The sequence below is a fragment of the Lysobacter sp. Root76 genome, from assembly GCF_001428685.1.
GTDB lineage: Bacteria > Pseudomonadota > Gammaproteobacteria > Xanthomonadales > Xanthomonadaceae > Lysobacter.
Window position 1 is genome coordinate 128,233 of sequence record NZ_LMIK01000004.1, and the last position, 112,617, is coordinate 240,849.

Here is a 112,617-nt window from a genome sequence, read left to right on the forward strand (position 1 = left end):
CGGGTCGGGTCGGGTCGGGTCGGGTCGGGTCGGGTCGGGTCGGGTCGGGTCGGGTCGGGTCGGGTCGGGTCGGGTCGGATCGGGTCGGATCGGGTCGGATCGGGTTCCGGTCCGAGGGAGGGGGCAAGCCAGGCCGGCCCGGGACCGAACCGCGAGTCGCATGTGGCGATCGCGCGCGGTCGGACCGGACACTCCGCGCCGGCTCCGATCTGGCCCCTGTGGGAGCGGCGTAAGCCGCGATCGCGCCGCCCCATGAAGCAGCGCGCTCGCGGCTCAGCTCGCTCTACCCCAAAGCCGGCGCCGAATGCAGCGGCCAGGGCGGGTTGCTTCATATCTGGAACTCGATCGCGGCTTACGCCGCTCCCACACGGAGCCGGTCCCCTTGCGGGCGCGCTCTATGCGCTTACTCCGTCGGCCGATGGCCCACCCATTGCGGGCGCGGCACGATCCGCGAGGGCTTCATATATAAAAGAAGCGACGCCATCGCGGCTCACGCCGCCACATAAGGCATGCGCAAATCGGCGCTACGGCCCGCGCGACATGCGACGGTTGCGTCGCGAGCGATGCAGGCGTTGCGTTTGCATCGCCCAAAAAGAAAGAGCGCGTCCCGTGGAACGCGCTCTTTGGTGCGGAGACGGCCGTCCTCAGCATGGCGCGATCCTGCGCCCCTTCCCCCGAACCGACCTCGTGTCGTGTGCCCACATCCGTGTTGGCGTGGATGGATCTTGTGCACTCCCCGCGTCATTTTCTAGGTGTCCGGTCGCAAAATCTGCCGACTCCTGGTGGCACCGTAAAAGGGCGAATGCCGTCACCATTGACTTCCAACCACCTATCAGGCTCAACTTGCTACCGAAAGCGTACAAGGTCTCCTCTCTATTGGTCGCCTAGTGACTTTTGGTAGCAAATGGCTATTTTGTAGGCAAAAACCCTCGAAAAGGAGCTTCACACATGACGCCACAGCAAAGGATACGACTGGCGCGACGCCATGCCGGCATGTCGCAGGCGGCACTGGGTTCGGCGGTCGGCGTGCAACGCAGCGCGGTCGGCCACTGGGAAAGTGCGCAGGGCAAGTTTCCCAGCGTCGCGCATTTGCGCGAGGTCGCGCTGATCACCGGCGTGCAGTTCGAATGGCTGGCGACCGGGCGCGGCAAAATGAATTTGTCGGCCGATACCGAGATGGATTCGGTGGCCGCGGCCGAGGCCCTGCTGATCGAAGACCCGTTGGAACTGCGCCTGATCGTGGCCTTCCGCGACACTCCGACCAAGTCCAAGGCGCCGCTGGTGGAAATCGCCGAACAGCTGGCGGAACTGCGCACGGGGCGGCCACGCGCCAGCCTGACCAAGGGCACCCGCGTGGTGCTATGAATCCGGTCGCCTGCTGCGCTGCGGCAGGCGATGTCATAAAGGCCGACTAGACTGCGGCGACCACCTGGGGAAAGGGAGTCGCCCGATGCCGTTGTCCTTACGTCGTTCCCGTACGAGCTTGTCCTGCCTGCTGCTCGCCGCCGCGCTGCCCACCGCCGCACCGGCCGCCGTCTTCATCAACGAATTCCATTACGACGACGCCACCTCCAGCGGCGACGTCGGCGAGAAGATCGAGGTCGTCGCCACCGCCGGCGAAACCCTCAGCAACTACCGCATCTACCTCTACAACGGCGCCACGCCGTCGGCCGCCACCAGCTACGACAACGACCTGCTGCCCGCCGGCAGCACGGTCGCCTGCGGCGGCAGCGTGAGCATCGCGGTGCTCAGCTACCCGACCAACGGCATCCAGAACGGCAGCAACGACGGCTTCGCCCTGGTCGACGGCAGCGGCAATGTGGTCCAGTTCCTCAGCTACGAGGGCGCGATCACCGCCTCCAACGGCCCGGCCGCGGGCCTGACCAGCAGCAACCTGCCGGTATCGGAAAGCGGTTCGACCGCCGCCGGCACCTCGCTGCGCCTGTCCGGCAGCGGCAGCACCTACGCGAACTTCGCCTGGCAGGCGTCGGCCGCGCAGAGCTTCGGCGCCTGCAACGCCGGCCAGACCTTCTCGACGCCGAACCCGGCGCCGACCGTGACCTCGACCACGCCGGCCAACGGCAGCAACAGCTTCCCGGCCGCCGGCGACCTCGCGGTGAGCTTCAGCGAAGCGGTCACCCTGGGCAGCGGCGCCCTGACCCTGCAGTGCGCGCAGTCCGGCACGGTCGCGCTGACCTACCCGTCCAGCGGTACCAGCTTCACCGCTTCCACCGGCACCGCGCTGTTCGCTGGCGAGAGCTGCACCTACACCGTGGTCGCATCGCAGGTCACCGACAGCGGCGGCGCGCATCCGGCCCAGAACACCGTGGTCGGCTTCAGCGTGGCCAGCGGCGGTGGCGGCGGCGGTTACTACGCCCACGTCAACACCAGCAGCGCCGGCCAGTTGCGTTGCTCGCTGCACGAAACCATCAAGGGCCACACGGTCTACCCGTACAGCGGCGGCACCACCAACACCTGGAGCATCCTCGAGATCGCCGACGAGGATCCCAACAATTCCGGCCGCATCCTCGACGCCTACCGCAACCGCAGCTACCTCAAGGTCACCGATCGCGCCGGCAGCGGCAGCGGCCTGAAGTACAACCGCGAGCACACCTGGCCGAACTCGCTGGGCTTCGGCAGCGCCACCGGCAACCTCGGCCTGCCGCATGCGCCCTACACCGACACCCACATGCTGTACCTGACCGACGCGACCTGGAACGCCGACCGCGGCAACAAGCCGTACGCGGACTGCACCCTGGCCAGCGGCTGCGGCGAGCGCGTCACCGAAGCCAATGCCGGCTACGGCGGCGGCAGCGGCGTGTACCCGGGCAACTCCAACTGGGTCAAGACGCCGGACGGCAACGCGGGCTCGTTCCAGGTCTGGGGCCACATGAAGGGCAACATGGCCCGCGCGGTGATGTACATGGCGATCCGCTACGAAGGCGACAACCATCCGGTCACCGGCCAGAGCGAGCCGGACCTGGAGCTGACCGACGACCGCAGCAAGATCGTGATCACCTCGTCCTCGCCGGCCTACATGGGCCTGCTGAGCACGCTGCTGGCCTGGCACACGCAGGACCCGCCGGACGCCGCCGAGCAGGCCCGCAACGAAGTGATCTTCAGCTTCCAGGGCAACCGCAATCCCTTCATCGATCATCCGGAGTGGGCCAGCGCCTCGCTGTTCACCTCGACCAAGCCGGCGAGCTGCACGCTGATTCCGTAATCGGCGACACCGCCGCGGCTACGACGAACGCCCGCGCAATGCGGGCGTTCGTTTGTCGGGACCTCGCAGAGAGCCGCGCCGATCCGATAGGGCCGCCGATCCGATTCCGGCGACGACGCGCCATGGCGGCGCGCTTCCTAGGGCGATGCGCTTCCTGCGGCGGCGCGCTTCCTGTAGCGACGCGCTTCCTGTGGGAGCGGCGTAAGCCGCGATCGCGCCATTCCGGCTGCGACGCAGATCGGGGCCTGCACCGCTCACACGCGTGGCCCGGCTGGATAGCACGGCCCCGACCCCGTCCCAGCCTCGTCTCGTCCTTGCGCACACTCAACGCAGCGCCGGCTTTGGGGTAGGAGCGACGTGAGTCGCGACCACAACACTTCGGATACGGCGCGATCGCGGCTTACGCCGCTCCCACAGGGAAGGAACCATCGCGTCGTCGCATCGTGCGTAGTCCCTCGTCTTACACAGAAATCCAGGAAACAGCGCCACCGCACTGCCTACGGCAGCGTCGCATCCGCCGCCGGATCGGTCCGCACCCAGCGCGCCGGCAAACCCTTGGCCGCGCAGTTTCCGCAATCCCAAGCCTGGTCCGGGCCCGCGCTCGCGCTCGCACTCGCGCGAAACTCGAGCTTCGGCGCGCCCGGATCCGCACAGGCCTCTTCCGACAACGCCGACTGCGGCAGCAGCAGATCGAAGCCGTCGTCGCGCGGGCAGTAGTATTCGAGGAAATCGAAGTCCGGCCGCTTCTTGTCCACAATCATGTCGAGGTCGATGATCGCCGTATCCTCGTCGAGCAACAGCATCGGCGCGAACCCGCGCGACAAGCGGCCCGACGCCAGCGCCGCTCGCACCTGCCCGGCACTGCGGTAATCGACGGGCAGGTAGCGGCCGGCATACGGCATCGCCGGACTGGCATGCGGCGCCGGCTCCTCGCGCAGGCGGCGCGACAAGGTTTCGTGCAGACGCGCGCTGCGCTGCGGCCCGAGCCCGGACACCAGGGGCAGATCGCGCTCCTTACGGGTCGGACGCAGGCGTCCCCAGGTGTCCATGCCCTGCAGGTTGTCGTATTCGAACGGCACGACCACGCGCCCCTGCAGATCGAGCGCCCCGTACTTGTCGCCGCGCTTGGCGACGACCACCGCGAACTCTTCCCAGGGCAGGCCGAGTTTTCCCCAGCGGAAGTCGTACTCGACGCCCAGGTATTCGTAGTCGCCGGCGAACATCGGCTTGCCGGTGCGCAGGTCGATGATCGCGTAGCGATCGCGTTGCGGGCCGTCGCCGTCGTCGTCGCGCTCGCTCAGCATCAGGTACGGCATCGGCAGGCTGGCGTTCGGCGCAGTCTCGCTGTACGTCGGCTCCAGGCGCCAAACGCCCTGTCGATCGACCAGGCCGATCTTCTCGCCCTGCCGCACCAGGTACAGGCCGAATTCGGGATAGCGGTAGTAAATCTGCGCGTAGCGCGGCGGCAGGATTTCGCTGCCGTCCGCGGCGAGCACGCCGAAACGGCGCTCGCGGTCTTCGCCGTCGATGCCGACCGCATACTCGTCCGCCTTCGCCGCCGGAATGTCCGCGTTCACGCCCCAGGCGTTGCCGATCGCCTCGATCGAGTCGTAGCGCGCCGGCACGCGCCATTTGCCGTCGCGATCGACCAGGCCCCAGACGCAGTCGCCGCCCTCGTCTTTCGCGCGCGCGGCGCGGAACAGGCCACCGATGCGATACAGATAGTCGCAGTCGAAACTCGCGAGCGTGCGGCCGCGCTCGTCGGCCAGGATCCAGCGCTGCGACGCCGGAATGCCGATCGCCACCGTACCGTCGTCCTGGACCGCCGGCGCCGCCTCGGGGGCTTCGGCGATCACCCAGCGCGCCAGATCGGCGTGGAACATCGCGGAGGAGAAGCTGCGTCCGCCGAGTATCGGCCGGCCCGCGCCGTCGACGCCATGGCACACCGATCCCTCGCTGTCGCACACGGCGAAATAACCCGTGGCCTTGCTGGCGCCGTCGTTGATGGAGGAAACGGGACGTTCGCTCAGCGGCACCACATAGCGGCCCGCACGATCCATCAGGCCCTGCTGACCGGCATCGCCGACCAACACCGCGCCCGGCGCGTCGGCCACGCCGTCCAGAGTCGGCTTGACCAGCACCTGGCCGCGCGCGTCGGCCAGGCCCCAGCGCCGCGCCTGCTCGAACGAGAACAGGCCGGTGCCCGGCAGGTAACCGAAACCCTTGTAGATCGGCGCCATCAGTTCGCGGCCGCGGCCGTCGATCAGGCCGCCGTCGCCGCCCAGCACCGGGCTGCCGCCGACGCCGACGATCAAGGCATCCAGGGCCGGATCGACCGCTTCGAGATCGTCGTAGGGGCCGGCGATGCGCGCGCCGCGCGCGTCGTACAGCCAGTAGGCGCCATCGCGCCGGGCCAGGAAGCCGCCGTTGCCGAGCGCGGTGAGCAGGCCCGCCGGCGCCAGCACCGTCCCGCCCTCGGCATCGCGCAAACCGTCGCCGCGCCAGTTCACCAATTCGTTCTTGACCGTGTAGATCTGCAGCGGCGGCTCCTGCGCCGAAGCGGCGAAGGCCGCCGACGCCAGCGCGACGGCCAGCAGCATGGGACGGATAGGCATCACAGGACTCCGATGGGGCAGGCAGGCACGAAACCGTCGCGATGCGCCAGCCAACGCGCACGCGCGGCCAGCAACAAAGGCGCTCCGCCGACGGGCGGCAAGGCTTCCGGGTCGATCTCGAACAAGGCCGCGGGCGCCTGCGGCTTTCCGCCGTTGCAGCGCGCGGCCGCGGCGGTGCACAGCATCGCCGCAGGGCCCGGCCGCTGCGGCCCGAGCCAGGACGTCCAGGCGTCGCCCCACTGCGACTGCCGCGACAGCGAGTCCAGGGTGTCGAACACCGGCGTGGAGATGCGCTGCAGCAGGCGCTCGCTGCCGGGCGCGTAGTAGGCCTTGGTCACCGGCACGATCAGGCCGTTGCGGCAATCGATCTTGTAGTCGATGCGCACGTCGGCGTCCTCGGGCACGTCCGGCGGACGCCGCGGGTCGTAAGCCACCCGCTGCGAGGCCTCGACGATGCCGGCGCCGCGGTGGCGCAGGCCGGCCAGGTCCCAGGCTTCGGTTTCGTCGCTGGCCGTGGCCCAGCGTTCGCCCTTGAACGCCGCCGCGGGCTCGCCGGCGGGCGCCTGCGACGGCACCGAGTAGCGCGCCAGCTCGGCGTCGTACTGCGCGCGCAGGCGCGCGAACAGGCCGTCGCCATCGGGCGGCGGCGCATCGCCGATCGCGCGGTAATCGTAGCCGTAGCGGCCTTCGTCCTCGATCATCATCGGCCGCGCGTCGTTGCCGATCGCGGGATTCCGGGCGGCCGCGCAGGCGATCCAGATTTCGCTGTTGCCGGGCCAGCGGTGCGAGCGCACGTCCTGCTGGGTCAGCGCGATCTGCTGCAACTGGTCGTCGCGGCTGGTGTCGCGGCGCGCGACCGGGTGGTGGTCGCGATCGAGCAGGGACAGCGCCGTGTCGACGTACAGCCCGGTCTCGCAATCGATCAGACGTTCGAGGTATTCGTACCAGCCGCGCTCGCTCTGCTCGACGCTCCAGCCGGCCCCGGAGGTGCGTGGGTAACGGCTGGCCGATTCCAGCAATCCGTCAGGGCGCTGCTTCAGCACGGCCAGATGGATCGCATGCGCCTGGCTTTCCTCGTCGCCCATGAAGGGCAACCACTGCGGCCGCTCCGCCGCGGATGCGGCACCGGCGAACAGACAAAGCGAAAGCCACCATCGTCCCTGAAGCAATGCCATGCGGAATCCTGTGCTGCGGCGAACATCCGGGCGCAAGGATAACGCGGCGACCGGTCGCTCTCGTGTGCAGCTTTGGGGTAGGAGCGACGTGAGTCGCGACCGCGCCGCTTCGGAGACGACGCAATCGCGGCTTACGCCGCTCCTACAGGGGAGGGTTCGTTGGCTGAGCTGAACATCGACTCCATTGCATTACCGGTTCTTTGTAGGGGCGATGCGAGTCGCGGCCGCGATACTTCGGCTGCGGCGCGATCGCGGCTCACGCCGCTCCTACAGGGGAGGGTCCGCCGCGCGGTTGCGGGGCGCGCGGGCCTTTGGCGTTTAACCGTCTTCTGGCGTTTAACCGTCTTCGGCCCAATCGTCGCTCAATCGAACACGATCACCGGTTTGCCCAACGCGCGCTGCTGGGCGACCGAGGCGATCGCCGCCGCCGCGTCGTCGAAGCCGAACAGCTCGCCGACCACCGGTTCGATGCGGTGGCGTTCCAGCGCGGCCAGGAATTCGGCGAAGTCGCGTGCGCTGCCGACGCTGACGCCGTGGATGTTGAGCTGGCGCGACATGATCGGGCCGATCAGGTTGCCGGCGACCTCGAAGCCGCCGAGGAAACCGACGATCGCGATATGCGCGTTGTCCGCCGCCGCACCGAGCAGTTCGATCAGCGCCGGTCCGCCGACCACGTCGACGATGCCGTCGACGCCGCGGCCATCGCTGAGCTCGCGCACCGCCGCGGCCAGATCGGGACGCTGGCGATAGTCGATCACCGCGCTCGCACCCAGCGTGCGCAGGCGCCCGGCCTTGGCCGGGTCGCCGCTGGTCGCGATCACCTGCACGCCCTCGGCCACCGCCAGCTGCAAGGCCATCAGCGAAACGCTGCCGCTGCCCTGCACCAGCAGGCGCGCGCCGGGCGCCAGCCCGAGCTTGCGCAGCGCCGCCCATGCGGTCAGGCCCGACACCGGCAGGGTCGCGGCCTGGGCCGCGCTCAGGTAGGCCGGCGCCGGCAGCACCGCCGTGGCCGGCAGCAGGATCGAACGCGCCAGCCAGCCGTCGCGCGGGCCGCCGAGCTTGCTGGCGTGGTTGGCGGAACGGAAGCCGCCGTCCAGCCAGGCGGTGGTGTAGTGACCGAGCACGCGCTGACCGATGCTGAGGCCGCTCACGCCCTCGCCCAGGGCCTCGATCCGGCCGACCCCGTCGGACAGCGGCACGAACGGGCGCGGCAGGTCGGCCTGGTAGCGCCCGGTGGCCAGGGCGTAGTCGCGGTAGTTGATCGAGGCGGCTTCGGTGCGGATCCGCACCTCGCCGGGGCCGGGCATCGGCTCGGGCAGGCGCACGCGGCGCAGGCTGTCGAGGCTGTGGCCTTGCAGTTGGTAGGCGTCCATGGGGTGTCTCCTAGGCGGGAGACACAGGCTATTGTTGAATCGGCATTGGATATAGGATCAGCCGATCAAGTCTTTATTGAGAAAGGCGCAACAATGCTCGGCGGCCTGCACTCCGAACTGGAAGCCTTCGAAGCCATCCTCCAACAGGGCAGCTTCACCGCCGCCGCGCGCCAGCTGGGCGTGACCACCGGCGCGATCACCCGCCGCCTGCATGCGCTGGAGACCCGGCTCGGCGCCAAGCTGCTGAACCGTTCGACCCGCCGCCTCAGCCTGACCGAGTCCGGCCGCCACTACTACGCTGCGATCGCGCCGGCGCTGGAACAGATCGCCGCCGCGGCCGAGCGCGTGCACGACCTCGCCGGCGAGCCGCGCGGCGAGCTGCGGGTGTCGCTGCCGATGAACTTCGGCCGGCTCTACGTGATGCCGCAGTTGCCCGCGTTCCTGCAGCGCTGGCCCGGGATCGCCCTGGACGCGCAGTTCGACGACCGCTACGTCGACCTGATCGGCGAGGGCTACGACCTGGCGATCCGGATCGGCGCGCTCGACGATTCGCGCCTGGTCGCGCGCCGGCTCGCCGACACCCGCCGGATCCTGGTCGCGTCGCCGGATTACCTGCAGCGCCGCGGCGCACCGCGCGCACCCGCCGACCTGGTCGGCCACGACTGTCTGCACTACACCCTGTTTCGCGACGTCGCGACCTGGGAGTTCCACCGCGGCCGCGAAACCCTGCGGGTGCCGGTGCGCGGCCGCCTGCGTTCTAACTACGGCGTGCCCCTGGTCGACGCCGCGCTGGCCGGCGGCGGCATCCTGCAGACGGCGACCTTCGCCGTCGCCGAGGAACTCGCCGACGGCCGCCTGTGCGAGGTGCTGCCGGACTGGAGCCTGGTCCCGATCGGCATCTACGCGGTCTACCCGGGCCGCGAGTACCGGCCGCGCAAGGTCGAGGTCTTCATCGACTTCCTGGAGGAGGCGATCGGCCGGCCCGCGCATTGGCAACGCCTGCTCGCCCGCGCCCCAGGCGGTTGAGTACGGAACACTGCGTGGCCAGGTCCACGGTCGCCGCGCCCAGGGACGGGCATTACACTGCGCCCCTCATGGCCGAACCCTCACCCGTGCGCCTGGTCTTCAGCAGCTGCCCCGATGCGGTCAGCGCCGACGCGATCGCGCAGGCGCTGGTCGGCGAGCGCCTGGCCGCCTGCGTGAGCCGGCTGCCCGGGATGCGCTCGACCTACCGCTGGCAAGGCGCGGTCGAAAGTGCGGACGAGGTCCAGCTGCTGATCAAGACCAGCGCCGACCGCCTCGACGCCCTGATCGCGCGGCTGCGGGCCCTGCATCCCTATGAACTGCCGGAGGCTGTCGCGGTCGAAGCCTGCGGCGGCCTGCCCCAGTACCTGCACTGGGTGGCCGAACAGACCCGTGACGATGACTGAACTCCGAGTTTTCCGCCGGCGCGCGCGCGCCGGTTACGCCGCCGCCTTGCTTGCGCTCGGGCTGTCGCTGTCCGGCCCCGCGCCGGCGATCGACGAGTCCGATCTGCTGCCGGTCGACCAGGCCTTCGTGCTCAGCGCCGACGCGGCCGCGCCCGACCGCATCGGCCTGCGCTGGAAGATCGCCGACGGCTACTACCTTTATAAGCACCGCATTTCGGTCAAGGCCGACCCGGCGTTCGCGGCGCAGGCCTTGCAGTTGCCCAAGGGCGACAAGCACAAGGACGAGTTCTTCGGCGAGGTCGAGACCTACCGCAGCGCCCTGAGCGCGACCCTGCCCGGCCGGGCCGGCGCCGGCCGCGTGAGTCTGCAGGTGAAATACCAGGGCTGCGCCGATGCCGGCATCTGCTACCCGCCGCAGACCCGCAACCTGGTCGTGAACCTGCCCGCGGCCGCCGCCGCGAGTTCGGACGAACCACTGGTCGCTTTCGGCAATGCCGCCAATCGCAGCGCTCCGCCGCTGAGCGGGGGCCTGCTCGGTGGCGCGCCCGCCGCCGCGGCCGGCGCCGACGCGCTGCCGCTGCCGCCGGAACAGGCCTTCGGCTTCGAAGCCATCCCCGGCGACGGCAACACCCTGCTGCTGCGCTTCACTCCGGCGCGCGGTTATTACCTGTACCGCGACAAGACCTCGTTCAAGCTCGACGCGGCCGCGACCAAGGCCGGCATCGCCCTGGGCGCGCCGCAATGGCCGCGCGGCAGCGCGCACCGCGACGAGCACTTCGGCCAGGTCACGGTGTTCTTCGACCAGATCGACGTGCCGCTGCCGCTGCGGCGCACGCGCGAAGACGCGGCCAAGCTGGTGCTGACCGCGAACTTCATGGGCTGCCAGACCGACGGCATCTGCTATCCGCCGATGACCCGCAAGATCGCGATCGATCTGCCGCGCGGCAAGCTGACGCCGGCGACCGACGCCGCCGCGTCCGCCGACGCGAACGCGGGCACCGATGCCGGCACGGCCCGACCGCAAACCGGCGATGCAGCCGCGCCGGACGTGGAGGCTGCGACCACGGCCAGCGCGAACCCCGTACCCGATGCGGACGCCCCGGCGACCGCCGCAACGGCCGCCGCCAATGCGAACGCCAACCAGAGCGCCAGTCAGAGCGCCGCCGCCTCCGGCGAAGCCGACGACAGCCGCCTCGCCGCCGCCCTGTCCGGCCCGAACCGCTATGTCGCGCTGCTGAGCTTCCTCGGCTTCGGCCTGCTGCTGTCGTTCACGCCCTGCGTGCTGCCGATGATCCCGATCCTGTCGGGCCTGATCGCCGGACACGGCCCCGGCATCGGCGCGCGCCGCGCGTTCGCCTTGTCGCTGGTGTACGTGCTGGCCAACGCGCTGGTGTTCACCGTGGCCGGCGTGATCGTGGCCAGCGTCGGCGCCAATCTGCAGATCCTGTTCCAGACCCCGTGGGTGATCGTCGCCTTCGCCCTGCTGTTCGTGCTGCTGTCGCTGTCCAGCTTCGGCCTGTACGAACTGCAGCTGCCGAACTCCCTGCGCAGCCTGCTGGGCACGATCAGCGACCGCCAGCGCGGCGGCTCCTGGGTCGGCGTGGCGGTGATGGGCGCCTTGTCGGCGCTGATCGTCGGCCCCTGCGTGGCGCCGCCGCTGGCCGCGGCGGTGCTCTACATCGGCCAGACCGGCGACAAGCTGTTCGGCGGCGCCGCCTTGTTCCTGCTGGCGATGGGCATGGGCGTGCCGCTGCTCGCCTTCGGCGTCGCCGCCGGCAAGGGCCTGCCGACCAGCGGACCGTGGATGGTCGCGGTGCAGCGCGCGTTCGGCTTCGTGTTCCTGGGCTTGGCGGTGTGGATGCTGTCGCGGATCCTGCCCGGCCCGGCGGTGTTGGCGTTGTGGGGCGTGCTGCTGTTCGGCGCCGCGGCCGCGATCGGCCTGGCCGCGAGCAAACCCGGCGCGCGCGACGGCGTGCGCACGCTGGCCTGGACCGCAGCCCTGCTGCTGGGCGTGACCGGCGTGGTCCAGGCGGTCGGCGCCTTGGCCGGCAGCCAGGACCCGCTGCAGCCGCTGGCCGGCCTGCGCGGCGGCCAGGCCGCGGCGCACGCCGAACTGCCGTTCCGCACCATCAAGTCGGTCGCCGACCTGGAGCGCGAAGTCGCCGCAGCCAAGGCCGCCGGCCAGCCGCTGATGCTGGACTTCTACGCCGACTGGTGCGTGTCCTGCAAAGAGATGGAGAAGTACACCTTCACCCAGCCCGAAGTGCAGGCCGCGCTCAAGGGCTTCGTCCTGCTCAAGGCCGACGTGACCGCCAACGACGACGTCGACGCGGCGCTGATGAAGCAGCTCGGCATCGTCGGCCCGCCGGCCACGCTGTACTACCGCGGCGGCGTCGAGCGTCGCGAGCTGCGTTTGTTCGGCTTCGAGGAAGCGCCCAAGTTCGTCGCGCGTGTGCAGCGGGCGCGCTGATGGGCGCGAACGCGAAGATCCTGCTGGTCGCAGGCATCGCCGGCGTGCTCGGCGCCGGGCTCGGCATCTGGCTCAACGGCCCCGGCCCGCTGCTGCGCACCGAAGCCGGCCAGCGCGTGCTGCAGGGCGTGATCGCCTCGACCGCGCCCAAGCCGCCGGCCGACCTGCCCGTGGCCTCGCGCGGCGCGCCGGTGCCGGTGATCGAACTGGCGGCCCTGAACGGTCCGCCGGTGCGCCTGCCCTCGGCCTATCCGGGCCGGCCGCTGCTGATCAACCTCTGGGCCAGCTGGTGCGGGCCCTGCATCAAGGAAATGCCGGAACTGGACCGCTACGCCGCCAGCCAGGGCGCCCACGGCACCCAGGTGGTCGGCATCGCCCTGGACGACGCCGACGCGGTGCGCGACTTCCTGCAGCAGGTGCCGGTGCGCTACCCGATCCTGCTCGACCAGGCCGGTCCGCGCGATGCCGGCGTGCAGTTGGGCAATCCCAAGGGCGTGCTGCCCTACACCGCCCTGGTCTCGGCCGAGGGTCGGCTGCTCAAGCAGAAGATCGGGCCGTTCGAGCCCGGCGAACTCGAAGCCTGGGTCGGCCAGCCGCACTGAGCGCCGCCAGGCCCGATGTCCGCTAACACGAACGTCCGCCAACATGATCATCCGCCAACACGCCGGCAAGCAGCGGCGTTTGACATCGGCGGCGCCCAGCCGCAACTTGCCGGAAGCGGATCGGCCGCCAGTCCGCGGCAACATCGGCCATCGCGCCGGCAACGTTCCGCCAGCGCCTCAAAATTTAGAGCCGCCACTCAAACAACTGCTTAAATTGTAACAACTTCGCCGATTTGGCTGCGAACTTCTGGACATGGCACCGGCCTTCACGCACACTGCCGCCCTTTGAAGGCCACCGTCCCGGTTCCGATGGCGAAGCTCCTGGTCCTGCACGGCCCCAACCTCAACCTGCTCGGCACACGCGAGCCGGAGGTCTACGGCCGCGCCACGCTGGCGCAGATCGACGCCGACCTGCGCGGCCGCGCCGAGGCCGCCGGGCACACGTTCGACAGCCTGCAGTCCAACGCCGAGCACGTCCTGGTCGAGCGCATCCAGGCCGCGCGCGAGGACGGCACCGCCCTGATCCTGATCAACCCGGCCGCGTTCACCCACACCAGCGTGGCGATCCGCGACGCCCTGGCCGCGGTGGCGATCCCCTTCATCGAGATCCACCTGTCCAACCCGCACCGCCGCGAAGACTTCCGCCGCACCAGCTACTTCAGCGACCTGGCGCTGGGCGTGATCTGCGGCTTCGGCGCCGACAGCTACCGCTACGCGCTGGATGCCGCGCTGCAGCGGCTCGATCCCCAATCCTGAAACCACCGCCCCGCGACCCGGGGCACTACCTGAGGCCCGTCCATGGACCTGCGCAAAATCAAGAAACTCATCGACCTGCTCGAGGAATCCAACCTCGCCGAGATCGAGATCAAGGAGGGCGAGGAGTCGGTGCGCCTGGCGCGCACGCCCAAGGGCGGCTACGCCGTGGCCGCACCGATGATGCAGGCCGCGCCGATGGCCGAGCGCCCGCAGCAGGCGATGCCGATGCACTCGCCGACCGAAGCCGCCACCGGCGGCAGCGCCAAGCCCAACGACCTGCCCGACGGCCACGTCGTGCGCGCGCCGATGGTCGGCACCTTCTACACCTCGCCCTCGCCGGACAAACCCGCCTTCGTCAGCGTCGGCCAGTCGGTCAAGGCCGGCGACACCCTGGGCATCATCGAGGCGATGAAGATGTTCAACCCGATCGAAGCCGACGTGTCCGGCACCGTGCTCAAGGTGATGGCCGAGAGCGGCCAGCCGATCGAGTTCGATCAGCCGCTGTTCGTGATCGGCTGAGGCGCCCCATGCTGGATAAGGTCGTCATCGCCAATCGCGGCGAAATCGCATTGCGGATCCTGCGCGCCTGCCACGCGCTGGGCATCCGCACGGTCGCGGTGCATTCCACCGTCGACCGCAACCTCAAGCACGTCGCCATGGCCGACGAGTCGGTCTGCATCGGCCCGGCGCCGTCGACCGAGAGCTACCTCAACATGGCCTCGATCATCGCCGCGGCCGAAGTCACCGACGCCCAGGCGATCCATCCCGGCTACGGCTTCCTCAGCGAGAACGCCGACTTCGCCGAGCGCGTCGAGCAGTCCGGCTTCATCTTCATCGGGCCCAAGGCCGACACCATCCGCCTGATGGGCGACAAGGTCGAGGCGATCCGCGCGATGAAGGAGGCCGGCGTGCCCTGCGTGCCCGGCAGCGGCGGCCCGCTCGGCGACGACAACGCCGCCAACATCAAGATCGCCCGCGAGATCGGCTACCCGATCATCGTCAAGGCCGCCGGCGGCGGCGGCGGTCGCGGCATGCGCGTGGTCCACACCGAGGCGCACCTCAACGCCGCGATCCAGACCACCAAGTCCGAGGCCAAGGCCGCGTTCGGCAACGACATGGTCTACATGGAGAAGTTCCTCGAGAACCCGCGCCATGTCGAGATCCAGGTCCTCGCCGACGGCCAGGGCAATGCGATCCACCTGGGCGAGCGCGACTGCTCGATGCAGCGCCGCCACCAGAAGGTAGTCGAGGAAGCGCCGGCGCCGGGCATCAGCCTCGAACAGCGCGCCGAGATCGGCAAGGTCTGCGTCGAGGCCTGCATCCGCATCGGCTACCGCGGCGCGGGCACGTTCGAATTCCTGTACGAGAACGGCCGCTTCTACTTCATCGAGATGAACACCCGCATCCAGGTTGAGCATCCGGTCACCGAACTGGTCACCGGCATCGACCTGGTGCGCGAGCAGCTGATGATCGCCGCCGGCCACAAGCTGTCGATCCAGCAGAGCGACGTGGTCCTGTCCGGCCACGCGATCGAATGCCGCATCAACGCCGAGGACCCGGACAGCTTCCTGCCCAGCCCCGGCCTGATCCAGCACTTCCATGCCCCGGGCGGCCCGGGCGTGCGCGTGGACAGCCACATCTACGAGGGTTACCGCGTCCCGGCCAACTACGACTCGATGATCGGCAAGCTGATCGTGCACGGCCCCGACCGCGAGACCGCGATCGCGCGCATGCGCGTGGCCCTGAGCGAGATGGTCGTGGACGGCATCAAGACCAATATTCCGCTGCAGCAGCGGATCCTGTCCGACGCCGGCTTCCAGCAAGGTGGGATGAACATCCACTACCTGGAAAAGCGGCTCAAGGAACAGAAGGAAAAGTCGATCTCGATCGTCTGATCGCGGCGGCGGAAAACCATGAGGGCGGCGTCGGGCGACCGGCGCCGCCTTTTTCGTGGGCGCGCGAGGCGCGCGGCGCCGGCGGGGCGCCGCCTGATCGGTCCGGCGTCGCGCCCGTCGCAGGGTGTGCCCCCGGCATCAAGTTTTTGCGTACTCTTTGCGCGCCCAGCCGCACGGCCCCCGCCCGTATCCGGCGGCGATCCCCAACCCAATCAGGTAATCCCCCGTATGAAACACGGAATTTTCGTACTGACCGCCGCTGCGATCCTGTCGCTGAGCGCCTGCAAGAAAGCCGAACAGGCCGCCCCCGCGGCCGAGCCCGAGGCAGCAGCGGCCACCAGCGCCGCCGCCACGCCCGCCCCCGAAGCGGCGCCCGCTCCTGCCGCCGCCCCGGCCGAGCCCAGCGCCGAAGATGAGGAGCGCGCCAAGGCCCAGGCCAAGCTCGACTTCGCGACCATGGAAGACGGCTACCTCAACGACCCCAAGGGCCAATGGGCGACCGCGGCCAAGGCCAGCTCGTCCTACGGCTCGGCCGACGGCAAGGACTCGACCGTGAAGGAGTCCTACACCCCCTACCAGGCCATCGGCCCGGCCAACGACGAATCCTGGAGCAACAAGAACCAGAGCGTCGGCTTCGACTGGATCGAGCTGAGCTACGACAAGCCGGTCAGCGCCAGCGAAGTGCGTGTCGCGCTGGAAGGCGGCAACGGCGCCAAGGGCATCACCAAGATCGAACTGATCGACACCGCCGGCCAGGCGCATACGGTCTGGAGCGGCCTGAGCGACAGCAAGCGCGACGAGCGCGGCGGCCGCACCTGGATCGTGCGCAAGTTCGAGCCGACGGCCTACCAGGCCAAGAGCGTCAAAGTGACCTTCGCCAACAACGTCGAGAACGGCTACAGCTACGTCGACGCGGTACAGCTGGTCGGCGGCTGACAGGTGCGGCGCGCGCCCGTTCCCGAGTGCGGGAGCGGGCGAGATCGCGGCACAGGCTGCGTTGCGCCGGAGGCGAAGCGCACCATCGCGTCACATCGGATGCCCGCGCCGGTGCGGGTGTCGCCGCAGGCTACGGCTGCCGGCGAAACCGGGCGACACCCAGGGCAGAGGGGTGCGTCGCGGCGCTCGTAGCGAATCCTTCGATCCCTACGCGCTCAATCCAGGTTGCGCTGTACCGACACGTCGACCTCGACGCCGTCCAGATCCGGCGTGGGCAGCCTCGTGCCGATCGGCAGGCGCGACTGCTGCGTGCCCGGGATCGGTTGCGCGCCGGTGCTGGACGCCGGGCTCACGATCATCACGTACTCGCTGGAGCCGTCGGGCCAGACCACCTTGAAGGTGCTGCCGGGCGGCAACGACGAGAACGGTGCGCCGCTCTGCGCCCGGTACATCGCCGCGACCTGGGCCGAGCTGGCGCGCCGGCTCTGTTCGGGCGAGTGCACCGTGGTCACCGCGACCTGCGACAGCTCGCTGTAGTCGTCGGCGAGCACGTCGATCACGACCCCGGCCGCGCCCACCGAATAAGCGGCGAACAGCAGGATCCAGAAACCGAGTTTGGCCTTGTTTACAAAGCGCTTGTCTTTCATTTGGTTGTCCTCGCTCCGCCGACAAGACCGTCGACCAGGTCGTTCATCACTTCCGTTCCCTGACGCGGCACCGCCGCATCGAAAACGAAACCGCTGAAGTCCTGGCTCGGGTCCTGCGAGCAGATGCCTCCGTTGGCGCAATACGTCGTCATCAGCACGCTGTCGGGGCTGCAATCCAGCCCCAATCTGCAAGCGGCCAGCTGCCAGGCCAGTTCCGAGAACTGGGTACCGGCGACCGGTCCGTAAAAGTTGCGGCGACCGCTGGAAGCGATGCCCATCTTCGGCGAGATCGCGAAGAAGGCTTCCGGGTCCAGCGAATTGCGTACCCGATCGACCAGATCGCGCACGTAGTCCTCGTCGTCGTTCAGCGGCTCGTCCATTCCCAGCAGCGCCGCTTCCGCGGGCAGGCTGCCGGCCTTGGCCGCGCGCACGCGGTTGGCCAGGATGGTCGCGTACGACAGATCGTCGTCGGGGGTGAAACGCGCGCAGCGCTGGCCGACGCGGTTGCGCGCCGCGACCATCGCGGCCGAGGTGCGCAGGTTCATGCCGGCGATCGCCTGGGTGTCGCGGCCGTAGTCGGCGGGCGATGCGGCGTAGCCCGAGCAGTAGTCGAGCACGCGACTGTACATCCAGGTTTCCGCGGGCTGGCCGGCACGCACCGCCGGGCCCAGCTCCTGGGCGTAGCCGTACAGGTCGTCGCTGTGTTCGAAACGCTCGCGCAGCCGCGCCGCGGGCGACAAGGCGCGGCTGAGCGCGGGTGCGCCGCCGCGGGCGTCGGCCACGCCGACGGTCGCGCTCGCGACCGCGCCGGTGCCGGCCGCAGCCGGAACCGCGATCGGCTTGGACGCGTCCTGGGTCTCGACCGGGCTGCGGCGCGCGTACAGCACGCCACCGGCGAGCAGGGCCAAGGCGGCGACCAGCAACACCGGACGGCCCGACGCGAACACGCCGGCCCGAGCCGCGGGCGGCGCCTGCTTGTCGAGTTCGGATGTCAGCAAGTCGGACATTCGGTCCTGGTCTGGGCCGGGTGCAGAAGAGTGGGCCGGACCCGCCCGCCGCGTAAGCGCACGCGGAGCCGGGGCCACACTGATGGCACAAATAGTAAAGCAAGCCGCCAGCCGCCGCCGAAACGCCCGGCCAATGGCCGCGCGGGCCGTACCGGCGGGGGTCCAGGCCAGAATCCCCGCCGAGGGTGGGATAATGCCGGCCCGTAATCCGCCGCGACCGCGATGCCCTTCCTCGAACTGACCCTGCGTTGCCGCGAATCCGAGCAGCCCCGCTACGAGACCGCGCTGGACGACGTCGGCGCGCTGGCCGTGACCATGCTCGACGCCGACGCCGATACCGACGACGAGCACGCCATCCTCGAGCCCGGCGTCGGCGAAACCCCGTTGTGGGAGGAGATCGTGCTCAGCGCCCTGTTCCCGCACGACACCGACGCGTTGGTGCTGCTGGCCGCGCTGGAGTCCTTCGACGCCGGCCTGGACTGGAGCCAGGCGCGTTTCCGCGCGGTCGAGGACCAGGACTGGGAACGCGCCTGGATGGACCAGTACGTGCCGCTGCATTTCGGCGCGCGGACCTGGATCGTGCCCTGGAACCACGACCTGCCCGAAGGCGCCGACGCGGCCGACGCCGCGGTGATCCGGCTGGACCCGGGCCTGGCCTTCGGCTCGGGCACCCACCCGACCACCGCGCTGTGCCTGCAGTGGCTGGACGGCCTGGCCGCCGACGGCGCCCTGGACGGCGCGCGCGTGCTCGATTTCGGCTGCGGCTCGGGCATCCTCGCCCTGGCGGCGCTCAAGCTCGGCGCCGCCCACGCGGTCGGCGTCGACAACGACCCGCAGGCCCTGCTCGCCAGCGCCGACAATGCCGAACGCAACGGCGTCGCCGCGCGCCTGTACGTGCATCTGCCGCAGGACGAACCGCCCGCAACCTACCCGGTCGTGGTCGCCAACATTCTGGCTTCTGCCCTGATCGCGCTGGCCGATACCCTGGCCGCACGCGTCGCGCCGGGCGGCCGCATCGCGCTGTCGGGCATCCTCCACGGCCAGGAAGAAGACGTGCTGGCGCGCTACGCCGACGCCTTCGAAGACCTGCGTGCCGATCGCCTCGAAGACTGGATGCGCGTCACGGGCACGCGTCGCCGTTGAGCCCGGGGGGCGGACAGCGGCGAAGCCGGCGTGCTTGAATACGCCGATGTTCGTCGCCTGCCCTCATTGCGGATTCCTGGTCGCGCTGATCCTGCCGCCGGCCGGCACCGGCGCGCGCGTAGCGCCGCAACGCTGCCCGCGTTGCGAGCGGCCGTTGCAAGCCGATGCCGCGGCCGATACGGCCGATGCCACCACCGAGCCCGACGTCGTCCAGTCCGAGCGGGACGAAGCCGAGCGACTCAACGCGGACGCCGACAGCCCTGCCGAACTCGCCGCTGACGATGCCGGCGAGGTAGCGGCCGTGGTCGAAGCCACCGCCGAAGCCGACACCGGCGCCGAGCCGATGGCCGACGCGACCGCCGCCGTGCCGTCGCTGGAGGAATCGATCGCCGCGTCCTCCCTGCCCAATGCACGCACGCGGCCGGCCCGCCCCGCGCGCGCCGGCCGCGCCAAGCGCGACGCGCCCAGTTTCGTACGCGGCACCGCCGCCGCGCCCGCACCCCGTCGCGACTGGCGCGCATTCGCCGCCATCGGCGCACTGCTGCTCGCCTTGGCGCTGCAGTTGGTTCTGGCCCAACGCCAGGAACTCGCCGCCGACGCGCGCTGGCGACCGCTGGTCGGCGCGCTGTGCGGCGTGCTGCGCTGCAGCCTGCCGCCCTGGCACGAGCCCGCCGCCTACACCATGCTCGGCCGCAACGTACGGCCCAGCCCCGGCGCGACCGGTGTACTGCGCGTCAACGCCAGCTTCCGCAACGACGCACGCTGGCCGCAACGCTGGCCGACGCTGCTGCTGACCTTGTCCGACGTCGACGGTCGGGAAGTCGGGCAGCGCGCGTTCGCCCCGTCCGACTACCGGCGCGACCACAAGCCCACCGACGAACTCGCTCCCGGGCAGAGCGCTTCGGTGCAACTGGACGTGGTCGAACCGGCGCCCCACATCGTCGCATTCACCTTCGATTTCCAATAAAACTGCGACGGTCGCGTTGTCCGCCGCGACCGCTGCGCGCTAGACTCCCCCTCCCGCCCGTCCGCCGCGCCCTGCGCCAGGCACCCGCCCGGCGGAACGACACTGCACCAGGGGATACGCTTGAACGCCGCAACCGATCGCAACGAAGCTACCCGCAGCGGACCGCGCGTCCCGCTGCGCGACCACGTGGCCACCTCGATCCGGCGCTACCTGGGCGACCTCAACGGCAGCGGTACCGAGAACCTCTACGAGATCGCCCTGCGCGAACTCGAAATCCCGCTGTTCGCCGAAGTCCTGCAGCACTGCGACGGCAACCAGAGCCGCGCCGCCTCCATGCTCGGCATCCACCGCGCCACCCTGCGCAAGAAGCTGCGCGAGTACGGGCTGGAGTAATTGCGCCGTCGCGCAGCGCGTTTTGCGCGCTGGGACGCTTGTTTTTCGCTGTTTTCTGCCAATTCGGCCGCATCGTGCCGTGCGCCAGCACCTGTTGTCGCCTGCCGAACACTCGCATCGGCACCGATCGGTATCCGGATAGCGTCTCCGACGAGCGGAACAGAAACCGTCGAAAATCGTCGGCAATCGCTCACCACCACCAACGGCCCTGACGCGACCATTCGCCGGCGCAGCGCGCTGCTGCCGTTGCCGTTGCCGTTGCCGTTGCCGTTGCCGTTGCCGTTGCCGTTGCCGTTGCCGTTGCCGTTGCCGCGGCATTGAAATCCATAGCACCGCACTCAAGCGAACAACCGTAGATCCGAAGGACGGCGCGCAGGACGCGCGCCGTTTTTCGAGGAACAGGATGTTCCTTCGAAAAATCCCCGCGCCAGCTCCGACCTCGCACGGGAGGGTTGTCAAGGCAAGCCCTTCTCTTTGGTTACTTTCTCTTGGGCTAGCAAGAGAAAGTGACCCGCATGCGCAGCAGGCGGAAGCTTTTGCTTAAGAACGAAACCAACGCAACAACTGGAATTCGAAATCGCGGCTTACGCCGCTCCCACAGAAAGCAGACTCGGAGCGAAACCCCGCCAGCAGACGGAGTTCGTGGTCGCGGCTCACGCCGCTCCTACCCCAAGGCGAGTGACAAGAGAAAGTGACCCGCGCGCGCAGCGGGCGGAAGCTGTTGCTTAAGAACGAAACCAACGAAGTAACTGGGATTCGCGATCGCGGCTCACGCCGCTCCCACAGAAGGCAGAGGCGGGCCTAAAAAACGGAACCCACCCAGACGCGCCGCGCGCAAGTCGCCTACACCCACCAGTACCGGATCAAGTGAAAGAACACCGGCGCCGCAAAACACACCGAATCCAGACGATCCAGCATGCCCCCATGCCCCTCGATCATCTGCCCCCAGTCCTTGATCCCGCGATCGCGCTTGATCGCCGACATCACCAGGCCGCCGTAGAACCCCATCAGATTGATGACCAGGGCCAGCGCCGCCGCCTGCAACGGCGAGAACGGCGTGATCCACCACAGCGCCGCACCCAGCGCGGTCGCCGACGCGACTCCGCCGACGAAGCCTTCCAGGGTCTTGGACGGCGATAGCTTGGGCGCGATCAGGCGCCGCCCGCACAGCTTGCCCCACACGTACTGCAGCACGTCCGAGGACTGCACCACGATCACCAGGAACGCGATCAGCAGCAGGTTGCGCCCCTCGTAGCCGGGGATATCCAGATTCAGCAAGGCCGGCACGTGCGAGATGCAGAACACGCAGATCATCAAGCCCCACTGCACCTTGGCTGCGCGCTCCAGATAGCGCGTGGTGTCGCCGCCCATCGTCGACACGATCGGTAGCAGCAGGAAGGCGTAGACCGGGATCAGCAGCGTGTACAGCCCGTACCAGTCGGTGTAGACCAGCCAGTACTGCAGCGGCAGCACCACGTAGAACGCCAGCGCCAGCGCGTAGTAATCGCTGCGCCGGGTCGGAGTCAGGGTGATGAACTCGCGCAGCGCGAACAGCGACACCAGCGCGAACAGCACGATCACGCCGACGCGCCCGAGCAGGAAGGCCGCTCCCACCACCGCCGCCATCACCCACCAGGCGCGGATGCGCGCGGTCAGGTTGGCGATCACCGGGCTGGGTCGGCCGCGCGTGCGCCAGCGCAGGAATTCGGATATCGCCGTGGCCAGCAACAGCACCGCGGCCACGCCCAGGAACAACAGCACAGGATGCGGCAACGCCTTGATCCGCTCGATCCACACCGTCATGCCGCGCCTCCCGTTGCCGCCGCGGCCTGTTCCTCGGACAGGGCCAGCAGCGCATCGCGCGCGCGGTCCAGGAAGGCCTGCTTGCCTTCGTCGCTATGCAACCGCAACGGCTCGCCGAAGGTCGCCGTGCACAGTAGCGGCAAGGGCAGTAGCTTGCCCTTGGGCATCACCCGCGCCAGGTTGTCGATCCACACCGGTACGAACTCCAGCTCCGGCCGCAGCCGGGCGAGGTGGTAGAGGCCGCTCTTGAACGGCAACAGCCCCTCACCCTGATTGCGCGTGCCCTCGGGGAACAGGATCAGCGAGGCGCCGCCGTCGACGGCATCGCACAGCGTCTGCAGCGCCTCGTGCTTGCGCCGGTCGGGATCGCAGTGCGGGGCCGGGTTCGGATCGGTCGGGTTCGGATCGTTCGGACCGGCATCGTTCTGGCCCGCGGCGGGCTGCGCGGCATCGCGCTCGATCAACACGCCGTTGAATACCTCGCGGATCAGATAACGGCGCAAGGCATCGCGCTGCCAGTAGTCCGCGCCCGCGACCGGCCGGGTTTCCCCGCGCAGCGCCGGCGGCAATGCCGACCAGATCATCACGAAGTCGCCGTGGCTGACATGGTTGCCGTAATAGACGCGGCGGTCGCCCATGGGTGGGCAGCGCCACAAGGCGCGCGCGCCGGTCAGGGCGCGGATGGCGAAACTGAAACCGTCGGCGATCAAACCGCTGAGCATGGGCAACGACTCCGGACCGGATCGGCAGCGACGCGGTCGTAACAGGGGTAATGCGAGTTCATCGCGACTCGGCCGTCGAACGCCGCCGGCTCGTCGTCGGCATCCAGCGGCAGCGGCGCCAGCCACCATGCCGTCGCCAGCAACAGCGCCTGCGCGACCAGGCAGATCGCCTGTCGCCGCAGCAGCTTGCGCGCGCCGCGCCAGCGCGCGGACCAGTCGCGGCCGGCGCGCTCGGCCGCCAGCAGGCCCAAGCGCTGCAGACTCGCATCCAGGCTGGCGGCAGCCTGCGCCGGATCGCGCTCGCACGCCGCGGCCAGCAGCAGGCCGGCGTCGAAATCCACCCGCGCCGCGTAATAGATCTGCAGCAAGCCGGCGATCACGCTCATGGCCAGGCCGTAGGCGGTCCAGCCTTCCAGCACGCCGAAGCCGAAGCCGGCGAATAGCAGCCACACGCCGGTCAGGGCCAGCAGCCCCAGCGACAGCGCATTCAAGCGCCGGCCCTGGCGCAGCAGCAGACCCATCGTGTGCAGGTCGAAGGACGAGGTCATGTCGCGGGCGCTCCTGCCGGCAATGGTGTCGCGGCCGGCCCGGCGACGGCGCGCTCCAGCGCGCGCCGATGCGCATCGCCGAGTACGACCGCCGGCCGCGCGGCGCGCACCCGTTCGACTGCGGCCTCGACGGTATCGGCCCGGCCGCTGAGCAGCAACCAGGCCGCGACCGCCGCCGCGCTGCGCGAATAGCCCAAGGCGCAGCACACCAGCACGCGGCCCCGAGCACGCGCGGCCTCGATCGCCTGCGCCGCTTCGCGCAATGCCTGCGGTTCCGGCGCGACCAGGTCCAACATCGGCCGTACCGCCGCCAACGGCAGCGTCGACGGCGCCGACAGTTCGGCGCAGACATCGACCGCGGCGTCGAACCCAGCGGTTTCGCTACGGCCGGGCATGCGCCCCAACCAGACCCCGTCGGCGACTTCGACCGGCTGCGGCGCGCGCCGCGTCCACAGCCGCGAATTGATCCACGCGCCCCACAAGTAAGGCGCGTACAGCCAACGCGCGGCCGGACTGAGGCGACCGTCGGCGCGCTTCTGGAAACCGTCCGCACCCAGCACGGCATAGTTCAGCGCCACCAGCAGCAGCGACAGCGCCGGCCATAGCAGCCACCAGCCAGCGCCGCGCACCATGTAGGCGAGCGCGGCGCAGGCGGCCGCGCCAAGCAGATACAGCGACGTCAGCCGCCAACGCTTCGGATCGCGCGTCCAGGCCGCCGCGCGCAAGGGCGAACGCGCATGCTCCGGCCATAGCCACACGCACAGCCAGCCCGCGAGCAGGCCGGTCGGCAGATCGATGAAGTGGTGCTGATACGTGGTCAGCACCGACACCCCGATCAGGCCGAACCACAGGTGCAACAACCAGCGCCAGGCACCGCCCAGGTGCTGCGCAAACCGCACCCACAGCACGATCAGCAGCACGATGTGCAACGACGGCGCCTGGTTGAACGGCTTGTCGAAGCCCAGCAGCACGTCGAACATCCAGCCGAACGCGCCGTCGGTCTGCGGCCGCACGAAGGTGAACGTGAGCGGGAACGCCAGGAAGCAGGCGATCGCGATCAACTGCGCGGTCAGCAGGCGCAGAGCCTGATTGTCCAGCTCACGGCGGTCGCAGCAGACGAACAGCGAGATCCCGTAGAACAGGTCGATCGACCAGTACGGCACGATGGTCCAGGCCCAGAACGGAATCGCCCGCTCCCAACCGAACACGATGCTGGGCACGCCGACGCGCTGTGCCGCGACCGCGTTCGCATAGCCGTAGCTGAGGAAGAAGAACGGCCCCAGCAGCGCCAGCCACAACAGCGCGCGCGCCCACGGCCGCCGGCCGCCGACCTCGCTCATTCGGCGACCCGCTGGGCCAGCGACACGCTGAAGATGCCCCAGCGGTCGATGCGTTGATCGAGCTTGCGGAAGCCGGCCGCGCGCACCAGCTCGTCCATCTCCGCCTGCGAGCGCCGCCGCATCACCCAGGCCTCGCCGCCGCGGTGGCTGGTCAGGGCACGGGCGATGAATTCCAGCTGCGGATGCCAGGGCTGGCCGGTGTAGACCAGATAGCCGCCCGGCGCGACCGCATCGCCGAGGCCGGCCAACGAACGCCGCACCAGGGCGTTGTCCGGGAACAACTCGTACAGGCCGGACACGATCGCCAGGGTCGGACGCGGCCTCAGCCCCGCCAGCGCGGCGCGGTCGAAGGCGTCGCCCTGCTCGAACTCGGCGACGCCGCCGGCGCCGAGTTCGGCGATCAGCGCGCGCCCCTGGCGCACGTTGAGATCGCTGTAATCGCGCAGGCGGATCGAATCGGCGCCGCCGGCCAGCGCTTCCAGTACGTAGCGGCCGTGACCGGCCGCGATGTCGACCACGTCCACCGGCGCACCGGCCGCGCGCAGCCGCCGCATCGCCTCGCCCAGCAGTTCGTGCAGATGGGTGCGGCGCACGCGGATGCCGCGCCAACCGATCGCGTCGAGGTAGTTGCGGTCGACCATGCGCCCCAGCGGCCCGGCGCCGAGCGCCTTGTCGCGGTACACGTAGTCCAGGCTGCTGCCGGAATCGAAACCGGTTTCGAGCCCGGTGCGGATGCCCTCCGACAGCGAACCGCCGAAGCGCAGTCCCGCGCGCACGAAACGCCAGCGCAGGTCCTGCAGCGAATTCCGTTCCGGCGGCCAGGCCAGGCGCTCGGCTTCCTCGAAGCTGTGGCCGTGGCGATGCGCGTCCAGCAGCGAAGCCTGCTGCAACGGCTCTTCGAAACGCGCGCGCAGGAAACCGCGGATCTTGCTCAGCGCCTGGGCGCGGTCCTTTTCGCCCAGGGTGTCGTGGTAGAAGCCGGGCAGGAAGTGGCGCTCCTTGATCGTCGAACCCAGCCCCTCATAGAAGCGGTCCTGCGGTGCGCGATGGACGACGAAATCCGAACCCGATACCAGCAACTGGGTCGGCACCCGGATCGCCTGGGCGTCGGCGACGATGCGGTCGGCGGTCTCGTACAGGCCCAGCAGCACGCGCACCGAGATCGGCCGCGCGATCAGCGGGTCGCTGCGGTAGCTGGCGATGCGTTCGGGATCGTGCGTCAGCCACTGCGGCTGCACATAGCTGTTGACGAAGAAGTTGCCGCGCAGCTTCTGCATCAGGCCCAAGCCCGCGCGTGCGAACGGCACGTACAGCTTGACCTTGAACGCCGGCGAGGCCAGCACCAGCGCGCGCAGCTGCGGCGCGTAGTCGTGCGCCCAAGTCGCGGCCACCACCGCGCCCACGCTCTGCGCGATCAGCGCGGTGTCCTCCACCGCGATGCCGTGGGCCTCGCCGATATGGGCGACGAAGCGGTCCAGGTCGCGCACCAGCGCCTCGAAGCCCGGCGCATCGCCGCGCGCGCCCGGCGAGCGGCCGTTGCCGCGCGCGTCCCAGGCGAAGAAATCGCAATCGTCCAGGCCCAGCTCGTCGACCAGGTGCGTGACCCGGCCGGAATGCTCGTGACCGCGATGCAGCAGCACCACCGCGCGCCGTGGGCCCTCGCCGCGCGCCGGCCAATGACGGTAGAACAGCTGGGTACCGTCGAAACTGGCGTAGTGGCGTTCCTGGTGTTCCCTCATTCGCGACTCCCTGGATTTGCGGCGTTCGCGGTCGCCGAACCGTGGGCCACGCCGGCGGACACCCGCCGCAGCACCGTCCATATGCACAACAGTCCGGCCAGGATCGCGACCAGTTCGGTCGCGCGGGCCCCGGCCCAGCCCAAGGCCAGCGCCAGGCCGAGCGCGCCGACCACGAAGGCGCGGTCGCTCTTGCCCATCGGCCCGTCGTAGCGGCGCGGTGCGCCGACGCTGGGGCCGAGCACGCCGGCGAATTCGGTCAGCGCCGCCAGCCCCGCGAACAGCAGCAGGGTCCAGGGCGCGACCCCGGGCACCGCCAGCAGCGCCAGGTACAGGGCGCTGTCGGAAACCACGTCGCACAATTCGTTGAGGTAGGCGCCCAGCCGCGATTGCTGGCCGTGTTCGCGCGCCAGCATGCCGTCGATCGCGTTCAAGGCCATGCGCAGGAACATCCACAGCGGCAGCGCCGCGAATACCCAGGGCTGTGCGCCGCCGCGCAGCGCGACCCAGGCCGCGACCGCCAGCGAACCCAGCCCCGCGACCAGGGTGATCTGGTTGGCGGTGACCCCCGCCGCGAACAGCCCGCGCACCAGCGGCCGCAGCAGCGCCTGGAAACGTCCCTTCAACGCATAGATCGATGCCATTCCCTGAGCGTTCCCCTCGCCCACTCGGGCGGTCGCGGACCAGCTTAGCGGTTGCGGACGCAGATGGCGGCGGATCGATGCATCGACAGATCGGGTAGCGCAATGCTGACCGGCGGGACTAACGGCGCGCTCCTTTGGCCGCGACCGGGAGGCGTCAGTCGCCGGGCCAGCCGGGTTTCCGAGGCCGGAAAGCCGGGCCGTACGGGTCTGAACGGCCGGGCCGTCGGCGTCGCGCGGCTATAATTCCCGCGCCCTTCCGCTGCCCTCCTCCCCGAATGACCTCCGATCGCTCGACCGGCACGCCGGTTCACATCCGCCGCGCCCTGCTGTCCGTGTCCGACAAGACCGGCCTTATCGAACTCGCCCAGGCCCTGTCCGCGCACGGCGTCGAACTGCTGTCCACCGGCGGCACCGCCAAGGCGATCCGCGACGCCGGCCTGCCGGTGCGCGACGTCTCCGAGGTCACCGGCTTCCCGGAAATGATGGACGGCCGGGTCAAGACCCTGCACCCGATCGTGCACGGCGGCCTGCTCGGCCGCGCCGGCATCGACGACGCGGTGATGGCGCAGCACGGCATCGGCGCGATCGACCTGCTGGTGCTGAACCTGTATCCGTTCGAGCAGGTCTCGGCCCGCGCCGACAGCTCGTTCGAGGACATCGTCGAGAACATCGACATCGGCGGCCCGGCGATGCTGCGCTCGGCGGCCAAGAACTTCGCCCGCGTCGCGGTCGCCACCGATCCGGCCCAGTACGCCGGCCTGGTCGAGGAACTCGCCGGCAACGGCGGCGCGCTGTCGGCGCAGACCCGCTTCGCCCTGTCGGTGGCCGCGTTCAACCGCGTCGCCCAGTACGACGCCTGCATCGCCAACTACCTGTCCTCGCTGGACGCCGACGGCGCCCGCAGCCAGCAGTTCCCAGCCCAGCAGCACAGCAACTTCGTCAAGGTCATGGATCTGCGCTACGGCGAGAACCCGCATCAGCAGGGCGCGTTCTACCGCGACCTGTACCCGGTGCCGGGCACCCTGGCCACCTTCAGCCAGCTGCAGGGCAAGGAACTGAGCTACAACAACCTCGCCGACGCCGACGCGGCCTGGGAATGCGTGCGCCAGTTCGAGCGCCCGGCCTGCGTGATCGTCAAGCACGCCAACCCCTGCGGCGTGGCCGAGGGCGTGGCCTGCGGCGACGCCTACGAACTGGCCTACGCCACCGACCCGACCTCGGCCTTCGGCGGCATCATCGCCTTCAACACCCGCCTCGACGCGGCCACCGCCAAGGCCATCCTCGACCGCCAGTTCGTCGAGGTGCTGATCGCGCCGGACTACGACGAGGCCGCGCTGGCCTACTGCGCCAAGAAGGCCAACGTGCGCGTGCTGCGCATCCCGCACGGCGACGGCAGGAACAACTTCGACGTCAAGCGCGTCGGCTCGGGCCTGCTGATGCAGACCAGCGACATCCGCGAAGTCGGCCGCGACGAGCTCAAGGTGGTGACCCGGCGCGCCCCCGACCAGGCCGAACTCGCCGACCTGCTGTTCGCCTGGCGCGTGGCCAAGTACGTCAAGTCCAACGCCATCGTCTACGCCAGGGATCACCGCAGCATCGGCATCGGCGCCGGCCAGATGAGCCGCGTGGTCTCGGCCAAGATCGCCGCGCTCAAGGCCGAGGAAGCCGGCCTGGTGGTGCCCGGTTCGGTGATGGCCTCCGACGCCTTCTTCCCGTTCCGCGACGGCATCGACGCCGCCGCCGCGGCCGGTGTGCGCGCGGTGATCCAGCCGGGCGGCTCGATGCGCGACGGCGAGGTGATCGCCGCCGCCGACGAACACGGCCTGGCGATGGTGTTCACCGGCGTGCGCCACTTCCGCCATTGAGCATGGACGTCGGCGCAGTGCATATCCGCGACGAGTGCGCCGACGACATCGGCGCGATCCGCTGCGTCGTCGTCGATGCGTTTGCCGATCATCCGCACAGCCGGCAGACCGAACACCGCATCGTCGACGCGCTGCGCGCAGCCGGCGTGCTGAGCCTGTCGCTGGTGGCCGAAAGCGACGGCGCCGTGCTCGGCCACGTCGCATTCTCGCCGGTCAGCATCGGCGACGGCAGCCCGGGCTGGTACGGCCTGGGTCCGGTCGCGGTGACGCCGGCGCAGCAGCGCCGCGGCATCGGCCGGGCCCTGATCGAAGCCGGGCTGGCGCGCCTGCGCGGCCTCGGCGCCGCCGGCTGCGTGGTCGTGGGCGATCCGGGCTACTACGGCCGTTTCGGTTTCGTCGCCAGCGCGGACCTGCGCTATCCGGGGCTGCCGCCGGAATACTTCATGGCCCTGTCCCTGACCGCAGCGCCGGCGCGGGGCGATGTGGCCTATCACGCCGCGTTCGACGTAGCCTGAGCACGGCCGCAACCGCCACCGTCATCGCCGGCCCCGGCCGGCTCGCGTAAAATTCGCGCTCGCAGCGCTCGGCCGCACCTCTCAGCACCCGTCAGGAGTTCGCATGAAAGTCCTCGTTATCGGTTCCGGCGGACGCGAGCATGCGCTGGCCTGGAAGCTGGCCCAGTCCCCGCGGGTGAGCGAAGTGCTGGTCGCCCCGGGCAATGCCGGCACCGCGACCGAGGAAGGCTGCCGCAACGTCGCGGTTTCCGCCACCGACATCGACGGCCTGCTGGCCCTGGTCGCGGCCGAGGGCGTGGCGGTAACCGTGGTCGGTCCCGAAGCGCCGCTGGTCGCGGGCGTGGTCGACCGCTTCCGCGCCGCCGGCCTGCGCATCTTCGGACCGACCGCCGCCGCGGCCCAGCTCGAAGGCAGCAAGGCCTACGCCAAGGATTTCCTGGCCCGCCACCAGATTCCGACCGCGCACTACGCCGTGCACACCCACGTCGAGGAAGCGCTCGAATACGTGCGCGACAAGGGCGCCCCCATCGTCATCAAGGCCGACGGCCTGGCCGCCGGCAAGGGCGTGATCGTCGCCATGAGCCTGGCCGAGGCCGAGGCCGCGATCACCGACATGCTCGCCGACTACGCCTTCGGCGCAGCCGGCGCGCGCGTGGTGATCGAGGAATTCCTCGACGGCGAGGAAGCCAGCTTCATTTCCATGGTCGACGGCCGCACCGCGTTGCCGATGGCGACCTCGCAGGACCACAAGCGCGTCTTTGATGGCGACACCGGCCCCAACACCGGCGGCATGGGCGCCTACTCGCCGGCACCGGTGGTCACGCCTGAAGTCCACGCGCGGGTGATGCGCGAGGTGGTCGAACCGACCGTGCGCGGCATGATCGCCGACGGCATCCCCTTCACCGGTTTCCTCTACGCCGGGCTGATGATCGACAAGGCCGGCGCGCCCAAGGTGATCGAGTTCAACGTACGCTTCGGCGACCCCGAAACCCAGCCGGTGATGCTGCGCCTGCAGTCCGACCTGCTCGACCTGGTCGAAGCCGCGATCGATGCGCGCCTGCACGAAACCCAGGCCCAATGGGACCCGCGCCCCTCGCTGGGCGTGGTGATGGCCGCCGAGCGCTACCCCGAGACGCCGCGCACCGGCGACCCGATCAGCACCTGGGACGTGCCGATGCCCGAGGACAGCAAGGTCTTCCACGCCGGCACCAAGCTGGTCGACGGCCAGGTCGTCACCGCCGGCGGCCGCGTGCTGTGCGTATGCGCCCTGGGCGACAGCGTCGCCGACGCCCAGCACCGCGCCTATGAAGCCGTCGCCGGCATCTCCTGGCACGGCGAGTTCCACCGCCACGATATCGGCTGGCGCGCGATCGAACGCGAGCGCGCCGCCGTGCAGCCGTAACCCGGCGCGTCTAACGAAAACGGCCGGAAGCCACCCGCTCCCGGCCGTTTTTCTTCGTCAGTTTCGCAGCGGCGCACCCGCTCTCTGTAGGAGCGGCGTAAGCCGCGACCGCGCCACCACAACCGTCGGCGCAAGCCACGTGCAGACACCGCGACCCGCGCGCCCTCAGCCGGACTCTTCCTCAGGCGCCGGCTGCAAGGACACCGCCACCTCCTCCAGCTCCGCGATTTCCTTCTCCAAGGCCTCGTACAACTCGCCCTGGCGCACCATCAGATCCTCGATGTGCGCTGCCAGCTTCAACTTCGACAACTCGCCGTCGAACAACAGCCATTGCGCCGTCAGCTGCTCCACATAGTTCTTGGAGTAATGGCGCATTTCCTTGAGCTGGTTCAGCGCCGAATTCACGTGATCCAGCGGGGTTTTGCTATCCGCGGACATGGCGACCTCCTCGTTGCAAGGTAAGGCCAGGGTAGCGGCCCCAGGCTGGCTGCCATGTGAAACGAGGGGCGGACCTCGGGGTGGGGCGCCGGGTCTAGGCCGACAGGGCCCAGGGGCTACTTTTCCGCTACCCCACCGGTATCGCTACACCCCGCCATGGGGGTTTTGCTAGGCTCGCCCGGCGAATCCTTCGCGCGAGCCGCACATCGACGTGCGGACCCAACGGAACAGCAGGGCCGCATGGCGCACAACCAGTTCGAGCTGCTCAAGCAACGGCGGTTCCTGCCGTTCTTCCTGACCCAGGCGCTGGGTGCGTTCAACGACAATGTGTATCGGCAGGCGATCATCGGCCTGCTGTTCTACCTGGGCGTCAGCGACGAGCAGCGCACGCTGTACACCAATCTGGCGCCGGCGCTGTTCATCCTGCCCTACTTCCTGTTCTCGGCCACCGCCGGGCAGATCGCCGAGAAGCTGGAGAAGCACAAGCTGATCCGGATCACGACCGCGATGGAGATCGCGATCATGTCGCTGGCGGCGGTCGGCTTTCTGACCCAGAGCATGACCGTGCTGCTGGTGGCGCTGTTCGGCACCGGCCTGCAGTCCACGCTGTTCGGGCCGGTCAAGTATTCGATCCTGCCCTCGGTGCTCAAGCCCGAGGAGCTCACCGGCGGCAACGGCCTGGTCGAAATGGGCACGTCGATCTCGATCCTGGCCGGCATGATCTTCGGCGGCCTGATCTTCACCCTGGCCGGCACCCACGGCCCGGTGGTGGCGGCCACCGCGATCGTGCTGCTGGCGATCACCGGCAACGTGGTCAGCCGGATGATCCCGCGCGCCGATGCCGGCGAACCGGACCTCAAGATCAATTGGAACCCGATTCCCGAGTCGGTGAAGATCATGCGCATGACCCGGCGCCAGCCGGCGGTGCGCAACTCGGTGCTGGGCGTGTCGTGGTTCTGGTTCGTCGGCACGGTGCTGACGTCGCAGCTGCCGGGCTACGCGGACGACAACCTCGGCGGCGGACCGACGCTGTACATCTTCGCCCTGGCCCTGTTCTCGATCGGCACCGGCGTGGGCTCGATGATGTGCGAACGCCTGTCGGCGCGCACGGTCGAGATCGGCCTGGTGCCGCTGGGCGCGTTCGGTATGACCGCCTTCCTGCTGGATATCTACTTCGCCCGTCCCGGCGCGGCCACGGCCGCGGGCCTGGACGTGGCCGGCTTCGTCGCCCAGCCCGGCGCGTGGCGGATCATGCTGGACCTGGTCGGCATCGGCGTGTTCGCCGGCTTCTTCGTGGTGCCGCTGTTCGCGCTGATCCAGAGCCGCTCGCCGAAGAACGAGCTGTCGCGCGTGATCGCCGGCATGAACATCCAGAACGCCGGCTTCATCGTGCTGGCCGCGGTGCTGGGCGTGGTGGTGCAGCGCTTCCTGGGCTGGACGATCCCGCAGGTATTCCTGGCGCTGGCGGTGGCCAACGCCCTGGTCGCGATCTGGATCTTCACCCTGGTGCCCGAGTTCCTGATGCGCTTCATGAGCTGGGTGCTGGTGCGCACGCTCTACCGCTTGCGCGTGGCGGGCATCGAGCACATCCCGGACGAGGGCCCGGCGCTGGTGGTGTGCAACCACGTCAGTTACATGGACGCCCTGATCCTGAGCGCCAGCATTCCGCGCCCGGTGCGCTTCGTCATGTACTACAAGATCTTCAACATCCCGGTGATGAGCTGGATCTTCCGCACCGCCAAGGCGATCCCGATCGCCGGCGCGCGCGAGAATCCCGAGCTCATGCAGCGCGCGTTCGACGAGATCGAGGCCGCGCTCGCCGACGGCCAGATCGTCGGCATCTTCCCCGAGGGCGCGCTGACCAAGGACGGCGAGATCGCCGCGTTCAAGTCCGGCGTCGAACGCATCCTGGCCAAGCAACCGGTGCCGGTGATCCCGATGGCGCTGCGCGGCATGTGGACCAGCATGTGGAGCCATCGCGACTCGCGCATGCGCGTGCCGCGACGTTTCCGCGCCCAGGTCGACGTGATCGCCGGCGCGCCGGTGGACGGCGCCACGGCCACTGCCGAGAGCCTGGAGGCGCTGGTGCGCGGCCTGCGGGGCGACGCCGCCTAGGCCGCAGCCGCCCCGCCAGGACTGACAGCCGTCGCACGCCGCTGCTAGGATGGGCGAGGGGCGTCGGCTCGTGCCGGCGATCGCACAACAAAACAACGAAAACTACGGAAGGGGATACCCATGTACGAGCCGCCTCAGGCCGCGCCCGCGCAGCCGATTCAAAACTACCTGGCCTGGTCGATCAGCATGACCGTGCTCGGCTTCTGCCTGTGCTGCATCATCGGCTCGGCGCCCGGCATCGTCGCCATCGTGTTCGGCTCGCAGGTCAACAGCAAGTCCAACATGGGCGATCTGGAAGGCGCGCGCAAGGCTTCCGAGAACGCAAAGATCTGGTGCTGGGTCGCGACCGCCGTGGTCGGACTGGGCGTGCTGCTGAACATCGGCAGCTTCATGATGGGCGGCACCGCCGAGTACCTGGAAATGATGCAGAAGATGCAAGGCGCGCGTTGATATGACCGCGTTGCGCCAGCCCCGACTGTGGCACGCGACGGCTGCGGCCGCCGCGCTCGCAGCGGCCGGGGCCGGCGTCTGGCTGTTGCGGCGCTTCGATCCGAACGCGCCCGACAGCCCGCTGCCCGGCTGTCTGTTCTATCACCTCACCGGGCTGTACTGCCCGGGCTGCGGCAGCACCCGCGCCTTGCACGGCCTGGTCCACGGCGACCTCGGCCAGATGCTGGCTATGAATCCGCTGCTGGTGGTGGTGATTCCGGCGCTGCCGCTGCTGGTCGCGCATGGCATGGGCTACCGCCTGCCGCTGCCCAAGCGCGCGATCGACGTCCTGCTCAGCGCCAAGTTCTGGCTGAGCCTGATCATGGGCTACTGGGTCGCGCGCAATCTGCCCTGGCCGCCGTTCAACTGGCTCGCGCCGGGCTGAGCAGGTCCGCCGAACCGGTGGGCTGAACGCATCCGGCCGAGCCGGCCCAGCCGGCACTCTCCACTCTCACCACGAAGATCCGCATGAACGCACCGCACGGCGAATACGTCCCCAATCACCTGGTCTGGGCGATCCTGTCCACGCTGTTCTGCTGCTTGCCGCTAGGCGTGGTATCGATCGTCTACGCCGCGCAGGTCGACGGCAAACGCGCCGCGGGCGATATCGCCGGCGCTCGCGCCGCCTCGCGCAGCGCGATCAATTGGGCGATCGCTTCGGTGGTCGCGTTGCCGGTCGCGCTGGTGCTGTGGTTTTTGTTCTTCGGCGGACTGGCGATCCTGAGCGCGGCGGTGGGCGGGCACTGATTCCCGCCGGGCGGCCGGTCAGCTGACGAAGCCGGCGATCACGAACAAGGCCAGCACCGCCAGCCACACCAGCAGGCTGCGCCAGACCAGGCTCATCGCATCGCGCAGTTCGGGCTGTTCCGAACTGGCGGCCAGGGCGGCAGCGCTCGCACCGGTGCCGTTGTCTTCGGCGTAATCGGCGGCTTCTTCGGCCAGCTCGGTCTTCACGCTGGCGCGTGCGACCGCGCCCAGGAAGCGATTGTCCAGGCTGAGCGCGGCGCCGCCGGATTCGCGCCAGGCGCCGAGCACGGTGTCGAAATTGCCGACCAGGGCCAGCGCCAGGGTCAACAGCTGGGCCACCGGCCATTCCAGGATCGCCAGCAGCGTGCGCGCGCCCTCGATGGTCTCGCCGGGCAGTTCGCGCGCGGCCTCGCCTTCGGCCGACAGCGCCGTCAGGCGGTACAGCACCGCGCCGAACGGGCCCAGCAGCAGGAACCAGAACAGCACCCCGAACCAGCGCCGCAGGGCGTTGCGGAATACGGCTTCGACCAGCGAACCGCCGTCCAGCGACGGGGTCTCGCCGTCCGGCCACAGGCTGGCCGCGGCGGCGCGGCGCGAAATGGGATCGTTCGCGGCTGCGATCGCCTCCACGTCCAGGTCGAGATCGCGGGGGCCCCAGACGTAGAACAACACGGCGATGCCGAACACCAGCCCGGCCAGGCCGTACAGCGGCTCGTCCAGGGCGAGCTGGAACAGCCCGACGGCGAGCAGCGGCGGCACCAGGGCCAGGGCGATGCCCCAGCGGCCGCGCCAGATGCTGTCTTCGGGGAAACGCGCGCCCAGCCAGCGCAGCCAGTCCGCGTACCAGCCGTAATGCCGCACCGAGGCCGCCAGCGACTGCGCGAGGTGGCCGAGCACGAGCGCGACGACGGCGGCGATCAGCGTTTCTGACATTGCGGCCCGGCTCCCGGCGTGACGTATCCGATGAATGCGTCGGCGGGCGCGCCTGGCGCGTTCCGCCGCTGCTGGAACCGATGCTAGCCCGGCTCCGCTGAAGACGAACCGAGCGCGGTTGCGCCGTTCCGTCGCCATGGCCGTCGCCGGCCACCCGGCCGGACGTTCTGCAACGCCCAGCCTGCGCCGATTCTACCGTGGCTCAACGCGGCGTACGTGCCTCGACGGCCGCCAGCCACTGATCGATCAGCCAGCGCGAGATCGAAATGCTAGGCGAGAGCAGCGGACCCTCGTCGTCCTCGCGCGGCGGACGCTCGCCGCGGGCCTGGGCCTCGCGGACTTCCTGCGCGCTGAACCAGCGCGCCTCTTCCAGCTCGTCGCCGACCTGCGGCTCGTCCGGGCCGGCATCGGCGAAGAAGCCCAGCATCAGCGCGCCCGGGAACGGCCACGGCTGCGAGCCCAGGTAGCGGCAGCTCCGCACGCGCACGCCGGCCTCTTCCAGGACCTCGCGGGCGACGGTCTGCTCCAGCGTTTCGCCCGGTTCGACGAAACCGGCGAGCACCGAGTAACGCCGCGCCGGCCAACCGGTCTGGCGCCCCAGCAGCAGGCGTTCGCCGTCGCTGACCGCGACGATCACCGCCGGGTCGGTGCGCGGGTAGTGTTCGGCCTCGCATTGGCTGCAACGTCCCTGCCAGCCGCCGCGCGAAAACGCGACTTCGCCGCCGCAGACACCGCAGTGGCGATTGCGCGAGCGCCAATGCTGCAGCGCGCGCGCCTGCGCGAACACGCTGGCGTGCAAGGCCGGCCAATACGCGGCAGCGGCGCGCAGATCGACCCGGCGCGGCGCGTCGAACGCGGTCAGCGCGGCGTCCAGCGCGAACCAGCCGCCGCCGTCGGGCGCCAGGCCCAGGAATACGGCCGCGCCGACCCCGCCGGGACCGGCGCTGAGTTCGGCGCCGGTGGGCGCGCGCAGTTGTCCCTGGTCGTCGGCCAGAGCCTGGCCGGAATCGTCGAGCAGGATCACGCGCGCGCTCGGCCACAACGCGGTCAGCGCTTCGGGCTGGTCGCGCAGATGGTCGGCGCGGTCGAGCGCGGCGCGGACGGCGGCGTCGCTGCCGGCTTCGACGAAGGCGTAGGGCGCGCGCGCCGCCGGGTTGTCGCTGGCCTCGCTCACACCGCGAACGAGGAACCGCAGCCGCAGGTGGTCTTGGCGTTCGGATTGCGGATCACGAACTGCGCGCCGTGCAGGCTTTCGGTGTAATCGACCACGGCGCCCATCAGGTACTGCAGGCTCAGCGGATCGACCAGCAGGGTCACGCCGTCGGTCTGCACGGCCAGGTCGTCCTCGCCCTGCTGCTCGTCGAACTCGAACCCGTACTGGAAGCCCGAGCAACCGCCGCCCTGGATGTAGACACGCAGCTTGAGCGCGGCGTTGCCCTCTTCGGCGATCAGTTCGCGGACCTTGGTCGCGGCCGAGGCGGTGAAATCCAGCGGACGCTCCAGCGAGTGGTAGTCGGGCGCCGAGGGCAGGGCAGTGATCGTTTCCATCCCTTCAGGATGGGGCGCGCAGGCGCCGCATTCAAGCTCGCCGATCGAACGCTGCGGTCGGCGGATGGGGATGCCGCAGCGGCGCCCTACGCGCCGCCGCTCCCGCGCAGGCGGGAATGACGGGCAAAAACGCCGTTTCTGCAGGACTGGCGCCGAAACTCACTCCGCCGCCGTCGCCCCATTGCCCTCGCGGGTGGCCTCGGCCCAGGTGAAGGACTGTTCCACGGCCGCGCCGGACTGCGGGGTCAGGCGTACGGTCACCCGCACCGGGGTCACGCCCGCGGGCAGGAACAGATCGCCTTCGATCTGCTGGAAGTACTTGAACGAGTACGCCAGGCCCGGCGCATTGGGCTGCTGGCGCAGGTCGTCCCAGCTCAGCTTCTGCAGCTTGCCGCCGCGGCTGCCTTCCAGCGCCACGGTCAGGCGGCCGGCGCTGACCGCGCCGCGGTTGAGGTTCTGGGTCAGGGTGCTGGTGAAGTGCCAGGCGTTCTCGTTCTGCGGCTGCACCCGCAGCGCATGCACGGCCAGGCCGCGGCGCTGCGCGGTGGAGCCCACCAGACGTTCGTAGAAGGCGACATCGGCGCGCAAGCCGGCGATTTCCTCGTCGCGTTCGGACAAGGTGCCCTGCAGGTCGCGGTTGGCTTCGCGGCTGATCTGGTCGGAACGGCTGAGCGTGGTCACGCGCTGGCGCAGTTGCTCCAGCTCGGCGCGCTCGGCCTGGGCATCGCGGGCGGCATCGGGGTTGGCGGCCGCTGGCGGGGCCGGCGAGATCGAGCGCCACAGGCCCCAGCCGCCGAACGCGAGCACCGCCGCCAGCGCGACGCCGGCGGCGTAGCGCCAGTGGCGGGGCGCGTTCTGGGGGCTGCGCGGGTCGGATTCGGCCATGCCCCATTAATAGGGCGCGGCGCGGGCTGGCGCAACGTCCTCTCAGTCGACCAGGGCGTGCGCGGTCACCGGGGCTTCAGCGCCCGCGCGCGGGGCGCCGGCGGTGTCGGAATGGATCAGACGGCCGGTCAGCATCGAGCCGGCGATCATCTCGACCACCTTGTAATGCACGTTGCCCAGCACGCGCGCCTTGGCCGCCAGCTCGACCCGCTCGGCGGCGTAGACGTCGCCGGTGAGCTCGCCGTTGATGACCACCACCGGCGCATGCACTTCGCCTTCGATGCTGCCGTTCTCGGCCAGGGTCAGCACCGCCAGCTGGCCCGGTTCGGCCACGATCTTGCCGACGATCCGGCCTTCGATGTACAGCCCGCCGCTGAACTGCAGGTCGCCGCGGATCACTACCTGCGGGCCGATCATGGTGTCGACCTGGCCGGCCGCGAGTTGGGTGGGTTTGCTCTTGAACATGCTTAGGTTTCCCCGGTGACGGTTGCGCCGCTGCGCCAGTTGAACGCCTGCTCCACCGATGCGTTCTCACCACGCAACGAGATGCGGACACGCTGCGGGGTGAAGCCGGCCGGCAGCATCACGCTGCCGTCGAGCTGCTGGAAGTAGCGGAAAGAATAATCCTGCGCCGGCGCCGCCGACCGCTGGTGCAGCTCGTCCCAGCCGACCGTGGTCAGCTTGCCGTTGCGCACGCCCTCGACCGCGAACTGCAGCCGCCCGGCGCTGACCGCGCCGCGGTTGAGGTTCTGGGTCAGGACGATCATGTAGCGCCAGGTGCCGCCGGTTTCCGGCGCGAACTGGGTCGAATGCACGTTCAGGCCCTGCGGCTTGCCGGTCGAGCCGACCAGGCGCTCGTAGAAGGCGACGTCGGCGCGCAGGTCGGCGATCTCTTCCTCGCGGTCGGCCAGAGCGCCCTGGATCTGCTTGTTGGCGACCCGGCTGATCTGGTCGGAGCGCTGCAGGGTGGCCTCGCGCTGCTCCAGCTGGTCCAGGCGGGCCTGGCGCTCGCGCAGGGTCGCGCGCACGGCGTCGAGTTCGGCGCTGACCTTGGGCAGCTGCGGCGCGGCGCGCCAGGTCGCCCAGGCCCAGGCGCCGGCCAGCGAACTCAGCCAGACCGCTGCCACCACGGCCGCGATCAGCGGCCGTCGGTCGGCTTGCTGCTGGACGATGACGAAACGGGGCGGTGGTGCCTTGGCCATTCGACTGGGGCGGCGGGGGCCGCAGGTGGTTCTATACTCGGCCGACAAGTCTAGCGGGGTTGCCGCCGTGTCCGATGCGCACCTGTTCGCAATTGGGGTAGTTCTCGCCTGGTTGGCGGGCATCCGGGTCTACCTGACCGTGTTCGGGGTCGGCATCGCCGGCGCCCTGGGCTGGCTGGACCTGCCCCAGGCCCTGCAGGCGACCCAGTCGCCGTGGGTGATCGGCGTGTCCGGCGCGCTCGCCGCGACCGAGTTCTTCGCCGACAAGATCCCCGGCGTGGATTCGGGCTGGGACCTGCTGCACACCCTGCTGCGGGTGCCGGTCGGCGCCTTCCTGGCCGCCGCGACCTTGTCTCCGGACGGCCAGCTCGGCGCCGGCGCGCTCGCCACCGGCGCCGGCGTGGCCCTGGGCAGCCATCTGCTCAAGGCCGGCTCGCGCGTGCTGCTCAACACCTCGCCCGAACCGGTCAGCAACTGGACCGCGTCGGTCGGCGAAGACGTGGCCGTGATCGGCACCCTGGCCCTGGTGTTCGCGCACCCCTGGATCGCGCTGTCGCTGGTCGCGCTGATCAGTCTGATCGTCGCGCTGCTGCTGTGGTGGGTGTGGCGGCTGATCTTCCGGCGCGCGCCCAAGACCGATCCGGCACCGGGCTGAGCCACGCCCGGGCTGCGTTCGAGCGCAGCATCGCGACGCTCCGGCTATCGGATACGGCCGACACACGACGGTGCGCTTGGCCTGTAGCGGCTCGCCTCAAGCGGCGCTCCGACGCGCCCGAGGCTCGTGCCGCCGTCGGATGCGGCGCCGCACGCAACCACTCGATAAGTTCGGGCTAGCCGGCCCCTGTGCGAAAGCGCGCGCGGCGCAGTAGCCTGTCGCGATGGACTCCCTGATCGCCGCGGCCGGGCGCGCGCTGGCCGCCGGCGACGCGCTCGGCGCGCTCAAGCGCATCGCCCTGCGCGACGATCCGCCGGCGCTGGCCTTGCGCGGTATCGCGATGGCCCAGCTGGGCGAGTATCCACGCGCCCGCGAACTGCTGCGCCGCGCCGCGCGCGGCTTCGGTGCGCGCGAGGAATTGGCGCGGGCGCGTTGCGTCGTCGCGGAAGCCGAAGTCGCGCTGGCCATGCGCGACCTCGGCGGTTCGCCGCGCGCGCTCGCCGACGCCGCGCTCGTGCTCGAATCGCGCGCCGATCGCGCCAACGCGCTGCAGGCGCGCCTGATCGCGGTACGCCGGAGGCTCCTGATCGGCCGCCTCGATGAGGCCGCGTCTTCGCTCGCAGCGCTAGACGCATCCGGCCTGCCGCCGTCGCTCGCGGCGGTGGCCGAGCTGGCCGGCGCGGAAATCGCCTTGCGTTCCCTGCGCACGGCGCAGGCGCGGGCCGCGCTCGCTCGCGCCTTCGAGGCAGCCGAACGCGCAGGGGTACCCGCGCTCCTGGCCGAAGTGGCCGAAGCGCGCGCCGCGCTCGACCGTTGCGCCGCGCGCAGCATCCATGCCGGCCATGAGCAGCCCTTGCGGCTGGACCAGGTCGAGGCCTTGCTGCTCTCCGGCGCCCTGATGGTCGATGCCTGCCGTCGCGGGCTGCGCAGCGGCGAGCGTTGGACGCCGTTGGCGCGACGGCCGGTGTTGTTCGCCCTGCTGCGCGCGCTGGCCGAAGGCTGGCCCGGCGACGTCGAACGCAATGCGCTGATCGCGAACGTGTTCCGCACCCGCCGCCCCGACGAAACGCACCGCGCGCGTCTGCGCGTCGAGATCGGCCGCCTGCGCGCCCTGGTCGCGCCGCTGGCGGATATCGAAGCCACCACGAACGGTTTCGCCCTGGTGCCGCGCGACGGGCGCGGTGTGGTCGTGCTGATGCCGCCGATCGACGGCGATCAGGCCTCGCTGCTGGCCTTGCTCGCCGATGGCGCGGCCTGGTCCACCTCGGCGCTCGCGCTGGCCCTGGGCGACAGCCAGCGCACGGTCCAGCGCGCGCTGGTCGAACTGGAATCCGACGGCCAGGTGCGCGCGATCGGGCGCGCCCGCGCGCAGCGCTGGCTGGCGCCGCCGCTGATCGGATTCACGACGATCTTGTTACTCCCCGCTGCGCTGTCGTCTGAGTAGATTGTTTCCACGGCGCCGCAACGAGCGCCACCAGGAGCCAAGATCATGAACCGCACTACGACACAGCCCGTGCCGACGCGCGCCGCCGAAATCGTGCGCGAATACGCTTTCGACGGCGTCGAGCGCGTCGGCGGCGTCACCCACGACGGCCGCCGCGTGTGGGCCGCGACCGGACCGGCCTTGCTCGCCTTCGATCCCGCCAACGGCGACGTCGTCGGCACGCTCGACCGCCCGGCGGACGCCGGCACCGCCTTCGACGGCAAGTACCTGTATCAGATCGCCGAGTCGCGCATCGACAAGATCGACCCCGCCACCGGCAAGGTCCTGGCGTCGATTCCCGCGCCCGGCGCGGGCGGCGACTCCGGCCTCGCCTGGGCCGAGGGCAGCCTGTGGGTCGGGCAGTACCGCGACCGCAAGATCCATCAGATCGATCCCGACACCGGCACCGTGCTGCGCTCGATCGAATCCAACCGTTTCGTTACCGGCGTGACCTGGGTCGAGGGCGAACTCTGGCACGCCACCTGGGAAGGCGACGACAGCGAACTGCGCCACATCGACCCGGACAGCGGCGAAGTGCTCGAACGCCTGGAAATGCCGCAGGGCGTCGGCATCAGCGGGCTCGAGTCCGACGGCGCCGACCTGTTCTATTGCGGCGGCGGCGGCAGCGGCAAGGTCCGCGCGGTGCGGCGGCCGAAGAAGGCCGCGGCGTAAACGTCGCCCCGACTCGGGCCGCACTTCTCCGCAACGCCTGATGCGCTGACGCGGCCAGCCCCGCGCACGGGCTCGAATCAAACCCTCGCCACTTCCCCCTTCCGGTCCCGCGACCGGAGACGGGCAAGCCTTGCCCGAACCACACCCAACACGGCCCACCGGGCCGAGGAGCACTCCATGAATACCGCGATTGCCGAAACCAACGCCGTCGATCATCCCGTCGTCTCCAGGGAGCGCTGGCTCGCCGCGCGCAAGACGCTGCTGGCGCGCGAGAAGGAACTCACGCGCCTGCAGGATCAGATCGCGCGCGAGCGCCGCGCACTGCCGTGGGTGCGGGTCGAGAAGGATTACCTCTTCGATACGCAGGACGGCCCGCGCCGCCTCGCCGACCTGTTCGAAGGCCGCAGCCAGTTGATGGTGCAGCACTTCATGTTCGCGCCCGGCTGGGAGCAGGGCTGCAAGAGCTGCTCCTACATGGCCGACCATAACGACGGCGCCAACCTCCACCTCGCCCAGCGGGATCTGACCCTGATCGCCGTCTCGCGCGCACCGCTGGCCGATATCCAGCGCTTCCGCGAGCGCATGGGCTGGCAGTTCAACTGGGTGTCCTCGTACGGCAGCGACTTCAACCACGACTTCGGCGTCAACTTCGATCAGGACGAGATGTCCAGCGGCAAGGTCGACTACAACTACGTCCGCCAGCCGTTCCCGCACGAGGAAGCCCCCGGGATCAGCGTTTTCTATCGCGACGGCGACGGCGAAGTCTTCCACACCTACTCGCGCTACGGCCGCGGCGTGGAAGTGATGATGCACACCTACAACCTGCTCGAACTCACGCCCAAGGGCCGCGACGAGGACGGCATGGACTATCCGATGGCCTGGGTGCGCCACCACGATCGCTACGAGACAGCCGCGAAGGCGCCGGCCGCCGCCGCGTGCTGCGGCTCGAAGGCCTGAACCCGCCACGGCCGCCGGGGACGCATCATGGACATCGCGTGGCCGTTGCTGACCATCGCCGGGCTCGGCGCCCTGCACGGGGCGAGCCCGGCGAGCGGCTGGATGTTCGCCGCCGCCTGCGGCGTGCGTGCGCGCGACGGCGCCCAGGCACGTCGCGCGCTGCTGCCGATCGCGGTGGGACACACCGCCTCGGTCGCGCTCGTGGTGTTCGCGGTTACCCAGGGCGTTCTGATGAACCGTTCGCGCGTCCAATGCCTGGCCGGCGCCCTGCTCGTCCTGGTGGCGGCGTACCGCTGGCTGCGCGGCACCAGGCGGCACGCCGCAGATCATCGCGTCGTCGGCGCTCGCATCCACGCGCGTAGCGACCATGCCGGCATCGCCCTGTGGTCCTGCCTGATGGCCACCGCTCACGGCGCGGGACTGATGCTGATCCCCGCCCTGGTGCCGCTGTGCATGAGCGACACGCCGGCACGCGAGATCACCGCTTCCGGCTCCGTGGGATTGGCTTTGGCGGCCATCGCCGTCCATCTGGCCGCGATGCTGGTCACGACCGGCGCCATCGCCACCGGCGTATGTCGCGGTCTCGCGCTGCATCCCGGCCTGCTGAGTGGTGCCGCGCTGCGCCATGCCTGGACGGCGATGCAGGCCGTCACCGGCGTGTTGCTGATCGTGATTCGTTAGCCGTGCAGTTTCCCGCCGCTCCCGCTTGCAACGACCCGGCCTGCGCACTCGCGCCTTCGCGCAAGAAAAAGGCCACCGGCGAAACCGGTGGCCTTCATGTCTGGCTGGCGACGAATCGCGCGCTGCGCGCCCGATGGCTGGCTGGATCCGGTGGCCCGCCGTAGCGGGCCGGCGCCTTACTCTTCGATCTTGGTCAGCAGGTAGTTCTGCTCGCCCAGGCGATCGATCAGCGCGAGCTGGGTTTCGATCCAGTCGATATGCTCTTCCTCGGAATCGAGGATGTCGGCGAACAGCTGGCGGCTGACGTAGTCGCCGACGGCTTCGGCGTGCTTGATGCCGTCGCGCAGCACCGGCAGCGCTTCCAGTTCCAGCGCCAGGTCGCAGTTCAGCAGTTCGCGCGGGTTCTCGCCGATGCGCAGCTTGCCCAGGGCCTGAAAGTTCGGCAGGCCGTCGAGGAACAAGATGCGCTCCGACAGCTTGTCGGCATGCTTCATCTCGTCGATCGACTCGTGGTACTCGTGCTCGGCGAGTTCCTTCAGGCCCCAGTTCTTCAGCATCTTGGCGTGCAGGAAGTACTGGTTGATCGCGGTCAGCTCGTTATAGAGCGCCTTGTTGAGGAATTCGATGACCTTGGCGTCGCCTTTCATGGCCGTGCTCCGGCAGTTGCAATGGCGGCACTCTAGACCTTTCGCGCACACGGTGACGGAACGCGAATCGAGTGCATTTCGCGCGGGCGAAGCCGAATCGGGAAGGACCGGGAAGGCGGGGCGGCGGGCGCTGGGACGCGCTCGCGCAGGCTCAGGCAGCCTGCTGCAATATCTGCAGTGGCAAGTCGCGATAGGAGCGCGCGCGATCGAGCAGTTCGGCGGCCATATCCAGGCAGCTGCCGCAATTGGCGCCGGCGCCGGTCCGCATGGTCAGTTCGGGCACGCTGCGGCAACCGGCCTCGGCGGCCTGGAGGATGTCGCGTTCGGTGACTCCGTTGCAGATGCAGACGTACACGGTGGCTTTGGGCGGGCAAGCAGCCGGAGCGGCTGCGGGCCCATTTCGCCACCAATGCGAATGATTGTCAATTCGTGGACGGGTCCTGGCCGCCGCGGGCGTTCATCCCGGGTTGCCGGGCGCGCGGCCGCTGGCGGTTGCGGGTCAGGGCCGAGCGGTCCTGGACGCGGGGGTCCGGGCCGGGCGCCGGCACCGCCTGGACGCCGGCGATGCTGCGCGCGAACGGGGCCAGATGGCGCAGGGCGCTGGCATAGACGCCGCGTTTGAACACCACCACGTGCTCGACCGGGTACCAGAAATCGACCCAGCGCCAGTGGTCGAACTCGGGCTTCTCGGTCAGGTCCAGGCGCAGGTCGGACTCCGCGCCGGTCAGGCGCAGCAGGAACCAGACCTGCTTCTGGCCGATGCAGACCAGGCGGTCGTTGCGGCGGATCGCCCGCTGCGGCAGGCGATAGCGCAGCCAGCCCGGGGTCGCGCCCAGCACTTCGACGTGCTGCGGCAGCAGACCGGTCTCTTCGCGCAGCTCGCGGTACATCGCCTCGATCGGCGTCTCGTCGGTGTTCATCCCGCCCTGCGGGAACTGCCAACCGTCGCGATGCACGCGTCGGGCCCAGAACAGGCGGCCGTCCGGGTGCATCAGCACGATGCCGACATTGGGCCTGTAACCGTCCGGATCGATCACGATGCGGACTCCAAATTCACTGCGACCGACTCTGCCACGGGCCTTGCCCGACGACAAGCCGGCCCGGGACGATTGACGGCACCCGTCCCGGCATGAATAATTCGCGGTTCCCCGTGGCTATGTAGCTCAGCCGGTTAGAGCACAGCACTCATAATGCTGGGGTCGGTGGTTCGAGTCCACCCATAGCCACCATCGTTCCGGACGCCTCGGGCGCCGCAGTCGAAGCCCGCAGCCAGCGGGCTTTTTCGTATCCGCCGCCCCCGCCTCCGGCCGGATCGCCGCCCGCGGCGCCTTGCCCCACAATGACGCCATGAACATCTTCAAGGTCTTTACCCTGGAAGCCGCGCACCGGCTGCCGAACGTGCCGGAAGGCCACAAATGCGCGCGCCTGCACGGCCATTCGTTCCGGGTCGAGGTGCACCTGGACGGCGAGCCCGGCGAGCACAGCGGCTGGGTGATGGACTTCGCGGACGTCAAAAAGGCGTTCCAGCCGCTGTACGACCAGCTCGACCACCACTACCTCAACGACATCCCCGGCCTGGACAACCCGACCAGCGAGCGGCTGGCGATCTGGATCTGGGAACGGCTGAAGCCGGCGCTGCCGCTGCTCAGCGAGATCGTGGTCCACGAGACCTGCACCTCGGGCTGCCGCTACCGCGGCTGAGCCCCAGCGGACGGCGCCAGCCTCCGTTTCGTCATCGCGCGGTCACTACGGCGGTCGATCCTGGGCCGCAGCGGATCTGCGGTTCTGATGCAAGCCATTGATTGCAAAGGCTGAATGAACGGCCGGCAACCGCTCGTCGGCTCGATGTTGCAACGCAACAAAAGCCAGATTATGCTGCACCGCACAATCCGGACATTCCCCCGTCCGGATCCCTACGAATCCAGGAGCACGCCATGTACCAGCAGTTCAACGAGCAGTTCGCCGCCGCGACGCGTCAGTTCGCTGACACGGCCGCTCAGGTCAACCGTCTGACCCTCGACAACGCCGAGGCCGTGTTCGGCCTGCAGCTGGCCGCGATCGAAGACCGCGTCAACGCCACCTTCGCTTTCTTCGGCGAAGCCGCCGAGGCCCGCGATCTGGAAGGCCTCAAGACCCTGTGGCCGAAGGGCGTGCAGATCGCCCGCGAGAACGTCGAGCGCGCCGTCAGCACCGGCCAGGAAGTCTTCGGCCGCACCCTGAAGGCCAACGAAGCCATCAGCGAGCTGGCCAAGTCGCAGATCGAATCGGCCGCCAAGACCACCCAGGCCAACGTCGAAAAGGCCGCCAAGGCCGCGACCAAGGTCGCCGCCAAGTAATTCGCAACGCCTCTCTCCTCGTCGTTTCCGCGACGGACACGAAACCCGGTAGCTCGCGCTACCGGGTTTTTTGTTGGGCGCGTTTCGATGGCGGGGTGAGGCGAGCCTCGGTCGGTGCGCTGCGCACCATTGAGAGACTTCCACACGCCGCTGCCGTTCGCAGTTAGGCAACTCGAGCCGGCGCGCGCACTCGGTGCCGCGCAACGGCGCGCTTAGGTGCCCCTACCTCACGGCTCACAGTTGCTGTTGCTGTTGCTGTTGCTGTTGCTGTTGCTGTTGCTGTTGCTGCTGCTGCGGCATTGGAATCCATTGAGCCGCACCACGACGAGCAACCGTAGACCCGAAGGGCGGCGCGCAGGACGCGCGCCGTTTTTCGAGGAACAGGATGTTCCTTCGAAAAATCCCCGCGCAACTACCGAACTCGCAAGAGAGGGTTGTCAAGGTAAGCCCTTCTCTTTGGTTACTTTCTCTTGGGCTAGCAAGAGAAAGTGACCCGCACGCGCAGCGGGCGGAAGCTGTTGACTTGAAGATCGAAACCTTCGCCGAACCTAGAAGTTCGCGGTCGCGGCTTACGCTGCTCCTACCCCAAGGCGAGTGGCAAGAGAAAGTGCCCCGCATGCGCGGCATGCGGAAGCTGTTGCTTAAGAACGAAACCAGCAAAGCAGCCCGAATTCGCGATCGCGGCTCACGCCGCTCCTACCCCAAGGCTAGAGCGAAACAGGCGCGGCCGCCGGACTGGCGATCGCGGCTCACGCCGCTCCCACAGAAGGCAGAGGCAAGGGCGGATCGGAAGCGATACCGCCATCGGCAGGCGAGGTTCGCGGTCGCGGCTTACGCCGCTCCTACCCCAAAGCACAGCGGAAGGCGGAGCAAGAACAAAGCCTCCCCAGCCCCAAAGAAAAAGCCCGCCATTCGGCGGGCCTTTCCCAAACATCAAGACTAGCGTCAACCCACCGGCTTGGCCGCAACCACCGGCGGCTCATCGTCATGGCGCACGACCTTCGGCACCTCGTCGAGCTTGTCGCCCAGGATGCGCCGCACCACCACGTAGAACACCGGGATCAGCAGCACGCCCAGGAAGGTCGCGAACATCATGCCGCCGATCACGCCGGTGCCGATCGCGTGACGCGAGTTGGCGCCGGCGCCGGACGAGATCGCCATCGGGACCACGCCCATGATGAAGGCGAACGAGGTCATCAGGATCGGGCGGAAACGCAGCTTGCAGGCTTCGATCGTCGCCTCGCGCAAAGTCTTGCCGGCTTGGCGCTGCTCGATCGCGAACTCCACGATCAGGATCGCGTTCTTCGCCGCCAGGCCGATCACCGTGATCAGGCCGATCTTGAAGTAGATGTCGTTGGGCAGGCCGCGCAGCAGCGAGAACACCACCGCGCCGAGCACGCCCAGCGGCACCACCAGCAGCACCGCCACCGGCACCGACCAGCTTTCGTACAAGGCGGCCAGGCACAGGAACACCACCAGGATCGACAGCACCATCAGCATCGGCGCCTGGTTGCCCGACAGGATTTCCTGATAGGACTGACCGGTCCAGTCGTAGCCGAAGCCTTCCGGCAGATCGTTGTCGACGATCGCCTGCATCGCGTTCATCGCTTCGCCCGAGCTGTGTCCGGGCGCCTGCGAACCGACGATCTCGACCGCCGAGTAGCCGTTGTAGCGGGTCAGCGACGGCGAAGCCATGATCCACTTGCTGTGGACCACGTTGGTCAGCGGGATCATCGCGTTGGTGGTCGCGTCGGCCGAATCGCCCACGGTCGACGGATTGGGCGTGAAGAACCGGCTCAGCGCTTCCGGGCCGGTGCGGTACTGCGCATCGGCCTGCATGGTCACGCGCTTGATGCGGCCGTTGTCGACGAAGTCGTTGACGTACACCGGCGCCAGCATCAGCTGGATCGAGCTGTAGATGTCGTTCACCGACAAGCCCATCGCCTGGGCCTGGATGCGGTCGACGTCGAGCTTGAGCTGCGGCGAATCTTCCTGCGTGTTCGGACGCACGCCGACCAGCGCCTTGTTCTCGCCGGCCTTGCCGAGCAGGATGTTGCGGGCCTCGGTCAGCGCCTCGCGACCCTTGCCGCCGCGGTCCTGCAGGTACATGTCGAAGCCGCCGAACGAACCCAGGCCGCTCACGGTCGGCAGGTTGATCACGAAGATCTGCGCGTCGCGGATGCCGTACAGGGCGCCGTTGGCGTTCTGGATGAACGCGGCCGCGTCGATCTTGCGCTCGTCCCAGGGCTTCAGGCGGACGAAGGCCATGCCCATGTTCTCGCCCTGGCCGACGAAGCTGAAGCCGGCGACTTCCATCATGCCGTCGTAGCCTTCCTGCTTCTCCAGGGTCGAACGCATGGTGTCGAACACGGCCTGGGTGCGGCGCATGGTCGCGCCCGGCGGCAGCTGCACCAGCGCCAGCGCGTAGCCCTGGTCTTCTTCCGGCAGGAAGCTGCCCGGCAACTTGGTGAACAGGAAGCCGCACAACACCGCCAGCGCCAAGAACACCGCCATCCAGCGCGGCGCGTGCTTGACCGCGCTGCCGATGTGGCCGACGTAGGTGCCGGCGACCTTGTTGTAGACCGTGTTGAAGCCGCGGAAGACGAAGTTCGACTTATGGTGCTCGGTCGGCTTGAGCATGCTCGCGCACAGCGCCGGGGTGAAGCCCAGGGCCAGGAACGCCGAGAAGCCCATCGCCATGGCGATGGTGATCGCGAACTGCTTGTAGATCTCGCCCGCCGAACCGCCCTGGAAGGCGCTGGGGATGAACACCGCCGCCAGCACCACCGTGATCGCGACGACCGCGCCGCTGATCTGGCTCATCGCCTTGATCGTGGCCTGGCGCGCGTTGAGGCCTTCCTCGGTCATGATGCGTTCGACGTTCTCGATCACCACGATCGCGTCGTCGACCACGATGCCGATCGCCAGCACCATGCCGAACAGACTGAGCTGGTTGATGGTGAACCCGAGCAGGTACATGCCCAGGAACGTGCCCATCAGCGCGATCGGAATGACCAGGGTCGGGATCAGCGTGGCGCGGAAGTTCTGCAGGAAGATCAGCATCACCAGGAACACCAGCGCGATCGCCTCGAGCAGGGTCTTGACGACTTCCTCCACCGAGATCCGGACGAAGGTCGAGGTGTCGTAGGGCGAGAACCAGGTCACGCCCTGCGGAAAGCTGGACTGCAACTCGTCCATGCGCTTGCGCACCGCTTCGGCCACGCCCAGGGCGTTGGCGCCGGGAGTGAGCAGCACCGCGAACGCGCCGGTCGGGGCACCGTTCCAGCGCGCCTCGAAGCCGTAGGACTGCGAACCGACCTTGATCCGGGCCACGTCCTTCAGGCGCACCGTGGTGCCGTCGGCGTTGGCGCGCAGGATGATGTTGCCGAACTCCTCCGGCGTGCTGAAACGGCCCTCGGCCGACACCGTGGCGGTGTAGGCCTGATCCTGCGGCGAGGGCTCGGCGCCGATCGAACCGGCGGCGAACTGCACGTTCTGGCCGCGCACCGCGTTCAGCACCTGGGTGGCCGAGAGGCCGTAACCCTGCAGCTGTTCGGGGTTGAGCCAGATGTTCATGGCGTATTCGCTGCCGAACTGCTGGGTGCTGCCGACGCCGGGCACGCGCGCGATCTGGTCGAGCACGCGCGAACCGATCATGTCGCTGAGTGCGTTGGTGTCCACGCCCGGATTCTCCGAACGCAGCGCGATCACCATCAGGAAGTTCGAGTTCGACTTGGCCACCACCACGCCCTGCCGGGTCACTTCTTCCGGCAGTCGCGGCGTCGCCAGGGCGACCTTGTTCTGTACCTGCACCTGGGCGATGTCCGGATCGGTGCCCGGCGCGAAGGTCAGGGTGATCGAGGAGCCGCCCGAGGCGCTGGACGAAGAGCTGAAGTAGTCGAGGTTGTCGATACCGGTCAGCTGCTGCTCGATCACCTGGGTGACCGCGCCTTCGGCGGTTTCGGCGCTGGCGCCGGGGTAGCTGGCCGAAATGCCCACCTGCGGCGGGGCGATGTTCGGGTACGACTCGACACCGAGGCTGAAGATCGCGAGCACACCGCCGAGCGTGATCAGGATCGCGATGACCCAGGCGAAGACCGGGTGATTGATGAAGAATCTGGACATGGCGGTCGCTCAGTCCTTTGCCGCCGGCGCCGGGCCGGCGGCGGGCTTGCCCTTGGCGGCCTCGGGCTGCCACGGCGTGGCCTTGGCCGCTTCGCCGGGCACGGCGCGCTGGATGCCGGAGACCACCACCTGATCGCCCGCGGCCAGACCGTTGCTGATCACCCAGTTGCCGGCCTGGCTGCGGTCGGCGGTCACGCCCTTGCGGGCGACCTTGCCGTCGCCGCCGACCACCAGCACGTAGGAGCCGGCGGCGTCGCGTTGCAACGCGGCCTGCGGCACCAGGTAGGCGTTGGCCTGGTTGCCCAGGGTCGCCTTCAGGGTCACGTAGGTGCCGGGCAGCAGGGTCTTGTCCGGATTCGGGACGCGCGCGCGCAGCGCGATCGCACCGGTGGCCGGATCGACCACGTCGCCGGAGAAGTCCAAGGTGCCCGGGCGCTGGTAGACGGTGCCGTCGGGCAGGATCACCTGCACCTGGGTCTCGCTCTGACTCTGGCCGCCCAGGGCACGGCGAATCTGTTCCAGCTCGGAGACGCCGAGCGAGAAGTTCACGTACAGCTGGTCGATCTGGTCGACCGTGGTCAACAGTGTTGCGGTGCCCTGCCCGACCAGCGCGCCCTCGGTGACCTGCTGCTTGCCGGCGCGGCCGTTGATCGGCGAGCGCACCGTCGCGTAACCCAGGTTGATGCGCGCATTGGCCAGCGCGGCCTCGGCCTGCTTCACCGCGGCCGAGCCGCTGCGTTCGGCGGCGAGCGCGTTGTCGAGGTCGGAGCGCGAGATGAACTTCTCCGGCGCCAGGCGGCGCGCGCGATCGGCGGCGGCCTTGGCGTTGGCGTAGTTGGCCTGTGCCGACGCCAGCGAGGCCTGGGCCTGGCCGACTTCGGCCCGCATCTGCGCAGGATCGATTTCGAACAGCACCTGGCCTTCGCGCACGTCGCTGCCTTCCTCGTACACGCGACGCTGCAGCACACCCGGCACGCGGGCGCGCACGTCGGCGCTGCGGTAGGACGCCAGGCGGCCGACCAGGTCCTTCTGCAGCGGCACGCTCGCCGGCTGCACCTTGATCACGCCCAGCTCCGGCGGAGGCGGCGCGCCGCCGGCTTGTTCGTTGCCGCCGCCACAGGCGGAGAGAGCGAGTGCCAACGCAGCGGCCAGGGCCACGGAGCGCGGGTTCATGATCATGGGTAGGACTCCGATTCCATCGTTCTAGAGCGTGCCCGCTCGGTAATTGTTCTAATTCCTATACTCGAAAGTCTAACATTCTGATATTCGCCCCCACCCCCCATAAGTCACGGGATAAGCGCTATTTCGACACGTTGAGAAGGTGCGAAAAGTGCCTTGGTTCGGGCTGGAATGTGTAGGGGAGCCGGCCCCAGCACGGCGCATCCAGGCGCTGCTGCAATAAGCGGAAATTGTCGTCGCGCCGATCCATGTGCGGGTCTATCTCGTTGCCGATCCAACCGATCAACTGCAGGCCGTCGGCTGCGATCGCGCGCGCCGTCAGGCGCGCGTGATTGATGCAGCCTAGCCGCATTCCGACCACCAGCACCACCGCCGCGCCCAATTCGCGCGCCAGGTCGGCCTGGTCCAAGCTCGCCGACAGCGGCGCGGCCCAGCCGCCCACGCCCTCGACCACCACCACATCGGCTTGCGCGGCCAGGCGCGCGTGCGCGGCCAGCAAGATCGGCAGCGCGATCTCGACACCGTCCTGCGCGGCAGCCAGTTCCGGCGCCAACGGCGCATGCAGCGCATAGGGATTGACGTCGGCATAGGCCGGCGTCGGCGAACTGGCCGCCTGCAGCAGCAGCGCGTCTTCATTGCGCAGGCCCTCGGCGCTGACCTCGCAGCCGCTGGCGACCGGCTTCATGCCGACCGCGCGCAACCCCTGGGCGCGCAGCGCATGCAGCAAGGTTGCGCTGGCATGCGATTTGCCGATGCCGGTGTCGGTGCCGGTGATGAAGTAACTGCGCGCGCTCAAGCCGGAACTGCCATGGACGGTGCGATGCACAAGTCGCTCTTGACCCTGCCGGTGAACATCGCCATCGCACTGGAAACCATGCGCAGGGGATACACGAAGCAGAATACGAAGGCCGGCCACCGTCGCAGGGCTTCGCGCAATTCGGCCACGGTATCGGGCAGAGCGTCGAACAGGCTCGCCCGCTTCGTCAGCGAGAACGCGAGTGCGGCAGCGCCGAAGCTTTCCGGCCGCGTCGCCTGACGGCCGCGTTCGCGGAAAGCGGGCGGGGTCTGGGCGGGCTCGGTCATCGGCGTTCCCAGGGGCGGAGTCCGGCCATGGTAATACCCCGGCGTGCCGCTGCTACACTCGCGATATGTTCGCCGCCAACCCCCTGTCCGGCAGCAAGCCGGAACAATACGAGCTGCTCCTGGCCCAGGCGCGCGCCCTGATCGAGGGCGAAAGCGACCGCGTCGCCAACGCCGCCAACCTGTCGGCGCTGGTCTACCACGCCTTGCCGGACCTCAACTGGGTCGGGTTCTACTTCTACGACGGCCGCGAGCTGGTGGTCGGCCCGTTCCAGGGCCTGCCGGCCTGCATCCGCATCCCGCTCGACAAGGGCGTGTGCGGCGCCGCGGCCTCCAGCGGCCAGACCCAGCGCATCGCCGACGTGCACCGCTTCCCGGGCCATATCGCCTGCGATTCGGCGTCCAACTCCGAGCTGGTGGTGCCGCTGTCCCTGGACGGCCGGTTGATCGGCGTGTTCGACCTGGACAGCCCCAAGCTCGACCGCTTCGACGCCGACGACCAGCGCGGCCTGGAAGCGATCGCGCAGGCTTTCGTGGAGTCGCTGCGATGACCGCGGCCAAGCTACGCAACATCGGTCCCAAGAGCGCGGCCTGGCTGCGCCAGGTCGGCCTGCGCTCCTACGAGGACATCGCCGCGGTCGGCACCGTCGAAGCCTTCATGCGCGTCAAGCGCGCCGGCTTCAAGCCGACCCTGAACCTGCTGTACGCGATCGAAGGCGCGCTGCTGAACTGCCACTGGCAGGAGGTCCCGGACACGCGCCGCAACGAACTGATCGCCGCCGCCGAAGCCGCCACCGCGCTGCTGCCCGCGCCGCGCAACCGCCCGGCCGCCGGCCCGGTGCGGACCACGGTGCTGACCGAAGACACGGTCGCGATGCCGCCCTCGTACGACGACGGCTATGACGACGAGCCCGCGGCCGAAGGGCGGGACGAGGCCGAAGAGCGCGAGTAACGCACTCGCGCCGCCCCGCGCCGAACCCTTCTCCCGCTCGCGGGAGAAGGTGCCCGAAGGGCGGATGAGGGCACGCTGCGGGTTTGAACACCGCACTCGCGCTGCCCTCACCCCAACCCCTCTCCCGCAAGCGGGAGAGGGGCTGACAGCACCGCCTCCCCTTCAAACCCCAGCCCTTTTGGCCCCACCGCCCCCGATCGCGTAGACTGCGCGCGCTTCGAGGTGACCCACGGCATCCGCCGCACGGGTTGAAACGGGAAGCCGGTGACGCCCCAGCGCTCCTTGAGCGCGACCGGGCCAGCCCGGCACTGCCCCCGCAACGGTAAGCGAGTCGACCGCGGCAACCGCCACTGTGCATAGGCACGGGAAGGCGCCGCGGGCGGGGCCACGGCCCCGGCTCGCGAGTCCGGAGACCGGCCACGACGCGCGACTGGTTGCGATGCGGAGGGCGTCGCGGCGGCGACCGTCGGCGCGTCCAGCGCCCGCATTCGCGGCCTCTCTCTCCTCGCGACTCCCCTGATCGACGGCGCGGCACGAACGCCGCGCCTCTGGAGTAGTGCTCATGCGTGTTCCGAACCTGTCCCTGGCCATCGCCATGGCTCTCGCCCTGCCCGCTCTCGCCCAGGCGCAGACCCACGACGAGGCCACCGACCTCGACAATGTCGTCGTCACCGCGACCCGCACCGCGATCAGCGCCAACGACGCGCTGTCGCCGGTCGAAGTGATTACCCGCGACGACATCGCCCGCAGCCAGGCGCGCTCGCTGCCCGACCTGCTGCGCGGCCGCGCCGGCATCTCCATCGGCAACCAGGGCGGCCTGGGCAAGCTGACCACGCTGTCGCTGCGCGGCAGCGAGACCGATCACGTGCTGGTCCTGGTCGATGGCATCCGCATCGGCTCGCCGACCTCCGGCCTGGCCTCGTTCCAGGATCTGCCGGTGGCGCTGATCGACCGCGTCGAGATCGTGCGCGGCCCGCGCTCCAGCCTGTACGGCGCCGACGCCATCGGCGGCGTGATCCAGATCTTCACCCGCCGCGATCGCGGCGCGGTCGCACCGCGCGCCAGCGTCACCGTCGGCAGCCACGGCGACCGCGAAGCCAGCGCCGGCGTCGGCGGCCGCATCGGCCGCGGCTGGTTCGGCGCCGACGCCGCCTACCAGCGCACCGACGGCATCAACGCCTGCAACGGCTCCAGCACCCTGTTCGCCGGCTGCTTTACCGAAGAGCCCGACCGCGACGGCTACCGCAGCCGCTCGCTGTCGCTGCGCGGCGGCTTCGACGCCACCGACGCGCTCAGCTTCGAAGGCCATGCCCTGCGCGCCGAAGGCGAGAACGAGTACGACGGCAGCTTCGTCAACTACTCCGAAGTCGTGCAGCAGGTGATCGGGGGCAAGGCCACCTGGCGTCCGTCCGAAGCCGTGCGCCTGCAGTTCAGCGCCGGCCGCAACCGCGATTCGTCGGACAACTTCCTCGGCAGCACGCCCAACGGTTTCTTCTCCACCGACCGCGACAGCGTCGCCCTGCAAGGCGATTTCGGCGTCGGCGAAGGCCAACTGATCAGCGTGGGCTTCGACTGGCTGCGCGACCGCGTCGACAGCGATACCGCCTACGACGAGAGCGAGCGCGACAACCACGCCGGCTTCGTCCAATACCAGGGCCGCTTCGGCGCCCAGTCGCTCGAAGCCAGCCTGCGCCGCGACGACAACGAGCAGTTCGGCGGCCACACCACCGGCAGCATCGCCTGGGGCCTGGGCTTCGCCGAAAACTGGCGCCTGACCGCGGGCTACGGCACCGCGTTCAAGGCCCCGACCTTCAACGAACTCTACTACCCGTTCTTCGGCAACGCGGCGCTGCGCCCGGAAGAGTCCAAGACCTGGGAACTCGGCCTGGCCTACCGCGGCGAAGGCTTCAACGCGCGCATCGACGGCTTCAGCACCCAGGTCGACGACCTGATCGCCTACGACGCCTCGATTTTCCTGCCCAACAACATCGAGCGCGCACGCCTGCGCGGCGCCGAGATCGGCGTCGACACCACCGTCGCCGACTGGACCATCGCCGCCAGCGCCAGCTTCCTCGACAGCGAAAACCGGGTCGGCTTCTTCGCCGGCAACGACCTGCCGCGCCGGGCCAAGCGCAGCGCGCGCGTCGACATCGACCGCGCCTTCGGCGACTTCCGTTTCGGCGTGACCGCGGTCGCCTCGGGCGCCCGCTACGACGACGTCGCCAACACCCGCCTCGTCGCCGGCTACGGCACCCTCGACCTGCGCGCCGAATACGCGTTCACCCCGTCGTGGTCGCTGCAGGCGCGCGTGGCCAATGTGTTCGATCGCGACTACGAAACCGTCTCGTTCTACAACCAGCCCGGCCGCGAGTGGTTCCTGACCTTGCGCTACACGCCGGCCAACTGAGCCGGCGCCTGGCAGCATCCGAAAGCCCGGCCCCGCGCCGGGCTTTTCTTTGCCCGACGATGCGACACGGCGGCTCCGTCGCGCTCGCGGTCCACGACGCGGCCGCTGGATTGACAGGCATTGCCGTGGTCGCGAGCATCCACGCACTTCTTACGCAGAGCCCGCATGAGCAAGATCGGATCGGTCCGGGTCATCGTCTATCTCGCCGCCATCGCGACTCCCCTGTGCTTCGCATCCTGCCCGGGAGTCGGCCGTGCTTGAATTCCTGTTCGAACTGATCGTCGAGCTGATCCTGCAGATCGTCGGCGAGGTTCTGATCGAAATGGGCCTGCATTCGATGGCCAAGCCCTTGCGCAAGCGCCCTGACCCGTGGCTCGCGGCGCTGGGCTATGCCTTGCTGGGTGCGCTTGTGGGCTGGCTGAGCCTGCTGGTGTTCCCCGATCATCTGATGCGCGAGGAACACTGGCGCATCGCCAACCTGATCCTGACGCCGCTGCTGGCCGGCGCGGCGTTGGCCTGGCTCGGCGCGTGGCGAGCTAAGCGCGGGCAGATGCAGTTGCGCATCGACCGCTTCTCGTACGCCTACCTGTTCGCGCTGTGCATGGCGCTCGTGCGGTTTTCCTTCGCAGGCTGACGGACCACCGCACCGACAGCGTCAAGGCCCGGCCACCACCGCCCTGCGGATATAGGCCTGCGCCGCCTCGCGATCGCGCGCGGCTTCTTCGCCCAGCCAGGCGCGGAACTTGGCGATCTTGCCGCTGTGCTGGCGCGCGACCGGATAGGTCAGCCAGAACGCGCGGCCGTCGCCGGCGACGAAATCGTGCGCGGGCACCAGGCGACCGGCCGCGATCTCGCTGAAGAACACGATCGGCGAACCGATCGCGACGCCGTGCCCGGCCACCGCCGCGGCGATGTCGAGGTGCTCGGCGGAGAAATTGCTGCCGAAGCCGCCCGAGGGCACGACCGCGCCGTGGCCCTGGGCGCGGTACCACAGCGCCCACCAGTCCGGCCGCCCCAGTCGCGGCACCGCCGGCGCGCGTTGCGGATCGGCGATGCCGGCCGCGGCTTCCTTCAACGCCGGCGCGCACAGCGGCATGAAGATCGCGGGCAATAGTTCGATCGCCTGCAATCCCGGCCAGACGCCATGACCGTTGCGGATCGCCGCGTCGTAATGGCCCGCGCCCAGATCCTGCGCCGGCACCGACAGGTCCAGGTCGAACGCGATCTGCGGGTACAGCGCGCGGAAGCGACCCAGCTTCGGCGTCAGCCAACTGGTGCCCAGGGTCGGCAGCGTGGTCAGCGACAGCCGCGTCTCGTCCAGGTCCACGGCCTGCACGAAACTCGCACGCAATGCGGCGAAGGCGTTGATCGCCTCGCGCGCGACCAGCTCGCCGGATTCGGTCAGCTCGACCCGGTGCGGGTAGCGCCGGAACAGCGCCACGCCGATCTGCTCCTCCAGCCGCCGCACGTGGTAGCTCACCGAGGCCGAGGAGGTGTCGAGCTCCTGCGCGGCCTTGGCGAAACTGCCCAGCCGGGCCGCCGATTCGAAGGCCCGGATCGAGGACAAGGAGGGGAATCGGCGGCTGGCGACCATAAGTCTGACTTAGCCTGCAGGCCGATATTCGCGTCGTCAACCGCCATTCGGGCTGGCCATCATCCGCCTCACCGCACTCCCTCACGAGGCAAGCCATGGCCCGATCTCCCTCCTCCCTGGGCCCTCGTGCCGTCGCGACGGAGGCGCCGCGTATGCAGGAGCCGCCGGTTTCGCGCAGCCGCCGCGACCTCCTCGCCGGCCTCGCCCTGGCCGGCGGCGCCGCGGCGTTCGGCCTGCCCGCCTGGAGCCTGGCGTCCGCCGCGCCGGCCGGCGCCGGCCTGGGCCCGCACACCGACGACTGGACCTGGTTGCTCGGCAGTTGGGACGTGCGCCATCGGCGCCTGAAGGAACGCCTGGTCGGCAGCACCGACTGGGAAGACTTCGCCGGCAAGAGCACGCTGTGGATGAGCCTGGGCGGCCTGGGCACCATCGACGACAACATCGTCGACCTGCCCGGCGGCAGCTATCGCGGACTGACTTTGCGCGCGTTCGACCGCGCCAGCGGCCAGTGGTCGATCTGGTGGCTGGACGGACGCAAGCCGACGCACATCGACCCGCCCGTACGCGGCGGCTTCGACGGAGACAGCGGTCGCTTCATCGGCCGCGACACCCTGCGCGGCCGCCCGATCCTGATGCGTTTCCGCTGGCTCGACATCCACAGCGAACTGCCCTGGTGGGAACAGGCGTTCTCCGCCGACGACGGCGCGACCTGGGAAGTGAACTGGCGCAACTACTTCACCCGCACCGCGGCGACCCCCAGCCCGCTGCCGAAACTCGCCGACGCGCCGCGCGACTTCGACTTCCTGGTCGGCGACTGGCAGGTCAGTCACCGGCGTTTGCGCAAGCGATTGGCGGGCAGCAAGGATTGGGACGAGTTCGGCGGCACGTTCAGCAACTGGCCGGTGCTCGGCGGGCACGGCAACGTCGGCGACAACCTCATGGAATTCCCCAGCGGCACCGTGCGCGGCATCGGCTTGCGCTCCTACGATCCGGACACGCGGCAGTGGCTGAGCTGGTGGCTGGACGGGCGCACGCCCACCTCGATCGCACCGCCCGTGCGCGGCGGTTTCGACGGCCACGGCGTCGGCACCTTCATCGGCGACGACATGCTCGACGGCAAACCGATCCGCACCCGCGTGCTGTGGTCGCGCATCACCCCGCGCTCGGCGCGTTGGGAACAGGCCTGCTCCGGCGACGGCGGCAAGACCTGGGAAACCAATTGGATCAGCGATTTCGTACGCAAGGGCTGAGCGCATGAGGACGATATCGGGATCGCGGCGTCGCGGTGGCTTCGTGCGTGCGTCCGCTTGCGCCACAGCGATGGCGGGCGCGTGCCTCGCGCTGAACGATGCCGCGATCGCAGGCGCTTCGGACGCTGCCGAGCCTTCGTCCTCGGCCATCGAAATCATCGGCACGCCCGAAGTATTCGCCCCGGGCATCGCCTCGACCGGCTACGCGGAGATCCGTCTCACCCTCAGCCCGGACGGCCGCACCGCACTGTGGTTCAGCCGCAACCGCCCCGGCGGCGCGGGCGGCTACGACATCTGGATCTCGCGCCGCGGCATCCGAGGCTGGAACGCAGCCACGCCGGCACCCTTCAACTCGCCGACCCGCGACTTCGATCCCGCGTTCTCCTCCGACGGTCGTTACGTCTACTTCTGCTCGGACCGCCCCGGCGGCCTCGGCGGCGACGATCTCTGGCGAGTCGCCGTCGATGCAGACGGTTTCGGCACGCCCGAACCCCTGGGCCCGGCCGTGAACAGCGCCGGCAACGAGTTCGCGCCCATGCTCTCGGCCGACCGAGCGCGTCTGCTGTTCTCCAGCGACCGCCCCGGCGGCGCCGGCGGCCACGACCTCTACGTCGCCCGACAAATAGCCGGCCACTTCGAAGCCGCGCAACGACTGGCTGGCGCCATCAACACCAGCGCCCATGACTTCGACGCCAGCTATCTCTCCGACGACGCCAGCATCGTCTTCTCGCGCACCCCGGACTTCAGCGACGGCCGCGTCGACCTCTACCTGGCAGCGCCGCAAGGCGAGCGCTACGATGCCGGCGACCTGCTGCCGCTGACCGTCAACAGCCGCGACACCAACAGCTACGGACCGATGCGCGACTGGTCCCAGCCGGATCGCTTCACCTACTCGGCCCAACGCGACGGCGCGCAGAGCATGGACTTGTACCTGGTTCGCTATCGCCTGCCGTCACGGATCGCCGACAGCGTGCGCGAGGACTCGGCGGACAACGCCCCAAGACGGTAGGCTCGCACGCACAACGGACCGGTCGACAGCCACCGTACGCCTGCTAAGCGAGGAGCCCGCCGCGATGATGGACACCCTCATAACCGCCCTGCTCTGGCTCGGCGCGATCGGCTGCGGCCTGCTCGCCGGCGTGTTCTTCGCCTTCTCGGTCTTCGTCATGACCGCCCTGGGCAGCATCGTCCCCGCCTACGGCATCGCCGCGATGAACGCGATCAACCGCGTGATCCTGCGCTCGCTGTTCATGCCGGTGTTCTGGCTCACGACACTGACGAGCCTGATGCTGGCCGGCGTCGGAATCGTGCACAGCAGCGAACCCGGCGCCCTGGCCATGCTCATCGGCGGCGCCGCGCATTTCCTGGGCATGTTCGTCTGCACGGTGGCGCTCAACGTGCCGCTCAACAATGCCCTGGCCGCGGTGGATCCTGCCGGCGAAGCGGCGCTGCCGGTCTGGCAGCGCTACCTGCGCGATTGGACGCGTTGGAATCATGTGCGCACGGTGGCGTGCACGCTCGCGAGCGCGATGTTCGTGCTGGCCATGGTGGAGCGCGCCGCGCCGGTCTAACGCAGCGCTCGGCTTGAAGCCAGCGAGCGAAAACCGCTACGGCGACGCCTCAGCTCAAAGCCTGCCCGTCTGCTTCTGCTCGGCGACATACCAGTCGTCGACGATCTTGCCGCCGCGCACCTTGTAGATCGAAAGTCCCTCCGAGACAGTGCCGTCCTTCTGGGTCGCGTGATCGTGGCTGACCACCCACTCGCCCACCGCCATGCCCTCGAGCGTCTCGATCCGCGCCGGCCGCTCGGCGAACATCTGGCGGAGCGCGCGTTGGGGTCTGGCCGCTGACCCAGTAGTACGGGCCGCCCGTGGTGGGCTTGGGCGTAGACGCGTTGGCCAGCAGCATCTCACCGCCGCCGCTCGGAATTTCCAGCTGAACGCCGTGCCAGAACTCCACGGCTTCGAAATATGTCACCCCGATTTTGATGCTCGCCGGCCTGGCTTCATGCGGCGCAGTGGCGGAACACTTCGCGGGACGCCCCACCATGCGAGGTACGTCCAGATCCCAATCCGCCATCAGCAAATCGTTTCGCGAGTAGCCCTTGCGATTGCCCACGCTAAAGCTTCGACCCAGCGACACCGGTAGCGAAGAATTGCCGGGCACCGAGATATCCAAGTTCGAGAACGAAAGGCCACCGGTGTAGAAGTTGACTTGATCGCCCAGCAAATCGGAGCCCATGACGCCCACATTTCCGCGGTCCTTAGTCAGTTTTTCGTACTCCTCCCAGGGCTTATTCGCCTCCTGAGCGCGGAGCGGCGCAGCGAAGGCGCCGAAAGCAAGCACCATGACCAGGGCTTTCAGGCCCATCCCGCCGCTGAGCCCCTGCAAAGCCTTCTTCAAGACCACGCAGCAGGGCGAGATCATGATGACAGCGTGTTCGCCGTCCATAGTGGACTGCCGCACATCGACACCGGACGCCGGAGCGGCCGGTACGGAAACGAAATGGAATTGCATGCGATGGATGCTCTCGCCGGGCCGAACGGCTCGGACTGCGATGGTGAACTCGAAACCGGCGTCGCCGGCTCCGCTTATCTTCGCTGCGCAGTTTATCGATAAGCGTCGAAAGTGTTTCGATCAAGAAGTCGCTGAAGCTGGCACACACTCAAAGCATTCGTGCTCTTAGGCTTCGCTCTCTCGACTCTCAGCTGGAGACACACATACGCCATCTGTTTCCACGCGAACAATCACCTCGCGCACGCCCAAATCTTTCCGAACCCTGAATGCATGCACGCGCACCACGACGGTGGCCGGCTGGATGCTTGTTCGCATCGCTCGCATGGGCGCTCAGCGGATTCTTGTCGTCTGATTACTTGAGACCGCGCCCGCGGCCACCCTACCCGTCACTACGTTGTCGCTGCCGATGGCGCAAACCGCCATCGGCAGCGAACCGGCACCACGGCTCGCCGCGGAGAGCGACAATGAGCCGCCGCCACTTCGGCGATCGCGGGATTTGGCCGCCTGGGTAGCGGCCTTATCGACCGGACAGATATCAACTCGCAGGACCGAAGCCCGCAGCGATTGCATTTCGGCCGATCCTGCCGGGAAATAGGGCCAGGCGCAGCGGGCCGCTGGCCGAAGGAGAGCCGCATGGATTCAACCCATTTGTTCGAGCTGGTGATTGTGATGTTTCTGGCGATCATCGCGCTGCACTATGTGGCCGATAAGCTCGGCCTGCCGCCCTCCGTGGGCCTGCTCGCCGGCGGCGCGGCGCTGGCCTTCCTGCCCGGTCTGCCGACCATCACGGTCGATCCTGAGCTGGTGCTGGTCATCTTCCTGCCGCCGCTGCTGCTGGACGGCGCCTGGTCCATTGCCGTGAGCCGGTTGCGCCGCCATCTCATCGGCATAGGCTCGATGGCGGTGGGCGCGGTGCTGTTCACCTGCCTCGTCGTGGCCGTGGTGACCCATTGGCTGATTCCGTCGCTGCCGTGGGCCGCCTGCGCGGCGCTCGGAGCGATCGTCTCGCCGCCCGATGCCGTTTCCGCGCGCTCGGTGCTGCAACGGGTGAAGCTGCCCCGGCGCCTGCAGATCCTGCTGGAGGGCGAAAGCCTGCTCAACGACGCGAGCGGCCTGGTGCTGTTCCGCTTCGCGATCGCCGCGGGCGTCACCGGCGCCTTCAGCGCGAGCGAAGCGGTCGGAAGTTTCTTCCTGTTGGCGCTGGGCGGCGTGGCGGTCGGCGCCGTGGTCGGCATGCTGTGGGTGAAGCTGGTACGCCGCCTCGGCGACGAATACCTGATCATCGCGGCCACCACGCTACTGGCATGGAGCTCCTACCTGCTCGGTGAAATGCTGCACGTCTCCGGCGTCATCGCCACCGTGACCACGGGCCTGATCGCGAGTTGGAACTCGAGCATCATTCTCTCGGCCTCGACCCGCATGCGCGGCACGTCGTTCTGGACCGTCCTGGTGTTTCTGATGGAAGCCTCGGTCTTCATCCTGATCGGGCTGTCGCTGCGCGGCGTGGTCGAACGCGGCGGCGGCTTCGGCGTCGTGGCTGCGACGATGGGATGGCACATCCTGGCGATTCTTGCCGCGCTCACCGTCGCACGTTTCGTCTGGGTGTTCGGTTCCGATCTGATCATCAAGCTTTGCAATGCGCTGGGACTCAAGCGCTACCAGCCCATCGGCGCACGCGGCTCGACGGTGCTGAGCTGGGCCGGCGTTCGCGGCGTGGTCACCCTGGCCCTGGCGCTGAGCGTGCCGGAAGGCTTCCCCGGCCGGGATTTCATTCTGGTGACCTCGTTCGCCGTCATTCTCGGGACCGTACTGCTGCAGGGCATGACCCTGGGGCGCGTGATCGCATGGGCAAGGCTGGCCGAGCCGGAAGCGGAAAAGCCGCGCATGACCATGAGCCAGGCCGAAGCCGCCATGGCGCAGGCGCAGTTCGCGACCGTTCGCGTCTTGGCCTACGACAGCGCCGGCGAACTCATCCATCCCAAGCTGTTGGCGCAGTACGAACGCAAGTCGGTGGCGATCGTCGACTACGCCGATCGCACGGAGCACTACACCCCGCTGATCCATGCCCATTTCGATGTGGTTCTGGAAGCGGTCGCCAGCGGACGCCGCGAACTCATCCGGCTGCACCGCGCCGGCGATATCGACGACGCGACGCTGCGCGAGCTGGAACGGGACCTGGATCTGGAAGAGCTGAGTGCGATTTCGGCCAAGGCCTAGCGGTGGCGCGCAGCGCTGTCAGCCGAGCCCAAGTACAGGACTGAGGACGACCCATGCAACTGCACAAGTCCACGCCGCAGTAACTTCGAGCCGACGGGACAGACCGCCGCTCACTCCACCGTAACGGAATTGTTTCCAACGGGGGTCAACCGTTTTCCCGGCGGACCCCTCATCGGCAGCGCTATCAACTTACTGGCAGAGCCCTTCTTAAGCTTGTAGCCCTTCGGCTGCTGCGGGATACGCCCGTCGCCCACGATTGGCTTCACGAAGCGGATTTCGAGCTGATGCTCCTTCGTATCCGCTAGGTACTTCACGTCGATCCGCTCGATCATGCCCCGGAGGTACTCCTTGCGCTCCTCCGGCGTCAGCTTCGACTTGAGCTTGACCTCATCGCCGAACGCTCTAACCCAATCCACCCACTTTCGCTCTTGAGCTTGGTTCCTGACACCCTCTCGAAGCGTCTCGATGCGAGCCTGGACGGCGGTTCGCTGCTCGCGCAACCGCTTCATGATTTGTGGGTACAGCTTCGCGTCGGTCTGTCCGAGCCTGTGCTCCACTTCCAGCTCGGCGATTGCTTCGTCCGCGCGTTGAAGCTCCTTCTCAGCCAGCTTGATGCTCTTCTCGTTCTTCTTCTGAGTGGCTTCGTAGCCGCTGTCCGGCGACACAATCCCGCCCACTAGCCTCTTCTTCACTTCTTCCTTGAGCAGACTCGACTTCGAGTGGATATCAACGACAACGTCCCATACCAACCTGTCCGCCTGCTCGATGTTCATTGACCGAGCGAATCCGCACCCATCCTTCTTGGAGTGCTTCATTCTCGGCTCGACGCCATCTCTCCAGTTACGCTCCTTCATCGGACAGTAGTAGAAGTGCTCGTTCTTGGCGGGCTTCGTCCTTGCGCCAAGAGGGGCATTACAGAACCCGCAGTACATCAGGTCGCGCAGAAGGTAGAAGTGCTTCGTTCGGTTCACCTGCCCCTTGCGTTCCAAGATGGCTTTCCGCTTCTCTTGCGCCGCCTGCCAGATTGCAGCAGGCACGATCGGGTTGCATTCAACGCGGAATTGTTCGTCCGACTTCTTATCGCGATACGTGTAATAGCCGACGTAGTGCGTGTTCTCCAGGATTTTAAGGATGGAGCCTAGCGTCCACGTTCCACCCCGCCTCGGAAGCACTCCGCTCTTGTCCAAGAACTTCTTGATGCCGTGAGTTGACTCGCCAGATGCGTAGCGCTGATAGATCTCCTTGACCTTGGTAGCCTCAGCCTTCTCGACCACCAGCTTCTTGCTATCAAGGCGATAGCCGAATGGAGGCGGACCGCCATGCCACTGGTTCTGCTTGACCCGGTGCAACTTACCTAACCGCGTGCGCTCCGCTCTGCCAGCGTTGTCGAACTCAGCCATTGCATCGAGAATTTGCTTCATCAACGTGTCGGATGCGTTGGTGAAGTCGTACGTCCCGTCTTTCGTGTAGAGCGTTACGCCATGCTTCTTGCATTGGTACCGAATCAGGGATGCGACGTTGTCATTGCGCGATAGGCGCGATTGGTCGTAAACGAAGATATGCTTCGCATCCCCGCTCATGACCTCGTTGACAAGCGCCTGCAGCACCGGACGCCCCGAGATGTCTTCATGATTGGAACTCTTGCCGCCCTCGTTCCAAACCCTTGCATCAAACCCTAGTGCCTTCGCGCGCTCGTGCCCTAGCTTCTCCTGAGAAGCCAGCGACGTGCCCTTATCCTCCTGTGCTGCCGTGGAGACGCGGGTGTATATGTGCAGAACGGGCAATGGCTTAGTGCGCGTCATTGAGGATATGTCTGATGCCCATTGCCGAGATGCTGATGTCTTTCTTCTCGCTCAACCACTTCTCGATGCCACGGTAGCTCGTGCCCTTTTTACGGAGCGACCGCATCTCGGCAATGATCTTCTGCTCGTCAGGCTTGGGGACTTTAACGAGGTCCACCACCTCGTAACCGAAGGCTCGGCGCCCTCCGGTGAACTTGCCTTGCGCCTTCTTGATCTGCTTGACCTCACGGATGCGGGTAGCGATCCGCTCCTTCTCGAACGTGGCGAACGCGGAAAGGATCGTGAAGACGATGGCGCCCACGCCGTTACCAGTAACGTCACCGCCCAGGTCGATGAAGTGGATATGGACCCCGCGCTCCTTCAGGTCGTGCAGGACATTAAGCGCGTTGCGGGTGTTGCGGAACGCTCGGTCCAGCTTAGGAAAGATGATCAGGTCGCCCTTCTGGACAAGCTGATAGAGCCGTCCGCCTTCCGGGCGCTCCTGAAACTCCACGCCTCCGCTGACACCCGCCTCTACGAAAACGTCCCCCTCGGACAGCTGCAAGCCCTTGGAGACAGCGTAAGCCTGTATTTGTCGGGACTGAGCCTCAAGGCTCTCGCCCTCCCTAGCCTGCGTCAGCGTCGAGACGCGCACGTACCCGTAAACCGCCATGCCCACCACCCCTTTACGGCGCTCCAAATGGAACAGCCCACGGGACTGAGCATGAATGTGAACGGACTAAAAGTAAAGTTTTATACTGTAAACTTTACATCCCGTAAAGTGCGCTACAGCGAGCTTTACGGCAGCCCCACTTTGAGAGAAGAGAAGTTCAGGCAAGTTTTCGACACGACCGGCTATCTCCGGCACTTCAATCACATGATGAGAATTGATGAAACGGAGGAGGCGACAGAGGCGGCATAGCCATTAAGGAAACGTGCCGCCACCGGAAGCCTCGATTGATGCCTTCACTCGGCGCAGATACCTACTGACTGTCGCTGCCAGCGCGTCCCGCTTGTCGGCGGTCTTACATTCCCCAGGTGTTCCATTTGGAACCTAGCCAAAGTGTACGAATCACCGCCTGAGCCGAAACCGAGTACCCGTTATGGCGCTGAACTCGGCGTTCGAAATATAGCCGTACTGTTTGCCTTGGTGCCCGATCAGATTTACCGCGTAAGGCATCAAATTCTGGTACTCAGCGGCACCCGCTCGGTAGATGCGTAGTTCGTAGTTGTTTTCGCCAAGCCGCGTAACCGCTGCGAGGTCTCCCGCAGCCGCCAGTCTCGTGTACCGGAGCGGTCCAGTCCCTAGGCGGAAGTCGAGATTGTTCTCTGCTTCAAACGTGACTCGACAATTGTCATCGGTAACGTTCAGATCGACGTACAACATACTTATCAGGCATGAGTAGGTAGCCCGAAGCCCACGTTGATTGCGGATAGTCAACGGTGGAAAGAAATCGTAACAGTCTTTGCTAAGCCAAAAGTACTGCGAGCCCAAGCCAGCACTGGTGCCCGGAGTTGCATTGATGCGAGCCGTGTCGGCGTGACTTAGCCTGATAAGCATCGTCACTTCTTCAGTTTCATCCAACCTAATATCGGCTGCCTGCTCATCATAAAGCAGGCTCCAGGCTGGATTTGCTGGATCCCCTAAGGTGGGGCGATGGTAGTTCCATCGCTGATCAAGCAAGTTCTCAAGCAACGTGCCCCACGAGAACCCCATCTCGGCGGTTGTATCTGCGTCTAGCAATACAGACATTTCCACGTTCTGCGACATTCCCGGACCGGTGAAATTCCCTGAGGTTACAATTAGGGAATCACCTGACATCTTGCTTGTGCCGTAACACTTAGCGTGAAGGAGTCGCTTTCTGTTCACTATGTGAACATCCGCCCCGCAATCAAGCATCTCGTGAACAACCTGCTTGCTTGTCAGTCGCGCGCTTGTGCTGCCAGCGAACACCGCTACCAGCTCCCCGCCACGTCTCTTGTGTTCACGAAACGACTCGAAGAAGCGAACGCCACCGTTGTAGTTGCCAAAGCCAGATATCACGAAGATCGTGCCGTCCCCGGGCGTGTGTTCTCGAACCCATACGCGCTCGAGCACATGTATCAGCCCTTTACTCGCGCCGGTCGCATACACATTCGGATGCAGCGTTAACTCGTTCAAGCAGCCCTCACTATAACCATGCCTTCTGTGCTAACGGCATTACTAGCGTGGTATCCGTATCTCTGGTAGGTCTGCATGGGGATCGTTTCCGAGTGATCCCAATCACTGAACTGCGCGAGCTCCGCCAGATGCTGTGGCGTGTCGATATCAAATCGCTTCCCACCTAGAGTGGTGTGATTGCCGCCGACGATCAGGGCAAAAGGAGCTCCTTTCTTCAGCAAGGGGCGAAGAGCTTGGAAGACCTGAAGCATGCTAGCGAAGTAGCGGTAGAGAAGAATTGGAACCGCCTGGCGCCGAAACCCATCTGCATCCGACAACGCTTTCTGCAATGACAGACAGTACCTTGCCTGACGTTGTGGCAAACCGTCCGCATTCGACATCAGCCTCTCAACAAGCTCCCTTTTTGATTCACCCCGAACCTCTCGGCTTCCAACAAGTCGAGCCTCGAGACTCAAAATCTCTGACGGCGCAATCAGCCCGAGCCAGACTAGGCTAAGACGTTGCGTATCGATGTAAGGTAGTGCCGTAGCGTAAGGCGGACTGGTCAAGGCACAGTCAAACTTTCCACCCACGCCATCGACATCCTTCCTGAGATCTCGACTGTCGAGAAGGAGCGCCTCGCTTTCATCGGCAGAATACGTGTGCACCGCTTGAGCATTCTCAAGCCTGTCGAGAAAGGCGTGAGCAGCTTCTTCAAAAGCTGCTCTGAAAGGCTTTTCAGGAAGAGGGGTTTTCCTCCGTCGGATGCGCAAGTCAATAGGGTCTTGCAGCGAGTAGTCCCTTAGTAAGTTGCTTGCAATCGCCAACAGTGTTTCGCGCGACTCGCCCGCGCACTCTTCAACTGCCAAACGAATGTGCTCGATGCCTCGAAGTGTCTGACCATCGAACCAACCCCCAAGATACTCGCTTCTTGCATCATCTAGCGATGAAATTACTCTCGCCTTGCCGCACCTCTGCAGAACGAGTTTGAGTTCGCTCCGAATAACCTGGACAGGCGTTCTTGCCGCCTTCAATTTGGCGTTTGCGATAAAGACCGCGAACGGGTTGATATCAGTGCCCACCGCCTGCATGCCTAAGTGAGCGCACTCGAGGAGAGACGTACCGGAGCCACAGAATGGATCGATCACGCGAGACCCACTCTGCATGTTGAACATGTTTAGGATTGCGCGAACAACCTGCGGATTGAACTTTCCCTTGTACTCATGCAATCCGTGCGCAGAGTATCTAGTGGACTGACGATTCCTACCACCACCGTTTACACGCTCCAACTTAGCTTGGAGCGTATCGTGAACTCTATCGCCTGACTTTATGGACGCAAAGTACGAAAGACGCTCCGCCGTGCGAACATCAATTCGCCCCTCTACGCGGACGCCATTCTTGGTCTTCTGGCTCTTTGCAGCCGGCAAGAGCGCTTGAACCTCGCGCTTGGCGAGCTCAATCTCATACGGATAGTACTTGTATGTGTGCCAAGAAAGCTCTGAGCTGAGGTTTACATTATTTTTCAAAGACAATCACAGCCTCTGTCTTGATGTTTGCGTGAGAAAGATTGAACGACTTTCGCTTTGCGGAGATGGTTCTATCAAATCTGAACACCTTGCGGAATGAGTACTCTTTCGCAATTTCCTCAAGCGTGTGGGCGTTGTCAATTATCCGCCCGTGAATTTTTGAACGCCCCACGACAAAGCACGCGTAGCCTCCTTTGATAAGGACCTCATCTATGAGGTTAAACGCACCCCTCATTTGGTCCCAGAACGTGTGCTCCGTGTGGTGCTCCTTCTTGAAGAAGTGAGCCCTAGCTCCAATCTCCGCGTCCTTGACAGCTAAAGGATCGAAGCCTAGCCACCACATTCGGTACTTGTGATAGAGCCAATATTCATAGGCATTAGGATACGGGGGCGATGTAACGACAAGACCCACCTTCTGTTTGATGGCGCTTGCATCTAGCGTCAGCGTGTTCGCCTGAATCACGCGCGCAGGCGTTTGAGACCAATCGCGCGCTTGCAGAGCGGCATCAATCCTATTCACCGCATTCCTAAAGCCAGAGAAGACCTCCGTTCTGCCAACGGTCTTCTCAATGGCGGCGTATCTGGTATCGCTTTCTTGATTTGAAACGCGCACCAAAATTGACGAAAGTGCTAAGCGAAAAATATCGTGAAAGGCAGCGTATTCAGCGGCGTCAAGCTCCTCCAGGAGTGAGCTGATCGCATTCTGAATATCAGGCTTGAACCAATGGTCAAGGTTCGGGATGTCCCAACGCCTTGGCGAACTGTTTCGAGCCGCTCGACTACAAACACGATCCGCAGCCTCAAGTAAGTCGACGGGAGTTTTGCCTGTCTTCACACGAGCGATCATGCAAGCAATCGGATTGACATCAATGCCAATCGAACGCATGCCAAGGCGCTGTGCCGAAAGCAATGTAGTGCCGCTGCCAGAGAACGGATCCAGGACCACAGAACCCTTTGCCAAGGGCAGCGTGCTCATCAGTGCATAAGGAATATCGGCGATAAACTTCGCCGGATACGGGTGTATGCTTTCGATTGGATGTGCAGGCTCTCTTACCTCAAAATTCCAGTTGATATTGGAAAGCAACTGTTCAACTGGCAGAGAACTACGCTCTTCGTAGGCGTTATTTGGCGCCGCAGTTGATCGCTGTTCCTGAAGCATTTCTTGACACCCTTCTAGCAGTCTTTCGATTGGTTCTGTTCACTGGCGCGATGGAATAACGGTGGATTGCCATCAGCCTCATGCAGATTCTCACCGGAACGCGTCGCTTGAGCTGCGACACACACCCGTGAGAACTCAAATGCCTCGACGCCCCAGCTTTGCCATCACACCATTCAAAAACAATGACTTACGAAATTTAGCCATAGTCCTTCGCTGGCTAAGTACAGCCTAAAGTTAGTCGTTTGGCTAGCAACTTCTCAGCCGGCGACGTCCGTGCCGCGCCGCTCCTTGGTCGCTTAGGGGAATGAGCCCAGCCCAACCGCTTCGATCGAGGCTTTGACCCGCCTCAGGTACCGACTCACGGTCGCCGCCATTACGTTCTTCTTGTTTGCCCGGATGCCCGCCGGGTCTTTGGGCTTGAGCTTGTGTTCCATTTGGAACCCGTGAAGCGTGTCGCCTACACGCCATAGCGGCATCCCCGGATTCGCCTTCCAGTGGTCGTACACCGCCAAGCCCTGCTTCAGCGCCGGGATGTTCGGCTGTCCCTGGACCTGATATCGGGCTCGGCTCTTCTTCGCCAACTGATGACCGCGCTTGCCCTTGTGATGCTCGGCAAGTAGGTTTTTGATCCGCTTCTCCAAGAACCGCTTCGGCAACCCAAGCGGTAGCGAGATCGTTAACGTTGATCCGTCCAGCACAAGTGCGGACGGGTCGGAGATGACACGAACGGTGTCCTCTGCGGTTGGCTCTGCAAACAGGTGGACGCCGCGCTTACCCCACCATGCCTTGAAGTCATCGTCGCGGACGTTCCCAAAGTCCGCATAGACCTTTCCCAGCCTCCCTCTTCCGCTTGCGGCACAGGTAGCGAGATACGACTCATTGCGCCTCAGATAAGCCCACCACCAGTAGTAGACGGACTGCTGCCACGCGCGGACGGGGTTCGGTCGCGTCTTCGTTCCGAATGTCGGGTGCTTGTAAGGGAAGTGCCGTTGTCCCGATCTAGCCACGCCTCACCTGTTCATTAACACTTTAATTGCAGTCTATAGGCTGTTCGTCGTTAATCACAAGCCCCGTTGAGAAAATATGCACACCAGATGGAACTATTTCCATCGGGCATATTCACTCAATAGGAGCTTACAATGAAAGCCGTAATCATTAACACCAGTACTGACTCTGAGCTGGTCTCGGCTGACGTAGTCGAACTCAGCAATGAGTTCAACACCTTTGCCCAAAAGACCGCTGAGAGCATCTTGGCAATGGGGTTGACCGTCGCGAAGGCGAAGCGCCTCTCAGCAAGTGACTTCGAGACCTTTTGCAAACTGATCCGTTACGAATCTGACTCCAGCGCGATCCGCAAGCTTGAGCAAATCGGAAAGAGGTATGACGCGCTGCACAGGCACGTCGACAAACTCCCGTCGGCATGGACCACGATCTATCGTTTGTGCACTTTGGACGACAGCGCAATTGACGCCTCCGCAGCGTCGGGCGCTCTGAATCCGACAATCAAGGGAAGCGATCTGATCGCACTGTGCGGTGCTGCCAAGAGCTCTCGTGGCGCTAAGAACGCGAAGTCCACTACGGCAAGGGCACCAGCTGATTCGGCTGTTCCAAATGGAACAGATATGGTGGTTCGGTTCACGACTACCATTGATGAAACGCAGATCGTGACGCTCCGCCGCGTATGCAAACTGCTCCGTGAGGTCGATGCCGAAATCGCCCTGTCGAACAAGCTCGACGCAGTTCTCAACCAAGCCGTTGAGATGAAGGAGGCTGCGTGATGCGACGCAATGCGGATTGGGCGCAACGATACCGCCCGACGACCTTAGATGACATGGTTCTACCGGACCGCATGATCAAGCGGCTAGATCGGCTCGTACACGCAAAAGGCGGCATGTCACTGCTCTTCCACGGTCACCCAGGAACGGGCAAGACAACGGCAGCAAAACTCCTCAACCCTGACGCGACCATTTATATCAACTGCACGGCGAGCAGCTCAATCGAGATGGTCCGCAATCTTCACCGGACATGCTCAAGCATGACGCTGGAAGGCACGCGTCGCCTGGTACTTCTCGATGAAGCCGATTTCATGTCAAAGGAAGCTCAAGCTGCCTTGCGCGGAGTTGTCGAGGAGCTCTCGATCACAAACGATTTCGTCATGACTGCAAACGACCCCGAGCGCTTGAGTGACGCGATGAAGTCAAGGTTCCTGCCCGTTTCGTTTGACTTCTTGAAAGACGAAGAGCTGATGGGACGAGCCGAAAGGAGGCTTGAACTAATCCTACGTGCGGAAGGTCACGGTAGCCCATCGCCATCTGTCATTCGATCGATTGTTAGAGATGCATTCCCTGACTTGCGGCGAATGATAAAGCTGCTGCAGTTTGAAGTAGGTGGGAGTAGCTAGCAGTGAAAGATCACCATCAAAGCCCGGTCGTGAGATCGGGCTTTGTCGTTATTGCCTTTTGTCCGTGTCAGAAGCATTACGATCTTGCGCCAGCAGGTTTCCCGGATGCGGATTCTTCAACCAAAGCATCGTTGCATGGAGGAGCCTACGAACGGCTTCACTTTCGCTGATGACGTTTTCCCGCGCGTACGTCTCAACCTCACGCACTAGGTCATCTGATAGGCGATAGTTCCTGTGCCTTGAATAGCGCTTAGTCACTTGCGCCCCCTTGGCTCTGTTGAGCAAACGATCCGACGCATGGATGGCTTTCGATTACGCATCGCTCAACATCATTCCGGACTGTCTCGAATGCCTTTGAGTTGATTACGCAGCTCGGATCACTGAGCATCTTCATTAGCTCGATCCACTCTGAAACCGAAATCACCTGATACCTCCCTTCTTGCGCTCAAGAAGAACAACATGCACACGCCTTCCAGCCCGTAGCATTGTTCGGACACGTTCGCCGATAGCGCGAAGCTCTCCTTCCGTCTCAGGCTCAGACTCGGCAATGAACTCTACAGAGCTTGAACCAAGTGCTCGAACCAGCTCAAGCTTTGACTTAACTTTCTTCTCTTCTACTAGACTCATCTATATTTCCTTCTCAGTAACGCGGGCATAGCCCGCGCGGCGCAAAGCGCCGGGCTTAGGTTTTTGATCCATCATTACGGCAGGGTTCGCTAGATGCACTTTCCCCGATGAAGGGAAAGTGCAATCTGATCGTTACGTCTAGGGACGCCATCAGCAGCGCGTTACGGGGCTCCAGCAAATGGTTGCTGGGAGGGGCGGTTGTCCTGTCTCCCTATACCCCGCGCTCTCACGAACAACGGGAGCCCATGCAGGCAAACGCGCCTACGTTGCATGGGCTTGAAGGTTACAAGTGCGGCAGAGCCTTCATCGTGGCGATAGGTTTACGCACCCCGTTCGCCTTTGGTGCTTCATGATAAGAATTCGGGGACTTACTCGCTTACCGTCGACTCTGACGCGGAGCAGTGTCCATCGCGCACAATATTTATTTTGGGAGGCACAACCATCCAGGCAGCGCATTTGTCAGCGCCAAGGTGTAAGGATGGAGTCGGCTCCGTACTACTATTTAGCACTCTTCGTTGCCCGCAAACTGGCAATTTCGTCTTGTTTTGAGCGGTTACCCGATTCGGATCCAAGATTCCTCTTCTCGGTCGCTCTCCCAAACTTCAACCCAATCGTCGCCAGCTCTTTGATGAGCGCGTGAGATCCAAACGTGCTCAAAGGAAGCCCATCCTTCTTCGAAGCCTGCGATTTGGAGATTCGCACCGGAAATTCTCTCTCGTACAGTCTCAAGAGCCGAATCTAGATCACATGCAACTACGGTCACGCTGCTTCTGAATTGACCTGCAAACGAGAGCGAATCGGCAATAATCCGATCTGAACTCTGTTTATTGACTAGGCTCGCGCCCGTGACGCTTAGATACCCAGCGTACTCAATGTTGTATTCCATACAATGACTCCCGCTTCCAGCTGCGGCGGAATTGCCGGCTGTTGGTAGTCATATGTAGTACGCATTCAGCGCCTCGCCTCCGACTCGCCCGGGAGGGGAGGCGCGATCAAAAACTCCATGTCATGACCCAAAAGAGAAGGCGGGCAATGCCCGCCTTCCATAACGCATTAGAGCGCGTCAAGCTCTCTTGTTCTCGTGTCAATCTGCTCGGTCAAACAGTCCACATCGCCGCAAGCATCGCGCACACTCGTCCTCCACCGGTTCTGATCGTTCTGTAACGCAACCTTGTCTGCCGAACGCGCCCGAGCCGCCTTATAGGACGCGGCGAGCTCACGATCCATCTCGGCGAGTCCAGCATCGGAGCAGATTAGACGCTCGGTGTTGGTGGACGCCTTCGCACAATTGAAACTCGCCTGTATCGGTGCACCTTGAGTCTCAGTAATGGCAGCCACCACTGACGAATCACCGGCAAAGATCGGTTCATTCCCGCCACACGCCGCCAGCACATTGGTGACTGCCGTGGATGCGTTAACGTGAAGACCGAACTGTCCAGCGCCGTTGTTGATCTCAATGTCGAAGGGGAACAGTTGCCGTATAACGCCGCCCCAGTTCACCACGCCTGCCCGCATCGTATCGACCTTCATGCCCTGCTTAACCCGGATCAACTCCAAGTCGAGTGGTCCGACGCCGGTGAAGTCCATTCGGTTGCTGTTCGCTTTGCTTATACCGAAGTTGCGCTCCAGCGTGCGCACCTGCGCATTGTTGAACTTGACTCGACCAATACCGACCGCGTCGATCGCACCGGGTTTACCCGCGATTAGGTCAACCGCCGACTGGCGACGAACGAGTTCGTATTTGAAGTTGCTCTCAATCGACGGATTCGACGGATCGCCAATGTACGACTCGAACCAGAAGCCCGCCTCTTTAGCGTTCGGCTTACAGTAGACCGTGACATCTATGGCTGCGTTCCGATCAGGAAAGCCAAATGTGCGTCGTGCCGTTTGAACATCGCCATCCATAGCAGAACCCTTTCGCTCTTCGACCCAGCCACCGGCTGCGTTACCTCCGGAGCTATCAACTTTGGCGGCTCCGGCATTGCCGGAATCCTTTCCACCGCCAAGCGCGCACGCCATGGTCTCGCCCAGGAAGTCCGTGGCGTATTTCTCTTGCTCCGTCTTGGGGAGTCCGTTGACGTGCTTTTCCATCGCGGCATTCAGCTCATCCCAGCGCTTCGCCTTGTCCGGGTTCTTCGTCTTCCACGCCTCGTCGGTGAAGTTCGGTTGAGCCGCCTTCTCCGACGCCTTCTCGCAGGTTAAGGCAACCAATTCTGCTTTCACCTCGTCCGGCGACAACGCTGATACCAATTTGGCGCCACTTCGGCTCTCATCTTGATCTGCCGCCGAACAGCTAACGACGAGCACAGTGAGTGCCGCCACGCATACCCCTGCCTTCCAACCAACCAGCTTCATGCTTGCCCCCTATCAGGCGACTATGGAACTTTAAAGTAGTCTACCTTTGAAGCTGTAGAGCTAAAAGGAGGCTACTCATAGGGTGTCGGTATGACCGACCACCTGCTCCGTAACCTTGGGAGGGCGCTTAGGGCGCGGCGCGAAGCTGCTGGCTTTAGCCAAGAAAGCTACGCGGACACCATAGGGATGCATCGCACCTACTACAGCGCAGTGGAGCGCGGAGAGAAGAACCTGCAACTAGACACCCTGAAGCGAATTTGCGATGGACTCGGGTGCCGCCTGTGGGAGGTGCTGAGGGATGCCGAGGGGTAGCCCCGACTAGCCTGCCGAGATTACAAATACCTCTTTCAGGCACACCCGCACGGACCTGCGATCACGCATCAAGCGAGCAGTCCACTTCCGGTGGATCGAGTACACAAGCTCCGGGTAGAACAGCTTCCCCCGAGGGCTGAGCTGACCCGACGAGTTCAATTCATCCGCGATCTGGGCGAACTCCAAGCCCAACTGGTCCCGCAGCCGCAGGACCAGCTCCGCCAGCGCCCGGTGCCCGTCAGTGTGGCGGGGCTGCCATAGCTGGGGGGTGGTCACAATGACCGTATAGCTCAGGCTACCCCCGTTGGAAACTATTCCACCGTCACCGACTTCGCCAGATTGCGCGGCTTGTCGACATCGGTGCCGCGCGCGAGTGCAGCGTGGTAGGCCAGCAGCTGCACCGGGATCGCGTGCACCACCGGCGACAGCACGCCGACGTTGCGCGGGGCGCGGATCACGTGCACGCCCTCCGAGGGTCCGAACTGGCTGTCCTCGTCGGTGAACACGAACAGCTCGCCGCCGCGTGCGCGCACTTCCTGCATGTTCGACTTCACCTTCTCCAGCAAACCGTCCTTGGGCGCGATCACCACTACCGGCATGGCCGCGTCGACCAGGGCCAGCGGGCCGTGCTTGAGCTCGCCGGCCGGGTAGGCCTCGGCATGGATGTAGGAGATTTCCTTGAGCTTGAGCGCGCCTTCCAGCGCGATCGGGTAGTGCACGCCGCGGCCCAGGAACAGCGCGTGCTGCTTGGGCGCGAAGCGCTCGGCCCAGGCGGTGATCTGCGGCTCCAGGTTCAGGGCGTGCTGCACGCTGCCGGGCAGGTAGCGCAGCGCGTCGATGAATTCGGCTTCCTGCGCGGCGTCCAGGCGGCCGTGCAGCTTGGCCAGGGTCGCGGTCAGGGTGAACAGCGCCACCAACTGGGTGGTGAAGGCCTTGGTCGAGGCGACGCCGATCTCGGCGCCGGCTCGGGTGTAGTACACCAGCTTGCTGGCGCGCGGGATCGCGCTCTCGGGCACGTTGCAGATCGACAGGGTGCGCTCGTGGCCCAGCGACTTGGCGTACTTCAACGCCTCCATCGTGTCCAGGGTTTCGCCCGACTGCGAGATCGTCACGATCAGTTGCTTCGGGTTGGCGACCGCCTTGCGGTAACGGTATTCGCTGGCGACTTCGACCTGACAAGGCAGGCCGGCGATGGCCTCGATCCAGTAACGCGCGGTCAGGCCGGCGTAGTAGCTGGTGCCGCAGGCCAGGATCTGCACGCCTTCGATATCGCGCAGCACGGCTTCGGCGTCGCGACCGAACAGCGCCGGCGAGAACATGCCGTCGTTGATTACCGCTTCGATGGTGTCGGCGATCGCACGCGGCTGCTCGTGGATCTCCTTCTGCATGAAGTGACGGTACGGGCCCAACTCCAGCGAGGCCAGCGATACATCGGACAGATGGGTTTCGCGCGCGACCGCGTGGCCGTGCTCGTCGTACACGCTCACGCCGTCGCGGCGCACGTCGGCGGTGTCGCCCTCTTCGAGGAAGATCACCTTGCGGGTGGCCTGGATGATCGCCGAGACGTCGCTGGCGACGAAGTTCTCGCCCTCGCCCAGGCCGACCAGCAGCGGGCAGCCCATGCGCGCGGCGACCAGGCGGTCGGGATCGCGCTTGCTGACCACGGCGATCGCGTAGGCGCCGACCAGTTCGCGCACCGCGCTCTGCACGGCAGCCAGCAGGTCCGCGCCTTGCGACTGATGGTGATGGATCAGATGGGCGATGACTTCGGTGTCGGTTTGCGACTCGAAGACGTAACCGGCCGCGCGCAGACGCTCGCGCTGCTCTTCGTGGTTCTCGATGATGCCGTTATGCACCACCGCCAATTCGCCGAAGCTGATGTGCGGATGCGCATTGGCCTCGGTGACGCCGCCGTGGGTGGCCCAACGGGTGTGGCCGATGCCGAGCGTGGCATGGAAACCTTCGGACTGGGCCGCGCCTTCCATCTCGGCGACGCGTCCGGTACGGCGCACGCGGCGCACGTCGGCGCCATCGACCACCGCGATGCCCGCGGAATCGTAGCCGCGGTATTCCAGCCGCTTGAGACCTTCGATCAAGACCGGTACCACATCGCGATCCGCGATCGCGCCGACGATTCCACACATGTTGCGGGTGCTCCTGCTGGTGTCCGCCTAGTTTAGCGGCGTGGCACGTACGGCATGTCCGGCGGACGCCGTGTCCGTCCGACCGGACACGCGGACACTGGGAACACGCCATTTAAATCAATAACTTGCGATTGGCACGAGTTGTGCATTGGTTAAGTGCAAAGACCTTCCGCCCACCCGCAGAGCCGACCGCCGCATGAGCATCCGCGATACCGCCGCCCAGGACCGCCCCGTCGCTGTTTCCTCCAACAGTGCCGCGGGCAAGCGCCGCCGCCCGTGGTTGCTGGCCGGCGCCGCCGGCGTCGGCACCATCGCCCTGGCCGCCTGGATGCTGTCGGGCTGGAGCGCCGGCGGCCGCTCCTTCGACGCCTCGCGGGTGCGCATCTCCGAGGTCAAGCGCGGCGACCTGGTCCGCGATATCTCCGCCGACGGTCGCGTGATCGCCGCCAACAGCCCGACCCTGTACGCGATCGCCGCCGGCACCGTGACCTTGAAGGTCGTCGCCGGCGACGTCGTCAAGCAGGGCCAGGCGCTGGCCGAGATCGACAGCCCCGAGCTGCGCAGCAAGCTCGCGCAGGAGCAGGCGACCCTGGCCGGCCTGGAAGCCGAAGCCGGCCGTTCCGAACTCGACGCCCAGCTGGCGCGCTCCAACGCGCGCAAGGCGCTGGACCAGGCCGAGATCGAGCGCACCGCGGCGATCCGCGATCTGGAACGCCAGCAGCGCGGCTTCGACGGCGGCGCGGTCGCCCAGGTCGATGTCGCGCGCGCCCAGGACGAACTCAAGAAGGCCGACATCGGTCTGGCGCATGCGCGTCAGGACGCCGGCCTGCAGGGCCAGGGCGCCGGCCTGGACACCCGCAACAAGCGCCTGCTCGCCGATCGTCAGCGCTCGATCGTGGTCGAGGTGCAGCGCCAGGTCGACGCCCTGACCCTGCGCGCGCCGTTCGACGGCCAGGTCGGCCAGGTCCAGGTCGCGCAGCGCGCCAACGTCGCGGTCAACGCGCCGCTGCTGAGCGTGGTCGATCTGGCCGTGTTCGAAGTCGAGATCAAGGTGCCGGAAAGCTTCGCCCGCGATCTGGCCATCGGCATGCCGGCGCAGATCACCAGCGGCGCCGGCGAACCCTTCGCCGCGCAGGTCTCGGCGGTGTCGCCGGAAGTCGTCAATGGCGAAGTCACCAGCCGCCTGCGCTTCACCGCCAAGCAACCGCCGGGCCTGCGCCAGAACCAGCGCCTGTCCGCACGCATCGTGCTCGATACCCGTCGCAATGTGCTGGTGGTCGAGCGCGGCCCCTTCCTCGAACAGGCCGGTGGCCGGTTCGCCTACGTGGTCGACGGCAGTCGCGCGGTGCGACGCCCGATCCAGGCCGGCGCCAGCAGCCTCAGCGCGGTCGAGATCGTCTCCGGCGTGCAGCCGGGAGATCGAATCGTGGTGTCCGGCAGCGACCAGTTCGACAACGCAGAAACCGTCCGCCTCTCAGGAGAATGACCATGAAAGCTTCCAACCAGTCCAACACCTTTCCGTTCGACCTGCACTGGACTTCCGACGATCTGGCCGACGCCATGCCGCTGCGCCTGAGCGAGTTGTTCGACTTCGACGCCGCGCGCGCCAAGTCCCTACACAGCGCCAACGTCGAAGCGCCGGTCCACGGCTGGCGTCGCAACGGCTATCTGCGCAACGCCGCGCCGACCTCGTTCCGCGTCCGCTGATCCTCCTTCCATCTCTCCACTCAGGACACACCGCCATGCTCGACATGCGTCAGGTCACCAAGGTTTACCGCACCGAACTCGTCGAAACCCACGCGCTGCGCTCGCTGGACCTGCATGTGCGCGAAGGCGAGTTCGTCGCGGTCACCGGCCCGTCGGGCTCGGGCAAGACCACCTTCCTCAACATCGCCGGCTTGCTGGAAACCTTCACCGGCGGCGAGTTCCGGCTCGACGGCGAGGACGTGAGCGGCATGTCCGACGATGCGCGCTCGAAGCTGCGCAACCGCAAGATCGGCTTCATCTTCCAGGGCTTCAATCTGATCCCCGACCTCAACCTGTTCGACAACGTCGACGTGCCGCTGCGCTACCGCGGCATGCCCGGCTCCGAACGCCGTCAGCGCATCGAGGACGCGCTCAGCCGGGTCGGCCTGGGCTCGCGCATGAAGCACTATCCGGCGGAGCTGTCGGGCGGCCAGCAGCAGCGCGCCGCGATCGCGCGCGCGCTGGCGGGCAGTCCGCGCCTGCTGCTCGCCGACGAACCCACCGGCAACCTCGACTCGCAGATGGCGCGCGGCGTGATGGAGCTGCTGGAGGAGATCAACGCCCAGGGCACCACCATCGTCATGGTCACCCACGACCCGGAACTGGCCGCGCGCGCGCAGCGCAACGTGCACATCGTCGACGGCATGGCCACCGACTTCGCCGCCGTGCCCAGCCTGGTGCGATCGCTGGCCAGCGACGACGCCGCCGCGACCGCCTGAGGACGCCGCCATGACCGGTAACTCCATGTTCGCCTACTACTTCGACCTGGCGCTGCGCAGCTTCCGCCGCAACAAGATGCTGACCGCGCTGATGGTGCTCGCCATCGCGCTGGGCATCGGCGCCAGCATGACCACGCTGACGGTGTTCTACGTGCTTTCGGGCAACCCGATCCCGGCCAAGAGCGACCGCTTGTTCTACGTGCAGATGGACCCGCGCACCAAGGACGGCTACACCCCCGGCGGGGATCCCTCGTTCCAGATGACGCGCTTCGATTCCGAAGCCCTGCTGCGCGGCAAGCGCGGCGCGCGCCAGGCGGTGATGACCGCCGGCGCCGCCAACATCGAACCCGATCGCCAGGGCCTGACCCCGTTCATGGCCGACGCGCGCTTCACCTCGGCCGACCTGTTCGCGATGTTCGACGTGCCGTTCCTGCAAGGCGGCGGCTGGAAGGCCAGCGATGACGAGAACCGTTCGCGGGTGGCGGTGATCAGCAAGGAACTCAGCGAGAAGCTGTTCGGCGCCGGCTCCAGCGTCGGCAAGGCGATCCGGATCAACGAATCGGAATTCCGCGTGGTCGGCGTGATCGACCACTGGCGCCCTACCCCGCGTTTCTACGATCTGAGCAACGAACGCTTCGGCGCCGCCGAGCAAGTGTTCATTCCGTTCTCGACCTCGCTGTCCCTGCGCATGGGCAACAACGGCGATATGAACTGCTGGGGCGAGAACCGCGTCGACGACGAAGAAGGCTCGCACGCGCTCAATGCGCCCTGCGCTTGGCTGCAGTACTGGGTCGAACTGGCCTCGGCCGACCAGGCCAAGGACTACCTTGCCTACCTGGGCAACTATTCCGACGAACAACGCCGCGCCGGCCGTTTCGAGCGGCCGACCAACGTGCGCCTGTACAACGTGATGGACTGGCTGGACCAGAACAAGGTCGTGCCCTCCGACGTGCGTCTGCAGGCCTGGCTGGCGTTCGGCTTCCTGCTGGTGTGCCTGCTCAACACCGTCGGCCTGCTGTTGGCCAAGTTCCTGCGTCGCGCCAACGAGATCGGCGTGCGCCGCGCGCTCGGCGCCTCGCGCCGGGCGATCTTCGCCCAATGCCTGGTCGAAGCCGGCACCGTCGGCCTGGTCGGCGGCGTCATCGGCCTGGGCCTGGCGATGCTGGGACTATGGGCCGTGCGTCAGCAGCCGGCCAGTTATGCCGAGTTGGCACATCTGGACCCGACCATGCTCGTCGCCACTTTCGTTATCGCGGTCGTCGCCAGCGTGCTGGCCGGCCTGTTGCCGGCCTGGCATGCCTGCCAGGTGACCCCGGCCATCCAGCTCAAGAGCCAGTGAGGCCATCCATGGACATCCGCCCCATCCTGACGACCCTGCGTCGCCACAAGACCGCCGCCGCGCTGATCGTGTTCGAGATCGCGCTGAGCTGCGCCATCATCTGCAATGCGGTGTTCCTGATCAGCAATCGCCTGGAACTGATGAACCGTACCAGCGGCCTGGCCGAGAACGAAATCGTCCGCGTCCAGTTGACCGGCATCAACAACAACAAGGACGCCGGCGCCGTGACACGGTCGGACTTGGCGGCGCTGCGCGCGCTGCCGGGCATCAAGGCCGCCACGGCCAGCAACCAGGTCACCTTCGGCAACTCCTCCTGGAACAGCGGCGTCAGCCTCAAGACGGACCAGCCGTTCCCGAACCTCAGCGCGACCACCTACTTCGGCGACGAGCAACTGATCGACACGCTGGGCCTGAATCTGGTCGCGGGCCGCCGTTTCAACAGCGACGAGTACGTCGACCTGGAGGAATTCGACAAGCCCGGCGCCGATCTTGGCGTGCCCGCAGCGATCCTGACTCAGGCAGTGGCCGACAAGCTGTTCCCAGGCGAGAACGCGGTCGGCAGGAACATCTATAGCTGGGGCGACAAGCCGATCCGGATCGTCGGCGTGGTCGATCACATGGCGCGTCCGAACAACCGCGGCGGCGCCGCCGAGTACGAATACTCGATGATCTTCCCGCTGCGGGTGACCTACGAGGCCGGCGGCAATTACCTGCTGCGGGTAGCGCCCGAGCGTCGCGAGGAAACCCTCAAGGCCGCGATCGCGACCCTGGAGAAGAACGGCCCGACCCGCATCATCCTCGAGGACGAGAGCAAGACCATGGAGCAGATGCGCCGCGAGTTCTATCAGCAGGACCGTTCGATGGCCTGGCTGCTGGTCGCGGTGTGCATCGCCCTGCTGGTGGTGACCGCGCTGGGCATCGTCGGCCTGGCCAGCTTCTGGGTGCAGCAGCGGACCAAGCAGATCGGCGTGCGTCGGGCGCTGGGCGCGACCCGCGGCCAGGTGCTGCGTTACTTCCAGACCGAGAACTTCCTGCTCGCCACGCTCGGCATCATCATCGGCATGGCCATGGCCTACGGCATCAATATGGTCCTGATGAGCCACTACGAGCTGCCGCGTCTGCCGGCGATCTACCTGCCGCTGGGTGCGCTGGCGCTGTGGGTGCTGGGCCAGATCGCAGTGTTCGGCCCGGCGCGCCGCGCCGCCGCCGTGCCGCCCGCGGTCGCGACGCGCTCGATCTGACGCGTTCGATCTAGAACGCGTGGCGTAGTTCCGGGCGCGATCGCATCGCGCCCGCTAGTCTCTCCGAGTCGGTCCGCAAGCCCGTCCAGCCTCCGCGCTGGACGGGCCCGGACCGGGTCGTCTCCACTTTCCGACACGGAGCCCCAAGCCATGTCCCCACGCGTCACCCTGCATGCCCTGACCATCGCCCTGACCCTGGCCGTCGGCGGCGTCCACGCCGCGCCGGCCACGAACAACGCCACACCGGCCAACGCCGCAAGCGCCGACGTCGCCGCCCGCACCCGCGCCCTCAATGCCCTGCTCGACGAGCAATGGCAGACCTTCCTGCGCGAAGCGCCGGAGCAGGCCAGCTTCTTCGGCGATTACCGCTACAACGACGGCTGGAGCGACTACTCGCTGGCCGAGGTCGAGCGCCAGACGGGCGAGCTCGAAAAGCTGCTCGTGCGCTTCCGCGCGATTGATCCCACCGGCCTGGCCGATGCCGACCGTCTCAATCTGCAACTGATGATCCGGCGCCTGGAAAGCGACCGCGAGTTCTATCGGCTCAAGCTGCACGAGCTGCCGCTGGACCAGATGAACGGTATCCACCTGCTGCTGCCGATCATCGCCAGCGCATTTCCGTTCAACGACGTCAAGCAGTACGACGAGTACATCGTGCGCCTGCGCAGCATGCCCAAGCTGCTGGACCAGGTCACCGAGCGCGCGCGCCAGGGCGCCAAGGACGGCCTGACGCCGCCGCGCTATCTGCTGGAGAAAGTGGTCGGACAGTGCGACGGCATCGCCGACCCGGCAGGCGCCGACAACGTGTTCGCCGCACCGCTGCAGAAATTCCCCGCCGGCATCCCGGCCGCCGAACGCGAGCGCATCCGCAAGGCCTTGCTGACCGCTATCGACGAACAAGTGCGCCCGGCCTATCGCAAGCTGTCGCAGTTCGTCGCCAAGGAGTACGCGCCGCAGGGCCGCGAAGAGCCGGGCCTGTGGTCGCTGCCCAACGGCGAGGCGCTGTACGCCTACCAGATCCGCCAGCAGGCCTCGACTTCGATGAGCGCCGAGCAGATCCACCAGCTCGGCCTGGCCGAAGTCGCACGTATCGAGAAGACCCAGTCCGAGATCGCGCGCAAGCTCGGCTACGCCGACCTTAAGGCGATGCGCGTGGCGGTGCGCAAGGATCCCAAGCAGCACGCGCAATCGCGCGAGCAGATCCTCGAGCTATACCGCAAGTACGTGACCCAGATGGAGCCGCGCCTGCCGGAACTGTTCGGCCTGCTGCCCAAGACCGGTGTCGAAGTGCGCGCGATCGAGTCCTACCGCGAGAAGTCCGCCTCCGCCGCCGGCTACATGCCCGGCACCCCCGACGGCTCGCGCCCGGGCATGATCATGATCAACACCAGCACGCCCACCGAGCGCCTGCTGATGCCGATCGAGGCGATCGCCTACCACGAAGGCATTCCCGGCCATCACCTGCAGAACTCGATCACCCGCGCCCTGCCGGAACTGCCGCCGTTCCGACGCCTGATCGGCGAGATCGCCTATATCGAAGGCTGGGGCCTGTACTCCGAGCGCCTGGGCAAGGAACTGGGCTTCTACCAGGACCCGTACAGCGACTTCGGCCGCCTCGCCCAGGAACTGGTGCGTGCCAACCGCCTGGTGCTGGACACCGGCGTGCACCACAAGCGCTGGACGCGCGAACAGATGGTGAGCTGGTACCGCGAGCACTCGGATTCCGACGAGGTCAGCATCCAGGCCGAGGTCGACCGCTACATCGCCAACCCGGGCCAGGCGCTGGCGTACAAGGTCGGCGAGCTCAAGATCGTCGAGCTGCGCGAACGCGCGCAGCGCGCGCTGGGCGACCGCTTCGACATCCGCGCCTTCCACGACCAGGTGCTGGGCGGCGGCGCGCTGCCGCTGGATGTGCTGGAACAGCGCGTCGATGGTTGGATCGCCAGCAGCCGCGGCGGCGCCAAGGCCGCGAGCGCGCCATGACCTGCGCGCCGCAACGCGATATCGGCGCCCGCGCGCCGCTGTCGTGCGGCGGCGCTGGCTATACTTCCGCCGGACCCGCAGCGGCGTCGCGCACGCCGCCGCACCTTCAAATTCCCGGAGCCCTATGCGCACCGTCCTGGTGATCGACGACAACCCCGCGGTCGGCACCGCGCTGGACCTGCTGTTCGGCCTGCGCGAGATCCGCGTGCTCACCGCGCAGTCGCCCGAGGAAGGCCTGCAGATGCTGGCGCGCGAGGACATCGGCCTGGTGATCCAGGACATGAACTTCAGCGCCGACACCACCTCGGGCGAGGAAGGCGTGGCCCTGTTCCGCGACATCCGCGCGCGCCATCCCGACCTCCCGATCATCCTGCTCACCGCCTGGACCCACCTGGACATCGCCGTCGACCTGGCCAAGGCCGGCGCGGCCGACTACCTGGCCAAGCCCTGGGACGATCAGAAGCTGCTGGCCAGCGTCGAGAACCTGCTGGAGCTGTCGGCGAGCACGCGCGAGGTCAACCGCCTGCACGATCAGCGCCGGCGCGTGCAGCGCGAACTCGAATCGCGCTACGACCTGCGCGGGCTGGTGTTCGCCTCCGAAGCGCTGGCGCGCGTGGTCGAACTGGCCGGCCATGTGGCGCGCGCCGACGTGCCGGTGCTGATCACCGGCCCCAACGGCTCGGGCAAGGAAAAGATCGCCGAGATCGTGCAGGCCAACTCCTCGGTCAAGTCCGGACCGTTCGTGACCCTCAATTGCGGCGCGCTGCCGTCGGAACTGATCGAAGCCGAGTTGTTCGGCGCCGACGCCGGCGCCTATACCGGCGCCAGCAAGGCCCGCGAAGGCAAGTTCGAAGCCGCCGACGGCGGCACGCTGTTCCTGGACGAGATCGGCAACCTGCCGCTGGCCGGGCAGATGAAGCTGTTGCGCGTGCTGGAGACCGGACGCTTCGAGCGTCTGGGTTCCAACCGCGAACGCCAGGTCAAAGTCCGCGTGATCAGCGCGACCAACGCCGACCTGCCGGCGATGATCCGCGACGGCCGCTTCCGCGAAGACCTCTACTACCGCCTCAACACCATCGAGATCCACCTGCCGCCGCTGGGCGAACGACCCGACGACGTGCTGCCGCTGGCGCGAAAGTTCTTGCGCGAGCTCGCTGGCGACGGCGGCAAGCGACTGAGCGAGGAGGCCGAGCGCGCACTGACCATGCATTCCTGGCCGGGCAACGTGCGCGAACTGCGCAACACCCTGCAGCGCGCGGTACTGTTGGCGCGCGGCGACGGCATCGGCGTCGCCGACCTGGGCCTGCCCACGCCGACCGCCCATACGTCGGCGGCAGCCGGCGGCGACGAACCGGACCGCGCCAGCATCGAGGCCGCGCTGGAACGTGCCGGCGGCGTGCTCGCGCAGGCCGCGAGCGAACTGGGCTTGTCGCGTCAGGCACTATATCGCCGGCTCGACCGGCTCGGCATACGACGGGAGTGAGGAGATCGCGATGCGCTGGCGCCGTCTGCCCCTGAGCCTGAGCTTCAGCGCGATCGCGCTGGCGTATCTGATCGTGGGTACCGCGCTCACGACCTGGCTGATCACCCTGCTGCCGCAACGCTGGATGGCACCGGCGCTGACCGTGGCCTTGCTGCTGCCTCTGCTGATCTACCATGTCAGGCGAGCGTTCGCGCCGATGAACTCGCTGTTCCGTGCGCTCGCCGGCAGCGTCGCCAGCTACCGCGACGGCGACTACAGCTTCGGCCTGTCCTGGTCCGGCCGCGGCGAACTGGGCGAACTGGTCGAGAGCCACAACCGCCTCGGCGAGGCCCTGCGCGAGCAGCGGCTGTCGCTGGTGCAGCGCGAACTGCTGCTCGACACGATGGTTCAGAACACGCCGGTGGCGATGGTGCTGATCGATCCGAGCCGGCGCGTCGTCCACGCCAATCTCGCCGCCCGCAAGATGCTGGGCGAAGGGCGGCGGCTCGAAGGCCAGTCCTTCGAGGACCTGCTCATGCGTGCGCCCGAGCCGGTGCGCGAAGCCTTCGAACGCGGCGGCGACGGCATGTTTACGGTCGGGGACGAGGACAACGAGGACATCTATCACCTCGCCCGGCGCATGTTCCGCCTCAACGGCCGCCATCACGAACTGGTGCTGCTGCGCCAGCTCACCGCCGAGCTGCGGCGCCAGGAAGTGCAGACCTGGAAGAAGGTGATCCGGGTGATCAGCCACGAGCTCAACAACTCGCTCGCTCCGATCGCCTCCCTCGCCCATTCCGGCGCCGAACTGTTGCGGCGCGGCCAGTACGACAAACTGCCGACCGCGCTGACCACCATCGAGGAGCGTGCGCGCCACCTGGAAGGCTTCATCCGCGATTACGCGCGCTTCGCCAAGCTGCCGTCGCCGCGGCTTGAAGCGGTGGACTGGTCGCGCTTCCTGGCCCAGCTGCGCAGCCAGGTCGATTTCGTCTACGACGGCCGTGCGCGCGGCCAGGAAGGCATCGCCCATTTCGACGCCGCACAGCTGGAGCAGAGCCTGCTCAACCTGCTCAAGAACGCGCACGAGTCCGGGTCCAAGCCCGAGGACGTGCGGCTGGTACTGCGCCGCTCGCCGGGCGCCTGGCGCATCGACGTGCTCGACCGTGGCACCGGCATGAACGAAGCGGTGCTGTCCAATGCCTTGCTGCCGTTCTACTCGACCAAGCGCAACGGCACCGGCCTGGGCCTGGCGCTGGCGCGCGAGATCGCCGAAGCGCACGGCGGCCGCATCGCCCTGCTCAATCGCGAAGGCGGCGGGCTGTGCGTGTCGATGCTGATTCCGGATTGAGCCAGGCCAGGCGAACGCAACACTGTGGGAGCGGCGTAAGCCGCGATATCGATAGTTCGTCTACGGCGACAGCCGCAGCGAGCGTTGCGGCCTATCCGGAATAGAAACATTCCCGCAACTGCGGGTCCGATCGCGGCTTACGCCGCTCCCACAGAGAGCCAATCAATGACCTGGGATGCGCCGGATCGAGAACCAGCGAGCAATCGCCTAGTTCCCGATGCCTCACCAGCCTCTATTCTTTGGGCTTCTTCACCGGCCGCTGCCATCCGTCCAGGGTGACCTGGCGCGCACGCGCGACGGTCAGCTTGCCTGCCGGCGCGTTCTTGCCTATCACCGAACCGGCGCCGATGGTCGCGCCGGCGCCGATGGTCACCGGCGCCACCAATGCCGAGTTGGAACCGATGAAGGCGCCGTCCTCGATGACGGTGGCGAACTTGTTCACGCCGTCGTAGTTGCAGGTGATGGTGCCGGCGCCGACGTTGACGCCGCTGCCGATGGTCACGTCGCCGAGATAGCTCAGGTGGTTGGCCTTGCTGCTCACTCCCAGGCGCGCGTTCTTGGTCTCGACGAAATTGCCGATATGCACGCCGTCGGCGAGCACCGTCCCTGGGCGCAGACGCGCATAGGGCCCGATATGGGCCGTGCCTTCGACCACTACGCCGTCGAGGTCGCAATGCGCGCGCACTTCCGTGCCGGGGCCGAGCTTCACGTCTTTGAGCCGGCAGAACGGGCCGATGCGCACGCCGTCGGCGAGTTCGACCCGGCCTTCCAGCACCACGTCGACATCGATCTCGACATCGCGCCCGACGCTGACTTCGCCGCGCTGGTCGTAACGCGCCGGATCGGCGAGGCGCGCGCCTTGCTCGCACAGCGCACGCGCGGCGCGACGCTGGAACGCGCGTTCCATCTGCGCCAGCTGCCAGGGATCGTTGACGCCTTCGACTTCGAGCGGGTCGGCCACGTGCACCATCTCCGCGGCGCTGAACTCGGCCGCGGCGGAAGCGAACACGTCGGTGAGGTAGTACTCGCCCTGGGCGTTGTCGTTGCCCAGGTTCTCCAGCCAGCGCCGCAGCGGTTCGCCGTCTGCGACCAGGATGCCGGTGTTGACGGTACGGATCTCGCGCTGCTCGTCGTCGGCGTCTTTGTGCTCGACGATCTGGCCCACGCGGCCTTCGGCGTCGCGGACGACGCGGCCGTAACCGGTGGGATCGCCCAGATCGGCGACCAGCACCGCAAGCCGGCCCGGCGCGTCCAGCAGGCGTTGCAGGGTCGCGGGCGTGGTCAGCGGCACGTCGCCGTACAACACCAGCACGCGCGCATCCAGCGGTACGTCCGGCATCGCCTGTTGCACGGCGTGGCCGGTGCCCAGACGCTGCGCCTGTTCTGCCCAGTGCAGATCGGGCTGGTCGGCGAAGGCGGCACGCACCTGCTCGCCGCCGTGGCCGTAGACGAGGTGGATGCCGGCGGAGTTCAAGGCGCGTGCGGTCGCGATCACGTGCGCGAGCATCGGCCGGCCGCCGATTTTCTGCAGCACTTTGGCGGTGGCGGACTTCATCCGCTTGCCCTCGCCGGCGGCGAGGATGACGACGTGCAGGGGTGCGGCCATGCGGGCTCCAGGAGCGATTATGCGTTCAGTTGCCAGTGATTCTAGCCGCGCGGGCCCTGCTAGGATGCGGCGGTGCCGAATTCGCCCGCGCTCCCCTACCGTCGCCGTCCGCAGGCGCAGCCGCGTCCCGCGTGGAGCCACGCACGATGAGCCTGGGCCGGCAGGGCCGCCACTATCTGATCATCGGCCTGATCCAATGGCTGCTGGATTGGGGCGTGATGGTCGCGCTCAGCCACGCCGGCATGGCGGTGGAACCGGCCAACGTCGCCGGACGCATCAGCGGCGCGCTGCTGGGGTTCTGGCTCAACGGCCGCATCACCTTCGCCGGCGACGACACCCGCATCGGCCGGCGCCAGTTCGGCCGCTTCCTGGGCATGTGGCTGGCGACCACCCTGGTCAGCACCTGGGCCATGGGCGCGATCGACGACGCGGTCGGCCTGACCTGGACCTGGTTGGCCAAGCCCGCAGTGGAACTGATGCTGGGCGGTATCGGATTCCTGCTGTCGCGGCATTGGGTCTATCGGCGCTGAAGCGCGAGAGACCAAGCTTTCTGTGGGAGCGGCGTAAGCCGCGATCGAATCTTCAGATCCGCAGCTGAGGCCACGATTGGGGCACGGCGGTCGCGGCTCACGCCGCTCCTACCCCACAGCGGGAAGCATGTCCGGGGGCCTGAAACGAGAAACGCCGGCGCGAGGCCGGCGTTTTCGTTCGCGACGCGGTGGCGCGCGATCAGTGCTTCATGTTCTTGCGCAGACGCTCCAGCGCCTGCAGCTGCGCCATGGCCTCGGCCAGCTTGGCCTGGGCTTCGGCCACGTCCATCTGCGGACCGCGGTTGGCCAGCGTACGCTCGGCTTCTTCCTTGGCGGCGCGCACGGCGGCCTCGTCGATGTCCTGGGCGCGGATCGCGGTGTCGGCCAGCACGGTCACGACCTGCGGCTGCACTTCCAGGATGCCGCCGGACACGGCGAAGTCCAGCTGCTCGCCGTTGGGCAGGGTCACGACGACCTTGCCGGGCTTGAGGCGCGTGATCAGCGGAGCGTGGCGCGGCGCGATGCCGAGCTCGCCGATTTCGCCGGTAGCGACCAGCAGCGTCGCCTCGCCGTGGAAGATTTCTTCCTCGGCACTGACGATGTCGCAACGGAAGGTGGATGCCATAAGAAAACGCCTCTATTCATTGTCTCCCTCTCCCCCATCGCGGGAGAGGGCAGGGGTGAGGGCACACGGAGCTTCGGGCGCGAACGTCGTTACCGCAACAGCACCAACCGCGTCGGCACCCTACCCCTCCGCCGCCGGGCGGCAGAGAGGAAAACCGTGGTTTAGCCCACGCCCATCTTCTTGGCCTTCTCGACCGCTTCTTCGATCGCGCCGACCATGTAGAACGCCTGCTCCGGCAGGTGGTCGTATTCGCCGTCGACGATGCCCTTGAAGCCGCGGATCGTGTCCTTCAGCGAAACGTACTTGCCCGGAGCGCCGGTGAACACTTCGGCGACGTGGAACGGCTGCGAGAAGAAACGCTCGATCTTGCGCGCGCGCGACACGGCCTGCTTGTCTTCTTCCGACAGCTCGTCCATGCCCAGGATCGCGATGATGTCCTTGAGTTCCTTGTACTTCTGCAGGGTCGACTGGACGCGGCGCGCGGTGTCGTAGTGCTCGGCACCGATCACGTTCGGGTCGAGCTGACGCGAAGTCGAGTCCAGCGGATCCACGGCCGGGTAGATGCCCAGGGACGCGATGTTACGGCTCAGCACGACGGTGGCGTCGAGGTGGGCGAAGGTGGTCGCCGGCGACGGGTCGGTCAGGTCGTCCGCGGGCACGTACACGGCCTGGATCGAGGTGATCGAACCGGTCTTGGTCGAGGTGATGCGCTCCTGCAGGACGCCCATTTCCTCGGCCAGGGTCGGCTGGTAACCCACCGCCGACGGCATACGGCCCAGCAGCGCCGAGACTTCGGTGCCGGCCAGGGTGTAGCGGTAGATGTTGTCGACGAACAGCAGCACGTCCTTGCCCTTGCCCGACGCATCCTTCTCGTCGCGGAAGTACTCGGCCATGGTCAGGCCGGTCAGGGCGACGCGCAGACGGTTGCCCGGCGGCTCGTTCATCTGGCCGTACACCATCGCGACCTTGTCGAGGACGTTGGAGTCCTTCATCTCGTGGTAGAAGTCGTTGCCCTCGCGGGTACGCTCGCCCACGCCGGCGAACACGGACAGACCCGCGTGCGCCTTGGCGATGTTGTTGATGAGTTCCATCATGTTGACGGTCTTGCCGACGCCGGCGCCGCCGAACAGGCCGACCTTGCCGCCCTTGGCGAACGGGCACATCAGGTCGATGACCTTGATGCCGGTTTCGAGCAGGTCGTTGGCCGAGGACTGGTCCTCGTACGACGGAGCCGAACGGTGGATTTCCCAATGATCGGTCGCCTGCACCGGGCCGGCTTCGTCGATCGGGTTGCCCAGCACGTCCATGATGCGGCCCAGGGTGCCCGCACCCACCGGCACCGAGATCGCGTGACCGGTGTTGGTCGCGATCAGGTTGCGCTTGAGGCCGTCGGTCGAACCCAGTGCGATCGTGCGCACGATGCCGTCGCCGAGCTGCTGCTGCACTTCCAGCGTGATTTCGGTGTTGGCGACCTTCAACGCGTCGTACACCTTCGGCACTTCCGCGCGCGCGAACTCGACGTCGACGACCGCACCGATGATCTGAACGATCTTGCCCTGGCTCATGGTTCTTTCCTCAGTAACTTAATGCTGCATGGCGGCCGCGACAGGCGTCCGCGTGTATGGTTTAGACCGCCGCGGCGCCGCCGACGATTTCGGAGATTTCCTGCGTGATCGCAGCCTGGCGGGCCTTGTTGTAGACCAGCTTCAGGGTGTCGATCAGCTTGCCGGCGTTGTCGCTGGCCGCCTTCATCGCCACCATGCGGGCGGCGTGCTCGGACGCGACGTTCTCCAGCACCGCCTGGTACACCAGCGACTCGATGTAGCGCGTCAGCACGTGCTCGAGCACGGTCTTCGCATCGGGTTCGTAGATGTAGTCCCAGTCGTGGCGGGCGACCTGCGTTTCCGGCTCCGGCAGCGGCAGCAGCTGATCGAACGCCGCGCGCTGGGTCATGGTGTTGACGAAGTCGTTATAGGTCAGATAGACGCGGTCGATGTTGCCGGCGCTGTAGGCGTCCAGCATCACCTTGATCACGCCGACCAGCTGCTCCAGGTGCGGCTTGTCGCCCAGGTGGGTGACCGACGCCAGCATGTTGACCTTGATCCGGCGGAAGAACACCGAGGCCTTCTGGCCGATGGTGACCACGTCGACCTCGACGCCCTGCTCCTGCCACTTGCGGATCTCGCCGAGCAGCTTGCGGAACAGGTTGTTGTTGAGGCCGCCGGCCAGGCCGCGGTCGGAGGAGACGATGACGTAACCGACGCGCTTGGTTTCCTTGCGCTCGATCATGTACGGATGCTGGTAGTCGGAATTGGCCTGGGCCAGGTGACCGATCACCTGCTTCATCACGCGCGCGTACGGGCGCGACGTCTTCATGCGCTCCTGCGCCTTGCGGATCTTGGAGGCCGAGACCATCTCGAGCGCGCGCGTCACCTTGCGGGTGTTCTGCACGCTCTTGATCTTCGTCTTGATTTCGCGTCCGCCTGCCATTAACTCGCTCCGCTCGTGGGATTAGGGATTAGGGATTGGGGATTCGTACTAGCGGGAGTCGGGCTCGGTTTTGCCGAATCCCGAATCCCGGATCACGAATCCCGGCCTTACTCACCAGGTCCCGGTCTGCTTGAACTCTTCGATGCCCTTCTTGAAGGCGCCTTCGATCTCGTCGTCCCACGCACCGGTGCTGTTGATCTTGGAGATCAGCTCGCCGGCGGTGTTGACGAAGTGCGCGTGCAGGGCTTCCTCGAACGCGCCGATCTTGGTGACCGGCACTTCGTCCATGTAGCCCTTGTCGACCGCGTAGATCGACAGCGACTGCAGCGCGATCGACATCGGCGCGTACTGCTTCTGCTTCATCAGCTCGGTGACGCGCTGGCCGCGCTCGAGCTGCTTGCGGGTGGCTTCGTCCAGGTCCGAGGCAAACTGCGCGAACGCAGCCAGCTCGCGGTACTGGGCGAGCGCGATACGGATGCCGCCCGAGAGCTTTTTGACGATCTTGGTCTGCGCGGCGCCGCCGACGCGGGACACCGAGATACCGGCGTTCACGGCCGGACGGATGCCGGCGTTGAACAGGTCGGTTTCCAGGAAGATCTGGCCGTCGGTGATCGAGATCACGTTGGTCGGAACGAACGCCGAGACGTCGCCCGCCTGGGTTTCGATGATCGGCAGCGCGGTCAGCGAACCGGTCTTGCCCTTGACCGCGCCGTTGGTGAACTTCTCGACGTACTCCTCGGACACGCGCGCGGCGCGCTCGAGCAGGCGGGAGTGCAGGTAGAACACGTCGCCCGGGTAGGCTTCGCGGCCCGGCGGGCGCTTCAGCAGCAGCGAGATCTGGCGGTAGGCCACGGCCTGCTTGGACAGATCGTCGTACACGATCAGCGCGTCTTCGCCGCGGTCGAGGAAGTACTCGCCCATGGTGCAGCCGGAGTAGGCGCTGATGTACTGCATCGCGGCCGACTCGGACGCGGTCGCCGCGACCACGATGGTGTGCGCCATGGCGCCGTTTTCTTCCAGCTTGCGCACGACGTTGGCGACCGAGCTGGCCTTCTGGCCGATCGCGACGTACACGCACTTAATGCCGGTGCCCTTCTGGTTGATGATCGCGTCGATCGCCATCGCGGTCTTGCCGGTCTGGCGGTCGCCGATGATCAGCTCGCGCTGGCCGCGGCCGATCGGGATCATCGCGTCGACGGTCTTGTAACCGGTCTGCACCGGCTGGTCGACCGACTTGCGCCAGATCACGCCCGGCGCGACGCGCTCCACCGGCGCGGTCAGCTTGGCGTCGATCGGGCCCTTGCCGTCGATCGGCTCGCCCAGCGCGTTGACCACACGGCCCAGCAGCTCGTTGCCGACCGGCACTTCGAGGATGCGCGCGGTGGTCTTGGCCACGTCGCCTTCGCGCAGGTGCTCGTAGTCGCCCAGGACCACGGCGCCGACCGAGTCGCGCTCCAGGTTCAGCGCGAGCGCGAAGGTGTTGTTCGGCAGCTCGATCATTTCGCCCTGCATCACGTCGGCCAGGCCGTGGATGCGCACGATGCCGTCGGACACGGAGGTGACCGTGCCTTCGTTGCGCGCCTCGGCGGCCAGCTTGACCTTCTCGATGCGGGTCTTGATCAGTTCGCTGATTTCGGACGGGTTGAGCTGCGTGCTTGCCATGGGTGGTTCCCTTGTGCCCGGCGATGACGCCGGATTTGCAATTAAGTTCGTTCTGGTCGCCGGTCAGCCCGCGAGAGCGGTCTGCAGGCGCGCGAGCTTGCCCTTGAGCGAGCCGTCGATCACTACGTCGCCGGCGTCGATCACCGCGCCGCCGATCAGCGACGCATCGACCGCGGTCTCGAGCTCGACTTCGCGGCCGAAGCGCTTCTTCAGCGCGGCCTTGATCGATTCGAGTTCGGCCGCCGGCAGTTCGCTGGCGGCGGTGACGCGCGCCTTGACGATGCGTTCGGCTTCGGCGCGCAGTTCCTCGAACAGGCCCGCGATCTCCGGCAGCAGCGGCAGCCGGCGGTTGTCCGCGAGCAGGCCGAGGAAGCGCAGGTAGGCTTCGTCTGCGCCGTCCATCGCGATCAAGCCGACGGCGTCGGCCGACGACAGGCGCGGATGCGCGATCAGCTCGTGCACCTGCGGGTCGGCGGCGATGCGCGCGGCGAGGGCGAGGCCCTGCGACCATGCGGCGGAGCGGCCGCCGTCGCGCGACAGCGCAAACGCAGCGCGGGCGTACGGGCGGGCGAGTGTGAGGTTCTGGCTCATCAGCTTTGGGCTATCCGATCAGTGCGTTCGCGTCGCGCGCCGTTACAGCTGCGCAGCCAGATCGTCGAGCAGCGCCTTGTGGGCGTTGGCGTCGATCTCGCGCTTGAGCAGCTTTTCGGCACCGCTGACGGCCAGCGTCGACACCTGCTTGCGCAGGTCTTCGCGGGCGCGATTGGCGGAGGCGACGATCTCGGCATCGGCCAGCGCTTTTTGGCGCGTGGCTTCGACGACGGCATCGGTCTTGGCCTGGTCGATGATCTGATTGGCGCGCTGATGCGCCTGATCGATGATCTCGTTGGCCTTGGTGCGAGCCTCGCGAAGTTCCGCATCGGCGCGTTCTTGCGCTTGGATGAGGTCCTTCTGGCTACGCTCCGCGGCGGCCAAGCCTTCGGCGATCTTCTTTTGGCGTTCTTCGATAGCCGCGTTCAGCGGCGGCCAAATGAACTTCATCGTGAACCATACGAGGATCGCGAAGGAGAGCATCTGACCGAAGAAAGTCATGTTGGGATTCATGACGGGTCCTCGACGTTGCTTGCGTTGGACCGGCTTGCGCCGGTCCGGCTTTGTCCGGTCCGCGCGATTAGGCGCGGATCGAGACGGATCAGGCGGCCTGCTGCAGGACGCTGATCAGCGGGTTGGCGAACGCGAAGAACAGCGCCACGGCGAGACCGATGATGAACGCCGCGTCGATCAGGCCGGCGAGCAGGAACATACGGCCCTGCAGCATCGGGACCAGCTCCGGCTGACGCGCGGCGGATTCGAGGAACTTCGAACCCATGATCGCGATGCCGAGGCAAGCGCCCAGAGCGCCGAGACCGATGATGATGCCGATCGCGATGGCGGTCAGACCCTGAACGTTGGCGATGAACTCCATGGTGCTTCTCCTGGTAGAGGTAGTGCTAAACGGTGAAGGGAAACGAATTTGGTTACAGCGGAATGAGGGGTGCAGCTGGGTGATGCGGCTTGAATCAATGGCTTTCGCGGGCGCCTGCGATGTAGACGACCGTGAGGATCATGAAGATGAAGGCCTGCAGCAGGATGATCAGGATGTGGAAGATCGCCCAGGCGGCGTTGGCGATGATGCCGGGGACGATGGTGTAGATGCTGCCCATCAGGCCGGCGATCAGCATGAACACCAGCTCGCCGCCGTACATGTTGCCGAACAGTCGCATCGCCAGCGAAACCGGCTTGACCAGCCACTCGATGACGTTCATCACCAGGTTGACCGGGACCAGCACGATCTTCATGAAGCCGTGCGCATGGAACGGCGCGGTCAGCAGCTCCTTGCCGAAGCCCAGCGCGCCCTTGGCGGAAACCGCGTGACCGATCAGGATGAAGAACACCGAGGCCGACAGCGCGAACGTCGTATTGAGGTCGGCGGTCGGAACGGCGCGGAAATAGGTGTGGTGCGCGGCTTCGGCGCCGGCGGTGGTGTGAACCAGCCAGCCGAACAGATCCAGCGGCAGCAGGTCCATCGTGTTCATGAACACGACCCACATGAAGATGGTCAGCGCCAGCGGGGTCACCGTGCGGCGATCGCCGTGGAAGGTGTCCTTCACCTGGCCGTCGATGAACTCGACGATCATCTCGACGAAAGCCTGGCCCTTGCTGGGAACGCCGGCGGTGGCCTTGCGCGCAGCGAGGCCGAACCACAGCACGAACACCAAGCCCAGCGCCAACGCGACGATCCACGAGTCGAAATGGAACTGGCCCCCGAACACCTCCGTGGTGTTGTGGGTCAGATGGTGCTTGATGTATTCGTTCAGGCCGCCCGAACCGGTCTGTTCACTCACGAAAAGACACCTATCGTTTCAAAAGATTGGCCAGTACGAAGGCCAGCGTCGCCGCAAGCACCCCGACCAGCATTGGCAGCGGCGGCAACCGGAACACGGCCAGACCCAGCCCGAGCACCAAGAACACCACCACCCACTTGAACATGACTCCGGCCAGCAACCGCCCTATGGCCGCTCCGGCCGGTTGCACGCCGCCCCCCAACGCCATCCAGGCCGCCACGAAAGCACCCGCGAAGACCGCGCCCCCGCCGACCGCCGCCGCTAGCGCGAAGCGCGCACCGAGGGGGAGGAAGGCCAGCGCGGTCAGCGCCGTCGCGCCGGCTTGCCAGGCAATCGCGCGCGACGCCAGCCGGCGGCCCGTGGACATTGGATCGTGCACGCGGGTCTCGTCGGTCTGGGGTAGGCGCAAAGCGCCCGGTAGAGCCGCAAAAGTATAGAACGCGTGAGCGTTTCGGGCAACCGCCGAGCGTCACGTCCGCGGCGGGCACCATGCCCCGGTTCGAGGCAGCATCGATGCGTCTTCGATCCATGCGCAGCACTATGCGCCGTAGCCGTAGGCCGTTGAATTACCTGGCAGGTCAAGTCTCGCGTGCCATGCGCCGCAAGCCAGCGTCGCGATAGCTATCGACTATGGAAGCCAGCGCGACTATCGATTTGACTTACGGCTACCAAAGTCCACAATCGAGAATAATTCTCATTCATCGACGTCCGTCATGAGCAAGACCCTCAGCTTCGCCTGCGTGCATTTCACCGTCGCCTTCCTGGTGGGCTACCTGATGACCGGCAGTATCTGGGTCGGCGGCGCCTTGGCCCTGGTCGAGCCGGCCTGCAATACCGTGGCCTTCCACCTGCACGAGAAGGTCTGGAAGCGTATCGAGCGCCGCCGCGCCGAGACTGCGGCGGCCGCCCTGGCGAGCTGAAAGAAATTGCGGAACCTTTCCGCCCGGGCCCGGTCAGTCTTAAGGAACGCCCTCCGCCACTCTCTCCTCGTCAATGGCAAAAGCAGCGGTGGGCTCCCCGAAGCCCCGGCCTCATCCGCCGGGGCTTCGCCTTTGTGATTTTCGTCACGCTTTCGCGATCTAGCGCTTTGAATCGCGCGATTCAAACGCTTGCTTTCACGATCGTTCCACTCCGTTTTCGGCATTGATGGATCTGCTGGCACATCGGTTGTGCCGTGCCGGCCTTCCCCCGATCCGGAGTGCGACTAGTGAATCCCAGAACCCTCCCCCTGACGCTCGCGCTTGCCGCGGCCGGCGTCGCGTTCGCGCGCCCCGCGCATGCCATCGAAGACGATCGCTTCACCCTGCGCCTGGGCGCGATGCAGGTCGACGCGCAAAGCGAGCTGCGCGGCAACACCGTATTCGCCGGCCAGCCGTTCGAATTCAGCGAAGACTTCGACTTCGGCGGCGACGAAGTCGTGCCGCGGCTCGAAGGCCAGTTCCGCTTCAGCGAACGCAACCGCCTGCTGTTCAACTATTTCGGCTACGACAAGGACCGCCGCGCTACGCTGGGCCAGGATCTGTCGTTCGACAACGTCACCATTCCCGCCGGCAGCTTCGCCAAGGCCAAAGCCAAGTTCGAACTGGCCAGTGTGATGTACGACTACGCAGTGGTCGAGACCGACACCGTCAGCCTCGGCCTGCAGCTCGGCGTGGAGTACGCCAAGCTCGAGGGCAAGCTCTACGCCGAAGCCGGCGCGAACACCTACGAAAGCCGCTCCAGCGACGACGGCTATGCGCCCGTGGTCGGCGCGCGCCTGACCGTGGCGCCGAACGAGAACTGGCGTTTCGTCGCCCAGGGCCAGTACCTGGATGCGAGCTGGGGCAACTTCGACGACTACGAGGGCGATCTCAGCCGCGCCAACGCCCTGGTCGAGTACCGCTTCACGCCCAACGTCGGCGTGTTCGTCGGCTACGACTGGTTCAAGCTCGACGTGGACCAGAGCGGCAGCGACGGCGTGCTGGGGCTGGATCAGCGCTTCAAGGGCCCGATGGCGGGCGTGACGTTCGCGTTCTGATCGCCGGAACCGGCGTTAGTCGCCGTCGTTGGCGCATTAGTACCTTCGGCGCCGCACTCCCTCCCCTTTCCTTCTCCCGCAAGCGGGAGAAGGAAAAGGGGAGTGCCCGTAGCTGCGCTCAAGCGCACCACCGGGCGTGCTCGGCACAGCGCGACGATGCGGTTCGCCTGCGGCTCACCGCATCCTACGCAATCGCGTTGCCGCTATCGCATCCGAAGACTCAAGCCTTCTTCTTCGGAATGTACAGATCGGTGATCGTGCCCTCGTATACCTCGGCCGCCATCGCCACCGATTCGCTCAGGGTCGGGTGCGGGTGGATGGTGTGGCCGATGTCGGCCGCTTCGCAGCCCATTTCGATCGCCAGCGCCAGTTCCGAGATCAGATCGCCCGCATGCACGCCGACGATGCCGGCGCCGATCACGCGGTGCGTGGCTTCGTCGAAGATCAGCTTGGTGAAGCCCTCGCTGCGGCCCAGGCCCAGCGCGCGCGCGCTGGCGGCCCAGGGGAACTTGCCGACGCCGATCTTGAGGCCCTTGGCCTTGGCTTCGGTCTCGGTGACGCCGACCCAGGCGATTTCCGGATCGGTGTAGGCCACCGACGGGATCACGCGGGCGACCCACTCTTTCTTCTCGCCGGCGGCGACTTCGGCCGCGAGCTTGCCTTCGTGAGTGGCCTTGTGGGCGAGCATCGGGTTACCGACCAGATCGCCGATGGCGAAGATGTGCGGCACGTTGGTGCGCATCTGGCGGTCGACCGGGATGAAGCCGCGCTCGGTGACCTGCACGCCGGCCTTGTCGGCGTCGAGCTTGCCGCCGTTGGGGGCACGGCCGACCGCGACCAGCACGCGATCGAACAGCTGCGCCTCCGGTGCGCTGCCGCCCGCGGTCGCGGGTTCGAACGAGACCTTGATGCCCTGCTTGCTGGCCTCGGTGCCGGCGGCCTTGACCTTCAGGTGCACAGCTACGCCCTGCTTCTTCAGGCGATCGGCCAGCGGCTTGACCAGGTCCGGATCGGCGCCCGGCATCAGCTGGTCCATGAACTCGACCACGGTGACTTCGCTGCCCAGGGCGCGGTAGACCGTCGCCATTTCAAGCCCGATGATGCCGCCGCCGACGACCAGCAACTTTTTCGGTACCTCGGCCAGCTCGAGCGCGTCGGTGGAATCCATGACGCGCGGGTCGTCCCAGGGGAAGCCCGGCAGTTTCACCGCCTGCGAACCGGCGGCGATGATGCATTGCTCGAAACGGATCAACTGGCTGCCGCCCTCGCCCGTCACTTCGAGTTCATTGGGCGAGACGAAACGGCCGGTGCCGGTGACCACACGCACCTTGCGCTGCTTGGCCATGCCGGCCAGGCCCTTGGTGAAAGTGCCGACGACCTTGTTCTGCTTGAAGTCGCGCAGCTTGCCCAGGTCGATCTTGGGCGTGCCGAAATCCAGGCCGATGTCGGCCGAATGCGAGGTCTCGTCGATCAGCGCGGCCGCGTGCAGCAACGCCTTGGACGGAATGCAGCCGACGTTGAGGCAGACGCCGCCGAGGGTGGCGTAGCGCTCGACCAGCACCGTGTCCAGACCCAGGTCGGCGGCGCGGAACGCGGCGGTGTAGCCGCCGGGGCCGGAGCCGAGCACGAGCATGTGGCATTCGACGTCGGCCTTGCGGCCGCTGGCAGCGGCTGCGCTGGGCGCAGGCGCGGCGGGTGCGGACGGCGCAGCCGGCGCAGGCGACGCGGCGGGCGCGGCTTCGGCGGCCTTCGCGGGCGCAGGCGCAGCGGCGGGCGCGGCCTTGCTCTCGCCGGCCGCATCCGTAGCGGCCGTTTCCAGGATCGCGATCACCGTGCCTTCCGCGACCTTGTCGCCGAGCTTGACGCTGATCGACTTGACCACGCCGTCGGCCGACGACGGCACTTCCATCGTCGCCTTGTCAGACTCCAGCGTGACCAGGCCCTGGTCCTTCTTGACGCTGTCGCCGACCGCGACCAGCAACTCGATGACCGGTACGTCGTCGTAACCGCCGATGTCCGGGACTTTGACTTCAATCGTTGCCATTCGCTGCTCCCGTGCCGCCCGCGGTATTGCCGGCGAGCCATTTATTCAATTCGTCCAGGGACTCCGACAGTTCGGCCCAGCGGCGCGCGCGCCGCTCGTCGCCATCGTCGGTCGCCTTGATCAGGAGTGCGCTCTGCCGCATCAGCAGTTCGCCGGCGCCGCATTCGGGCTGCAGGCCGCTGACGCGCAGGCCGTCGACCATGAACAACAGCGTGTCCGCGTCGTGGAAGGTCGCCGCGCGGTCTTCCGGCACGGTCGCGCTGAGCGCGCGGCGCCAATCGGCGACCAGGCGTTTGGCCAGCGCGGCCGGCATCGGCACATCGACGACTTCCGGCTGCTGATCGACGCGCATGCGCAGCGCGCCGCCGCTCCAGGCCGCGACGCGATCGTCGGCCTCGGCGTAACGCAGGCGCCAGTCGGCGTCGCCCTCGGCCGGCACCAGCAGCAGGCCGCTTTCGTTGCGGTAGGGCGGCAGCGTGGTCAGGCTCAGCGCCGGCTTGGCGCCGGCCGCGAACAGGCCCTCGACCGCGCTGCCATGGTTCTCGGTCGCCGGCGGCCAGCCGCGGCCGAGTTCGGGCTTGCATTCGTCGGCGGCGCGCGCGAGTGGGGAAGCCAGCAGCAGCGCCGCCAGGGCGAGTGCGGAAACGGACGTCGATAAGGCGTAGGCGTGGGAGTCGCTCATGAGAACTGTCGGGATCCTGTTCAAGGCGTGGCCGGGGGAATCACGGTGTTCTGGTCGTACACCAGGCGCCAGCCGTCGGCTTCTTTCGCGAACACCAGGCTGAGCCAGGCTTCGCGCCGGGTTTTGAAACTGCCGTCGGCTTGCAGCGCCTGCGATTCGTATTTCACCAAGGCGACGCCGACGTCGCCGAGCTCGCGCACCGAGCGTATTTGGAAACGCATGCGCCAGTCGCGCTCGGCGAACCAGTCCACGTGCAGCGATCGGAACTGTTCGCGGCTGTCGAGTACCTGACCGTTGGGCAGGATCAGGGTGAGTTTGTCGCCGCTGGTGACCGTGGCCAGCAAGGCGTCGAGGTCGCGGGCGTTGATCGCGGCCAGGTGCGCGTCCAGCGTCGCCTGCAGCGAACGCGGCGGCGCGGGGTCGGCGGCATGGACCATGGCCGACCACAGGCTGCCGGCGAGCAGCAGCCCGATCGCGCAATGGCGAAGTCGAATCGGCATGGCCGCGCCCGACGCCGTCGGCCCGCGCTTACAGCAGCACGCGCCGCATATCGCCCAACAGCTGGGCGAGATACGCGGTGAAGCGCGCGGCGGCGGCGCCGTCGATGACGCGGTGGTCGTAGGACAGCGACAGCGGCAGGATCAGGCGCGGCGCGAACTGCTTGCCGTCCCAGACCGGCTTGGTCGCCGACTTGGACACGCCCAGGATCGCGACTTCCGGGGCGTTGACGATCGGGGTGAACGCGGTGCCGCCGATGCCGCCCAGCGAGCTGATCGAGAAGCAGCCGCCGCTCATGTCGGCCGGGCCGAGCTTGCCTTCGCGCGCCTTGGCGGCGAGTTCGCCGGTCTCCTTGGCGATCTGCAGCACGCCCTTCTTGTCGCAGTCGCGCACCACCGGCACGACCAGGCCGTTCGGAGTGTCGGCGGCGAAACCGACGTGGAAGTACTTCTTCAGGGTCAGGTTCTCGCCCGAGGCGTCGAGCGAGGCGTTGAAGGTCGGGTACTTCTGCAACGCAGCGACGCTGGCCTTCATCAGGAAGGCGAGCATGGTCAGCTTGAGGCCGGCCTTCTCGTTCTCCTTGTTGAGCGCCACGCGCAGCGCTTCCAGGTCGGTGATGTCGGCGTCGTCGTGCTGGGTGACGTGCGGGATCATCGCCCAGTTGCGCGCGAGGTTGGCGCCGGAGAGCTTCTGGATGCGCGACAGCGGCTTGGTTTCGGTCTCGCCGAACTTGCTGAAATCGACCTTGGGCCAGGGCAGCAGGTTGAGCCCGCCGCCGAGCGAAGGCGCGGCGCCAGCGCCGGCCGGCGCAGCGCCGCCCTGCATCACGCCCTTGACGAAGGACTGCACGTCCTCCTTGGCAATGCGGCCGCCGCGGGCGCTGCCGCTCACATGCGACAGATCTACGCCGAGCTCGCGCGCGAACAGGCGCACGGCGGGGCTGGCGTAGGGAACCTTGTCCGGCAGCAGCTCTTCGGCAGTGAAGGCGACCGGCGGCGTGCGCGGCGGCATCGCTTCCGGATCGGTACCGGCGCCGACGCCGGCCAGGGCGACCGGGGCGGCGGCGGCCGGCGCGGGAGCAGCCGCGGCAGGCGCAGCGGGGGCTGCAGGCGCGGGGGCTGCAGGCGCGGTCGCAGCGGCCTTGGGTGCCTCGGCCGCAGCGGCGGCGGGCGCGGCCGCGGCGCCGCCCGCGCTGGGCTCGATCAGAGCCACCACGCTGCCTTCGGCCAGGTTGTCGCCGATCTTGACCTTGAGCTCGCGCACGATGCCGGCGAACGGCGCCGGTACTTCCATGGTCGCCTTGTCGGACTCCAGCGTGACCAGTCCCTGGTCTTGTTGGACCGTGTCGCCGACCGCGACCAGCAGTTCGATGACGGGGACGCCGTCGTAGTCGCCGATGTCGGGGACGCGTGCTTCCTTCAGCTCAGCCATGATCGTGGGGCTCCGCAAATGCGCGAAAACCCTATTGTGGCTGCTGGAGCCAGCCACGCCAACCGCAGTCTTTGGCCGTATGCGCGTACGGGCAGGTACTGGGCCTGCAGGGATAGGCGGCCCGGGCCGGATCGACCAAGCGCGACCGCGCCGCCCGGCCCGGAAGGCGCGGGCCGTGGCGCGTCGCGACCGCGGCGCTTACTTCCTGACCTTCACGGTGCGCGGCTCGGCCTTGGCGGTCATCAGATTCAAGGGCTTGCCGTCGACCCGGACTTCCAACTCGTTGTCGAGCCGGTCCAGCTCGACCATACGCCGACACAGGCTCTCGGCCCGCACTTCGAGCGCGTCGGCGCGCGGCTTGACCTTGGCTTCGACCTGCGCGTCCAGGTTCTCCAGGCGCTTGAGCCGGGTCTCGTCGCCGCTGAAGGCGGCGCCGATCGCGCCGCCGACGATGTCGCCGATCAGGCTCGGAATCACCTCGCCGACCGCCTCGCCGATGCCCTCGCCCAGGTCGTCGCCATTGAAATGGGTGGGCGTGACCGAGCGCGCCAGGCGCGCGTCGATCTGGGCACGGGCCTTGTCCAGCTTGGCCCGCGCGGTCTTGGGATCGCTGCTGAAGCCGGCCGCGACCTCGCCCAGGGCGGTGAAGGCGATCTCGGCGGCCTCGCGACCGATCCGCTGCGCCTCGGGCATCGCCGCCCGGGTCTGCTGCTCGAAATCGGCAATGCGGCGGCTGTCGGCCGCGCTCAGGCTCAGCCACTTGTCGTCCACGAACAAGCGCCCCTGGCGCATCACGATCGCCTTCGGGGTGCCGGTGTCGCGGGTGAAGATCACGCTGCGCTCGTTGAGCGTCAGCTCGTAGTCGCTCTGGACATTGCACTCGATCTCGTCCGCCCAGGCGGCGCCGCAGCTCAGCGCGAGCACCGCCAAGGCCAGCAGCCGCGGCGAGAGGGAACGACCGGAACGGTTCTGGGCAGGGCGGCGCATCGTCGGACTCCATGTGACGGGGTGAGGCCATGATGCCGCGCGCCGGGGCCGGCGTCCCCTGCCGGTGGGGAGCATGACCTTCGCCATGCGACGGCGGCCGCGGCACTCCCCTGTGAACCGGCTGCGTTCATGGACGGTTGCATTGCGTTTATAGCCGAGGTTTCGAGTTCTTTGTTCATCTGCGGCGCCACAGCGCGCTCCATACGCTGCGCGCTTCCGCAACGATTCAGAATCGCCGCATCGCCAGCGGGCATCGCACGCACAGCCCGTCGCTACGCCGCCTGCACACATCGCGCACAAATTCGAGCAATACCGTCGGCATGCTCGTTCAGCCACGAAACGACGCGAATCGTCACGACTTCAAGTTCGGTTCATCGCAGTAGTGATTCTCATGCGAAGCCGCGCGCTGCGCACACGACGCAAAAGTTCCGCGTCGCGCGATCACGGCGCAAGCAACGTTCATGCGCAAAGTCCTAGCCTGCGCACGCCTCCCCCAAGGCATCCACATAAGACAACCAAGGAGTCCACGCCATGATGCGCTTTCGTCATTTGACCCTCGCCCTCCTCGGCACCCTGGCCATCGCCCCGGCCGCATTCGCCCAGGACGCCGGCACCGCTACCGGCAAGCGCTTCGCCGTCGTCGGCGGCTATGCGCTGTCCGAGCCGACCAAGAATCCGTCGATCGCCGGCGCCCGCAGCCAAGTCGACGGCGACGGCGCTGCGACCCTGAGCGCCAGCTACTACATCACCGACAACATCGCGGTCGAAGCCTGGGGCGCGGCCGACAAGTTCGGCCACCGCGTCAACCTCAACGGCGCCAAGGCCGGCAGCGTCGATGCGCAGCCCTACGCCGTGAGCGGCCAGTACCACTTCGGCGCGCCGGACAAGACCGTGCGCCCGTTCGTGGGCCTGGGCTACTACGAGTCCAACTACAGCGGCGAGAAGGCCGAGCCGGCCGGCGTGCTGGCCGGCCAGCGCATCGGCGTGGAAACCGCCAAGGGCGCGATGGCCACCGCCGGCGTCGACCTCAACATCAACCCGACCTGGTTCGCCCGCGCCGACGTGCGCTATCTGCAGGGCAAGTCGGACGCGCGCGTCGACGGCGTCAAGGTCGGCGAGGCCGAACTCAACCCGGTGGTCCTGGGCGTGGGCCTGGGCGCGCGCTTCTAAGCCCGCCGCGCAACAACCGCAGCACCGTCGCCGGAACCTCGGCGATCGCAACACCAGGCGGACCCCGGCGACGGGGTCCGCTTTCTTTTTGCGATGCCGCATCCGCTCGGGCCCGATGCGCGGGCATGCCGAAAGCGGTCGCTACGCACTGCTGCACCCGCGCGGGCATGGCTACACTCGGCGCTCCTGTCCTCGCCGCGAGTGCCACCATGCGTCTGCCCGTCCTGCTTGCCCTGCTGTTGCTCGCGCTGCCCAGCGCCGGCGCGTACGCGGACGACACCAGCGAGGCGTCCGCGGCGCCCAGGCGCGTCGCGGTGCGGGCCGCGCGCCTGATCGACACCGCCCACCAGCGCGTGGTCGAGCGACCGCTGGTGCTGATCGAAGGCGAAAAGATCGTCGCGGTATCCGCCGGCGGCGAGGCCCCGGCCGGGGTGGAACTGATCGACCTGGGCACGGCCACCCTGATGCCGGGCTTCATCGATCTGCACGTGCACATCACCGGCGACTCCACCAGCGGCACCGGCAACTACTTCGAGGACATCCTCAAGCGCAGCCCGATCGACGACGCGGTCACCGCCCACCTCTACGCCGAACGCACCCTGCGTGCGGGCTTCACCACGGTGCGCAACGTCGGCTCGGCCGAGTACATCGACGTCGCCCTGGCACGCGCGATCGACCACGGTCGCCTGCAGGGCCCGCGCATCCTGCCCTCGGGCCTGGCGATCGGCGCGACCGGCGGCCATATCGACGGCAACACCGGCTTCTCGCCCTACCTGGAGTTCCACAACGCCAGCGGCGTCGCCGACGGCGTCGAGGCGGTGCGCGCGAAGGTCCGCGACAACGTCAAGCACGGCGCCGAGGTGATCAAATTCATGGCCGGAGCCGGCGTGCTCAGCGCCGAAGCCTCGGTCGGCGCGCCGCAGTACACCCAGGAAGAGATGAACGCGATCGTCGACGAGTCCCACCGCTGGGGCAAGCGCGTCGCCGCGCATGCGCACGGCGCAGAAGCGATCCGCATGGCGATCCTGGCCGGCGTCGATTCTGTCGAGCACGCCAGCTTCATCGACGACGAGGGCCTGCGCCTGGCCAAGCAGAAGGGCACCTGGCTGGTGATGGACGTCTACAACGACGACTACATCCTGGCGGAATACGCGCGCCTGGGCTTTCCGCAGCAGATGATCGACAAGGAGAAGCTGGTCGGCCGCACCCAGCGCGAAAATTTCCGCAAGGCCGTGCGCGCGGGCGCGCGCATGGGCTTCGGCACCGACGCCGGCGTGTATCCGCACGGCGACAACCGCAAGCAGTTCCCGAAGATGGTCGAGTGGGGCATGACGCCGATGCAGGCCCTGCGCGCGGCGACCTCGGACGCGGCCGAGCTGCTGGGCTGGTCGGACAAGGTCGGCGCGGTCGAGGCGGGACGCTACGCCGACCTGGTCGCGGTCGCCGCCGATCCCCTGGCCGACATCCATGCCCTGGACGCGCAGCCGGTGTTCGTGATGAAGGGCGGCGAAGTGGTGATGCGGGACGCGAAGGTCGTGGCGCCGTAAGGCCGAATTCTCGCCGCATTCCCCGCCGGCGCGCTCGACCATCTCCTTCACGCCGCCGCGACTTCCGCCTCTGCGTCCTGAAGCGACGGAGGGGTGAAGGCCGATCCTCCGCATCCGTTCAGCCGCAAGGTGGAGACTGCGAGACCTCCCCCAAGGAGGAGTTGCGCCATGAGTTCGCATCGCATTGTTTTGTCCGCCCTGCTCGCCAGCGCCCTCGCCGTCACGATGCCGCCGGCACGCGCCGCGTCCGACATCGACTGCAAGCTGGACTACAACCTCACCGGTTGGTCGCTGGTCTACAAGCACACCACGGGCACCGGCCGCGTGACCTGCAACAACGGCGCATCGATGCCGGTGCGCGTGAGCGCCAAGGCCATCGGCGTGACGGCCGGCAAGTGGAAGATCGACAACGGCAAGGGCCGCTTCACCGACGTGCACAACATCCGCGAGGTGCTGGGCCACTACGCGCAAGCCAGCGCCAACGCCGGCATCGTGAAGTCGGGCGAGGCGCAGATACTCAGCAAGGGCACCGTGTCCCTGGCCCTGGCCGGTGGCGGCGAAGGCGTCAACGTCGGTATCGACGTCGGCGCATTCAATATCGAACCGATGCACTAAGTACGCCAAGCGCGCTTGAAGGTGACGAAGGCGGCCTCCGGGCCGCCTTCTCTTCGATGAAGCCGCCGCCTTGCGACCGGCGACAGGGAAGCGGCCGGAGTGATCGCCCCGATCACCCCCTACTTCAGCTCGTCGACCCGCTCCTGCAATTTCGACCGCCATTGCCGGTCGCGCTCGCCAGGAATGATCGCCTCGAGCGCGGCGACCTGGGCCACGTCGAGCGCTTGTTCCGCCGGCACCTTTATGTCCGGAACAACCCCCACGCCTTCCCAGTCCGTATGGGTGATCGGATTGATAGGCCGCCCCGACGGCACGAACATCATGAAGTGCGCCGTCAGCCGCTGCGGACTGCCCGCATGCGCGCCGCCGCCGGTTGTCTCGCCGATCAAGGTCGCACGGCGATTGTTCTTCAGCGCGTAGGCAAGATCTTCGCAGCCCGAGAACGTGTCGCCGCTCGTGAGCAGATAGATCTTGCGCGCCTGACCGTAGCGCGTGCCCGCAACCTGGGGCTGTGTCCAGCGCCGTTCCGTGCGGTTCTCGTCGCGCCAGTAGACGTCATTGAGGTGCGTGGGACGGTCGAACAAATAGCTGGCGAACGTCATGACGGTGTCGGGATCGCCGCCGCCGCACTTGCGTAGGTCCAGGACCAAGGCAGCGGTATCGGATACCAGATCCATGGCCGCGGCGATTCTGGGCGTCGCGCCGACCGGGCGGCCGAATTGGTGCAGATCGATATAGCCCAGATTGCCGGGTAAGCGGCCGACGGTGGATACGCCGAAGTTGAGTCGCCGCTGCTTGGTCGTCTCCTCGGCGCTCGCGCCTGCCGGAGCGGCCTGGCCCGGCGTCTCCATGGGCACCGGCTGCTCCACGTAGCGCAACTCCAGGTGCAGGTCGTGACTCTGCTCGCGCAGCGCTTCGGTCAGGGTCCGGGCGAATTCCTCCGCGCTGGTGATGGTGTCGAAGTCGCCTCGCTGCAGCCGGTTCCGCAGGTACGCACCCATCGCCGTCGCCTTATCCGGAAAGACGTAGGCGCGATCCAGGCTCGCCACCGTCGCGGCGATCACTTCGCGGCGCATCGCCGCATCCACGGCCATGTCCCGTTGCGGAGGCGGACCGGGCTCAGCCCGTCCCAGGACCCCGAACAGCAATATGCCCACCGCAAGCAAGCCGCCGCCCGCCGCCACGGCGCCGCGCACATAAGTCCTGCCCATCTCCCTGCTCCTGAGGTTCGTCGCGATTCGACGAGCCCAGCTTCGCGGGCGACTGTGGAGACAATATGGAGAGCCAACCCGGGCGGGTCAGAACTCGATTCGATAGCCGATGCCGTACACGGACTGGATCAGGTCCCTGCCCTCGCACTGCCGCGCCAACTTGCGCCGAAGATTCTTGATGTGGCTGTCGACCGAACGGTCGGCGACGCCCAGGCTGTCGCGACTCGCCGCATCGAGCAACTGCGCCCGCGAGAAGATGACGCCGGGCCGCCTCGCCATCAGGACGAACAACGCGTACTCGGTCGCCGTGAGCTCCAGCGGCCGGGAGCGCACGCGCACGGCGCGCGCGGCTTCGTCGATCTCGACGATCGACGGATGCGCCTGCGACGGTCGCACGCGGCGAAACAGCGCGGCAATCCGGGCAACCAACTCGCGCGGACTGAACGGCTTGCACAGATAGTCGTCCGCACCTGCTTCCAGTCCGAGCAGGCGGTCTATTTCTTCCACCTTTGCGGTGGTCATGATGATCGGCACGTTGGAGAATTCGCGAACCGTCCTGCATAGGGTCAGGCCGTCCAGTTCCGGCAACATGAGATCGAGCACGATCAGGTCCGGAGCCGCTTCGCGCACGCGTGCGAGCGCCGCCTGCCCGTTGCCTATCACCTCCGCCTCGTGCCCTGCCGCGATCACATAGTCGCGAACGATGGCCGAGAGCTCATGTTCGTCTTCCACGATCAGGATCTTCGCGGCCATTCAATCCTCCAAGGGCAGCGACACGATCGCACGCAGGCCGCCCAACGGTGACGGCGCGAAGCTCAGCGTCCCGCCGTGCGCTTCGACGATCTGTCGACTCAGTGCCAGCCCCAACCCGGCGCCGCCATGCTCGCGGTTTCGCGAAGACTCGACGCGGAAGAAGCGGTCGCCCAGTCGTCCGATCAGGCTGTCGGGAACGCCGGGCGCGGTATCGTCCAACTGCAGGCGAAATACGCCATCGGTCGCGACGCACGTGAGCTCGACCCGCCCGCCCGCATCGGTGTAGCGCGCACTGTTTTCGAGCAGGTTCGCGATCGCCTGCCGGAGCCGATCTTCGTCGCCCCTCAGCCGGACGCGGTCAGCCGGCGCCGCCAGCGCCGTGCGCAGGCCGATGGCATCGAATTTCGCAGCGAAGCCGCTCCATATGTCGCGGACCAAGCCACACGGATCGACCTGGGCCATGACGTACGGGAGCTGCCCGACGTCCGCGCGCGCCAGCGCGTAGAGATCGTCGATCAGCTTGTCCAGCGAATCGATCTGCCGCATCAGCAACGTGGTGTTTTCGCGGGTGCAGGGGCGGATGCCGTCGTGCAGCGCTTCGGTCTGCGCACGGAGCACCGACAGCGGCGTCCGCAGCTCATGCGAAGTGTCGGCCACCCATTGCCTGCGCGCCTGCTCCGCACTCTCCAGGCGAGCGGCAAGCCGATTGAAGGTGTCGGCCAGCACGCCGAGTTCGTCACTGCGACGCACCTCAAGGCGTGTGTCGAACCGGGCCTCGCCAAGCCGACCCGCACCGCGGACCAGTTCGCGAATCGGACGCCTGAAGCCCGCCGCCACCAAGCCGGCCGCCAGCGCGCCCAGGGCGGCGGCGATTCCCGCAAGCCAGGCCAGGTTGCGCTGCTGCTGGATGAGAAAGGCGACGGTCAGTCCATCGTCCGGGTCACGTGGCTTCGCGACTGCCACAAAGCCCACAGTCCGGCCTTCCACCACGATGTCTCGGCGCATGGTATCGATCGAGGCCAAGGCGATGAGCAGGCGGTGAGGCTCCACGCCGGCAAGGCGATAGCCCTGCGCATCGAGCAACGCGAATCTGTAGGCCAAGGTCGACGACCATGCTCGCTCCTCCGGGCCCGTATTCTGGTTCCCGGGCTGCGACGCGATCAGCTGCTGTAGCCATGTCGTGCGCGCCGCAGGGACACTAGGAAGGAACGACCATCCCTCGTGCTGCCGGTAATCCAGCGCGATCTGCTTAGTCAGTGCGTCGACCTGGCGTTGCTCGGCATTCGCGACTCGCGTGGATGGCGTCCCGGTCAGCTTCCATCGAACCAGACCGATGCCGATCGCGGCGACGGCCAGCATCGAAAGCGCCACCATCAGGAACAAGCGAACACCGATGGAAACCTTCACACCTTGCCCGCCGCAAGCCGGAGTCGGCTGACGCTACCGGAGAACACCAGGGCTGGCAATGTCGTGGCGGCACCCGGGCCCGTAGCCTGCGGCATCCGCCGATCGGACCGGAGTAAAGCCGGCGGCAGGCGCGCCCCCATCGCCGCGCCCGCCGCCAGCGAAGCCCCTGCGACTTCAGTCGCCGATGAGACGCAGATCGAAGTACAGCGAGGCCGATTCCACCTGCAGCGGATCAATCGCGACAGCCGGCCGACGGCAGCGCCAGTCGTATCGCTTGAACCGCCACGGCGGCCGGGACCACGTAGAGGTTGGCCTGTCCGTTCAACACATGGGCGGCATCGTCCATGGGTGCCGAGGTG

Annotated in this window: 107 protein-coding genes, 1 tRNA gene, 2 pseudogenes and 1 riboswitch (1 of these 111 only partly in view); of the genes and pseudogenes, 55 read left to right on the forward strand and 55 right to left on the reverse strand. The window is 67.0% G+C overall.

Features of this window, described 5'->3' with window-relative positions:
- Positions 1-948: 948 nt before the first annotated feature.
- Positions 949-1,365 (forward strand): helix-turn-helix domain-containing protein, encoded by a 417-nt coding sequence (locus tag ASE10_RS05630; RefSeq protein ID WP_082559725.1) that lies wholly within the window; start codon positions 949-951, stop codon positions 1,363-1,365.
- Between the two features lie 85 nt (positions 1,366-1,450).
- Entirely contained in the window at positions 1,451-3,223 is a 1,773-nt protein-coding gene (locus tag ASE10_RS05635) for an endonuclease (RefSeq protein ID WP_056305912.1), read from the forward strand.
- Between the two features lie 497 nt (positions 3,224-3,720).
- Here ASE10_RS05635 and ASE10_RS05640 read toward each other — a convergent pair whose 3' ends face one another.
- The 3 genes from ASE10_RS05640 to ASE10_RS05650 all read right to left on the reverse strand — a co-directional run bounded on the left by ASE10_RS05640 (position 3,721) and on the right by ASE10_RS05650 (position 8,386).
- Positions 3,721-5,838 (reverse strand): WG repeat-containing protein, encoded by a 2,118-nt coding sequence (locus tag ASE10_RS05640; protein WP_082586055.1) that lies wholly within the window; start codon positions 5,836-5,838, stop codon positions 3,721-3,723.
- Positions 5,838-7,013, reverse strand: coding sequence for a hypothetical protein (locus ASE10_RS05645; protein WP_157481045.1), 1,176 nt, complete (start codon positions 7,011-7,013; stop codon positions 5,838-5,840). The genes ASE10_RS05640 and ASE10_RS05645 overlap by 1 nt, the downstream gene beginning before the upstream one ends.
- 362 nt (positions 7,014-7,375) lie before the next feature.
- On the reverse strand, positions 7,376-8,386 hold the full coding sequence (locus tag ASE10_RS05650; protein WP_056305918.1) for an NAD(P)-dependent alcohol dehydrogenase: 1,011 nt from the start codon (positions 8,384-8,386) through the stop codon (positions 7,376-7,378).
- 93 nt (positions 8,387-8,479) lie between these two features.
- On the opposite strand from ASE10_RS05650, the gene ASE10_RS05655 reads away from it, so the two are divergent.
- The 8 genes from ASE10_RS05655 (at position 8,480) to ASE10_RS05690 (ending at position 16,475) form a co-directional block, all read left to right on the forward strand.
- Positions 8,480-9,412 carry a LysR family transcriptional regulator gene (locus ASE10_RS05655; RefSeq protein ID WP_055904195.1) on the forward strand — a complete coding sequence of 311 codons (933 nt, stop codon included), beginning with the start codon at positions 8,480-8,482 and terminating at the stop codon, positions 9,410-9,412.
- A 68-nt stretch (positions 9,413-9,480) separates the two neighbouring features.
- Positions 9,481-9,816: a divalent-cation tolerance protein CutA gene (cutA, locus tag ASE10_RS05660; RefSeq protein ID WP_055904198.1), complete on the forward strand. Its 336-nt coding sequence runs from the start codon at positions 9,481-9,483 to the stop codon at positions 9,814-9,816.
- Positions 9,809-12,286 carry a protein-disulfide reductase DsbD gene (dsbD, locus tag ASE10_RS05665; protein WP_056306742.1) on the forward strand — a complete coding sequence of 826 codons (2,478 nt, stop codon included), beginning with the start codon at positions 9,809-9,811 and terminating at the stop codon, positions 12,284-12,286. The genes cutA and dsbD overlap by 8 nt, the downstream gene beginning before the upstream one ends.
- Positions 12,286-12,888 (forward strand): TlpA disulfide reductase family protein, encoded by a 603-nt coding sequence (locus ASE10_RS05670; RefSeq protein WP_082559728.1) that lies wholly within the window; start codon positions 12,286-12,288, stop codon positions 12,886-12,888. The genes dsbD and ASE10_RS05670 overlap by 1 nt, the downstream gene beginning before the upstream one ends.
- A 309-nt stretch (positions 12,889-13,197) precedes the next feature.
- Positions 13,198-13,644, forward strand: coding sequence for a type II 3-dehydroquinate dehydratase (gene aroQ, locus ASE10_RS05675; RefSeq protein WP_055904204.1), 447 nt, complete (start codon positions 13,198-13,200; stop codon positions 13,642-13,644).
- A 42-nt stretch (positions 13,645-13,686) separates the two neighbouring features.
- Positions 13,687-14,163: an acetyl-CoA carboxylase biotin carboxyl carrier protein gene (gene accB, locus ASE10_RS05680; protein WP_055904206.1), complete on the forward strand. Its 477-nt coding sequence runs from the start codon at positions 13,687-13,689 to the stop codon at positions 14,161-14,163.
- A gap of 8 nt (positions 14,164-14,171) precedes the next feature.
- Positions 14,172-15,539 carry an acetyl-CoA carboxylase biotin carboxylase subunit gene (gene accC / locus ASE10_RS05685; RefSeq protein WP_055904209.1) on the forward strand — a complete coding sequence of 456 codons (1,368 nt, stop codon included), beginning with the start codon at positions 14,172-14,174 and terminating at the stop codon, positions 15,537-15,539.
- A gap of 228 nt (positions 15,540-15,767) precedes the next feature.
- The gene (locus ASE10_RS05690) at positions 15,768-16,475 is read left to right on the forward strand and encodes a hypothetical protein (protein ID WP_055904212.1); all 708 of its coding nucleotides are present in this window, start codon (positions 15,768-15,770) and stop codon (positions 16,473-16,475) included.
- A 215-nt stretch (positions 16,476-16,690) separates the two neighbouring features.
- Here ASE10_RS05690 and ASE10_RS05695 read toward each other — a convergent pair whose 3' ends face one another.
- Together ASE10_RS05695 and ASE10_RS05700 are read right to left on the reverse strand one after the other, a co-directional pair.
- Positions 16,691-17,122 carry a hypothetical protein gene (locus ASE10_RS05695; RefSeq protein WP_235565841.1) on the reverse strand — a complete coding sequence of 144 codons (432 nt, stop codon included), beginning with the start codon at positions 17,120-17,122 and terminating at the stop codon, positions 16,691-16,693.
- Positions 17,119-18,129 (reverse strand): hypothetical protein, encoded by a 1,011-nt coding sequence (locus ASE10_RS05700; protein WP_235565842.1) that lies wholly within the window; start codon positions 18,127-18,129, stop codon positions 17,119-17,121. Before ASE10_RS05700 ends, ASE10_RS05695 begins: the two co-directional genes overlap by 4 nt.
- Positions 18,130-18,351: 222 nt before the next feature.
- Here ASE10_RS05700 and prmA point away from each other — a divergent pair, with 222 nt between their 5' ends.
- The 3 genes from prmA (at position 18,352) to fis (ending at position 20,632) form a co-directional block, all read left to right on the forward strand.
- Positions 18,352-19,272, forward strand: coding sequence for a 50S ribosomal protein L11 methyltransferase (prmA, locus tag ASE10_RS05705; RefSeq protein WP_056305921.1), 921 nt, complete (start codon positions 18,352-18,354; stop codon positions 19,270-19,272).
- A 46-nt stretch (positions 19,273-19,318) separates the two neighbouring features.
- Positions 19,319-20,239: a DUF3426 domain-containing protein gene (locus tag ASE10_RS05710; RefSeq protein WP_055904218.1), complete on the forward strand. Its 921-nt coding sequence runs from the start codon at positions 19,319-19,321 to the stop codon at positions 20,237-20,239.
- A 120-nt stretch (positions 20,240-20,359) separates the two neighbouring features.
- Positions 20,360-20,632: a DNA-binding transcriptional regulator Fis gene (gene fis / locus ASE10_RS05715; protein ID WP_055904222.1), complete on the forward strand. Its 273-nt coding sequence runs from the start codon at positions 20,360-20,362 to the stop codon at positions 20,630-20,632.
- Between the two features lie 843 nt (positions 20,633-21,475).
- Here the strand turns inward: fis and ASE10_RS05720 are convergent.
- From ASE10_RS05720 to ASE10_RS05745, 6 genes are read right to left on the reverse strand one after another with little or no spacing between them, the layout of a single operon-like run.
- The gene (locus ASE10_RS05720; RefSeq protein ID WP_055904225.1) at positions 21,476-22,435 is read right to left on the reverse strand and encodes a phosphatidate cytidylyltransferase; all 960 of its coding nucleotides are present in this window, start codon (positions 22,433-22,435) and stop codon (positions 21,476-21,478) included.
- On the reverse strand, positions 22,432-23,157 hold the full coding sequence (locus tag ASE10_RS05725) for a lysophospholipid acyltransferase family protein (RefSeq protein WP_055904228.1): 726 nt from the start codon (positions 23,155-23,157) through the stop codon (positions 22,432-22,434). Before ASE10_RS05725 ends, ASE10_RS05720 begins: the two co-directional genes overlap by 4 nt.
- Positions 23,142-23,705: a hypothetical protein gene (locus tag ASE10_RS05730; RefSeq protein WP_055904231.1), complete on the reverse strand. Its 564-nt coding sequence runs from the start codon at positions 23,703-23,705 to the stop codon at positions 23,142-23,144. The genes ASE10_RS05725 and ASE10_RS05730 overlap by 16 nt, the downstream gene beginning before the upstream one ends.
- Positions 23,702-25,045 carry a phosphatase PAP2/dual specificity phosphatase family protein gene (locus ASE10_RS05735; protein WP_055904234.1) on the reverse strand — a complete coding sequence of 448 codons (1,344 nt, stop codon included), beginning with the start codon at positions 25,043-25,045 and terminating at the stop codon, positions 23,702-23,704. Before ASE10_RS05735 ends, ASE10_RS05730 begins: the two co-directional genes overlap by 4 nt.
- Positions 25,042-26,784: a bifunctional alpha/beta hydrolase/class I SAM-dependent methyltransferase gene (locus ASE10_RS05740; protein WP_055904236.1), complete on the reverse strand. Its 1,743-nt coding sequence runs from the start codon at positions 26,782-26,784 to the stop codon at positions 25,042-25,044. Before ASE10_RS05740 ends, ASE10_RS05735 begins: the two co-directional genes overlap by 4 nt.
- Positions 26,781-27,425, reverse strand: a complete 645-nt coding sequence (locus ASE10_RS05745; protein ID WP_055904239.1) for a CDP-alcohol phosphatidyltransferase family protein — start codon at positions 27,423-27,425, stop codon at positions 26,781-26,783. The genes ASE10_RS05740 and ASE10_RS05745 overlap by 4 nt, the downstream gene beginning before the upstream one ends.
- A 275-nt stretch (positions 27,426-27,700) precedes the next feature.
- Here ASE10_RS05745 and purH point away from each other — a divergent pair, with 275 nt between their 5' ends.
- The 3 genes from purH (at position 27,701) to purD (ending at position 31,207) form a co-directional block, all read left to right on the forward strand.
- Complete coding sequence (gene purH / locus ASE10_RS05750) at positions 27,701-29,290, forward strand: bifunctional phosphoribosylaminoimidazolecarboxamide formyltransferase/IMP cyclohydrolase (RefSeq protein ID WP_055904242.1); 1,590 nt, start codon at positions 27,701-27,703, stop codon at positions 29,288-29,290.
- 2 nt (positions 29,291-29,292) lie between these two features.
- A complete protein-coding gene (locus ASE10_RS05755; RefSeq protein WP_055904245.1) occupies positions 29,293-29,805 on the forward strand; it encodes an N-acetyltransferase in 513 nt (170 codons plus the stop codon).
- Positions 29,806-29,908: 103 nt separating this feature from the next.
- A complete protein-coding gene (gene purD / locus ASE10_RS05760) occupies positions 29,909-31,207 on the forward strand; it encodes a phosphoribosylamine--glycine ligase (RefSeq protein ID WP_055904248.1) in 1,299 nt (432 codons plus the stop codon).
- Positions 31,208-31,372: 165 nt separating this feature from the next.
- Here purD and ASE10_RS05765 read toward each other — a convergent pair whose 3' ends face one another.
- Positions 31,373-31,645 carry a hypothetical protein gene (locus tag ASE10_RS05765; protein ID WP_055904251.1) on the reverse strand — a complete coding sequence of 91 codons (273 nt, stop codon included), beginning with the start codon at positions 31,643-31,645 and terminating at the stop codon, positions 31,373-31,375.
- Between the two features lie 240 nt (positions 31,646-31,885).
- Here ASE10_RS05765 and ASE10_RS05770 point away from each other — a divergent pair, with 240 nt between their 5' ends.
- The 4 genes from ASE10_RS05770 to ASE10_RS05785 all read left to right on the forward strand — a co-directional run bounded on the left by ASE10_RS05770 (position 31,886) and on the right by ASE10_RS05785 (position 34,996).
- The gene (locus tag ASE10_RS05770; RefSeq protein WP_055904254.1) at positions 31,886-33,760 is read left to right on the forward strand and encodes an MFS transporter; all 1,875 of its coding nucleotides are present in this window, start codon (positions 31,886-31,888) and stop codon (positions 33,758-33,760) included.
- 120 nt (positions 33,761-33,880) lie between these two features.
- Positions 33,881-34,210 (forward strand): CD225/dispanin family protein, encoded by a 330-nt coding sequence (locus tag ASE10_RS05775; RefSeq protein ID WP_055904257.1) that lies wholly within the window; start codon positions 33,881-33,883, stop codon positions 34,208-34,210.
- A gap of 1 nt (position 34,211) precedes the next feature.
- Positions 34,212-34,634, forward strand: a complete 423-nt coding sequence (locus tag ASE10_RS05780; protein ID WP_055904260.1) for a DUF2752 domain-containing protein — start codon at positions 34,212-34,214, stop codon at positions 34,632-34,634.
- Between the two features lie 83 nt (positions 34,635-34,717).
- Complete coding sequence (locus ASE10_RS05785) at positions 34,718-34,996, forward strand: CD225/dispanin family protein (protein ID WP_055904263.1); 279 nt, start codon at positions 34,718-34,720, stop codon at positions 34,994-34,996.
- A gap of 18 nt (positions 34,997-35,014) precedes the next feature.
- On the opposite strand, the gene ampE is transcribed toward ASE10_RS05785, so the two are convergent.
- The 6 genes and pseudogenes from ampE to ASE10_RS05815 form a co-directional block, all read right to left on the reverse strand.
- Complete coding sequence (gene ampE / locus ASE10_RS05790; protein ID WP_055904268.1) at positions 35,015-35,929, reverse strand: regulatory signaling modulator protein AmpE; 915 nt, start codon at positions 35,927-35,929, stop codon at positions 35,015-35,017.
- Between the two features lie 202 nt (positions 35,930-36,131).
- Positions 36,132-37,103, reverse strand: a complete 972-nt coding sequence (gene nudC, locus ASE10_RS05795) for an NAD(+) diphosphatase (RefSeq protein WP_055904273.1) — start codon at positions 37,101-37,103, stop codon at positions 36,132-36,134.
- Positions 37,100-37,477: an iron-sulfur cluster insertion protein ErpA gene (gene erpA, locus ASE10_RS05800; protein ID WP_055904275.1), complete on the reverse strand. Its 378-nt coding sequence runs from the start codon at positions 37,475-37,477 to the stop codon at positions 37,100-37,102. The genes nudC and erpA overlap by 4 nt, the downstream gene beginning before the upstream one ends.
- 159 nt (positions 37,478-37,636) lie before the next feature.
- Complete coding sequence (locus ASE10_RS05805; RefSeq protein ID WP_055904278.1) at positions 37,637-38,362, reverse strand: DUF6776 family protein; 726 nt, start codon at positions 38,360-38,362, stop codon at positions 37,637-37,639.
- Positions 38,363-38,455: 93 nt separating this feature from the next.
- Positions 38,456-38,827, reverse strand: a pseudogene (locus ASE10_RS05810) (polymer-forming cytoskeletal protein); the annotation flags it as partial.
- Between the two features lie 2 nt (positions 38,828-38,829).
- Positions 38,830-39,564, reverse strand: a complete 735-nt coding sequence (locus ASE10_RS05815) for a DUF6776 family protein (RefSeq protein WP_055904283.1) — start codon at positions 39,562-39,564, stop codon at positions 38,830-38,832.
- 67 nt (positions 39,565-39,631) lie between these two features.
- Here ASE10_RS05815 and ASE10_RS05820 point away from each other — a divergent pair, with 67 nt between their 5' ends.
- The 5 genes from ASE10_RS05820 to ASE10_RS05840 all read left to right on the forward strand — a co-directional run bounded on the left by ASE10_RS05820 (position 39,632) and on the right by ASE10_RS05840 (position 44,012).
- Positions 39,632-40,219 (forward strand): DUF4126 domain-containing protein, encoded by a 588-nt coding sequence (locus ASE10_RS05820; protein WP_055904286.1) that lies wholly within the window; start codon positions 39,632-39,634, stop codon positions 40,217-40,219.
- Positions 40,220-40,442: 223 nt separating this feature from the next.
- On the forward strand, positions 40,443-41,663 hold the full coding sequence (locus tag ASE10_RS05825; protein WP_055904290.1) for a hypothetical protein: 1,221 nt from the start codon (positions 40,443-40,445) through the stop codon (positions 41,661-41,663).
- Between the two features lie 45 nt (positions 41,664-41,708).
- On the forward strand, positions 41,709-42,374 hold the full coding sequence (locus ASE10_RS05830) for a PQQ-binding-like beta-propeller repeat protein (protein ID WP_055904293.1): 666 nt from the start codon (positions 41,709-41,711) through the stop codon (positions 42,372-42,374).
- 177 nt (positions 42,375-42,551) lie between these two features.
- A complete protein-coding gene (locus tag ASE10_RS05835; protein ID WP_056305923.1) occupies positions 42,552-43,331 on the forward strand; it encodes a thioredoxin family protein in 780 nt (259 codons plus the stop codon).
- Between the two features lie 27 nt (positions 43,332-43,358).
- Positions 43,359-44,012 (forward strand): hypothetical protein, encoded by a 654-nt coding sequence (locus ASE10_RS05840; RefSeq protein ID WP_055904299.1) that lies wholly within the window; start codon positions 43,359-43,361, stop codon positions 44,010-44,012.
- Positions 44,013-44,188: 176 nt separating this feature from the next.
- Here the strand turns inward: ASE10_RS05840 and bfr are convergent, their stop codons facing one another.
- From bfr to ASE10_RS05855, 3 genes and pseudogenes are all read right to left on the reverse strand, one after another.
- Positions 44,189-44,659, reverse strand: a complete 471-nt coding sequence (gene bfr / locus ASE10_RS05845) for a bacterioferritin (protein WP_055904302.1) — start codon at positions 44,657-44,659, stop codon at positions 44,189-44,191.
- A 151-nt stretch (positions 44,660-44,810) separates the two neighbouring features.
- Entirely contained in the window at positions 44,811-45,014 is a 204-nt protein-coding gene (locus tag ASE10_RS05850) for a (2Fe-2S)-binding protein (protein ID WP_055904304.1), read from the reverse strand.
- Between the two features lie 187 nt (positions 45,015-45,201).
- Positions 45,202-45,696 (reverse strand): annotated as a pseudogene (locus ASE10_RS05855) (RNA pyrophosphohydrolase); the annotation flags it as partial.
- 115 nt (positions 45,697-45,811) lie between these two features.
- On the opposite strand from ASE10_RS05855, the gene ASE10_RS05860 reads away from it, so the two are divergent.
- The 4 genes from ASE10_RS05860 (at position 45,812) to ASE10_RS20030 (ending at position 47,487) form a co-directional block, all read left to right on the forward strand.
- Positions 45,812-45,888 (forward strand) — tRNA-Met (locus tag ASE10_RS05860).
- A gap of 118 nt (positions 45,889-46,006) precedes the next feature.
- The gene (queD, locus tag ASE10_RS05865; protein ID WP_055904310.1) at positions 46,007-46,360 is read left to right on the forward strand and encodes a 6-carboxytetrahydropterin synthase QueD; all 354 of its coding nucleotides are present in this window, start codon (positions 46,007-46,009) and stop codon (positions 46,358-46,360) included.
- A 233-nt stretch (positions 46,361-46,593) separates the two neighbouring features.
- Positions 46,594-46,995 (forward strand): phasin family protein, encoded by a 402-nt coding sequence (locus ASE10_RS05870; protein ID WP_055904313.1) that lies wholly within the window; start codon positions 46,594-46,596, stop codon positions 46,993-46,995.
- A 240-nt stretch (positions 46,996-47,235) separates the two neighbouring features.
- Positions 47,236-47,487, forward strand: coding sequence for a hypothetical protein (locus tag ASE10_RS20030; RefSeq protein WP_157488348.1), 252 nt, complete (start codon positions 47,236-47,238; stop codon positions 47,485-47,487).
- Positions 47,488-47,940: 453 nt separating this feature from the next.
- Here the strand turns inward: ASE10_RS20030 and ASE10_RS05875 are convergent, their stop codons facing one another.
- From ASE10_RS05875 to ASE10_RS05890, 4 genes are all read right to left on the reverse strand, one after another.
- Positions 47,941-51,120: a multidrug efflux RND transporter permease subunit gene (locus ASE10_RS05875; protein ID WP_055904317.1), complete on the reverse strand. Its 3,180-nt coding sequence runs from the start codon at positions 51,118-51,120 to the stop codon at positions 47,941-47,943.
- Between the two features lie 9 nt (positions 51,121-51,129).
- A complete protein-coding gene (locus ASE10_RS05880; protein ID WP_055904320.1) occupies positions 51,130-52,299 on the reverse strand; it encodes an efflux RND transporter periplasmic adaptor subunit in 1,170 nt (389 codons plus the stop codon).
- 121 nt (positions 52,300-52,420) lie between these two features.
- Positions 52,421-53,095, reverse strand: coding sequence for a dethiobiotin synthase (gene bioD, locus ASE10_RS05885; RefSeq protein ID WP_056100311.1), 675 nt, complete (start codon positions 53,093-53,095; stop codon positions 52,421-52,423).
- Complete coding sequence (locus ASE10_RS05890) at positions 53,092-53,382, reverse strand: hypothetical protein (protein ID WP_056305925.1); 291 nt, start codon at positions 53,380-53,382, stop codon at positions 53,092-53,094. The genes bioD and ASE10_RS05890 overlap by 4 nt, the downstream gene beginning before the upstream one ends.
- 65 nt (positions 53,383-53,447) lie before the next feature.
- Between ASE10_RS05890 and ASE10_RS05895 the strand changes: the two genes are divergently transcribed.
- The 4 genes from ASE10_RS05895 to ASE10_RS05910 all read left to right on the forward strand — a co-directional run bounded on the left by ASE10_RS05895 (position 53,448) and on the right by ASE10_RS05910 (position 57,372).
- Complete coding sequence (locus ASE10_RS05895) at positions 53,448-53,930, forward strand: GAF domain-containing protein (protein WP_056100318.1); 483 nt, start codon at positions 53,448-53,450, stop codon at positions 53,928-53,930.
- The gene (locus ASE10_RS05900; RefSeq protein ID WP_055904327.1) at positions 53,927-54,331 is read left to right on the forward strand and encodes a TfoX/Sxy family protein; all 405 of its coding nucleotides are present in this window, start codon (positions 53,927-53,929) and stop codon (positions 54,329-54,331) included. Before ASE10_RS05895 ends, ASE10_RS05900 begins: the two co-directional genes overlap by 4 nt.
- 203 nt (positions 54,332-54,534) lie before the next feature.
- A riboswitch (cobalamin riboswitch) is annotated at positions 54,535-54,768 on the forward strand.
- A 125-nt stretch (positions 54,769-54,893) separates the two neighbouring features.
- Complete coding sequence (gene btuB, locus ASE10_RS05905) at positions 54,894-56,738, forward strand: TonB-dependent vitamin B12 receptor (RefSeq protein ID WP_056305927.1); 1,845 nt, start codon at positions 54,894-54,896, stop codon at positions 56,736-56,738.
- Positions 56,739-56,991: 253 nt separating this feature from the next.
- Positions 56,992-57,372 carry a hypothetical protein gene (locus ASE10_RS05910; protein ID WP_055904332.1) on the forward strand — a complete coding sequence of 127 codons (381 nt, stop codon included), beginning with the start codon at positions 56,992-56,994 and terminating at the stop codon, positions 57,370-57,372.
- Positions 57,373-57,393: 21 nt separating this feature from the next.
- Here ASE10_RS05910 and ASE10_RS05915 read toward each other — a convergent pair whose 3' ends face one another.
- Positions 57,394-58,305, reverse strand: a complete 912-nt coding sequence (locus ASE10_RS05915) for a LysR substrate-binding domain-containing protein (protein ID WP_235566473.1) — start codon at positions 58,303-58,305, stop codon at positions 57,394-57,396.
- A gap of 179 nt (positions 58,306-58,484) precedes the next feature.
- On the opposite strand from ASE10_RS05915, the gene ASE10_RS05920 reads away from it, so the two are divergent.
- From ASE10_RS05920 to ASE10_RS05930, 3 genes are all read left to right on the forward strand, one after another.
- The gene (locus ASE10_RS05920) at positions 58,485-59,582 is read left to right on the forward strand and encodes a hypothetical protein (RefSeq protein ID WP_056305929.1); all 1,098 of its coding nucleotides are present in this window, start codon (positions 58,485-58,487) and stop codon (positions 59,580-59,582) included.
- Positions 59,583-59,652: 70 nt separating this feature from the next.
- The gene (locus ASE10_RS05925) at positions 59,653-60,591 is read left to right on the forward strand and encodes a PD40 domain-containing protein (RefSeq protein WP_056305930.1); all 939 of its coding nucleotides are present in this window, start codon (positions 59,653-59,655) and stop codon (positions 60,589-60,591) included.
- 67 nt (positions 60,592-60,658) lie between these two features.
- Complete coding sequence (locus tag ASE10_RS05930) at positions 60,659-61,153, forward strand: anthrone oxygenase family protein (protein ID WP_200945842.1); 495 nt, start codon at positions 60,659-60,661, stop codon at positions 61,151-61,153.
- Positions 61,154-61,202: 49 nt separating this feature from the next.
- Here the strand turns inward: ASE10_RS05930 and ASE10_RS20035 are convergent, their stop codons facing one another.
- Positions 61,203-62,099 (reverse strand): hypothetical protein, encoded by an 897-nt coding sequence (locus ASE10_RS20035; RefSeq protein ID WP_157481051.1) that lies wholly within the window; start codon positions 62,097-62,099, stop codon positions 61,203-61,205.
- A 564-nt stretch (positions 62,100-62,663) separates the two neighbouring features.
- Here ASE10_RS20035 and ASE10_RS05945 point away from each other — a divergent pair.
- Complete coding sequence (locus tag ASE10_RS05945) at positions 62,664-64,316, forward strand: Na+/H+ antiporter (RefSeq protein ID WP_200949799.1); 1,653 nt, start codon at positions 62,664-62,666, stop codon at positions 64,314-64,316.
- A gap of 110 nt (positions 64,317-64,426) precedes the next feature.
- Here the strand turns inward: ASE10_RS05945 and ASE10_RS05950 are convergent, their stop codons facing one another.
- Positions 64,427-66,118: a recombinase family protein gene (locus ASE10_RS05950; protein WP_056305934.1), complete on the reverse strand. Its 1,692-nt coding sequence runs from the start codon at positions 66,116-66,118 to the stop codon at positions 64,427-64,429.
- On the reverse strand, positions 66,105-66,797 hold the full coding sequence (locus ASE10_RS05955) for a recombinase family protein (protein WP_200949800.1): 693 nt from the start codon (positions 66,795-66,797) through the stop codon (positions 66,105-66,107). Before ASE10_RS05955 ends, ASE10_RS05950 begins: the two co-directional genes overlap by 14 nt.
- Between ASE10_RS05955 and ASE10_RS20040 the strand changes: the two genes are divergently transcribed.
- Positions 66,798-67,019, forward strand: coding sequence for a hypothetical protein (locus tag ASE10_RS20040; RefSeq protein ID WP_157481053.1), 222 nt, complete (start codon positions 66,798-66,800; stop codon positions 67,017-67,019).
- A 150-nt stretch (positions 67,020-67,169) separates the two neighbouring features.
- On the opposite strand, the gene ASE10_RS19515 is transcribed toward ASE10_RS20040, so the two are convergent.
- From ASE10_RS19515 to ASE10_RS20540, 4 genes are all read right to left on the reverse strand, one after another.
- Positions 67,170-68,258, reverse strand: coding sequence for a restriction endonuclease (locus tag ASE10_RS19515; RefSeq protein ID WP_056305938.1), 1,089 nt, complete (start codon positions 68,256-68,258; stop codon positions 67,170-67,172).
- Complete coding sequence (locus tag ASE10_RS05960) at positions 68,255-69,769, reverse strand: DNA methyltransferase (protein ID WP_157481063.1); 1,515 nt, start codon at positions 69,767-69,769, stop codon at positions 68,255-68,257. The genes ASE10_RS19515 and ASE10_RS05960 overlap by 4 nt, the downstream gene beginning before the upstream one ends.
- Positions 69,753-70,922: a DNA methyltransferase gene (locus ASE10_RS05965; RefSeq protein WP_056305941.1), complete on the reverse strand. Its 1,170-nt coding sequence runs from the start codon at positions 70,920-70,922 to the stop codon at positions 69,753-69,755. Before ASE10_RS05965 ends, ASE10_RS05960 begins: the two co-directional genes overlap by 17 nt.
- Positions 70,923-71,218: 296 nt before the next feature.
- Positions 71,219-71,929: a hypothetical protein gene (locus ASE10_RS20540; RefSeq protein WP_157481065.1), complete on the reverse strand. Its 711-nt coding sequence runs from the start codon at positions 71,927-71,929 to the stop codon at positions 71,219-71,221.
- 132 nt (positions 71,930-72,061) lie between these two features.
- Between ASE10_RS20540 and ASE10_RS05975 the strand changes: the two genes are divergently transcribed.
- Together ASE10_RS05975 and ASE10_RS19520 are read left to right on the forward strand one after the other, a co-directional pair.
- Positions 72,062-72,700: a hypothetical protein gene (locus ASE10_RS05975; RefSeq protein ID WP_056305945.1), complete on the forward strand. Its 639-nt coding sequence runs from the start codon at positions 72,062-72,064 to the stop codon at positions 72,698-72,700.
- Positions 72,700-73,323, forward strand: coding sequence for an AAA family ATPase (locus ASE10_RS19520; RefSeq protein WP_082586056.1), 624 nt, complete (start codon positions 72,700-72,702; stop codon positions 73,321-73,323). The genes ASE10_RS05975 and ASE10_RS19520 overlap by 1 nt, the downstream gene beginning before the upstream one ends.
- Positions 73,324-73,743: 420 nt before the next feature.
- Here the strand turns inward: ASE10_RS19520 and ASE10_RS20045 are convergent, their stop codons facing one another.
- Positions 73,744-73,950, reverse strand: a complete 207-nt coding sequence (locus ASE10_RS20045; RefSeq protein WP_157481067.1) for a hypothetical protein — start codon at positions 73,948-73,950, stop codon at positions 73,744-73,746.
- A gap of 1,053 nt (positions 73,951-75,003) precedes the next feature.
- On the reverse strand, positions 75,004-76,305 hold the full coding sequence (locus ASE10_RS05980; RefSeq protein WP_157481069.1) for a lysozyme inhibitor LprI family protein: 1,302 nt from the start codon (positions 76,303-76,305) through the stop codon (positions 75,004-75,006).
- Positions 76,306-76,395: 90 nt separating this feature from the next.
- Here ASE10_RS05980 and ASE10_RS05985 point away from each other — a divergent pair, with 90 nt between their 5' ends.
- Positions 76,396-76,617: a helix-turn-helix transcriptional regulator gene (locus ASE10_RS05985; RefSeq protein ID WP_056305949.1), complete on the forward strand. Its 222-nt coding sequence runs from the start codon at positions 76,396-76,398 to the stop codon at positions 76,615-76,617.
- Positions 76,618-76,928: 311 nt separating this feature from the next.
- Here ASE10_RS05985 and glmS read toward each other — a convergent pair whose 3' ends face one another.
- Positions 76,929-78,761: a glutamine--fructose-6-phosphate transaminase (isomerizing) gene (gene glmS, locus ASE10_RS05995; protein ID WP_055904365.1), complete on the reverse strand. Its 1,833-nt coding sequence runs from the start codon at positions 78,759-78,761 to the stop codon at positions 76,929-76,931.
- Between the two features lie 196 nt (positions 78,762-78,957).
- Between glmS and ASE10_RS06000 the strand changes: the two genes are divergently transcribed.
- The 8 genes from ASE10_RS06000 (at position 78,958) to ASE10_RS06035 (ending at position 88,599) form a co-directional block, all read left to right on the forward strand.
- Positions 78,958-80,247 (forward strand): HlyD family efflux transporter periplasmic adaptor subunit, encoded by a 1,290-nt coding sequence (locus ASE10_RS06000; protein WP_055904367.1) that lies wholly within the window; start codon positions 78,958-78,960, stop codon positions 80,245-80,247.
- Positions 80,248-80,249: 2 nt separating this feature from the next.
- Positions 80,250-80,468 carry a hypothetical protein gene (locus ASE10_RS06005; RefSeq protein WP_056100357.1) on the forward strand — a complete coding sequence of 73 codons (219 nt, stop codon included), beginning with the start codon at positions 80,250-80,252 and terminating at the stop codon, positions 80,466-80,468.
- A 35-nt stretch (positions 80,469-80,503) separates the two neighbouring features.
- On the forward strand, positions 80,504-81,226 hold the full coding sequence (locus ASE10_RS06010; RefSeq protein WP_055904372.1) for an ABC transporter ATP-binding protein: 723 nt from the start codon (positions 80,504-80,506) through the stop codon (positions 81,224-81,226).
- A 25-nt stretch (positions 81,227-81,251) separates the two neighbouring features.
- Positions 81,252-82,565, forward strand: a complete 1,314-nt coding sequence (locus tag ASE10_RS06015; RefSeq protein ID WP_056305953.1) for an ABC transporter permease — start codon at positions 81,252-81,254, stop codon at positions 82,563-82,565.
- 8 nt (positions 82,566-82,573) lie between these two features.
- The gene (locus ASE10_RS06020) at positions 82,574-83,806 is read left to right on the forward strand and encodes an FtsX-like permease family protein (RefSeq protein WP_056305955.1); all 1,233 of its coding nucleotides are present in this window, start codon (positions 82,574-82,576) and stop codon (positions 83,804-83,806) included.
- 150 nt (positions 83,807-83,956) lie between these two features.
- Complete coding sequence (locus ASE10_RS06025; protein ID WP_200945843.1) at positions 83,957-85,789, forward strand: DUF885 family protein; 1,833 nt, start codon at positions 83,957-83,959, stop codon at positions 85,787-85,789.
- Between the two features lie 124 nt (positions 85,790-85,913).
- Entirely contained in the window at positions 85,914-87,272 is a 1,359-nt protein-coding gene (locus ASE10_RS06030) for a sigma-54 dependent transcriptional regulator (RefSeq protein WP_055904378.1), read from the forward strand.
- Between the two features lie 10 nt (positions 87,273-87,282).
- A complete protein-coding gene (locus tag ASE10_RS06035; RefSeq protein ID WP_055904380.1) occupies positions 87,283-88,599 on the forward strand; it encodes an ATP-binding protein in 1,317 nt (438 codons plus the stop codon).
- Between the two features lie 232 nt (positions 88,600-88,831).
- On the opposite strand, the gene glmU is transcribed toward ASE10_RS06035, so the two are convergent.
- Positions 88,832-90,205 carry a bifunctional UDP-N-acetylglucosamine diphosphorylase/glucosamine-1-phosphate N-acetyltransferase GlmU gene (gene glmU / locus ASE10_RS06040; protein ID WP_055904383.1) on the reverse strand — a complete coding sequence of 458 codons (1,374 nt, stop codon included), beginning with the start codon at positions 90,203-90,205 and terminating at the stop codon, positions 88,832-88,834.
- Between the two features lie 146 nt (positions 90,206-90,351).
- Here glmU and ASE10_RS06045 point away from each other — a divergent pair, with 146 nt between their 5' ends.
- Positions 90,352-90,735, forward strand: coding sequence for a GtrA family protein (locus ASE10_RS06045; RefSeq protein WP_055904386.1), 384 nt, complete (start codon positions 90,352-90,354; stop codon positions 90,733-90,735).
- Between the two features lie 199 nt (positions 90,736-90,934).
- On the opposite strand, the gene ASE10_RS06050 is transcribed toward ASE10_RS06045, so the two are convergent.
- The 9 genes from ASE10_RS06050 to ASE10_RS06090 all read right to left on the reverse strand — a co-directional run bounded on the left by ASE10_RS06050 (position 90,935) and on the right by ASE10_RS06090 (position 98,263).
- Positions 90,935-91,360 carry a F0F1 ATP synthase subunit epsilon gene (locus ASE10_RS06050; protein ID WP_055904389.1) on the reverse strand — a complete coding sequence of 142 codons (426 nt, stop codon included), beginning with the start codon at positions 91,358-91,360 and terminating at the stop codon, positions 90,935-90,937.
- Between the two features lie 161 nt (positions 91,361-91,521).
- Positions 91,522-92,925 (reverse strand): F0F1 ATP synthase subunit beta, encoded by a 1,404-nt coding sequence (gene atpD / locus ASE10_RS06055; protein WP_055904392.1) that lies wholly within the window; start codon positions 92,923-92,925, stop codon positions 91,522-91,524.
- A gap of 61 nt (positions 92,926-92,986) precedes the next feature.
- Positions 92,987-93,850 carry a F0F1 ATP synthase subunit gamma gene (gene atpG, locus ASE10_RS06060; RefSeq protein WP_055904395.1) on the reverse strand — a complete coding sequence of 288 codons (864 nt, stop codon included), beginning with the start codon at positions 93,848-93,850 and terminating at the stop codon, positions 92,987-92,989.
- Between the two features lie 111 nt (positions 93,851-93,961).
- Positions 93,962-95,512 carry a F0F1 ATP synthase subunit alpha gene (atpA, locus tag ASE10_RS06065; protein WP_055904398.1) on the reverse strand — a complete coding sequence of 517 codons (1,551 nt, stop codon included), beginning with the start codon at positions 95,510-95,512 and terminating at the stop codon, positions 93,962-93,964.
- Between the two features lie 63 nt (positions 95,513-95,575).
- Positions 95,576-96,103 carry a F0F1 ATP synthase subunit delta gene (locus ASE10_RS06070; protein WP_055904401.1) on the reverse strand — a complete coding sequence of 176 codons (528 nt, stop codon included), beginning with the start codon at positions 96,101-96,103 and terminating at the stop codon, positions 95,576-95,578.
- Positions 96,104-96,145: 42 nt separating this feature from the next.
- The gene (locus tag ASE10_RS06075) at positions 96,146-96,616 is read right to left on the reverse strand and encodes a F0F1 ATP synthase subunit B (RefSeq protein WP_055904404.1); all 471 of its coding nucleotides are present in this window, start codon (positions 96,614-96,616) and stop codon (positions 96,146-96,148) included.
- Positions 96,617-96,704: 88 nt separating this feature from the next.
- Positions 96,705-96,977 (reverse strand): F0F1 ATP synthase subunit C, encoded by a 273-nt coding sequence (atpE, locus tag ASE10_RS06080; RefSeq protein WP_055904408.1) that lies wholly within the window; start codon positions 96,975-96,977, stop codon positions 96,705-96,707.
- Between the two features lie 94 nt (positions 96,978-97,071).
- Entirely contained in the window at positions 97,072-97,896 is an 825-nt protein-coding gene (gene atpB, locus ASE10_RS06085) for a F0F1 ATP synthase subunit A (protein ID WP_055904411.1), read from the reverse strand.
- 10 nt (positions 97,897-97,906) lie between these two features.
- Positions 97,907-98,263, reverse strand: a complete 357-nt coding sequence (locus tag ASE10_RS06090) for a hypothetical protein (protein ID WP_055904414.1) — start codon at positions 98,261-98,263, stop codon at positions 97,907-97,909.
- 346 nt (positions 98,264-98,609) lie between these two features.
- On the opposite strand from ASE10_RS06090, the gene ASE10_RS06095 reads away from it, so the two are divergent.
- Together ASE10_RS06095 and ASE10_RS06100 are read left to right on the forward strand one after the other, a co-directional pair.
- A complete protein-coding gene (locus tag ASE10_RS06095) occupies positions 98,610-98,816 on the forward strand; it encodes a DUF2061 domain-containing protein (protein WP_055904417.1) in 207 nt (68 codons plus the stop codon).
- A 287-nt stretch (positions 98,817-99,103) separates the two neighbouring features.
- On the forward strand, positions 99,104-99,913 hold the full coding sequence (locus tag ASE10_RS06100) for a YfaZ family outer membrane protein (protein ID WP_056305957.1): 810 nt from the start codon (positions 99,104-99,106) through the stop codon (positions 99,911-99,913).
- 220 nt (positions 99,914-100,133) lie between these two features.
- On the opposite strand, the gene lpdA is transcribed toward ASE10_RS06100, so the two are convergent.
- The 5 genes from lpdA to ASE10_RS06125 form a co-directional block, all read right to left on the reverse strand.
- Positions 100,134-101,957, reverse strand: a complete 1,824-nt coding sequence (gene lpdA / locus ASE10_RS06105; protein ID WP_056305959.1) for a dihydrolipoyl dehydrogenase — start codon at positions 101,955-101,957, stop codon at positions 100,134-100,136.
- Positions 101,944-102,639 carry a hypothetical protein gene (locus ASE10_RS06110; protein WP_056305960.1) on the reverse strand — a complete coding sequence of 232 codons (696 nt, stop codon included), beginning with the start codon at positions 102,637-102,639 and terminating at the stop codon, positions 101,944-101,946. The genes lpdA and ASE10_RS06110 overlap by 14 nt, the downstream gene beginning before the upstream one ends.
- Before the next feature lie 20 nt (positions 102,640-102,659).
- Entirely contained in the window at positions 102,660-103,139 is a 480-nt protein-coding gene (locus tag ASE10_RS06115; protein WP_055904432.1) for an SgcJ/EcaC family oxidoreductase, read from the reverse strand.
- Between the two features lie 28 nt (positions 103,140-103,167).
- A complete protein-coding gene (aceF, locus tag ASE10_RS06120) occupies positions 103,168-104,568 on the reverse strand; it encodes a dihydrolipoyllysine-residue acetyltransferase (RefSeq protein WP_082559734.1) in 1,401 nt (466 codons plus the stop codon).
- Between the two features lie 198 nt (positions 104,569-104,766).
- Complete coding sequence (locus ASE10_RS06125) at positions 104,767-105,555, reverse strand: DUF2884 family protein (RefSeq protein ID WP_055904435.1); 789 nt, start codon at positions 105,553-105,555, stop codon at positions 104,767-104,769.
- A gap of 531 nt (positions 105,556-106,086) precedes the next feature.
- On the opposite strand from ASE10_RS06125, the gene ASE10_RS06130 reads away from it, so the two are divergent.
- The 3 genes from ASE10_RS06130 to ASE10_RS06140 all read left to right on the forward strand — a co-directional run bounded on the left by ASE10_RS06130 (position 106,087) and on the right by ASE10_RS06140 (position 108,887).
- Complete coding sequence (locus ASE10_RS06130) at positions 106,087-106,725, forward strand: OmpW family outer membrane protein (protein ID WP_055904439.1); 639 nt, start codon at positions 106,087-106,089, stop codon at positions 106,723-106,725.
- Between the two features lie 209 nt (positions 106,726-106,934).
- Positions 106,935-108,272, forward strand: coding sequence for an amidohydrolase family protein (locus ASE10_RS06135; protein ID WP_082559735.1), 1,338 nt, complete (start codon positions 106,935-106,937; stop codon positions 108,270-108,272).
- A 168-nt stretch (positions 108,273-108,440) separates the two neighbouring features.
- Complete coding sequence (locus tag ASE10_RS06140; protein ID WP_055904442.1) at positions 108,441-108,887, forward strand: hypothetical protein; 447 nt, start codon at positions 108,441-108,443, stop codon at positions 108,885-108,887.
- 119 nt (positions 108,888-109,006) lie between these two features.
- Here the strand turns inward: ASE10_RS06140 and ASE10_RS06145 are convergent, their stop codons facing one another.
- The 4 genes from ASE10_RS06145 to ASE10_RS06160 form a co-directional block, all read right to left on the reverse strand.
- Positions 109,007-110,098 carry a S41 family peptidase gene (locus ASE10_RS06145; RefSeq protein ID WP_082559736.1) on the reverse strand — a complete coding sequence of 364 codons (1,092 nt, stop codon included), beginning with the start codon at positions 110,096-110,098 and terminating at the stop codon, positions 109,007-109,009.
- Between the two features lie 87 nt (positions 110,099-110,185).
- Positions 110,186-110,851 (reverse strand): response regulator, encoded by a 666-nt coding sequence (locus tag ASE10_RS20715; protein WP_055904449.1) that lies wholly within the window; start codon positions 110,849-110,851, stop codon positions 110,186-110,188.
- Complete coding sequence (locus ASE10_RS20720) at positions 110,852-112,258, reverse strand: ATP-binding protein (RefSeq protein WP_200945844.1); 1,407 nt, start codon at positions 112,256-112,258, stop codon at positions 110,852-110,854.
- 232 nt (positions 112,259-112,490) lie between these two features.
- Positions 112,491-112,617: the end of a PD40 domain-containing protein gene (locus tag ASE10_RS06160; protein WP_162250450.1), read on the reverse strand. 752 nt of this gene lie beyond the right edge of the window; 127 of the gene's 879 nt are visible here — the last part of the coding sequence; its start codon lies beyond the right edge, outside the window; it ends in the stop codon at positions 112,491-112,493.

Bases quoted from the DNA above. Each gene is read 5' to 3' on its own strand.
- ASE10_RS05630 (WP_082559725.1), top strand. From the start codon at position 949: ATGACGCCACAGCAAAGGATACGACTGGCGCGACGCCATGCCGGCATG.
- ASE10_RS05635 (WP_056305912.1), top strand. From the start codon at position 1,451: ATGCCGTTGTCCTTACGTCGTTCCCGTACGAGCTTGTCCTGCCTGCTG.
- ASE10_RS05640 (WP_082586055.1), bottom strand. From the start codon at position 5,838: ATGCCTATCCGTCCCATGCTGCTGGCCGTCGCGCTGGCGTCGGCGGCC.
- ASE10_RS05645 (WP_157481045.1), bottom strand. From the start codon at position 7,013: ATGGCATTGCTTCAGGGACGATGGTGGCTTTCGCTTTGTCTGTTCGCC.
- ASE10_RS05650 (WP_056305918.1), bottom strand. From the start codon at position 8,386: ATGGACGCCTACCAACTGCAAGGCCACAGCCTCGACAGCCTGCGCCGC.
- ASE10_RS05655 (WP_055904195.1), top strand. From the start codon at position 8,480: ATGCTCGGCGGCCTGCACTCCGAACTGGAAGCCTTCGAAGCCATCCTC.
- cutA (WP_055904198.1), top strand. From the start codon at position 9,481: ATGGCCGAACCCTCACCCGTGCGCCTGGTCTTCAGCAGCTGCCCCGAT.
- dsbD (WP_056306742.1), top strand. From the start codon at position 9,809: ATGACTGAACTCCGAGTTTTCCGCCGGCGCGCGCGCGCCGGTTACGCC.
- ASE10_RS05670 (WP_082559728.1), top strand. From the start codon at position 12,286: ATGGGCGCGAACGCGAAGATCCTGCTGGTCGCAGGCATCGCCGGCGTG.
- aroQ (WP_055904204.1), top strand. From the start codon at position 13,198: ATGGCGAAGCTCCTGGTCCTGCACGGCCCCAACCTCAACCTGCTCGGC.
- accB (WP_055904206.1), top strand. From the start codon at position 13,687: ATGGACCTGCGCAAAATCAAGAAACTCATCGACCTGCTCGAGGAATCC.
- accC (WP_055904209.1), top strand. From the start codon at position 14,172: ATGCTGGATAAGGTCGTCATCGCCAATCGCGGCGAAATCGCATTGCGG.
- ASE10_RS05690 (WP_055904212.1), top strand. From the start codon at position 15,768: ATGAAACACGGAATTTTCGTACTGACCGCCGCTGCGATCCTGTCGCTG.
- ASE10_RS05695 (WP_235565841.1), bottom strand. From the start codon at position 17,122: ATGAAAGACAAGCGCTTTGTAAACAAGGCCAAACTCGGTTTCTGGATC.
- ASE10_RS05700 (WP_235565842.1), bottom strand. From the start codon at position 18,129: ATGTCCGACTTGCTGACATCCGAACTCGACAAGCAGGCGCCGCCCGCG.
- prmA (WP_056305921.1), top strand. From the start codon at position 18,352: ATGCCCTTCCTCGAACTGACCCTGCGTTGCCGCGAATCCGAGCAGCCC.
- ASE10_RS05710 (WP_055904218.1), top strand. From the start codon at position 19,319: ATGTTCGTCGCCTGCCCTCATTGCGGATTCCTGGTCGCGCTGATCCTG.
- ASE10_RS05720 (WP_055904225.1), bottom strand. From the start codon at position 22,435: ATGACGGTGTGGATCGAGCGGATCAAGGCGTTGCCGCATCCTGTGCTG.
- ASE10_RS05725 (WP_055904228.1), bottom strand. From the start codon at position 23,157: ATGCTCAGCGGTTTGATCGCCGACGGTTTCAGTTTCGCCATCCGCGCC.
- ASE10_RS05730 (WP_055904231.1), bottom strand. From the start codon at position 23,705: ATGACCTCGTCCTTCGACCTGCACACGATGGGTCTGCTGCTGCGCCAG.
- ASE10_RS05735 (WP_055904234.1), bottom strand. From the start codon at position 25,045: ATGAGCGAGGTCGGCGGCCGGCGGCCGTGGGCGCGCGCGCTGTTGTGG.
- ASE10_RS05740 (WP_055904236.1), bottom strand. From the start codon at position 26,784: ATGAGGGAACACCAGGAACGCCACTACGCCAGTTTCGACGGTACCCAG.
- ASE10_RS05745 (WP_055904239.1), bottom strand. From the start codon at position 27,425: ATGGCATCGATCTATGCGTTGAAGGGACGTTTCCAGGCGCTGCTGCGG.
- purH (WP_055904242.1), top strand. From the start codon at position 27,701: ATGACCTCCGATCGCTCGACCGGCACGCCGGTTCACATCCGCCGCGCC.
- ASE10_RS05755 (WP_055904245.1), top strand. From the start codon at position 29,293: ATGGACGTCGGCGCAGTGCATATCCGCGACGAGTGCGCCGACGACATC.
- purD (WP_055904248.1), top strand. From the start codon at position 29,909: ATGAAAGTCCTCGTTATCGGTTCCGGCGGACGCGAGCATGCGCTGGCC.
- ASE10_RS05765 (WP_055904251.1), bottom strand. From the start codon at position 31,645: ATGTCCGCGGATAGCAAAACCCCGCTGGATCACGTGAATTCGGCGCTG.
- ASE10_RS05770 (WP_055904254.1), top strand. From the start codon at position 31,886: ATGGCGCACAACCAGTTCGAGCTGCTCAAGCAACGGCGGTTCCTGCCG.
- ASE10_RS05775 (WP_055904257.1), top strand. From the start codon at position 33,881: ATGTACGAGCCGCCTCAGGCCGCGCCCGCGCAGCCGATTCAAAACTAC.
- ASE10_RS05780 (WP_055904260.1), top strand. From the start codon at position 34,212: ATGACCGCGTTGCGCCAGCCCCGACTGTGGCACGCGACGGCTGCGGCC.
- ASE10_RS05785 (WP_055904263.1), top strand. From the start codon at position 34,718: ATGAACGCACCGCACGGCGAATACGTCCCCAATCACCTGGTCTGGGCG.
- ampE (WP_055904268.1), bottom strand. From the start codon at position 35,929: ATGTCAGAAACGCTGATCGCCGCCGTCGTCGCGCTCGTGCTCGGCCAC.
- erpA (WP_055904275.1), bottom strand. From the start codon at position 37,477: ATGGAAACGATCACTGCCCTGCCCTCGGCGCCCGACTACCACTCGCTG.
- ASE10_RS05805 (WP_055904278.1), bottom strand. From the start codon at position 38,362: ATGGCCGAATCCGACCCGCGCAGCCCCCAGAACGCGCCCCGCCACTGG.
- ASE10_RS05815 (WP_055904283.1), bottom strand. From the start codon at position 39,564: ATGGCCAAGGCACCACCGCCCCGTTTCGTCATCGTCCAGCAGCAAGCC.
- ASE10_RS05825 (WP_055904290.1), top strand. From the start codon at position 40,443: ATGGACTCCCTGATCGCCGCGGCCGGGCGCGCGCTGGCCGCCGGCGAC.
- ASE10_RS05830 (WP_055904293.1), top strand. From the start codon at position 41,709: ATGAACCGCACTACGACACAGCCCGTGCCGACGCGCGCCGCCGAAATC.
- ASE10_RS05835 (WP_056305923.1), top strand. From the start codon at position 42,552: ATGAATACCGCGATTGCCGAAACCAACGCCGTCGATCATCCCGTCGTC.
- ASE10_RS05840 (WP_055904299.1), top strand. From the start codon at position 43,359: ATGGACATCGCGTGGCCGTTGCTGACCATCGCCGGGCTCGGCGCCCTG.
- bfr (WP_055904302.1), bottom strand. From the start codon at position 44,659: ATGAAAGGCGACGCCAAGGTCATCGAATTCCTCAACAAGGCGCTCTAT.
- queD (WP_055904310.1), top strand. From the start codon at position 46,007: ATGAACATCTTCAAGGTCTTTACCCTGGAAGCCGCGCACCGGCTGCCG.
- ASE10_RS05870 (WP_055904313.1), top strand. From the start codon at position 46,594: ATGTACCAGCAGTTCAACGAGCAGTTCGCCGCCGCGACGCGTCAGTTC.
- ASE10_RS05875 (WP_055904317.1), bottom strand. From the start codon at position 51,120: ATGTCCAGATTCTTCATCAATCACCCGGTCTTCGCCTGGGTCATCGCG.
- ASE10_RS05880 (WP_055904320.1), bottom strand. From the start codon at position 52,299: ATGATCATGAACCCGCGCTCCGTGGCCCTGGCCGCTGCGTTGGCACTC.
- ASE10_RS05890 (WP_056305925.1), bottom strand. From the start codon at position 53,382: ATGACCGAGCCCGCCCAGACCCCGCCCGCTTTCCGCGAACGCGGCCGT.
- ASE10_RS05895 (WP_056100318.1), top strand. From the start codon at position 53,448: ATGTTCGCCGCCAACCCCCTGTCCGGCAGCAAGCCGGAACAATACGAG.
- ASE10_RS05900 (WP_055904327.1), top strand. From the start codon at position 53,927: ATGACCGCGGCCAAGCTACGCAACATCGGTCCCAAGAGCGCGGCCTGG.
- btuB (WP_056305927.1), top strand. From the start codon at position 54,894: ATGCGTGTTCCGAACCTGTCCCTGGCCATCGCCATGGCTCTCGCCCTG.
- ASE10_RS05920 (WP_056305929.1), top strand. From the start codon at position 58,485: ATGCAGGAGCCGCCGGTTTCGCGCAGCCGCCGCGACCTCCTCGCCGGC.
- ASE10_RS05925 (WP_056305930.1), top strand. From the start codon at position 59,653: ATGGCGGGCGCGTGCCTCGCGCTGAACGATGCCGCGATCGCAGGCGCT.
- ASE10_RS05930 (WP_200945842.1), top strand. From the start codon at position 60,659: ATGGACACCCTCATAACCGCCCTGCTCTGGCTCGGCGCGATCGGCTGC.
- ASE10_RS20035 (WP_157481051.1), bottom strand. From the start codon at position 62,099: ATGCAATTCCATTTCGTTTCCGTACCGGCCGCTCCGGCGTCCGGTGTC.
- ASE10_RS05950 (WP_056305934.1), bottom strand. From the start codon at position 66,118: ATGACGCGCACTAAGCCATTGCCCGTTCTGCACATATACACCCGCGTC.
- ASE10_RS20040 (WP_157481053.1), top strand. From the start codon at position 66,798: ATGGAACAGCCCACGGGACTGAGCATGAATGTGAACGGACTAAAAGTA.
- ASE10_RS05965 (WP_056305941.1), bottom strand. From the start codon at position 70,922: ATGCTTCAGGAACAGCGATCAACTGCGGCGCCAAATAACGCCTACGAA.
- ASE10_RS05975 (WP_056305945.1), top strand. From the start codon at position 72,062: ATGAAAGCCGTAATCATTAACACCAGTACTGACTCTGAGCTGGTCTCG.
- ASE10_RS19520 (WP_082586056.1), top strand. From the start codon at position 72,700: ATGCGACGCAATGCGGATTGGGCGCAACGATACCGCCCGACGACCTTA.
- ASE10_RS20045 (WP_157481067.1), bottom strand. From the start codon at position 73,950: ATGAGTCTAGTAGAAGAGAAGAAAGTTAAGTCAAAGCTTGAGCTGGTT.
- ASE10_RS05980 (WP_157481069.1), bottom strand. From the start codon at position 76,305: ATGAAGCTGGTTGGTTGGAAGGCAGGGGTATGCGTGGCGGCACTCACT.
- ASE10_RS05985 (WP_056305949.1), top strand. From the start codon at position 76,396: ATGACCGACCACCTGCTCCGTAACCTTGGGAGGGCGCTTAGGGCGCGG.
- glmS (WP_055904365.1), bottom strand. From the start codon at position 78,761: ATGTGTGGAATCGTCGGCGCGATCGCGGATCGCGATGTGGTACCGGTC.
- ASE10_RS06000 (WP_055904367.1), top strand. From the start codon at position 78,958: ATGAGCATCCGCGATACCGCCGCCCAGGACCGCCCCGTCGCTGTTTCC.
- ASE10_RS06005 (WP_056100357.1), top strand. From the start codon at position 80,250: ATGAAAGCTTCCAACCAGTCCAACACCTTTCCGTTCGACCTGCACTGG.
- ASE10_RS06010 (WP_055904372.1), top strand. From the start codon at position 80,504: ATGCTCGACATGCGTCAGGTCACCAAGGTTTACCGCACCGAACTCGTC.
- ASE10_RS06015 (WP_056305953.1), top strand. From the start codon at position 81,252: ATGTTCGCCTACTACTTCGACCTGGCGCTGCGCAGCTTCCGCCGCAAC.
- ASE10_RS06020 (WP_056305955.1), top strand. From the start codon at position 82,574: ATGGACATCCGCCCCATCCTGACGACCCTGCGTCGCCACAAGACCGCC.
- ASE10_RS06025 (WP_200945843.1), top strand. From the start codon at position 83,957: ATGTCCCCACGCGTCACCCTGCATGCCCTGACCATCGCCCTGACCCTG.
- ASE10_RS06030 (WP_055904378.1), top strand. From the start codon at position 85,914: ATGCGCACCGTCCTGGTGATCGACGACAACCCCGCGGTCGGCACCGCG.
- ASE10_RS06035 (WP_055904380.1), top strand. From the start codon at position 87,283: ATGCGCTGGCGCCGTCTGCCCCTGAGCCTGAGCTTCAGCGCGATCGCG.
- glmU (WP_055904383.1), bottom strand. From the start codon at position 90,205: ATGGCCGCACCCCTGCACGTCGTCATCCTCGCCGCCGGCGAGGGCAAG.
- ASE10_RS06045 (WP_055904386.1), top strand. From the start codon at position 90,352: ATGAGCCTGGGCCGGCAGGGCCGCCACTATCTGATCATCGGCCTGATC.
- ASE10_RS06050 (WP_055904389.1), bottom strand. From the start codon at position 91,360: ATGGCATCCACCTTCCGTTGCGACATCGTCAGTGCCGAGGAAGAAATC.
- atpD (WP_055904392.1), bottom strand. From the start codon at position 92,925: ATGAGCCAGGGCAAGATCGTTCAGATCATCGGTGCGGTCGTCGACGTC.
- atpG (WP_055904395.1), bottom strand. From the start codon at position 93,850: ATGGCAGGCGGACGCGAAATCAAGACGAAGATCAAGAGCGTGCAGAAC.
- atpA (WP_055904398.1), bottom strand. From the start codon at position 95,512: ATGGCAAGCACGCAGCTCAACCCGTCCGAAATCAGCGAACTGATCAAG.
- ASE10_RS06070 (WP_055904401.1), bottom strand. From the start codon at position 96,103: ATGAGCCAGAACCTCACACTCGCCCGCCCGTACGCCCGCGCTGCGTTT.
- ASE10_RS06075 (WP_055904404.1), bottom strand. From the start codon at position 96,616: ATGAATCCCAACATGACTTTCTTCGGTCAGATGCTCTCCTTCGCGATC.
- atpE (WP_055904408.1), bottom strand. From the start codon at position 96,977: ATGGAGTTCATCGCCAACGTTCAGGGTCTGACCGCCATCGCGATCGGC.
- ASE10_RS06090 (WP_055904414.1), bottom strand. From the start codon at position 98,263: ATGTCCACGGGCCGCCGGCTGGCGTCGCGCGCGATTGCCTGGCAAGCC.
- ASE10_RS06095 (WP_055904417.1), top strand. From the start codon at position 98,610: ATGAGCAAGACCCTCAGCTTCGCCTGCGTGCATTTCACCGTCGCCTTC.
- lpdA (WP_056305959.1), bottom strand. From the start codon at position 101,957: ATGGCAACGATTGAAGTCAAAGTCCCGGACATCGGCGGTTACGACGAC.
- ASE10_RS06110 (WP_056305960.1), bottom strand. From the start codon at position 102,639: ATGAGCGACTCCCACGCCTACGCCTTATCGACGTCCGTTTCCGCACTC.
- ASE10_RS06115 (WP_055904432.1), bottom strand. From the start codon at position 103,139: ATGCCGATTCGACTTCGCCATTGCGCGATCGGGCTGCTGCTCGCCGGC.
- aceF (WP_082559734.1), bottom strand. From the start codon at position 104,568: ATGGCTGAGCTGAAGGAAGCACGCGTCCCCGACATCGGCGACTACGAC.
- ASE10_RS06125 (WP_055904435.1), bottom strand. From the start codon at position 105,555: ATGCGCCGCCCTGCCCAGAACCGTTCCGGTCGTTCCCTCTCGCCGCGG.
- ASE10_RS06130 (WP_055904439.1), top strand. From the start codon at position 106,087: ATGATGCGCTTTCGTCATTTGACCCTCGCCCTCCTCGGCACCCTGGCC.
- ASE10_RS06135 (WP_082559735.1), top strand. From the start codon at position 106,935: ATGCGTCTGCCCGTCCTGCTTGCCCTGCTGTTGCTCGCGCTGCCCAGC.
- ASE10_RS06140 (WP_055904442.1), top strand. From the start codon at position 108,441: ATGAGTTCGCATCGCATTGTTTTGTCCGCCCTGCTCGCCAGCGCCCTC.
- ASE10_RS06145 (WP_082559736.1), bottom strand. From the start codon at position 110,098: ATGGGCAGGACTTATGTGCGCGGCGCCGTGGCGGCGGGCGGCGGCTTG.
- ASE10_RS20715 (WP_055904449.1), bottom strand. From the start codon at position 110,851: ATGGCCGCGAAGATCCTGATCGTGGAAGACGAACATGAGCTCTCGGCC.